Consider the following 113,690-nt stretch of genomic DNA (forward strand, 5'->3'; position numbering starts at 1 on the left):
AACGATTGCGATCTTGCCTTCAAGTTTGCGTGACATGGAAGTTTCCTTGGTTGGTTTTGAGTCGGAGCGAGAACCTGACTTCATCCTCCGGCGCCCGGGTGCACGCGCTCGCCGCCTCCCAGCGGGCAGGTCGGCGAAACGGCTCTCCACCAACTCGTACGCTCGCAACGGGTCGAGCCTCAAGGCTGCTGCCCGACCGCGCTCGCGTCGTGGCTGTGCGAAGAGGCCGACGACCTCTGCTTGATCAGCGCAACCGCGACACCGCCGATCACTGCGGCCATTGCAATGGCGAGGAAGTTCTGCACCAGCGGCAGCTTCATCGAGACCAGCAGCCCGATCACGATTGGCGCCGCGATCGCGCCGATGCGCCCGACTCCGGAGGCAAAGCCGAGTCCCGTCGAACGGATCGACGTCGGGTAGAACTGCCCGGCATACGCGTACAGCAGGATCTGCGTGCCCAGCGTCGACGCGCCGACGACGGCAACGATCAGGAACAGCGGCTGCGCGCCGTAGCCGAGCAGCGTCAGCGAGACCGCGGCGATCGCGAAGAATGCGGTCGTCACCCACTTAATGTTCAGCTTGTCGGCGAGCCATCCGCCACCGACGGCGCCGACGACTGCACCGGCGTTGTAGGCAAGCAGGAAGTTCAGCGCGGAACCGAGACTGTAGCCGGCCATGCCCATCAGCTTGACCAGCCACGAACTGAGCGCATAGAGCATGAACAGGCAGGTCATGAAGGCCACCCAGAACATCACCGAGCTGAAGCCGCGGCCGTCCAGGAACAGCCTGCCTACGGTCGGACCGTCGGCCTTGTCCTCGGCTGGAACGAGGAATTCCTCGTGCGGCTCGAGCCGCATGTCCGGCCGGATCTTCCGCACCACTTCGCGCAAATGGGTGTCGTCGTGCTGCTTGATCAGGAACGGCAGCGACTCAGGCATGTACTTCAGAATGAACGGGATCAGCACCATTGGGGCGCCCGCAGCGATGAACACCGATTGCCAGCCGTAGGTCTCGATGAACTGCTTGCCGAGCAGCGCGGCGAGGATGCTGCCGACCGCGTAGCCGCAGCACATCAGCGTGACCATCATGCTGCGCACCTTCTTCGGTGAGTATTCGGTCATCTGCGCGGCCGCATTCGGGATCGCGCCGCCGATGCCGAGCCCGGCGAGGAAGCGCATCACGCTGAAGGTGATCGGGTCGTTGGTGAACCCGGCGGCCGCGGTGAAGGCGCTGAACAGGAACACGCAGATCGAGATCGCCCAGCGGCGGCCGATCTTGTCGGCCAGCGCGCCGAGCGCGATCGCTCCGAACATCATGCCAAACAGCGCCGAACTGGCCATGAAGCCCGCGGTGGCGGCCTCGACATTCATCGCCTTCATGATCGACGGAAGCGCGGTGCCGGCGACCGCCAGGTCGTAGCCGTCGAGCACCAGGATCACGAAACACCAGATCAGCACGGACCAGTGAAAGCTGTTGAACTTGGCCTCGTCGGCCAGTTTGTGAACATCTATCCGGTGCGCGCTTGAAGGTGCTGGTGCTAGCGCAGGGCGAATTGACTTCATTGACTTGTCTCCTTCTATTTTCGGTTCGAGCTTCGGCATGCGACGCAGTAACCACATTCTGGGCCGAAACCACACGGCCAATGTCCGCCCGTGCATAGACAAGGTCGCTCCCCTTAGTCCGTGCAGGCCGCACCACCCTCACACGCGAGGGGCTTCGGGCAGGCGTTCACCGCCGCGCACGACGTATTTGGCGGGATACAGTGTGACAAGAACCTCGACTTCGTCCTCCGTTGCGCCAGTGCAGGCGCTCCAGATCGAGCTCACCTTTTTGGCCAGCGATAGCACGGCGCCGTCGCTGCGCCCATCACGTATGTGGCAGAAGATCAGCGTTTCGGAAGTGGGCTCTCCCGAACGGTAGGTGTTGTCGGGCGTGGCTTCATGGAATACGACGCTAATCAAGTCGAGCGGCGAGAGGATGATCTCCCTGATCGCGCTCGTGAACTCGCTGGCGATCCTGGCCTTGACGCCAGCTTCGATTCCGACCTTGCATTCGCAAACAATGATGGGCATGTTGTGTCTCCGTGAAGATAGGGCTGCTGAGGCCTCAGTCTCTCGGAACGTCGCCCTGGGTGATTGCTTTGGGGTGCCACCACTTGCTTGGAAGTGCCATGACATGGCGTCGTGCCGCCAGTCCAGGCCAAGATCGCTATCGGTGGCCGGCGCCCGCCAAGGCGACGTATGGAGTGCCCCGGACAGGGCCCATGCGTTTGGCACCTGCCAAGGCCATGGCGGCGTCAACCTCCAGGGTCGAGCAACTCACAGGCCACCCGCCTCGTACGCTGACGCAGTGGCTGAACATCGCGCACTTCAAGGTTAGTAGACAGATGACCCCACAGCTGCGGCCGGCAGCGTTCGGACCTTAAATCGACCACAGGGACGCGCCGATCAGCTCCGTGAAGCCGGCGCCACCTTGAGGCAGGCCAGGTAAGAGACCATATCGGTGGAGACTTCGATGTCGCGCAGGACTTTGCTCCTGTCCACCGTGAGGCGCAACCCTCAACGTGCGATTTCGAGCTGATCGCCAATACGGCGCCGCGGTACTCCTGCTCTTCATGCGAGCCCCCGCTGTCCGTTGGATCGACTCAGTACTTGGCGAAAGCGTTGCTGCAGGTTCGTGCGGCCCACGATTACATCCCTGCGCTCGACGTATCTGCGCCGCCAGACCCTCTACGAACATCAGCGGCCGAAGGAATACCTCGGGCTCAATGACGTCGATCAGGCTGACAGCGACCGCCTGGTTGCCTACCTCGGCGCACAGGCCAGCGAAGTCATATCGGTCGACGAAAAAAAGACTAAGACATGCGCGGCCGATTTGGCCTTTCGTGCAGAAAGTTCTTTCAGCGAGCACTGCCTGACCCAGATCCCAGGGGTCGCGGAAAGCATCGACCGGAAAGCGTAGCGAGACACTCAAGAATGGATGGAGGAAACCCTTGTTGACAGGGGGCTGACGATAACATACGCTTTGTTTACTAAACGGTCGTTTATCAAAAGTACCTCAGGTGATCGGACGCGTTGAGAAAGCGTGCCCGTAGCTGCTACCTCTTTGCCAGCGCCACGGTCGGCCGGTTCTATGCCCCACCGCAAATCATTGCCGCGCCGCAGTGCAAATCGGAGCCAACTTGATGAGTTCGAGGCACTTGATGCGATGGCTCCCCAGACCTCCCGCAAGCGCGGGACATGTATTTCGCGGCTCAATCCCCGGCCAGCGCGTACCCCAGTCAGCGCTTCGCCCACACCCTCACGAATTTGCACGCATGACTCGGGGCCGCCGTAGCTGGCTAAGCGTTCAACGTATCACTCCTTCTTTCACAACAATTTGCCGGTTTTGACCGGCGCACGGAGACAACCCTTGGCACAAGGTCGCAGCACATTTCTCAAGTCCTCTGTCGCGCTGGCAGCCTTGCCGGTCGCCGGTTGCCGCTCTTCATCGGATGACACCGCCGCACTGAAAGCCAACGCCGATCCCGTACTGACCCGTGCCGTCTCATCCGGCGACACGGCCGGCGTAGCTGCCGCGGTGATCACTCGCGATGAGACCCTCTACACCGCGCCGCAGGGAGCGCGCGCGCTCGGCGCCTCCGCAGCGATGGACATGGACACGGTGATGCTCATCGCCTCCATGACCACGCCGATCACCAGCGCCGCAGCCATGCAGCTGGTCGAGCAGGGCAAGTTGAGCCTGGACGGTCCAGCGGCCGCGGTGATCCCCGAGCTGGGCGTTCTCAAGGTTCTGGAGGGCTGGGACACGAATGGCGCGCCCCAGCTGCGAGATGCCGAGGGCCAGCTCACCCTGCGGCATCTGCTCACCCACACGTCCGGCTTTACCTACGAGATCTGGAACGCGGACCTGGAGCGCTACTACCGCACGCAGAACGTCCCCGGCATCCTAACGGGGCAGAAAGCGGCGCTGCAGGTGCCTCTGTGCTTCGACCCCGGCACGCGCTGGGAATATGGCATCGGCATCGATTGGGTGGGCCGGCTGGTCGAAGCCGCCAGCGGCCTGCGCCTGGGCGACTACTTCCAGCGCAACATCACAGGACCGCTGGGCATGGACAGCACGGCGTTCAAGATCAGCACGGCCATGCGCACCCGACTGGCCGGCATGCACTTGCGCGGAGACGACGGAAAGTTATCCGTGATCGATCTCGGAGCAGTGCAGGATCCCGAGTTCGAGTCGGGCGGCGCAGGCCTGTACTCCACCGCCAACGACTACCTGAAGTTCATGCGCATGATCCTCAATGCGGGGCGGGGCAATGGCAACCAGATCCTCAAGCCGGAGACGGTGGCCTTGATGTCGCGCAATGCCATGGGCGCGCTTCGCGTGAGCAAGCTGCCGACGCAGATTCCTTTTCTCTCGCGCGACGTGGAATTCTTCCCCGGCGTGCCCAAGACCTGGGGCCTAGGCTTCATGATCAACGAGAGCGCGGCGCCCACCGGCCGCAGCGCCGGCAGCCTGGCCTGGGCGGGACTGGCCAATACGTACTTCTGGATCGACCCCACCCTGAACATCGCAGGCCTGGCCATGATGCAGTCGCTGCCGTCCGTGGACCCGAGAACCGTGGACGTGTTCTACGGTTTTGAAAAGAGCGTTTACGCCTCGCTGAGCTGATGCCTGAAGGGCGGTCACCGCGCTTCATGATCGAGGGCGCAGGGTCTATGACATGACTCCTTCCTTCACAACACTTTGCCGGTTTGACCGGCGCACGGAGACAAACATGAAAACACTGACTCGCAGACTCTTTGATGCCGCTGTTGTAGTCGCGCTTTGCGGCGCCGCCGCCGCGACGGCGCAGTCCTATCCGAACAAATCCATCCTGATCAAGGTCGCTTACCCGCCCGGGTTCGGGGTGGACGCTTCAGTACGTCCATCCGCACCCGTGCTGGAGCGCGCCCTTGGGCAGACTCTCGTAATCGACAACATGCCCGGTGCGAACGGCTCCATCGCGGCGATGAATGTGTTGAAGGCGTCGCCCGACGGATACACGCTGCTCGCGACGGCCGGTCCTGATTTACTGATGGCGCCGCTCACGGTCGCTTCGGCCAAGTACACGTTCGACAGCTTCAAGCTCATCGGTTCGTTCGGGATCTCGGACATGGTCCTCGTCAGTTATCCCGACCGCCCTTTTAACAGCCTCACCGCGCTCGTCGAACAGATGCAAAAGCGTGGCGCGAAGGAGCTTTCCATTGCGCACTGGGGCCAGGGCACGCTCGCTCATCTCGCGGCCGCTGAATTCCAGGAGCGGGTCGGCGTCAAGTTGCTGGAGGTGCCGTACAAAGGCATCGCTCCCATGGCCACGGCCGTCGGCAGTGGCGAGGTGGACCTCGCATTTGTTCCTCTTGCGGGGCCGATCCTGGGAATGGTTCAGACGGGACGGATCAAGGCCATCGCCTTTGCGAGCGCCAAGCGGCATCCGCTCATGCCGGACGTCGCGACGCTGAGCGAGCACGCTCGATTCAAGAACTTCGAATTCGGCATCTGGACGGGCTTGTTCGCGCCCGCGCGCACAACCGATGCCGTTGTCGCGCGCCTGAGCAAGGCCTTCCAGCAGTGGAACGACAGTCCGGAATTCCTCGCGCTCGCGACTGCCCAGGGCTTTCGCAAGCTGGACTCAATGACGCCGCCGCAGGCGGCGGCCTTCTTGCGTGTAGAGAACGAAAAGTTCGTCAACATCGCAAAGACCCTTAATCTGGTGGCGCAATAACGCTGCCGCGCTGGAAAGGCCCATACGATGACCGTTCGAGACTTTCACTACTACGAGCCCGCCAAGGGCCACGGGCTGAGCCACAACCCGCTCAATGCGCTGGTCGCCCCGCGGCCCATCGGCTGGATCTCGTCACGCGACGCGCAAGGGCGGGTCAACCTCGCGCCCTACAGTTTCTTCAACGCGTTCAACTACGACCCACCAATCATCGGATTTTCTTCGATCGCCTGGAAGGATAGCGTTCAAAACGCATCGGAAACGCGAGAGTTCACCTGGAACCTGGTCACCCGCGAACTGGGTGATCAGATGAACCAGACCTCATCACCGCTTCCGCGCGGCGAGGACGAGTTCCGGTTCGCCGGCCTCACGGCCGTGGCGGGTCGCAAGGTCAACGTCCCGCGGGTGGGCGAAAGCCGCGCGGCTATGGAATGCAAGGTGATCGACATCGTGCAATTCCGAAACACCGAAGGCGAAAAGGTAAGTGGCTGGCTCGTGTTGGGCGAAGTGGTGGCCGTGTACATCGACAAGGCACTCCTGAAAGACGGCGTTTATCAGACAGCCGAGGCATATCCGATCATGCGGTCCGGCGGACTGAATGACTATGTCCAGGTCTCGCCAGACAATGTCTTTCAGATCGCGCGGCTCGCGGGCGCCAGCAGCCCGTCGTCGCACGGCAAGGGATAGCACCGTCCGCAAAACGGCACATGCCAAGGAGATGCAACACCTCCATGCCGGCCTGGTGCTGCCGCAACCGCCGGCCATGGACATGGGATGCCATGGGCTGTATTCCACCGTGGGCGAACTGAACCGCTGGAAGGTCGCAAGCCGATACGCTGGTCTACTTGATGCCGCCTGAGCGCGGTCTGGGCTTTACGAATGCACCTAGAGGTTCTTACATGAGAGAAGTCTTGACACCGGGTGCGCAAGCACTTACGTTTACATAACGGTCGTTTATCAAAGGAAGGCGAATTCATGGAACCCACTACCCCGAAAGTCGCGCTGGTCATCGGCGCAGGTGATTCGACCGGCGGAGCCATCGCACGCCGGTTTGCTCGTGAAGGGTTCGTTGTCTGCGCCACGCGCCGCGATGCCGAGAAGCTTACGCCGCTGCTCGAAGAGATCGGCGACCAGGAAGGCAAGGCCTACGGCTTTGGTTCCGATGCCCGCAAGGAAGAAGAAGTTGTTGCACTCATCGAGAAGATCGAGTCGGAGATCGGTCCCATCGAGGTGCTCGTGTTCAACATCGGCGCCAATGTGCCATGCAGCATCCTGGAAGAGACCGGGCGCAAGTACTTCAAGATCTGGGAGATGGCTTGTTTCTCGGGCTTCTTGAACGGCCGGGAAGTGGCTCGCAGAATGGTGGCACGCGGCCGCGGCACAATCCTGTTCACCGGCGCGACGGCTGGCATTCGCGGCTCGGCCAACTTCGCCGCCTTTGCAGGTGCCAAGCATGCGCTGCGCGCGCTGGCTCAAAGCATGGCTCGCGAACTGGGTCCGAAGAACATCCACGTGGCCCATGTTGTCGTCGACGGAGCTATCGACACCGAATTCATCCGCAACAATTTCCCCGAGCGCTATGCTCTCAAGGACCAGGATGGCATCCTCAATCCCGAGCACATCGCGGACAACTACTGGTACCTGCACACGCAGCCGCGTGATGCCTGGACCCACGAACTCGATCTCAGGCCCTACATGGAACGCTTCTGAGACGGACCCACTCCACAACCAATACGACTCAATCCCATGAAGACACGGATCACCGAGCTGTTTGGCATTCGACACCCCATCGTGCAAGGCGGCATGCACTTCGTTGGCCTGGCCGAGCTGGCGGCCGCAGTCTCGAACGCCGGCGGGCTGGGCGTCATCACCGCGCTGACGCAGCGCACGCCAGAACTGCTGGCGAAGGAGATCGCCAGATGTCGCGAGATGACGGACCAGCCTTTCGGCGTCAACCTCACATTCCTGCCGACTTTTTCCGCCCCGCCCTATCCCGAGTACATCCAGGCGATCGTGGAGGGAGGCGTGCGCATCGTCGAAACAGCAGGGCGCAGTCCTGAGGAGTACATGCCGGCGATGAAGGCGGCCGGAATTAGGGTGATCCACAAGTGTACGTCAGTCCGGCATGCTCTGAAGGCCGAGAGGATCGGGTGTGATGCGGTGAGCGTGGACGGCTTCGAGTGCGGTGGCCATCCCGGCGAGGATGATATCCCGAACATGATCCTGCTGCCCCGAGCGGCCGATGAGCTCAAGATCCCGTTTGTGGCTTCCGGCGGCATGGCGGACGCCCGTAGCCTGGTGGCCGCCCTCGCCCTCGGCGCCGACGGGATCAACATGGGCACGCGATTCGTGGCAACCAAGGAAGCGCCTGTTCACGAGAACGTGAAGCGCGCCATCGTCGCGGCCACCGAGCTTGACACGCGACTCGTGATGCGCCCATTGCGCAACACGGAGCGTGTGCTGAAGAACGCTGGCGTCGAGAAGATCCTGGATATCGAGCGCGACAAGGGTGAGCAGATCCAGATCTCCGACATCCTTGAGCAGGTCGCAGGCGTCTATCCGAAAGTGATGCTCGACGGTGAGATGGATGCAGGGGCCTGGAGTTGCGGGATGGTCGCCGGCCTCATCGACGACATTCCGAGCGTACGCGAGCTCATCGATCGCATCATGGCGGATGCCAGCCATCTGATCGGGCAGCGCCTCGCCCGGATTCTCGGGTCCGAACAAATGCCCGAGGAAAGCGTTGCCGCCTGAGGAAACTCGACGTACACATCGGAAATCCATCAGACTCAGGAGAAAACTCATGTCCAAGACCGCGGAGTTCTATTTCGACGTCGGCAGTCCGGCATCGTACCTCGCATGGACGCAATTGCCGACGATCTGCGAAGAAACCGGTGGCACGCTTGTCTACAAGCCCATATTGCTCGGCGGGGTATTCCAGGCCATTGGCAATGCCTCGCCCGCGACAATTCCGGCCAAGGGCGCATACACCAACATCGATTACGCCCGGCACGCAAGGCTCTACGGCGTTCCCTATCAGTGCAACCCGCACTTTCCCATCATCACGCTCACGCTAATGCGAGCCGCCACCGGCGTACAGATGAGAATGCCCGACCGGTTCCAGGATTTCCTGCGCAGCGTCTTCCAAGCGTTGTGGGTCGATGCGCTGAACCTCAACCAGCCCCAGCTTGTCGCCAAAACGCTGGTCGACGCGGGGTTCGACGTCGAGGCGATCCTGGCACTCACCAACGATGCCGAGGTGAAGTCGCAGCTGCGCTCGACGACGGAAGAGGCCGTCAAGCGTGGTGTGTTCGGCGCCCCGACCACTTTCGTCGGCGAGCATATGTTCTTCGGCCAAGACCGCCTCGAATGGGTCTGTCACGCGCTGCAAGGCAAGCCTCTGTGAATTGATCCGGCCGTCTCCGGCGGTCCGGCTCTGACCCGGCATCCAGGCTTTCCATGGCAAACTCCCATCCCAGCGATTCAAGACCGACTTAATGCGTTTTCGAGCGACAGGCTGACGGGCATCCGGCGTGGCGTCGAGAAAGAGTCGCCGCGTGTGCGTCGCGCCGGCAGCCTTGCCGTGACGCCCCATCCGGTGGCGCTGGGCTCGGCCTTGACACACGCTTGCATCACCACAGACTTCCGCGAGTCGCAAGTCGAGTTCGCTCGACGAGCCGTAGCGCGCGATCGGAATAGCCTCGTCGGACGGCAGGCCGCAGGGCATGCTCGCCCCCCCAGAACATCTCGTCTCCCATCGCGCGGTAGACGAACTGGTGCTGAAAGCGCGAGAGGGTCTCGAGGACGTCCGCATCCAGCCGTCAGCCCGCGCTCTGACGGCCATGTCTGCCGAGTTCAGCGGTTCGCACCTGGATTGCACCCGCTCGCGCAGCGATGCGAATCGACGTGCCCTGCTCGAGCTTGCCTGGTCCGATACCGACTCCGCGCTCTTCCACGGGCTCGCCGAGGCATCGCTTCGCGAGCAGGCGCGGCTCGAAGCGTCCGACGACGTGCCGTTCGAATTCTTTCGCCAGCACTATCTCTCGCCGTTGCAGTTGCACCCACAGTGCCTGAGTTGCCGAAGCGCTGTGTTACACCGTGCGCGCCTCTCGCGGCACGGCCAACGACATGGGCCAACCGGCTGATGTTCCAGATGAGCCCGGCCAACGCGCGCCAACGCGACTACCGCGATGTTCGTGCTCTTGCCGCGCGCCGCCAGATTGCGATAGCGGCGACGTAGCCGCAGCTGCGCGTCCCAGGCGCGATCGATGATGGCCTCTTCGGGATGCCTTCGTGCCGACGCTGGATCTCGAGGCTGACGCGTGCCGGTAGCTCAAGACTGCCTCGACGAGCAGCTTCCTTGCGTAGCTGTTGCCGGTCTTGGTGATATGCGGCTCAAATGCCCACTGACGAAGATTTCATCGAGCGAATAAATGTGTCCCGCAGCAGCTTCTTCTGGAGCTTTCCCGTGGGCAGGCGCGGAAAATCGAGTACAAACGAGAAAGATCGCGGAACCCTTATCGGACCGAGCTTGCTGCGGCAAAGGGCTCTCAACTCCTCAGCTAGCACGTGAGGGGTTCCCGGTTGCCGATCGACCTGAACCACCGCGTGTACCACTTCGCCGTACTCGTCATCGGGCAGGCCGAAGACAGCCACGTCGAGCACGCGATCATCTGTTACAAGAATGTTCTCTATCTCTTGTGGATAGATGTTCACGCCGCCGGATATGATCGTGAAATCGCGGCGGTCCGAGAGGTATAAGTATCCCTCTTCGTCGAGATGGCCTATGTCACCGTAGGTCCACCACCCTTGTTTGCTTCGGCTCGCAGCCGTTTTATCGATATCGTTCCAGTAGGCAAACCCGGCGTCCGACTCAAAGTACACAGTTCCTGTCGAGCCAGACGCCACTTCGGTCTCATCGTCGGCAAGGATATGAACGATTCCCTCGACGGCACGACCCACTGACCCCTTGTGAGCGAGCCATTCAAGCGAACTGATCGCACAGGCGCCGATCCCTTCTGTTCCCGCATAATACTCCTCCAGGATCGGCCCCCACCATTCGATCATTGCCTCTTTGATATGGATGGGGCAAGGTGCGGCGCCGTGCATCGCTACGCGATGACTGGAAAGGTCAAACTGCATGCGCATGCCTGGGTCAAGGCGCAGCAATCGATGGAACATCGTCGGAACCCATAAGCTATGGGTAACACGGAATTTTTCCATGGCATGGAGAGCCTGAACTGCATCAAAGTGCTCCATGACTACAGCGGTACCACCGAACGCCAGGGTCGCCGAGACGTTTCGGTGCGGCGCAGCATGATACAGAGGTGATGTACACAGATGGACCATGGACATATCGACGCCCGGCTTGCTGGCAAACGAAGCATCGCGCGGGTCCATGTCACGGAACGCTATAGGGGGAATCGGCTTGCGCACACCTTTTGGCCGCCCGGTCGTCCCGGACGAGTACATCATCTCCCTGCCACGAGCGGGATCATGGATTGACGTCACTGGGCATGCACGAAGCGCGTCCTCGAATCGCTTAAAACCAGGAATAGCGCCCCCAAGGGCGAAACATGCTGCGGAACCAAAATCGGACGCTAAAAGACCCGCGCTGTTGACGGCGGCCACTGAAACGAACACAGCGCGCGCGCCACAATCGCGCGCGATATAGCGCAGGTCGTCGGCGCTTAACTTGGTTGACGCCGGTGTAAAAATGACGCCAGCGCGCTGACACCCCCATCCCAGATATAGGAACTCGGGGCAATTCTCGACGCAGAAGAGCACAGCGTCTCCGGTCTTGATCCCGGCACTGCGCAGAAGATTGGCAACCCGATTGGCGCCCTCTTCCAGTTGGGAATACGTGATTTCGCGCCCGCCAGGTATGAAGACCGCGGCAATCTTCTCGGGCATGGTCTGCGCGTAGTGCGATGGATGCGCCATGTCGCCTCTCACGAGAACAGGGAGAAGTCAGGCGCACGACGCTCGAAAAAGGCCGCGAAAGCTTTCTTGAGCTCGGCGGACCTGAGACGGATGGCGAACTCTTCCAGTTTGAGGTTGATAGGACCGAGCTTTCCCTCATCTTCACTTCTGCGAATGAAGGAACGCATTGCCCGACCCGCGCCAGGGTCCATCGTGTGCTCTAACGCTGTTCCCGCGGGAATGTTGATCAGGCCGCATTCAGCCTCGTCTTGCGCGGTGCAGGGCTCGCCGAGCCGAAGCAACTCAGTCGCCTTAGGCGTCCCAACGTTGTTCGGCAGCAATTGACTTGATCCGAACTCCGGGCAAAGTCCAAAGTTCGATATTGCCTCGGAGCGTGGATCGGCGAAATCCGCATCGTCATTTCCGCTCGTGAACGCTTCTTCGCTGCCGTGTATCACCTCAGCGCGAACTTCGCCGAGCCTGCCTGCGTCTCTGATTGACTCAGCAAGGGCTCCGTACATATCGAAAGTGATGGCATTCTTCCGCTCTGGTCTGTTAAGCCCGATGAGCATGACGCCACGGTCTGCTACGAATTCTATGTGCTCCATTGCTGTCTCCTAAACACCGCGCCGATTTGCATCGGCTTGAGAAGGTCGCCAGCCCGTTATAGGCGACAATGGGTATTGCACGATGGATACCGAGCCGTCCATGCGGGCTCGGCCTCACTCGCCTTGCCACTATTGACCAAGCGATCGAGGGTGCTGCTCACCCTAGCCAGTCCTTTCTGGGTGGCGGCTGCGCTGATGTCGAGCAGCACCACATCGAACCCTGCCACTGCGCAAGCTTGTGCGATACCATTTCCCATCGTTCGAGCGCCGACAATTCCTACCGTTTGCATTGCCACAGATAACGCTCCTTTTTGCTATGTAGACCTGATGGGCTGCGCCACCATTTCCGCGTCCGCCGCAACGGTCGCCAGAGCTTTGACAGCATGGCGCAATCGAAGGAGGCGACCACCTGGGCGGGCTGAGGCCGGTTCGTCGGCCGTCAGCACATGCGGCTATCCCGCGGCCTTGACCATGTCCTCGACCACCTTCTTGGCGTCGCCGAACACCATCATGGTCTTGTCCATGTAGAACAGCTCGTTATCCAGGCCCGCGTAGCCGGCCGCCATCGAGCGTTTGTTGACGATGATGGTCTTGGCCTTGTACGCCTCCAGGATCGGCATGCCGGCGATCGGAGAGTTCGGGTCGGTCTTGGCCGCCGGGTTGACCACGTCGTTGGCGCCCAGCACCAGCACCACGTCGGCCTGGCCGAACTCGCTGTTGATGTCTTCCATCTCGAAGACCTGGTCGTACGGCACCTCGGCCTCGGCCAGCAGCACGTTCATATGTCCCGGCATGCGGCCCGCCACCGGGTGGATCGCGTACTTTACCGTCACGCCGTGCTCCGTCAGCTTCTCGGTCAGTTCCTTGAGCGCGTGTTGGGCGCGTGCCACGGCCAGGCCGTAGCCGGGCACAATCACCACCGTTTCGGCATTGCCCATCAGGAAGGCGGCATCGTCGGCCGAGCCGGACTTGACGTTGCGCTGCTCGGCGCTGCCGCTGGCCGCGGCCGTCGCCGCACCGCCGAAGCCGCCCAGGATCACGTTGAAGAACGAGCGGTTCATGGCCTTGCACATGATGTACGACAGAATCGCACCGCTCGATCCCACCAGCGATCCGGCGATGATCAGCATCGGGTTGTTCAGCGAGAAGCCGATGCCGGCCGCCGCCCAGCCCGAGTACGAGTTCAGCATCGACACCACCACCGGCATGTCGGCACCGCCGATCGGGATGATAATCAGCACGCCGAGCACGAAGGCGATCGCCAGCATCAACAGGAACGGCTGCCAGTCCTGCGTGAGGAAGAACGCCACGCCAAAGCCGAACATCGCCACGGCCAGCGCCAGGTTCAGCATGTGCTGGCCGGCGAAGACCACCGGCGCGCCTTGGAACAGGCGGAATTTGTAGCGCCCGGCGAGCTTGCCGAACGCGATCACCGAGCCCGAGAACGTGATGGCACCGACGAAGCAGCCGATGAACAACTCGACGCGGTTGCCCATCGGGATCGCATGCGAGCCCGCCGTGCTGATGCCGAAGGCCGCTGGCTCGGCGACTGCCGCCACCGCGATGAACACCGCCGCCAGGCCGATCAGCGAGTGCATCGCCGCGACCAGCTCAGGCATCTTGGTCATCTCGACCTTCTTCGCCACGTAGGCGCCGATGCCGCCGCCTACCACCAGCGCGCCGAGAATCAGCGCCAGGCCCGTGCCGACCGATGACTGGCCAGCGCCGGCGGGAAGGAATTCCTGCTTGAGCTTGACGATCAGCGCCACGGTGGTCACTGCGGCGATCGCCATGCCGGCCATACCGAAAGCATTGCCCTTGCGGGCCGAGGCCGGGTGCGACAAGCCCTTGAGCGCCTGGATGAAGCAGACCGAGGCGGACAGGTAGAGCAGCGTTACCGAGTTCATGGACAGAAAGTTCATCGCGCCGCCTCCGCCACCAGGTCATCGGCCACGGACTTGGTGCTGGCCTGCGGCGCAGCCTTGGGTGCCTTCTTCCGGAACATCTCCAGCATCCGCTGGGTCACCAGGAATCCGCCGAACACATTGACCGCGGCCAGCGCCACGGCCAGCGTGCCCATGATGCGCCCGGTGGGGCCTTCGGTAAGGCCTGCGGCCAGCATCGCGCCGACGATGATGATGGCCGAGATTGCATTGGTCACGGCCATCAGAGGCGTATGCAGGGCGGGCGTGACCGTCCAGACCACGTGGTAGCCCACATAGATCGCGAGCACGAAGATGATCAGGTTGATTACCGTGTGGTTCACCATTTCCATTAATGTCTCCTTAACTGGCCAATGCCATCTTGTCGCGCCGGGTCATCAGGCAGGCCTCGACAATGTCGTCTTCCAGGTTGATGGAGGGCTTGCCTTCCTTGTCGATGATGAGCTTAAGGAAGTCGAGCACGTTGCGGGCGTATAGCGCCGAGGCGTCGGCCGCGACCATGCTGGCTAGGTTGGTATGGCCAACCAGCACCACGCCATGCCGCTCGACCACCTGGTCGGCCACCGTCAGCGGGCAGTTGCCGCCTTGCGCGGCGGCCAGGTCGACTACCACTGAGCCGGGTTTCATCGCCATCACGGTCTCTTCCTTGAGCAATACCGGCGCCGGGCGGCCCGGAATCAGCGCGGTGGTGATCACGATGTCGGCCTGGCTGGCACGCTGGTGCACCAGCTCCGCCTGGCGGCGCATCCAGTCGGCCGGCATCGGGCGGGCATAGCCGCCCGCGCCCTGCGCGATCTCGCGCTCCTCCTCGGTCTCGAAAGGCACGTCGAGAAACTTGGCGCCGAGCGACTCGATCTGTTCCTTGACCGCTGGGCGCACGTCGGAGGCCTCGATCACCGCGCCCAGGCGCTTGGCCGTGGCAATCGCCTGCAGGCCGGCAACGCCGGCGCCGAGAATCAGCACGCGCGCGGCCTTCACTGTGCCGGCCGCGGTCATCAGCATCGGCATGAAGCGCTGGTAGTGGTCGGCGGCTTCGAGCACTGCCTTGTAGCCGGCGATGTTGGCCTGCGACGACAGTACGTCCATGCTCTGCGCGCGCGTGGTGCGGGGCGCGGCCTCGAGCGCGAAGGCGACGATGCCGGCCGCAGCCATACGCGCGTTGTTTTCGCCGTCGAAGGGATTAAGCATGCCGACCAGCGTGGCACCGGGCTTCATCTGGCCGAGTTCGGCCTCGTCCGGCGCGCGCACCTTCAGCACCAGTGCGGCGCCGAGTGCCTGCGCGGCGGTGCCGATGCGGGCGCCCGCGGCCTCATAGGCCGAGTCCGGCTGGCTTGCCCGGACTCCGGCGCCCGCCTGGACAATGACTTCGTGACCTTGCGCGACGTATTTCTTGACCGTCTCGGGCGTGGCGGCAACACGGGTCTCGCCGGCCCGCGTCTCCTGCGGGATACCGATCTGCATCTCGTCTCCTTATGATGTTTTTTCCTGGAGTGGTACCCGGCGGGGGCTAGCCTTCCATTCTAGATTTTGCTGCCCTTCTTGAGGGCCATGGTTGTCGCTCACCGTGCGTGCACGCTGCCCCTGCATCTTGAGGCGCCGTGGGCAACGGTTCGCTTACCTTAGTCGTACTTTCGCGTTCTCAATCTCCTCTTCCAAATCCCGCAACTGATCCTTCCCAAAAAACATCTCGTCGCCGACAAAGAAGGTCGGAGAGCCAAACGCACCGCGTTCGAATGAATTCTGGGTATTCGCCAGCAAGATCTGCTTGACCTCGGGATCCGCAATGCGGGCCTCGAAGCCTTTTCCGTCCAAACCGGCGACATCCAGGGCTGCCGCGATGACGGCGGGATCATCCATCTTCAAACCTTGTTCCCACATATTTGCGAACACGGAATTTACGTAAGGCATAAAGGTGCCGTTCTTCTGGGCAGCTACGGCCCCCCGCATGATCTGCAATGTATTGACGGGCCAAAATGGATTGTCCCGATAGGCGGTCAGTCCGTGCTTGGTGATGAAGCGCTGGATCTCCAAACGCCCAAACTCCGGCTTGTTCTTGATACCTGCAAAAGCCTCCGCGGGAGAACGATTCCCCGTTAGCCTGAACAGTCCCCCAAGAAGCACCGGAATATAGTCGAACTTGACGCCCTGCCGTGCCTCAATACTCGGAATGACTTTGTGGCTAAGGTAGGAATTCGGGCTGCCGAAATCAAAGTGGAACTGAACTCGTACGCCGCTCATGGTGTCTCCTAATATATGACGTGGTGAAATTTGGGTGGAACGTTTAGCAAACGAAATCACGAGCGGAACTCGCCCGGGGGTTTCTCTGTCTGGCGTTGGCCAACCAGGACATTGGTGTACGATTGACGCCAGCGCCGGTCTATCACGTGCCGCACATCAGTGGCAGGCATATTCGCTCGCGGGCACTGGCCGCCTGTTCATTGCTTTTGCCTCCGGCTTGCGCCGACCGGCCCACGCTCTGCTAGCGCGGTCATACGGCCTGCCCAGATACGGGAATCACCGATAACAAGTGCTGGTGAGCAGATCGGGTAGCTTCGAATTTCCCTCGCGCATCGTCTGCCGATTCCGCCGCTACCGTAATGACACCTGCCAGTTCGACTTCAGCGTTTAATACAAAGAGGGAGAATATTTGTGCTGCCTTCTGTGAAAGGTGATCATTTTCAAACGCCGTGTCTTTCATTGCTATTCCCGGTTGGATCCTCTGTATGGTGGCATCGCAATCGCCGCGATACCGGTTATAGATCTGAGGTGACTGAAAACCGTGTTCCAATGGCGATTTACGCTACCTCGAACAGCCCCGCTGCCCCCATTCCACCACCGACACACATCGTGACGACAACGTATTTCTCTCCACGGCGTTTGCCCTCGATCAGGGCGTGACCCACAAGCCTTGCCCCCGTCATGCCATACGGGTGCCCGATGGAAATCCCGCCACCGTTCACATTCAATCGGTCCGGGTCGATACCAAGGCGATCGCGACAGTAAAGAACCTGGCACGCGAACGCTTCATTCAGTTCCCACAGACCGATATCGCTAACCTTCAACCCATGCCGCTCCAGGAGTTTCGGGATCGCAAAAACCGGGCCAATACCCATTTCCTCGGGCGCACAGCCCGCCACCGCGATGCCGCGGTAGATGCCAAGAGGCTGCAATCCGCGCCGCTCGGCCAGGCGGCGGTCCATCAGGACCGAGGCCGAGGCACCATCTGAAAGCTGACTTGCGTTTCCCCCGGTGACGACGCCGCCGTCGATGACTGTCCTGAGCTTTGCCAACCCCTCCACCGTTGTGTCGGGACGGTTCCCTTCGTCGCGGTCCAGTAGCACCTCACGGAAACTGATCTCCCCCGTCTCCCTATCCTGGATCGCCATGGACGTTTGGAACGGTACTATTTCGGCCGCAAAACGGCCCTCCTCCTGGGCAAGTGCCGTACGCCGCTGTGATTCCGCCGCGTAAACATCCTGCGCCTCTCGGGAAATGCCATATCTCCTTGCGACGAGTTCAGCGGTCTGCAGCATTGGCATATACGCATGTGGAACCCGCTCGATCAATTCCGAGTCGGCCGCACTCGTCATCCATTCGACAAAACGGTCCTGAACCAACGAGATGCTCTCTTGCCCCCCTGCCACCACCACATCCATCTCGTCCACAATGATTTGCTTTGCTGCGGTGGCCATCGCCATCAAGCCAGAGGCGCATTGCCGGTCGATGGACTGACCCGCGACGTTGACCGGAAGTCCGCCGGCTAACGCGCTAAGACGGCCAACGTTCATGCCAGCCGTGCCTCCCGGCATCGAGGTACCGATCACTACATCCTCAATCTCTTCCGCGGCGATTCCGGCCCGCTGAACCGCATGCGATATAACGTGCCCCATGAGGGTCGGCGATTTTGTGTTGTTCAGCGAACCCTTATAGGCGCGACCGATCCCGGTCCGTGCCGTCGAGACAATGACTGCTTCCCTCATGCTGCCCTCTTGATGATGTGAATACCGGGGTAGACATCCCGCTATGACCGCGTCTCTCTCTGACGCATCGCGAAGCTGGGCCACCAACAGACAGAATGGAAAATTTCTTCGGGTGGCAAGGCATTGCGATCGTGCGGAAGCGGTCTCTATCCCATTGGTTAGACGTTTTGATTACCAGGTCTCAGTCCAGGGACGCAGGTCGAGTTCAAAGGTCCAGGCGTCGCGTGGTTGCGAATGAAGGTACCAGTAGTTCTGCGCGATATGCTCCGGATTCAGAATGCCATCCTGGTCTTTCAATGCATAACGATCCGGAAAATTGGTGCGGATAAAGTCAGTGTCGATCGCGCCGTCCACCACAATATGGGCTACATGGATGTTCTTCGAGCCGAGTTCGCGGGCCATGCTTTGCGCAAGCGCGCGAAGCGCATGCTTGGCGCCCGCAAACGCGGCATAGTTTTCCTTGCCTCGCAGACCCGCAGTAGCGCCGGTAAAGAGAATCGTGCCACGTTGACGCTGCACCATGCGCTTGGCAACTTCCCTTGCGTTCAGAAATCCTGCAAAGCAGGCCATCTCCCAGATCTTGAAGTACTTTCGCGCTGTCTCCTCAAGGATGGAAGAAGGCACATTGGCGCCAATGTTAAATACGAGAACGTCAATTGGACCGATCTCGGACTCAATTTTGTCGATGAGGGCGACCACTTCCTCTTCCTTGCGCGCGTCCGTGCCAAACGCGTAGGCGATCCCGCCGGCATCGCGAATGGAGTCAACCAGCGGTTGGAGCTTGTCCGCTGAACGACGCGTCACACAAGCGACCATGCCTTCCGCGGCGAAACGCTTCGCGATTGCACCACCAGTCGAGTCCCCCGCTCCGATTACGAGCGCGACACTCTGCTCTTTGACATCCATCACTGTCTCCTTTATTAACAAACGATCGTTTAGTAACAAAAGAGTATTTCATCCCCGTGCAAGAGTCAAGGGCGACTTACGCTAACGCACCTACAACGAGAAAGCTCAGGAGCACGCTCTGCGCGGCACGCGCACTGGCAAGGCTGGTAAGGATGGAAGAAGAAGAAAAGCCGCGACGGCGCTTGCTATATGGCTTCGCGCGCAACGGCCCGAACCGGAAGCATCGACAGCACGTGCGGTGCGGCCGGGTCCGACAATCGAAGCCGTCGCAATGAAAGCGCGGTACCACGGGCATGCACGCACATATCTGCGCGCATCGAGAAGAACCCAGAAGGGCGCAGAACTGCGCCCGGAGGAGGCGGGTGCTACATTGGCACCGCTTAGGTCTTGCTGAGGGGTTCGAGCCGTTCAATAGACCGCCCGAGAAAGCGACGGCTGGAAGCGAGAATTTGCTGCCTGGTCCGGTCGGTTTCAACCACCCGGGCCAGCAAAATGGCACCCACGCACTGCGCAATCAACGCCCAAGCCGCATCCGGGTCGTCCAAACGCTGCTTCCAACTGCTCTGCAGCTTCTTCGCGCTTTCCTCCACTGAGGCGCGGACTGCTGGCCCGGACCTCGCGATTTCAGGTCCCAAGGTCGGCAGGACGCAACCTGATTCCGGATGCAGCGCATGAGAACTGCTGAGATAGCTTCTGATGCGTTTCACGAAATGATCCTCGGCCGTCTCATCCTCGCCTGCGAGCATTTCAGCGCTGTTGGCCAACTCCCGCTGGATCACTTCCGCGAACAGTTCCGCTTTAGAGTCAAAATGACTATAGAAGGCCCCCCCCGTGAGCCCGATGGCCCCCATCAGGGCATCGACTCCCGTTGAATCGAATCCACCCTTCTTGGCAATCGCTTGACTACTGTTAAGGAGTTTTTCCCGCGTCTCCTGCTTGTGCGTGCTTGAGTAGCGCATTTTCGGCTCACTTCGAACTCAGGACATGGCAGGAATTATAGCATGACGATCGTTCAGAAAAGGTCTGCCTCAGTTAGATGCTGCGGCGCACGGGCTGCCGCTGCCCAAGATACATACTGGCCGGCGTTCGAAAGGGTCGGGAGCCGCGAATTCCGTCCTGTGCATGGCCGTCGAAGCCCGTCTAAGCGCTGTCTCTTCGCGGCCCGACTAAGTGCCATCCTCAGGGCACGAAGGCGCCCAGCTCACACTCCTGTGCTGGGGGCGCCCAACGGCATGCGCAGATCAGATCACCAACCGTGAATACTTGTTGACATCACTCAGTGTGTAACCTAGCATCGTTTGGCAAACGATCGTTAACTAACGAATCACGCGGAATCTGTTGGCGCCAGTCCCCGGGACGGGTACTCGGTCGGCAGGCCCATCAGTGAGCTGCGCGTTCGTCACGATGCTTCTCCCCACACGGAGTCGATTTCATTCGGGAAGCCGTGGGGCAGATGGCAACAAAGCGAAATAACCCCGGATATTAACCAGGGTATAACAACTGAGAGACATCAATATGGAAGCCAGACGCTGGCATAGTTCCTATCCCCCCGGGATACCGCTTGAGATTGATGTGGACGCGCCAGCGACACTGGGGTCCATGATTGCACGCGCGGTCGCCTCGTTCGCCATGCGTCCTGCGGTAACCTGCCTGGAGGAATCACTTAGTTACGCAGAGCTCGGCATTCTGTCTGAGGCGCTTGCGACTTTCCTGCAGCAGTCAGGATTGAGAAAGGGGGATCGTGTAGCGTTGATGCTGCCAAGTTGCCCAGCTTTCCTGATAGGGTTGGCAGCGATATTTCAAGCAGGGATGGTGGCGGTTCCAGTCAATCCCCTGTATACACCGCGTGAATTGAAGCATCAGCTGCAGGATTCTGGCGCCACCTGCATTATCGTCGCCGACCAACTGCAGCAGCCGCTGCAGCAAGTGCTGGAGGAAACCAGCATTGTTCAGGTGCTGACGGCACCGGTTGTTGGAATGAAACCTATTGTCGGTCAACTGGCACTCGCAAAAGACGCTGGCGCTGTTCAACAAGCCGGCACGACCGGTGGTCGCACGTGCCAACCTTTAGCCGACGCGATTCTACAGGGAAGCAGGGGCACTCTTTCCCCGGTCGCACAGACTGCTCAGGACATCGCCATTCTGCAATACACCGGTGGCACGACGGGTGTGTCCAAGGGGGCAGTCCTCACGCACAAGTCAGTTTGCGCGAGTTTGGCGCAAATTTTGACTTGGGTTGGACCACCGTTAGCAGGCTCGGAGGCATCGATGGTGACACCGTTGCCTCTGTATCATATCTTCCCGCTTGCAACTGCATTAATGGCGCTATCGCTCGGTTGTGAGAATCGCGTGGTTCCCAATCCGCGTGAGGCTGGTTCTGTGCTTGCTGAATTGAAGCGGCGGCCGTTTCAGATTCTTGTCGGGGTCAACACCTTGTTCAACAGCTTGGTGAACACACCGGAACTCATTTCCGTAGACTTCAGCGCTACCCGTTTGGTGATTGGCGCCGGGGCGTCAATCCAGGATGCTATTGCAAAGCGATGGCTCGCGGCCGGTGCTCCCCCTGTTACCGAAGCTTATGGTCTTACAGAGACCTCACCGAGCGCCACCTTCAATCCTCCTGGGCGAAGCGGATCGATCGGTATTCCTGTGCCTTCGACCGACGTTCGCCTGGTAGATGAAAGTGGGCACGACGTCCCACTCGGTGTTGCGGGCGAACTTCTGATCAAGGGACCACAACTCTTCAGCGGCTATTGGAATCAGGAGGACGAAACACGGAAAGCGTTCCTTGATGGTGGCTGGTTCAGGACGGGCGACATTGTGGTCATGGACGAATTGGGATTCATGACAATGGTCGACCGCAAGAAGGACATGATTCTCGTCTCGGGCTTCAACGTCTATCCGAATGAAATCGAGGCCGTCGTCGCAATGATGCCCGATGTCCTCGAGGCCGCCTGTATCGGCGTGCCTGACGACCGTTCTGGCGAGGCCCCGCACCTCTTCATCGTGCCATGCAATATGGCGCTCACCACGGAACAAGTGGAGGCACACTGTCGCTCCCATCTTGCGGCCTATAAAGTGCCACGACACATTACGTTTGTCGATGCCCTGCCCAAATCAACGGTGGGCAAGATCCTGCGTAGAGACTTGCGTTCGCGCTTGGTTGCCGAGCAAAGCAATGTATAACGCCCCGCTCAGCCCTTCTCGATTTCTCTCTGGCCTGCCATGCGGCTGCCAGCATACCCGGACCTTATGAACTACTATCACGCCCCCCTCCGCGATCTTCAGTTCGTGCTGCATGAGCTGCTCGACGTGTCCACCGGCTCCGCAATTGCCGAAATTGCCGATCCCGACACGATCAACCAGGTAATCGAAGCCGCAGGTCAGTTCGCTACAGAGATTCTGGCGCCCCTGAACGGCATTGGAGACCTCCAAGGCTGCACCATGCCTTCGTCAGGTGTGGTGACGACGCCTGAGGGATTCAAGAACGCGTACAAGCGATTTTCTGAGGCGGGCTGGACCGCGCTGGCATGTCAATCGGAGCATGGTGGTCAGGGACTGCCGAACGCGGTCAATGCGGCTGTCATGGAGATATTCGCTGGCGCTAACATGGCCTGGGCGGCTTATCCTGGTATGTCGCAGGCGGCTTACACATGCCTGGCGGCAAATGGCTCGGACGCGCAGAGGGCACTCTACCTGCCGAAGCTGGCTTCCGGCGAATGGGCGGGAACCATGTGTTTGACCGAGCCGCATTGCGGCACCGACCTCGGACTTTTGCGCACCCGTGCAGTACCGAATGCCGATGGCACCTTCGGCATAGCCGGTACGAAGATCTTCATTTCTGGAGGCGAACACGACTTCACGGACAATATCGTCCATTTGGTACTCGCCCGGTTACCGGACTCGCCCCCCGGCGTCAAGGGTATCTCCCTCTTCCTTGTTCCAAAGTTCCTGGTGTCGCCTGAAGGAGATCTGGCCGAACGCAACGCAGTCACTTGTGGCTCCCTGGAGCACAAGATGGGCATCCATGCGAACGCCACCTGCACGATGAACTTCGATGGTGCAACGGGTTATCTGGTGGGAGAACCAGACAAGGGGCTCGCGGCTATGTTCGTTATGATGAACCACGCGCGGCTCCTTGTCGGGGTCAATGCAATCGGACTGATGGAGGCGGCGTACCAGAAGGCACTGGGCTATGCAAAGGACCGCACACAAGGAAGGTCCCCAACAGCATCGGCCCGTAATAGCCCGGCGGATCCGATTATCGAGCATGCTGATGTGCGCCGTATGCTGCTGACTCAGAAAGCATATATCGAAGGAACACGAGCATTCGCGCAGTGGGCATGCCAGCTGGCCGACACCCAGCACTTCGGCGATGACTCCGGGATTCGGCATCAGGCGGCAGAACTCTCTGCACTGGTTACACCGATCGTTAAAGCATTCAGCAGCGACCTCGCCGTCGAATGTACCAGCTTGGCAATGCAGGTCCTTGGTGGACATGGCTATATCGTGGATAACCAGGTCGAACAGCATCTTCGTGACGCACGTATCATCCCGCTCTACGAAGGTGCCAACGGCATTCAAGCCATGGACCTCCTTGGACGCAAAGTTCTCCCCGACCAGGGCACACGGCTGGAGATGTTCCTTGCAATTGTCACCGAGTTCATCGACGCGAATGCCGATAATCCAGTCCTGCGGGAATTCACCGCCCCGCTTTCGAGTGCGACCGATGTGTTGCGGAATGCGACGCACGAAGTATCGATGCAAGCCAAGGCGGATCCTCATCTCTTGGGAAGCGTTGCTGCATCATACCTTCGGCTTGCCGGCCATGTAGGCCTAGCATGGATGTGGGCACGTATGGCTGCGATCGGGCTCGTCAACACCGCCTCTGCCGACCCGATCTATGCATCGAAAGTCTCGACGGCGCGCTTCTATTTCAAGAAGCTGCTACCCGAAATACAATCTCTGGCAGCGGCTATCGCCGCCGGCTCCGGTCCGATCATGGAGCTTGATTTCGGCTAACGCCTCTACTTTCGCTATGGTCTGTTTGGCGGCAGCCGCAGCAGAATGCGCTGCCGCCAGAACATACAGAGTTTGCTGCATGCCGGGCGCCGAAGAAGTTGGGCTCTGCAACCAAACGCAGTATCGGGTAAATATGACAATGCCGAGTTCCAATTCTGGATATTGAGCCCGTATATGCTCAAGCTCTCGTTTGTGCGATACCGGCCGCCGGCCACGCCAACATCACAACGGCGATCATGCGGTCCAATTCGCCCCTGCTAGCACCCGCCTGCGGCAAATTCAAGATCGTTTGCATCGCCCCGAGAAAATACCAAGCCAGCGCAGCGACATCTGCATCAGCTGGCAGTTCGCCAACTGCAATTGCTTCCCGAAGCAGACCTTCGAGCAGAACGCGCTGCTGGATCATCCCCGAGAGCGCCGCCTTCTGCCCTACTGCCGGCAGATCGACTAGCTCGGCACAACTTCTTGCGAGCAGGCAACCCGGGGGGCGACGGGACCCCATCGGCAGCAGCCCCCGCAGCAGCGCCTCGAGCCGCGCACGCGCACTGCCGCCCTCGTATGACTTCATCCTCCGTAGCACCCGATCCGTATAGGTTTCAAGTGCGATCTGGAACAGGCCATCCTTGTCCTGAAAACGTTGGTAAAGGCTTGAACGCGATAGTCCGGTCGCTTCCGTCAACACGTTGATCGATGTAGCCGCGTATCCGTGACGCCAGAAGGCATCCAGGGCTGCATCAATGACGGCATCTTCGTCATATTGCGGCTTGCCGCTCATTCAAATACCCTTTGACAAATTGGAACGATCGTTCCACGATATGTGGATCGTTCGATGATACCTCTTAAAGGTACTGACCATGCTCAACCCCTCGAAGCCGCGGATCGCCATCGCGGGTGCAACAGGACGCGTTGGCGCTACATTGACGGCGTTGCTCGCCGCTGACCCGATCGACCTGATCGCATTAACGCGCCAACCCGGCACAGCGCGACTGCCCGAAGGGGTGGTCACATTCAAGGTCGACTTCCAACGCGCGGACACGCTTGAGGAGACCCTGCGCGGCATCGACCGGCTCTTCATCGCCCATGGCACCTCCCTCGAGCAGGTCGCCAACGAAATCGCGTTGATCGATGCAGCAGTTGCATCAGGCGTTCGGCACATCGTCAAACTGTCCGCCCTCGGCCCCGCGACCCGACTTCTTCCCATCGCTTGGCACATGCAGATCGAAGCGCATTTGGCGCAGCAGCCGATCGCATCTACCGTCTTGCGCCCTAGCACTTTCAGCCATGTGCTCAAGCGTCTGGGGCCACATATCGCCGCCGGTTCCTGGGCCGGCGCAGCAGGTAATGGGCGTGTGAACTTCATCGATACCCGCGACGTTGCTGAAGTAGCCCGCATTGCATTGCTCGAGGAGATCGAGCCCGCGTCGCAACGTGTGTACCACCTGTCTGGTCCACGTGCGTGGACCATGAACCAGGTGGCAGAGGAATTGGCCCGCCTACTTGGACATCCGGTTACTTACGTCGACCGTTCGCCTGCCGAGCAGAGAGAGGCTCTGCTCGGGGCCGGACTTGCTCCGCTCGTAGCCGATCTTTTGGTTGGACTCGACCAAATGTTCCGCGAGTCTGTGATCGCCGAAACGACGTCGACGGTCGAGGAACTGACCGGAAAGGCCCCACGTTCGTTGACCGAATGGTTGACCGACAACCTAGACGTATTTCGAGCGTGAGCTCTCCATCGGGGGTGTCCCAGGAAGTGGGGTAAGTCTTGTGCCACTCGCTGCGCGGCAAAGCGCGTAGGGCGTAGCCCGAAGCGGCTTGCCGCACAGCGGCCATTTCGTTCTGGGTGGCCATCGTGAAGTCGGGATTAGTTTGATGTGCGATCCACCGAACTTTGTCCTTGAAGGAAATCACGATGACCAACGCCACTACGGCACCCCGGGGCCGCTTAACGCATTAGCGCGTCGCAGCCCTGCGGAAATCGGACGGCGTGACGCCGGTCGCCTTCTTAAATGCGGTGCTGAAGTGCTGAGCGTGGCTGAAGCCGCAATCCAGGGCGACTTCAGTTGCGGTGCGACGAGGATCCAAGAGGAACTCTTTGGCCCGCTCGAGACGCAAACCGTACACAAAGCGCAAGGGCGTCTGCCCGGCACTTTCGCGAAAAGCCCGCATGAAATGTCGGGGACTGACACCGGCAACTTGCGCCAAGCCCTGGATTGTGAACGGCCGCGACAAGTCGGCCTCGATGTAGTCGATAACGCGCCGCAAGGTGCTAGGTGGGAGGCCACCGCACGGCCGAATGGCGGCTCTCTGGCTGCCGTCGACACGCGCCAGGAGGGCGAGTGCTTGCATTGCCCAGCCTTCGGCGAACAACCCGTAAAGGCTGTCTGCATTGCGCGCCTCACGGCATAGGACCGAAAGGCCACGTTGCAGATCTTCGTTGCCAAAGGCAATCAACGGCCGATTGAAGTGGCAGCCGGCTTCGGAGGCAATGGCCGGGTCAAGGAAGACCACCGTGTAGTCGAAGCACGGGGCTACGTCGAACTCGCCTTCGACTGAAATCGAGGCCGGGAACAGCGCAAGGTTTGTTCCTTGTGTTATTCCCGAGTGGATGCGGCGGCCGTCGAGTTGCAGATGCAACTCTTTGAGGCCGTTACGAAACCAGAACAGCGCGAGCCGCGGCTGACGAAAACGCCAAGAGATGGGCCCGGTCGCCCGACGCGCGAGGACTTCAACATGGGTGGTGCGCGAGTCAACAATGGTGCCGGATATGAGTTCGCCCCCAACCTCGCGGTATTCAGCTTGTGAGTCAAGGTGACCATGCATTGTGCTTACCTCCACTTCGACCTTGCGTCCAACCTCATTGTGCGCGCGGCCGATTGACCTCGCAAGCGAATCAGTCGCTGGTGAATACCCCTTATGGGGAGGGTCGCTGACGCATGGACGTCAACTGCGTTCGCTTTGCCCCCGCGCATCGTGCACCTTGGCTCGACTCGTGCTGGTCTGAAGCAATAGCGATGCGATGAGCCAAGACAACGGGCCCGCGAGGGGCCCGGCATCAAGCACATTAGATCGGCGATTTAGGTCTAGCCGACGGCGTCGCCACATCTCGGTGAAAGGCACTGCTGGCCGATTGCAGCGTCGGCCGCACCGGCGCGCCTGATCTCGGCGCTCAGCCCCATGGACCTCGCAACGCGATTTGCTTGGCAAAAAACGTCCCCCCTGTTCCTTCTCTCAGAACTTGACGTTCCCAATGCCCTTCAATTGCAAGATTTCCCGGGCTTCGTTCGGGCTAGCGATTTCGAGTCCAAGCCCCTCGATAATCTGGCGCGCCTGCCGCACCTGTGCGGCATTGCTCTCGGCCAGCGTGCCCCGTCCAAGCCACAGGCTGTCTTCCAATCCGACGCGCACATTGCCGCCCATACTGGCAGACATTCCTGCAAGGCGAAGCTGATCTTTGCCTGCCCCCAGCACCGACCAGTGATAGTCATTGCCGAACAGCCGGTCGGCCGTCCGCTTCATGTGCAACACGTCGTCAGGATGCGTGCCGATACCTCCCAGGATGCCGAACACGGTCTGAACAAAGAACGGCGCCTTGACCAGACCGCGCTCGACGAAGTGCGCCAAGTTGTAGAGGTGGCTCACGTCGTAACACTCGAATTCGAAGCGCGTGTCATTGGCGGCACATTGCGCTAGGGCGTATTCAATATCCTTAAAGGTGTTTCGGAAAATCAGGTCACGACTGGCTTCGAGCGCTTCGCGCTCCCAGGCATGCTTAAATTCCTTGAAACGCGCCAGCATTGGGAACAGCGCGAAGTTCATGGAGCCCATATTGAGTGAAGCCAACTCGGGCGCAAAGCGCATTGACGGCTGAATGCGCTCCTCGATCGTCATGTAGGGCGAGCCGCCACTTGTGATATTTAACACTGCATCGGTGCGTGCCTTGATTTGCGGCAAGAATCGGCCAAATGCATCGGGGCTCTGGTCCGGCTTGCCCGTGACAGGATCGCGTGCATGAAGGTGAATGATCGCGGCGCCCGCTTCGGCCGCGCCGACCGAGGCTTCAGTGATTTCTTCCGGAGTGACCGGTAGATACTGTGACATTGAGGGCGTATGAATCGCACCGGTGACAGCACATGTGATGATGACTTTGCTCATGATATGAATCAGGAAGTCCACATCAGGTGGCCAGCTCGGGAGCCAGCGCGCGTGACGAGCGATGCTCCGATGCTTGCTAGCGTGAATCTGCTGTTGCCAGCTTCAGCGCGGGTTGACTTCATTGACTTGTCTCCTTTTATCTTCGGTACGAGGTTTTGGTGATGCAGCGAGGCCGAAACCTCGCTCCCGTTAGTCCGAGCATGGCGCGCGCTGAACCAAATGGCGCGGCGCAAGCGCTCTTCGATGCGCATGGTTAGCGAACCGTCGGTCGTTAGATTCACGACTCAGTCAAAGCGCGCCCGGACCGCTGCGTGGATCCGCTCGAATCGCTTGGTAGTGCGGTCCGGCTTGCGGTTCTGGGTCGCCCGCATGCAGATGCACGATGGGATAGCTGGACCAAACCCTCACACGCGAGGGGCTTCGGGCAGGCGTTCACCGCCGCGCACGACGTATTTGGCGGGATACAGTGTGACAAGAACCTCGACTTCGTCCTCCGTTGCGCCAGTGCAGGCGCTCCAGATCGAGCTCACCTTTTTGGCCAGCGATAGCACGGCGCCGTCGCTGCGCCCATCACGTATGTGGCAGAAGATCAGCGTTTCGGAAGTGGGCTCTCCCGAACGGTAGGTGTTGTCGGGCGTGGCTTCATGGAATACGACGCTAATCAAGTCGAGCGGCGAGAGGATGATCTCCCTGATCGCGCTCGTGAACTCGCTGGCGATCCTGGCCTTGACGCCAGCTTCGATTCCGACCTTGCATTCGCAAACAATGATGGGCATGTTGTGTCTCCGTGAAGATAGGGGTGCTGAGGCCTCAGTCTCTCGGAACGTCGCCCTGGGTGATTGCTTCGAGGTGCCACCACTTGCTTGGAAGTGCCATGACATGGCGTCGTGCCGCCGGTCCAGGCCAAGCTCGTTATCGGTGGCCGGCGCCCGCCAGGGCGACGTAGTGCCCCAAACAGTGCTCACACGTTTCGCACCCGCTAGACAGCCGGGGCGCTGCAGGAGCGGCTGACGGCAGCGTTGGCACAAGCTGGCGGCCTGTCGACGCAGATGCGCGAGATTGAACTCGCCTTAGCGCAGTCACAGACTAAATAGTCGGCCCTGAACAATTCGTTCTGCAGGCTCGCAGGACACTTTAGCGAAGTGATATGGCGAGCTGATCGAGGTTCAGGAAGCGCAGAAACCAGGCACAAAGAAGCCGCAGCTTCCGCAAGACCAAGCGGATGTTGTGGCCAGCGCCGCAGAGGACTGCATGCAGGGCATCGCCGAGCGCGCCCTTCAGCCAATTGCGATACCGCCGCCAGCACCGGGCGCCCGTGAACGCGTGTGGCATAAAGAATGTACTTGCCGTTGGCCCGCGAAAGTCGGGGCCTCGTCGTTGGTTGTGTCGATCAGCCCCGTCACATCGGCGTTGGACAGAGGGCCGGAATAGTTTGTAGGCCTATCCAACCCGGAAAAACTCCACCGACTGCCCCGCATTGACCGCCCGCCGCAGCCAGTCGGGCATCTCGCCCTGCCCGTCCCAACTCTGCCCCGCGGCGTTGCGGTAGCAGACCACCGGCGGCGGCGCGGGCGGGGGTGGCGGTGGCGGTGGCGGAGGGGGCGGCGGATCGAAGCACCCCGCCGCTTCCAGCTCCTCCATGGTCAGCCCGTAGTCGGCCATCTCCGCCTGGATCCAGCGGATCGCCGCCGCCCGCTCAGTTTTTGCTGTCATTGCTGTCGTCACTGCTGTCGCTGTCGTCATCCGGGTTGGAGGCGGCCGTCGGCGCGCCCTGTCCTTTGCCCTGTTCTTCGCCCGGTGCTTGCTTCTCGGTCGGCGCCGGGGTGCCGGCCTTGCGGCGCCGCCCGCCACCACCCTCCCCCCGCCCGGGTGGCGCCACCCGCAATTCTGCCAGCAGCTGGCGCGCCAGCGCCGCTTCGGCCTCGGCCCGTTCGGCCCGGCGCTGCGCCGCGCCCAACTCCGCCTGCACCGCGTCCAGGTCGCGCGCCGCTTTGCGCTGCGCCTGCTCGGCGCTGGCGAGCCGATCGGCGAGCGTCGCGGCCTGGGCCTCGAGCCGGGCACGGCCCTCGGCCTGCGCCACCGCCGCGTCGCGGGCCTCGCTGCGCGCCGCTGCCAGTTCGCCGCGCAAGTCTTCGGCCGTGCGATCGCTCTTCTGGCGCGCGGTGCGCTCCGCGTCCAGTTCGCGCAAACTGCGCCGCTCACTGGCCTCGGCCCGCTCCTGGGCGATGGTCACCTGCTCGCGGGCGCGCTCGAGCTCGGTCGAGAATTGGGTGCGCAGCTCCGCCAGCTGCCGCCCGGCCGCCTCCAGTTCCGCCCGCCCCGCTTCGAGCCGGGCCTGGGTCGCGGCGTGGACCTGCCGCTCCGCCGCCAGCTCCGCCTGCACGGCGTCGTGCGCCTCGCGCGCCGCGGCCAGCTGCGCAAAGAGGGCGGCCACCTCCTCCCGGGCCGCCGCGGTCTCGGTCCGCGCCGCGTCGCGCTCGGCCTCGGCGACGCTGGCCGCATGGCGGGCCTCGGCGCGCAGCGTGGCCAGTTCGCCGGTGGCGGCCTCGTTGGCCGCCTGCCAGATGGTCTGCACCGCCCCGGCCGCGATGTCCTTCAACGCCTCCGGCAAGTCGGGATGGTCGATGGTGACGCGCGTGCGCCCGCGCAGTTCCTGCCAGAACGCCTGCAGCACCTCGGCGGGCGTGCCCATGCTGCCCTTGCGCACCAGGCTGTAGAGCTTGTTGGCAGTGGGCGTGACGCCGTAGCGGAAGAACAGCAGGCCGCAGACCTCGCGGTACAGCGCACGGGTTTCGGGGAAGCGGCTGCGCAGCTCGGCCAGGTCGGTTTGCAGCGCGGCGTCGGTCAGATCCAGGTCGGCAGTGGCCATGGGGAGAAAAGACGGAAAAGTGATGATAAATATTACACCGTAATACGTAGCAAAGCCAAATTTAGGGGGCGTACTTTAGACATAACTGCGCTTATGTCTATGGAATGCCATTTCGCCCTGCTTTCACCGAAGGCGGCAATCAGAACGGCGGGCCGACCAAAGGTCACCTAGGCCAACCCACTCAGATTCACCTTGACACACCCGGAAAGTCGTCTAAACTCACAAAATGAATGATGATTCATCGGTCATTAGCACAGGCGTAGACAGACGGGACGCTGACACATCCGCCGCCAGAAAGTGCAACGCATGTGGATAGGGTTTCCCCGAAAAATGAACGGTGATTCATCATTCGTTATAAGGTTGACACAACGAAGCGAGGAGAAAGATGAAGCTCAGCGAGTATGAAACGATCAAGTTCGCCCGGCGCGGCCGTGTCCTGGAAGTGACCCTCAATCGGCCCGACCACCTCAATGCCTTCAACTGGCAATTGCATGAGGAAATGGCCCAGGTGTTTGCGGACGCGGATCGCGACGCAGACTCGGACGTCATCGTGCTGACCGGAGCGGGCCGCGCCTTCTCGGCCGGCGGCGATATCGAGGGCATGCGCAAGAAGCTCGACGGGCCGAGCACCTTTCAGAAAACGGCCCGCGAAGGCAAACAGATCATCTTTTCCCTGCTCGATTGCGAAAAGCCGATCATCGCCAAGGTCAACGGACACGCGATGGGACTGGGCGCCACCATCGCCTTGTTCTGCGACGTGATATTCGCCGCGGACACCGCCAAGATCGGCGATCCCCATGTCAGAGTCGGCCTGGTTGCAGGGGATGGCGGCGCCGTGATCTGGCCGCAACTCATTGGCTATGCACGCGCCAAGGAATACCTGATGACCGGCGATGCCCTGACCGCGACCGAGGCGGCGCGCATCGGCCTGATCAACCACGTGGTGCCTGAGGCCGAACTGGAGGAGCGGGCAAATCAGTTTGCCGACCGACTGGCGGCGGGCGCGACCAAAGCAATCCGGTGGAGCAAGGTGTCCGCCAACATCGGGCTCAAGCAACTCGCGCACTCGATCATGGATAGCTCGCTTCCCTATGAATGGCTGTCGAGTATTTCCGCCGATCACCGCGAGGCCGTGAACGCCTTCTGTGACAAGCGCAAGCCGGTTTTTACCGGCGCGTGATGACTGTCGGCGGGCTATGTCGATACGGACCGCCCGCCCCTTCCCGTCGACCCAGGTCGCCAGCACAGCGCGAAGCAGCCCGTTCGGGAGTCGCCGATTGCCATCTTGCGGTTTAATAGAGGGTTTCCCGCAAATGTTGAATCTCACGATGAACGAGAAGCCATCGATGGCAGCTGCGCCCGCAGAATCGCTTAAGGCAGCTGTCCGGCAACGCAAGAGGCTGAGCAAGGAGGCGCGCTCGGAAGAGGTACGCAAGACAATCTTCGCGGCGGCGGTTGAAGTCGTCGGAGAGCTTGGCTATGCCGATGCTTCGATCAGCCGCATTACCGACCTTGCGGGCATTGCCCAAGGTACGTTCTACCTCTATTTCGAGTCTCGGCAAGCGCTGTTCGACGAACTGCTCCCCACCGTGGGGCAGGAGATGCTCCTGTATCTGCGCCAGGCAGTGGTGGGCGCCAAGGATGTTTTCGACGTCGAGGAACTCGCTTTCCGGGCCATGTTTGCATTTCTCGAAAAGCGGCCCGGTTTCAGGCGCATCCTTGGGGAAGCGGAATTCGCCGCGCCGATCGCCCACGAGCGGCACTACAAGGTTCTGTGCGAACGCTATGTGGCTTCGCTAGAGCGCGCCGTCGCGTCGGGCCACATCCGCCACTTCAGTCACGATGAACTGGAGACGGTAGCCAATATGCTGATCGCCGCGCGAGCCCAGTTGCTGCAGGACGCCCGCCGCAAGATCAGGAAGGGGGAGGCAGTGAACCAGGAGAAGATTATCGGGACCTACATGAAGCTGGTCCGCGAGGGCTTGAGGTGAGCCAGGGCAAGGCGAGACAACGGGGGCCAGGCCTGTCGTACCCGGCCGGGCAGCCCCTTGGCGCTATCGAAGAGCTCATCATAGCTGGGAGGAGATGCAGCCCAATTTTTTGCGTTGAATGAACCATGAGTCATCGATCATTAAGAAGTTTGACTGACTCAGCCAAAGACAAGACACCGGCAAAGCAGGTGAAAAGAACCCCCGTTTGAGGAGGAGACAATGTCAAAGCCATCCAATCATCGATTTATCGATCACGGCCCGCGCGAGGCCATCGCGCCCAAAGTATGCAGGCCGCGCAGGCACGCCCTGCGGATCCTTGCCGGACTATGTCTGGGCGGGATCGGCACGTTCACTGGCAGTCATGCCCTGGCTGCCGGTTTCCCCGATCGCCCGGTGCAGTTGATCGTGCCGTGGCCAGGCGGCTCGGATGCCACTCTGCGCGCGCTGGCCGAGAAAGCCAGCCAATTCCTCGGCCAACCCATCGTCGTTGTCAACAAGCCGGGAGTGAGCGGCACCCTTGGGCCGGCCGTCATGGCGAAGACGGCAAAGAACGACGGCTACACCATCTCCCAGATTCCCGTGTCCGTCTTCCGCATGCCGCACCTCCAGGCGACGAACTACGACCCGACGACGGATTTCACCTACATCATCGGCTTGTCCGGCTACAGGTCCGGCGTACTGGTTCGCGCCGACGCGCCATGGAAAACCTGGCAGGAATTCATCGCTTACGCCAAAGCGAATCCGGGCAAGGTTACCTATGCGACCCCGGGCGTCAACACGACGAACGACATCACCATGAAGCTGATCGCCAGGCATGACGGCATCCGCTGGTCCGATGTCCCGTTCAAGGGGACCGGCGACGCGACCGCTGCACTGATGGGAGGCCATGTCACTGCGCTGGTCGGATCGGCGCTGGGGCAATTGGTGGACAGCGGAAAGTTCAGGCTGCTCGTCACCTGGGGCGAAAAGCGAACCGAGCGCTGGCCCGACATCCCCACGCTCAAGGAGCTGGGATATGGCCTTGTGGCGACGTCGCCCTATGGCATCGCCGGCCCCAAGGGCATGGACGACAAGATCGTCAAGGTCCTGCATGACGCGTTCAGGCGGGCGCTGGAAGATCCGGCCATCCGGAAGCTGCTTGCGCAGAACGAGGAAGACGCGTTCTACCTTGGCACCGATGCATACCGGAACTACGCCCACGCCGCCTATCGGGAACAGAAGGAAATCGTGGAAACGCTGCATCTCAAGCAGCCTTGATGCTGCGCGCGGGAGCAAGACGCCGCCAGGGACTTGGCGATCTGAGGAGAACAGTAGCAATGAGAAACGATGTAAGCGGTTGGAACACACGGCTGGATGCACAGGTGGTGCAGCGCTACACGGACAGCGGTAGTTGGAGCGGCGTTACGCTACGGCATTGCGCCGTAGCGCGGGCCTGCGAGTCGCCCGATCGCGTTGCCGTGATCGACGGAAGCGTGGAACTGAGCTTCCGGCAATTGTTCGAGCGCGGGGTCCGGCTCGCGCTCGCGCTTCGCCGCCGCGGCATGCGGCCGGGCGATGTGATTAGCTTCCAGTTGCCGAACTGGCACGAGACGATGATCATCAATCTTGCCGCGACGATCGGCGGCTATGTCTGCAACCCCATCGTGCCGATCTACCGGGATGCAGAGGTCAGCTTCATCCTGAAGCACTCGCGCACTCGCGTGCTCTTCATTCCGCAGGCATTCCGCAGCATCAACTATGTCGAGATGCTCGAGCGGCTGAGGCCTGGCCTTCCGGCGCTTCGCGACGTCGTACTGGTCCGGCCCGAGTGCACGGGGTACGACGCTTTCGACGACTGGCTGGCGCAGGAAGATGCGGAGCCCTTCGCGGCGGTGGTGAGCTTTCCGGAAGTCGATCCCAACGCGGTCAAGCTGCTGCTCTATACGTCCGGGACCACCGGCGAGCCCAAGGGCGTGCTGCACAGCCACAACACCTTGCGTGCGGAAATCGACGCGACCATCCAGCAGCGCTCGTTGACGCCGGACGACGTGGCGTTCATGCCGTCACCGGTGACCCATATCACCGGCTACCTGAATGCACTCGAGCTCCCGTTCGCCGCCGGCCTGAAGGTCGTGCTGATGGATCGCTGGAACGTTGTCGAAGGCGTCAGGCTGATCGCCCAACACAAGGTCTCATTCAGCGGTGGCGCCACACCGTTCCTGCTGGAACTGGTCAGTGAGGTAGAGCGCCGGGAGCTCAACCTGCCGTCGCTGCGCCTGTATGGTTGCGGTGGCGCACCGGTGCCGCCGGAGGTCATCGAGCGGGCACGCAGCGTATTGCCGAATTGCGCCACCTTTCGCGGCTACGGCAGCAGCGAGGCGCCGTCGGTCTCGTCCGGGGTGGCGCCGGGTGACCCGCCGGCGTTGGGCGCAACCACCGATGGTCGCATCCACAACCACGAGGTCAGGATCATCGACGCCACGACTGGTATCCCGCTCGGCCACGGCCAGGAGGGCGAGATCGTGACGCGCGGACCGGAAGTCATGCTTGGCTACACCGATCCCGCTCATACGGAAGAAGCCTTCGACGCGGATGGCTTCTTCCACACAGGCGACCTCGGCTTCGTCGACGCACGCGGCTACCTCACCGTCAGCGGGCGCAAAAAGGACCTGATCATCCGCGGCGGCGAGAACCTCAGCCCCAAGGAAATCGAGGACGTCCTGCACCAACACCCCTTGGTGCAGGAGGCCGCGGTTGTTGCGATGCCGCACCCGAGGATGGGTGAAACGCCGTGCGCGTATGTCGTGGTCCGCAGCGGCGCATCGTTCGACTTTGATGGCATGGTCGCCTTCCTGGAGTGCGCGAACCTTGCCCGGCAGAAGATTCCCGAGCAGCTCTTCATCGTGGACGAATTGCCGCGCAACGCGGCGGGAAAGGTGCTCAAGCATGCCTTGCGCGCGCGCATCGAGCGCGATCTTGCCGGTGCTGCGGCCGCGCGGGCAGCCCAGGGTTAGCCAGTGCAGCCACGTCGAGCTGCCGCTTATTCTGAACAGGAGACGAATAGATGGACTTCCGAAGAAACCCGAATCTGGATGCGTTCCGCCAGGAGGTGCGCGCATTCCTGCGTGATCATCTCCCCGCCGAGCTGGCCGGCCGGAACAGTGGCGTGCGCTCGGAGCGTGCGGAGCTGGTGGCATGGCAGCGCATTCTGAACGCGCACGGCTGGGGCGCACCACACTGGCCCGAAGAGCACGGCGGCACTGGATGGTCGCTGCAGCAGCGCCTGGTCTTCGACGAGGAGTGCGTCGCCGTCGGCGCACCCACGCAGGATGGCTTCGCACAGAAGCTTGTGGGCCCCGTGCTGAATCGCTTTGCGACGCCCGAGCAGAAAGCCGAGCATTTGCCACCGATCTTCACCGGTACGCGGCTGTGGTGCCAGGGCTTCTCCGAGCCTGGCTCCGGGTCCGACCTTGCTTCACTGCGCACCCAGGCCGTGCGCACCGGCGATCACTATGTTGTGAATGGCCAGAAGATATGGACCAGCTACGCTCACCAGGCGGACTGGATCTTTCTGCTGGTGCGGACCGACCCATCGGTAAAGAAGCAGGCGGGCATCAGCTTCCTGCTCGCTGACATGAGAACTCCCGGCATTACGGTGCGACCGATCGTCAGCATAGATGGGCGCCATCACCTGAACGAAACCTTCTTTGACGACGTGCGCGTGCCGGTGCGCAACCTCATCGGCGCCGAGGGTGAAGGCTGGAAGATCACCAAATTCCTGCTGAACAACGAACATGCCTCGTCCGCCGACCTGCCCACGCTCCTGCGCATGCTCAATCGGCTCAAGCAACTGGCAACCCAGCGCGCCGGCCGCGGCGCGCTGGTCGAGCGGCACGTGTTCGCGCTGCGGCTGGCACGATACGAAGCCGAGGTGCGCGCGATCGCCGTGATGGTGCAGCGGGTCGCGGCAATGGAGGCCGACAACAGCCCGGCCACCCATGCCATGGGTTCGATACTGAAGGTCCGCGGCACCGAACTGCAGCAGAAGATGAGCGAGTTCCTGGTCGAGTCGTTGGGCGACTCTGGCGCCGTGGCGAATACAGTCGCGGGCCAGCGGTCGGCGACCTGCCCTGACCAGACGGGAGACGGGCACGGCCTGGCCGCCGAGATGTTCTTTCGGCGCGCGGCGACGATCTACGGCGGCAGCAGCGAGATCCAGCGCGGCATCGTCGCCAAGACAATGTTCCAATTCTGAACCCCGGGGCTTGACCATGAACTTCAATCTGAATCCGGAGCAGCAACTGCTGCAGGACAGCGTTCGTCGCTACATCGACAAGGCCTACAGCTTCGACGAGCGCGCCACCATGCTAAAGGAGGAGACGGAAAACTGCACCCGACACTGGCAGGCCTTCTCCGACAACGGCTGGCTGGCGGCCGCCCTGCCCGAGGAGTATGGCGGCCTGGGCGGTACTTTGCTGGATACTGCCTTGATCGCACAGCAGTTTGGCCGGGGCCTCGTCATTGAGCCCTATCTCGGTTGCGCGGTGCTGGCCGCGCAGACCCTAGTGGCTGCCGCGGGCACCGCGCAGAAGGATCGCCTGGTGCCGGGGCTGGCCGACGGCTCGATCCGCCTGGCGCTGGCCTATAGCGAGCCTGCGTCGCGCGGAGACCCCGCCGTGGTAAGCCTGACCGCGACGCCGAATGCGGGCGGTTACCTGCTGGACGGCCGCAAGACGCTGGTGCTGGGCGCCGATGAAGCGGACGGCTTCATCGTTTCCGCGAGGATCACGGCCGCGGACGGCAAGCCCGGGGCCGAGGGCGACACAGCAATCTCACTGTTCCTCGTGGATGCAGCCAGTCCCTGCCTTTCGCGAGAGATCCTGGCGCTGCACGACGGCAGCGGCGCTGGCGAACTGGTGTTCGACCGGCTACAGGTCAGTGCCGGGGCAATGCTTGGAACACCAGGGTCGGGCTTGCCGGCCTTGCAGCATGGCCTGGCACACGCGATCATTGCACTCTGCGCGGAACTGATCGGCGGCATGGAGAGGGCCATCGAGATTACCGCCGAGTACCTGAAGATCCGCAAGCAGTTCGCCGTTCCCCTCGCCAGCTTCCAGGCACTGCAGCACCGCATGGCTGACATGGCCGCGGAGCTGGAACTTTCCCGCTCCATGCTGTATGCACTGCTCGCTTCGGTGGAGAACGACGACGACGCAGCCAGGCAGCACACGATCTCGCAAGCCAAGTTTCTGATTGGCCGGGCAGCCAGGTTCGTCTGTGGCCAGGCGATCCAGTTGCACGGCGGCATTGGCATGACCGAAGAATACACGGTGGGCCATTTCTTCAAGCGTGCGGTTGTCGCCGATGTGCTGTTCGGCAACAGCGATCAGCATGAGGCAGCGTGCGCAGCGGCGCTGCAGCACACACTGCGTCCTGGTCACAGTGCACGATTGCCCGCGTCGACTGTCAGCGCTTAGCACCCGCACCCGCACCCGCACCCGCACCCGCAGGCAAATTTTGCACGCGCCCGGTGGGCTGGTCGTCGGATGGGCGCAATTGCTGGGGCTCACCTGCATGCGGCACGTCTGTCCTGCATGCCGCGCGCTGCCGCTGGGTGCTGACGGTGCTCTACCTGGGCGGGCTGCGGGCAGCCGAGGTGACGGGCACCCCCTTGGGGGCGTTCTTCTGTCGGCGCGACGGCTCGGGCATCGAGCGCTGGTGGCTGGAGGTAACCGGCAAGGGCAACAAGGTGCGCCTGGTACCGGCCACCGATGAGCTGATCGCCGAGCTGGCGCGCTACCGCCGCGCCAACAGGCTGGCGCCCACGCCGCAACTTGGCGAGACGCGCCCGCTGGTGCTGCCAGTGATCGGCCGTGAGACGGGTCGCGAGCAGGGCCGCGAGAAGGCCCTGTCACGCGGGGCGCTGCATCTGATTCTGAAGGAAGTATTCGGCCTGGCGGCCGCGCGCCTGCGTGCGCGCGGGCCCGAGTGGGAGACGCAGGCCGCAGTGCTGGCCAGCGCCTCCGCGCACTGGCTGCGCCACACCGCCGGCTCACACATGACCGACCAGCAGGTCGACCTGCGCTATCGTAGAACAAAGGAAAGTCGTCACCGATCCCGAAGGAATGTCGTCAATTCGCGTGACAACGGTAGAGAAATCGCACGCAACATCAATAAAATCAATTACTTAAGCAAAGCGAAGGAAAGTTGTCACCGCGGAAGGATCGCGAAGTGTCAATTCAGCGTGTGCGACGCGCCAACAGGGCGGAAAAAGGCTATGTGCCATCGTCCATCTGGCAGCCGCGATTGGGCGCTAGAGCGGGAAACGACAATCCTGGCCAACGTGCCTTTTTATCGCTGAATGCAGATATAGTCGGAGCCCGTGGGGCGTCTAGCCCAGGCTCTTGCATCCCAAGCCATACTCAAAGTATGAGCGCATCAACGCCTTGCGGTACTCCGGCCTCATGGGTCGAACACTGCCGGGTCGCCACACCTGCCCACCATAGCGTGCTCGGCAATGCGCGCAGCGATACGGTGCCTCGAGACGTTGCACGTTCAAGCAGAACGGGGTTTCGTGACCGCACTGAAGACAGGCGGACTCCATGGGGTAACGATGAGCAGGACATCGAGTCGCGCTCGCCATTTGATGCAAGAGGCAGTGGTAGCCGCGTGACATACAAGAACGACAGTAGCGGAGCACTTCGCAATAGCGTCGCTGCTCGGCGTTCTCGATGAGCGCCATCTGCAGCGTCTTTTTGGTCAAGCCCAAAGCCTCATTTAGCCGGACAGTATTCACCGATCCCTGCCGCGGTGGGATAGTCTCGTAAGGATCCAGGTCCGGCCTCAGCAACCGCATCATCGCGGCACCAGACAACCCATTCGCCATTTTGAACTTCCACAAGATCGAGACAAGCGACTCCCATGGCTCGATCCACTTCTTGTCGAATACGTAGCCCAGCGCCGGTGTGAGCTTTGTCTCGTCGAGCGTGAGGATAGGAAAGCGCGGCGCTCCCGCCTCACAAGGCGGCGGCGACGAGCACACGTCCGGTTGCATGGCGTGACTGAACGTAACCGCAATGCCGTACCGCATGAGCCCACAACGCTGGCTCGGGACAGTAGCCCGGGCAATCCCTGATCTCGCTGTCTTTCAGTAGGATCTCGACGGCGCGAGCGAATGACTCCATGGGAATCTCGAGTTGGCCTGGCAAACTGGCCTTGTGGTGCGCCGTCTCGAAGGCCTCCCACAGCACGTCGGCATCGCTAACCAGCCGATAACCAGCATCAAAGGCTTGCGGAACGTAGAATCGGGTAAAGCTCCATTGGCTACGCTCAGGATAAGCCGTCTCGTCATAGCCGCTCAGACATGTCGCCACGTCCTTCGCATTTCGAATCCCGTAGAAAGCTAACTCCTCGACCATCAGCCGCGCGACAATTTGCGTCTTCCCTGCCAACTGCATGGCCGTCTTCTGCGCTAGTAATTCCTGCTGCCCGACGAGGAAGGTGAACAGCTTGATTTGCTGTCGGTCCAGCGCATCGTGAACATCGCGCAGCCATTCGTATTCATTGTCGTTGTAGCGCTGCGCCTCATCACAGAAAAGCAGAACCGTGCCACTGCCTGCCCGAGCAGCGGCCTCACGTATCCGTAGAGCGAGGCGCATACGTTTGGCCGGGTTGGTGCCAGCGTTAGGATCCTGATCACCAACCGCTTCAAGCAGGTTTGCGAAGAACGGTCCTTCGGCATGCCTCGGCTTGTGTTCGCATCGTGCGTGGTAACTCGTCATGCGTGGGTGATTGCGTGCGAGCAGCAATCGCACGTACTCTATCGCCCGTGTCTTACCGATGCGCGACGGGCCGTAGATCAACGCGCCCATGATCCTGTAGTGAAGACATCGAGTGACCAGTTCGTAGAGTTCTTCGATGGCCGGCGTGGCGATGCGATAGTTGCCGGTGACCAGGGGGTGCAGCGATGGATCGATCGGACGCGGTATTTGAAGCGACATGATGACTCCCACGCGAGTGACAGGGTTAAAAGACCTGGCCGGTACCAATATTCAGTTTCTTCGGACGAGTCGGTGTTTTCTGCTCGGAAGCCTTTTCTTCGGTCTTCGCTGACTCGGCGTTCGTTGTGGTCTGCGCGGCAGATGCTCCCCGCCCCATCGCAGTTCGCGCCGTCGGCGCGGACGACAGAATCCGCTTTGCCTCAGCCAGATCGGATGCAGCCTTCCGTGTTTTCTTTGCCTGCCCCATCTTTCCGTCGACGTAGTCGGCAATGGGATCCGCCTCGACTTCCCCACGCGGCCGCTTCTTGTCTTTCCTCTCCTTATCGATTTGCTGGCGTAGTTTCAGGTTGTGCCGCATCACGCCCCAGCTCCCTTGCGCCTCCAAGAGCCCTAACTCAACGCCGTCAGGTTGAAAGGCGCGGACACAGCGAAGATCATCGGCATTCATATAGATGAGCAGGCTCTTGCCGATCAGATCCGTGCTGCACGCAAGGATGTTGCTGGTGTATCGCACGCCATACAAGTTGATGTGCGGTCGGATGCCCCGGTCGAGGTATGCTCGCACTGTGCAACGCCTCGCCGATTGCATCAGGCACAGCGTGCGGCGCCGATGTTCGGGAAGCCATGTCACCAACTGTTCCTTGCCCCGAATGAAATACTCCATCGCCTCAAGTGGCGTGACATTGTTCAGGCTGGCATGCGGCGTACCGTTGTAGCTCGCGATCGCATATTCGACCAACTCCTCCAACTCATCAAACGACACAAACAAGCGTAGTTTTCCCTTGGGATCGGCTAGAGCGCGCCGCAAATCACGGGGATGCGAACCCGTATAGCCAGGCAATCTGGAAGACAGTCTGCTCGCAATGGTCCCGAAGAAGCGTTCAATGTAGGGTCGATCATCGGGGCTGTACTTCGGCCCTGCGTCTGCACAGCAGCCAACGAATTCGCACAAGGCATCCAGTGTCTCCTTTGCGAGGTTCGCCTTCGCATTGTCAAGCTTTATCCACTCCCAGGTTGTGTACGCGAGCTCCGGCAGGCGCTGTGAGGGAAAGCCGTCGTGCGAACCATAGACCAAACCAGGGATCGTGAAGTCGCGCGGTCGATGCGGTTCCAGGGCCCCGCGGTGGGACTGGACTCATAGCCGCAGTGCGGGCAGATTTGCGCAAGCCTTTGCCCACACTCCTCGCAGAAATTGGCTCCCGCGGGATTCTCAAACCCGCAATTTGCGCAGCGCATGTTGCCCTCTGAATGCCGCCTGCCACGAACCCATTAGAGGCGCAATCACCGCCCTTCGCAAGACAGATCGTGGAGTCGGAGTAGGAGCCGAGCTGGCCACTTCGAGTTTCGCAGGGCCACCTTCACGCAGCGTCTGGAAGACGAAGCCGAGTTCACGCCGGGGTAGATGCCACCCTGGCCGATTGCCTGCTCGCGGGATGCCACGCCTTGCTCGTCGATGAGCATACCCAGGTCGCCGGGGTCCTGGAAGTCGAGCATGATGGTCAACAGGGTCAGGCTGGCCACTGAGGTATCTGCGCGCGCTCGCAGCACCGCGAGCGCGGAGGAGAGCATCGTCCCACCCACGCACCAGCCGAGCGCGTTGAGTTTGTCGGCGCCGCTGATGGCCAGCGCCACTTCGATCGCTTTCCTGACGCCCTGGCTCAGGTAATCGCCCCAGGTAACGTGGCCACACGTGGCATCGGGGTTGCGCCACGACATCAGAAAAAGCGTGTGGCCTTGTTCGACGGCGAACCGCACAAACGAGTTCTCTGGCTGCAAGTCCAGGATGTAGATTGTTGATGGACGGCGGCACGATCAGCAGCGGGCGCGTTGCCACCCGTTCGGTTAGCGGCGCGACTGGATCAGCTGAAAAAGCGCGTCCTCGAACACAACCGCGCCTTCGGACATTGCCACGTTCTTGCCGATCTCGAACGCCGGTCTCGTCGATGATCGACAGCCCGCCTTTGCGCATGTCCGCGAGCAGGTTCCTGAGGCCGGCCTGCAGGCTCTCGCCCCGCGTCTCGAACGCGAGTTGCAGCACCTCCGGATTGGTCGCGGCAGAGTTGGCAGGGCTCATCGCATCGATGAACTGGCGCGTGTAGAAGCGCAGCCGTTGCTTGGCGGGCTAGTCAAACGCCGCGGCCTCGACCATGTCTTCGGCTAATCTGGCGTTGAGCAGGTAGCTTTGCTTGAGCAAGCTGTAGAAGGGATTGTCGCGCCATTCGACGGCGCTGAAGGGGCGATCGCCCCGCTCGGGCGCGACCTCCGCTTCGGGCGGTCGATCGGCCATGCTGGCAAGCATCCGCGTCCAAAGCGCGAACTGCTGCTGGAAATAGTGCCATTGCAGACCCGCGAACGGTCCTGCGCCGGGCTGCACAGATGGTGCGTCGGAGGAACCGGGGACCTGTGCGGCTGGGTTAAGCATCATGGCCAGCCACAGGCTCTGTCCCGATTGGATGAAGCCCTGCAAATATTCGTCAGGAAGGTTGTAGGGCGATGCCATCGATTTCTCCATGATCCCGGGTGCCGTGGCGGCCGTCGGCCAGCGCGTCCATGCCCTACTTGGGATGCAGCAACTTCTTAATCTCCTCCATATGCTCCGTGGCCCGCTGCGTGATGGTGGCCAGCGCATCGACCTGCGACTTGCGTGCCATCTCCGCGAGATCCTTCATATCGGTCAGCGCCGTCTGATAGGCCACGCGAATCGTCTCCGCCTGCTTGCCAGGGTCGATCAAGCCAGCGCCACCGGCCTGGGCCTGGGCAAAGTCCTGGATTTCCTGCATGGTCCGGGTCAGGATCTCGGATTGCTTCTGTGCCATGGCTTGCATCGCCTCATAGGTAACCTTGTTGCTCTCGGCTAGCGCCTCCATGTCCTTGCGCTGCGACTCGATGATCGGCGACATATCAAGCCCGGGGACCTTGAAGTCCAGCATCATCTTGGTCACGTTGGCGAAGGGGTTGGTTTGGGTGGTCATCATTGTCTCCTGTTGAAAGGAATCGTTGCGGGTTCGCAGGCAGGCAGCGGCGATAATCGCCAACGCCGTCGCGCCTAGGTGGAGGTGGGAGGTCCGGGAGAATTCCTCGTCGATATGCACCGCGTTGTTGTCGCCCGAGACGGCGGCGAACAGCACGATATCCACCAGCCCCTTCGTAAACTGCTTGGATCTTGCCGCCCTCACAATCCGTGCGTCGAACGTGGCTGGACGCAACGCACATCTTCCGAAAAATCCCGTTCCGACTCTGATCTGTTGCGGCACGTGCGCGCCTACATCTGTTCTATAGCCTGTTCCGGGTAGGAATGCTGTCCGCAAGCGTACCGTCCCGCAGAATTTCACGTCCATGTCCGTACACGCGCGAGTCCCGCCGTTAGGGGCCGCTTCGGCTCAGCGGAGCTGCTCGAGGATCGCTGGATTCTCAAGCGTCGACACATCCTGCGTGATCACCTCGCCATTCGCTAGCGAACGCAGCAGCCGGCGCATGATCTTGCCAGAACGCGTCTTCGGCAAGTTGTCGCCAAATCGAATGTCCTTCGGTTTCGCAATCGGTCCGATCTCCTTGCTCACCCACGCCCGCAACGCGTTTGCGATCTTCACCGCTTCCTCGCCCTCGGGGCGCGCGCCCTTCAGCACCACGAACGCAATGACGGTTTCGCCGGTGATCTCGTCCGGCCGGCCGACCACGGCAGCCTCGGCCACCAGCGCATTCGCAGCCAGCGCCGACTCGATCTCCATGGTGCCAAGCCGGTGGCCGGACACATTGAGCACATCGTCGATACGCCCCATGATCGTGAAATAGCCCGTCACAGGGTCACGGACGGCGCCATCGCCGGCAAGGTACAACTTGCCGCCAAGCTCTTCCGGGAAGTAGCTCGACTGATAGCGCTCGGGGTCGCCCCAGATGGTGCGCAGCATCGCGGGCCACGGGCGCTTGATCACCAAGATCCCGCCCTGTCCGGCAGGCACGTCCTGCCCGGTTTCATCGACGACCGCCGCCATGATGCCCGGCAACGGCAGGGTGCACGAGCCCGGCACAAGCGGCGTCGCGCCGGGCAGCGGCGAGATCATGTGCCCGCCCGTCTCGGTCTGCCACCAGGTATCGAGGATCGGGCAGCGTGCGCCGCCGATGTTGGTGTAGTACCACATCCACCCTTCCGGATTGATCGGCTCGCCGACGGAGCCAAGGATGCGCAGCGACGACAGGTCATAGTTCGACGGACTCACCTTTTCGTCAACAGCGGCTGCCTTAATGAGCGAACGGATGGCGGTTGGCGCGGTATAGAAGACCGTGACCTGGTGCTTCGCGATCATGTCCCAGAAGCGGCCCGCGTGCGGGTAAGTCGGCACGCCTTCGAACAGCACCTGGGTGCCGCCGACCGCGAGCGGGCCATAGGCAATATAGCTGTGGCCGGTGATCCAGCCAATGTCAGCGGTACACCAGAATACATCCGTCGGCTTCCAATCGAAGGTCCATTTCATGGTCTGCGCGGCCCACAGCAAAAAGCCCCCGGTGCTGTGCTGCACGCCTTTCGGCTTGCCGGTCGAACCAGAGGTGTACAGGATAAAGAGCGGATGCTCGGCGCCAACCCACTCCGGTTCACAGGTGCTGGCCTCGGCTTGCGCCAGTTCATGCATCCACAGATCGCGATCCGCGTTCCACTGTATCTTGCCGTCCGTGCGCTGGTACACGATCACGCTCTTCACCGCCTCGCACCCGCCCAGCGCGAGGGCTTCGTCCGCGATACTCTTCAGCGGCAGGGCTTTGCCGCCGCGCATCTGTTCGTCCGCGGTGACCAGCGCAACGGCACCCACACCCACCAGCCGTTCGTGCAGCGATTTCGCGGAGAAGCCGCCGAACACAATCGAATGCGTCGCGCCGATTCGCGCGCATGCCTGCATGGCGACCACGCCCTCCACCGACATTGGCAGGTAGATCACGACACGGTCACCCTTCTTCACGCCACGTCTCCTGAGCGCGTTCGCGAAGCGGCACACGCGTTGCAGGAGATCCTGGTAGGTCACGGTGGCCACGGTGCCATCGTCGGCTTCAAAGAGGATAGCAACCCGGTCGCCATTGCCGGCCTCGACATGGCGATCAAGACAGTTGTACGAGGCGTTTAGCTCTCCATCCTCGAACCACGTGTAGAACGGCGCGTTCGACTCGTCCAGGACTTTGGAGAAAGGCGCCTTCCATGTCAGCGTCTCGCGTGCGAGACGCCCCCAGAAGCCGTTGTAGTCGGCTTCAGCCTCGGCGACGAGGGTCTTGTACGCGTCCATGCCAGAGATGGCCGCATCTGCCGCAAGCTCTGCGGGCGGCGGGAACAGGCGGTGTTCGTGGAGAACCGATTCAATGGATTTCATTGCTTACTCCTGCGTACATATTGAGCATGGGGCCATGCCGCCGCGCCATCCTCTGCCTTCCTCCCTAAAACAAGCGGCTCAAGGCCTTTGCCAAACTGTGCACGCAATCGCCTTTGAAGTCGGTACGCCGCCGTACCCGGTGCGCGGCACCGGCGCGATCAGATGCCCTGGCGAGCGTCCAGGTAATCCAGTGCCAGGTGCTTCTGCAATACACGGGCTTGGCGCAAGGCGTCGAGCAATGCGCGCCGCTCGCCCGCCTCCAGTTCGTCCGGGTCCACATGGTTGTGCATGGGCATGCCGCGTTCGAAGCAGCGCTGCTGTGTCTTCAGGCGCAACCTCTGGATGCAATCGAAAGCGAGGATCCACGCTTGCACATCCTTCGGCGCCAGGCGTCCCATCTCGCTGGCCCGCCTGAGGCGATGCGCCGTATTGCTTGCGCGAGCGCCGCAAGCCAGGCCGTAGATGCGGGCCGCATCGACGAACAGCGTGGCGGCGTCCAGCTTCAGATCGATCGTTCCGGCGAACTCACCGCGCTTCGCGACCACGAAGTCCCGCAGTAAACCAAGCGGTGCTTTGCGCCGCAGTGCATTCGCGGTCATCTGGAACAGGAAGCGCGGATTGTCCGGCGCCATCTTCCCGAGCCAACCCATCAATGCCTGCGCCAGCTCCCGGGCGCCGTAAAGCGGCCGCAAGTCGAAGAAGATGGTGGCGTTAAGCAACCCCGGCGGATCACCTTCGATGATCCAGCTCGCGAAGCGCTCCCGCCATTCATGCAGGTCCAGGCACCATTGCGGATTGCTCGCCATAATCTGGCCGGTGCACAGCGGGAACCCGCAAGCATCGAGCGTTTCGTTGATGCGCAGCGCCAGCGGCAGCATCCGGTCGCGCATTGCCTCTGCGCCGCCGCTGCCCGCTAGGATTATCCCGTTGTCCTGGTCGCTCGACAGTGTCTGTTCCTGGCGGCCTTCGCTGCCGAGGGCGATCCAGCACCAGCGCATGCCCGCCATCTCCTCCCCGGCACAGGCGAGATCGATCACGCGCTGCGTCAATGCATCGTTGAGCGTCGAGATGAGCCGGGTAGTCGGCTCGCTTGCCGCCTGGCCCGCCACGCGCTGCCAGAGCGATCGAATCTCCGCGGCTGCCCGCTGCAGGTCCCTTTCGTCCTGCGCGCCGGCGACGCGCAGCCTGGCTCCCGCGATATCGCGCGAGAACGCACCGCCCCCCACGGCAGTCGGGTCGAAGGCGGCATCGGGATGGATCGTTGGCGGATCGCTCATGGTCGATTCCTCAGTACCGGATCCGCGCATAGTGGGTCTGTTGCGCGGCATCGCGTGCCTCCTTCAGCGTGAAGATGCCTTTTTCCGCGAGCAAGGGGGTCATCTTGAGAAAAACCTCGCCGGTGACGATCGCGTCGCCCAGCGCGGTATGGCGGCCGATGATCGCCACCCCGAAACGGCCGGCGATCGCCTCCAGCGTGTGCTCAGCCTGATGGGGGTGGATCACTTGCGATAGCAGCAGCGTATCGAGGACCGGCTGGGTGAAGGCCGTGCCGGTTCTTGCCTCCAGCATTTGCAGGAACTTCATGTCGAACGCGGCATTGTGCGCGACAAGCACGGTGTCAGCGGCGAAACGGTGGAACTGCGGCAGTACCGTTTCGATCGGTGGCTGGCCATTGAGCATGGCTTGCGTGATGCCGTGAATCGCGATCGACCCGGCGCTCAGCGCGCCACGCGGCTGGATCAGCTGGTCGAAGCTTTCCCGCTGCAGCAGCCGGCCATTGACGATGCGCAAGGCACCGATGGAGATGATCTCATCGCCGGCTGCGGGATCCAGCCCGGTGGTCTCGGTATCGAACACCGTGAAATTGAGTTGCGAGAGCAGGCACTGGTCGGCCTCGGCGCTCTGTCCCGGCCTGTGGAACAAGTCGAAATCGTAGAATTCCGGGCGGCCTTCCTGTGCCGGCGGGATGTCCAGCGCCGGCCCCGGCTCGGACAGCGGCAGCATCAGACGATAGCGAGCGACATCAGGCGACGCCCCGGCGGAACACACGGCTTCGCCGCCTTGACGCGCGATCAGTGCGCTCAGCGAGAGCGCTGCGCCGGCCGCGGTGATCGGCAACGGCGCGTTCTCCCACACCCGCAGCGTGTCGGCGGTCAGCGGCGTGCCGCGCCAGGTGAGATCGAGATAGGCCAGCCGGCCGGCACGATGCAGCCCGAAGCGCAACTCGGTGACGCTGGCTTCGGTGGCGAGCCGCTGCGCAAGATAGGCCAGCGCCTGGGTCAAGGCGTAGCTGTCCACCTTGAGCCACAACGTGGCGTCGACCGTATCGCTGGTGGTAACGCTGAGCGAGGGGCTGCCGATTCGTCGCACCAGCAGCGCGAGCAGATCGGCGCCGCGCATCTCTTCTAGTTCCTGACGGCTGTCCATCCCGGCGCCGCGCTGATCCACGGCACGGTCGATCTGGTACACCAGGCGCTGCGATTCGTCGTCGATGATGCCGGTGAGCTGAGTCCGCTTCTCCGCGCTCATTTCCGGGTACGCCTGGATGGCTTCCACCGCCGTACGGATACTCGCCAGCGTGGCGCGCGCATCTTGTGTGAGCGACTGCAGCAACGCGTCGCGGCGGCTGTCGGCCTCGACGTTGCGGGTGATGTCTTCCAACGTCAGCACGAAGCCATTGAGGGTGTGTGCGCTGTCGAACACCGGCGCCATCTGCGCGCGCACGATCTGGCCGTGCGCGAGCGTGGCGACAAATCCGGATACCGGTCTCGCCGCGCCGTCCTCGCTCTCCCGAAGTTGCTGCTGGATCTGCTCCAGCGCATGCAGGATAAGCCCACGTTCGATCGCGCCGAACACAGAGCGGCCCAGCCCGATTGCCGCCGTGCCGGCCGCAGGCGCGCCGCCCCGCCCGGCGTCAAGCAACTGCCTGGCGCTGTCGTTGTAGAGCAGTATTTGCCCTTCGATATTGCAGACCAGCACGCTCAAGGAAAGCTCCGCCATGAGCGCGGCGAGCCGGTTCTTTTCCTCGGCCAGCGCGCGGTTCGCCAACTCGATTTTCTGCTGCACGCCATCGTGCAGCGTCTGATTGGAAGCTGCCAGCAGGTTGAGCGCTTCTCCGAGGATGCGCACGCCGCGCGCCCCCTGTGGCTCGATGCGGTGCCCAAGGTTGGCCGCAAGCAGCGCGGCGTCTTCGGCCAGGCGCGCCACTGGCGTCAGGTAAGCGTCGAACAACGCCTTCAGGCCAAAGCCCAACGCTAGCAGCAGCAGTGCCGCGAGCGCGATCCATAGCGCACGGCGCTGCAACACCAGCGCGGTCAACCACGCGCGCTGTGCCGCCGGCAGATCGATCGCAAGCGGCAAGAACATCGCGCCGACGACAAACAGCTGCACCAGGAAGAGCAGCGCCAACGTAACGCCAAAGCGGTGTTTCGCGATCCACTTTTGAATCATTCGCGTGCTCTCTGGCCGCTCGCGAGCAAGGCGCTCACCTGCTCGACCAGCGCCCTGGTGGAAAACGGCTTGGTGATATAGGCATCGGCGCCCAGCGCGAGGCCCTTGGCCACCTCCAGGTCTCGTCCCTTCGCCGACAGCATGACCACCTTGACCCGATCCCAAGCCTTGTTTTCCCGGATCTTCTGGCAGACCTCGAAGCCGCTAAGCAACGGGAGCATGATGTCGAGCAGGACCAGATCGGGCTGAAACGCGGTCATCTGCGCCAAGGCTGCCTGCCCATCGCGCGCAATGCCTACTTCGTAGCCGCTCTGCTGCATCAGGAATTCCAGCGGGATCACGATGTTCGGTTCGTCATCGACGATGAGGACTTTGTGGGTCATGACGTTGTCTCCGGTGCCTTCTGCAGCGGCAGCGTGAATACGAACACCGCGCCGTTTTCCGGCGTCGCTTCCAGCCACAGCCTACCGCCGAAATGACGGATGATTTCCCGGCTGATCGGCAATCCCAGCCCGGTGCCCTGGGGCTTGCCCGCCAGCCTGTCGCCGCCCTGGCGGAACTTGTCGAAGATAAGCTCCCGGTCCTGCGGACGCACGCCGCCCCCGTTGTCTCGCACCGCAACACGCAAATCGTTGCCCACCACCTCCAGGCTCACCGCGACGCGGCCGTGCGCCCGGTCGCAGAACTTCACCGCATTCGACAGCAGGTTCAGCATCACCTGCATCAGCCGGTCGGGGTCGGCCAGCAGCAGCGGGACCTGCGGGGGCAACTGCAACGCAAGCTGAATGCGTTGCTCCAGGAACAGGTGCCGAGTAGCGTCCACCGCGTCCTGGATCACCTGCTTCAAGTCTAGCGGTACGGTGTGCCATTCGGTGCTACCGGATTCGATCTTCGCCAGGTCGAGCACGTTGTTGATGAGGCGTGTGAGGCGCTCGCTTTCCTTGATTACAAGGTCGAGGTATTCGCTGCGTTTGTCAGCGGCAAGATCGGGATGGTCGCGCAGGATTTCCGAGAAGGCACGGATTGACGTCAGTGGCGTGCGCAGCTCGTGGGTCACGGTCGAGATAAAGTCGTCCTTCATGTGGTCGAGTTCGGTGAGCCGCACGTTGGCTGCCTTGAGTCCAGCCGACACGGTCTCGAGCTCACGCGATTTCTGTTCCAGTTGCCGGCTGTAGGCGACCGCTTGCGCGGTCTCATCCAGGATCGCCATGGCTTCGTCCAAGCCGAGCGGTGCCTCACTCACCGCAGAAGCGATCACTGCCCGCGCCGATGCGGCGCCAATTGCGCCGGCCAGCTGGATCTCCGCGAAATGCACCAAGTCGGCGTCGGTCGACCGCCCGTCCGCCCTGCCTTGCTCACGAAATCGCGCATAGGCCTCATCGGCACGCGCGGCGCCAAGGAAACGCCGCAGCAACGCGAGTACCGCATCCACCGAAGCGCTGCCACGCCATACATGGGGTTCCCGCGCGCTGCCGCTGTGCGCGTAGGCATCGACGAACAGGATGGCCTGCACCCGCTCCACCGCGCTTTGCGTGGTCGTGAGCGACACGCCGACATAGCCACCGACGTTCGCCAGCATGCTCCAGAACAGCGCATGCGAGACCGGATCCAGGCCGTCCAGGCCAAACAGCTGCCGCGGCCTCAGCCAGCCTATGCCGAACGGCCCGTATTCGACAAAGCTGGCCGGCACCCAGCCGGACTGCGCAAACGATGGCAGCAGGAGCGTGTAGGCCCAGAGCAGGAAGCCGGCACCCAGCCCGACAAGCGCGCCTTGCCGCGTACCGTTCTTCCAGTAGATCGCGCCCAGCATCGCGGGCGCGAACTGGGCCACGGCCGCGAACGAAATCAAGCCGATCGAAACCAACGCGTAGGCTTCGCCGGCCAGGCGGAAGTAGGCGTAGCCGAGCATCATCAACAGCACGATTGCCGCGCGCCTGATGGTCAGCAGCAGCGCATTGATATCGGCGCGATGGCTAAACCGCAGCGGCTTAAGGTGCAGTAGCAACGGCATCACCAGGTCATTGCAGACCATGGTGCTAAGTGCGATGGTCTCGACGATGACCATGCCAGTGGCCGCCGACAGCCCGCCGATAAACACCAGGAGCGTGAGCGCCGGGGACTGCTCCCCGATAGGCAGGGCTAGCACGTACATATCCGGATCGACTTCGCCCCCTGGGAAGTGCAGGATCCCCGCGAAGGCGATGGGCAGGACAAAGACATTGATGGCCAGGAGATACAAAGGCAATAGCCAGGTGGCCGTCTTCAGGTGGTTTTCGTCGATGTTCTCGACGACTGCGATCTGGAACTGGCGCGGCAGGAGCAGCATCGAGAACATCGACAGCACGATCAGCACGGCCCATGCGCCAAAGGTTACGTTACCGGCACCCGCCGAATCGCCATTCAACGTCAGGAGCGCTTTCAGGGCAGGCACCCCTTCGGCACGCCCGAACAGGTCCCCGAATCCGTCGTAGATGCCAAAGGTGACAAAGACCCCCACCGCAAGGAACGCCACCAGCTTGACCAGCGATTCGAAGGCGATCGCGGCAACCATGCCTTCATGGCGCTCTGCCGCATCGACGTGACGGGTGCCAAACAGGATGGTGAACACCGCCAGCATCAGCGCGAGGTAGAGCGTCGTGTCCGACCAGACCGGCCCGGCTTCGTCGCCCCGCATGCCGAGGCCGGGGGAATGCGCCAGTACCGCGACACTTGCCGAGACCGCCTTCAGCTGCAGCGCGATATAGGGCACGATGCCAATCACCGACACCAGCGTGACAAGGCCGCCGAGCAGCGCGCTCTTGCCGTAACGGGAGGCAAGGAAGTCGGCAATCGAGGTGATGCGGTTGTTTTTGCTGATGTGGATGATCTTGCGCAGCAGGGTCCACCAGAGTGCCGCCATCAGCGTGGGGCCGAGGTAGATGGGCAGGAAGCCGATGCCGCTGAGCGCAGCCCGGCCGACGCTGCCATAGTAAGTCCATGAGGTTGCGTAGACGGCCAGCGACAACCCATACAGGTACGGGCTGTTTATCATGCTGGCACCGGCATCCGCGCGCCTATCGCCGTAGAACGCAATCGCAAACAACATGCCGAGATACGCGAACGACGCCAGCGCAACGACCCAGCCATCCAGCATTTCAGTCCTCCGGCACAGGTACCGACGGGTCGGACTGCGAGTGTCTTCCGCGCGGCGCCTTCTGCTCTGCCGTGAACGCCAGTAGGGCAATGAGCAACGCCCATGCGGCAAACAAGTAGCAGTACAAGCGCGGGATGCCGAACCACGTGAGCGTGTCGTTGAATAGCGCCAGCAATGGGTAGTTGAACAACAGCCAGCCCAGGGCAAACAGCGCGATCAGACGGTGCCCGAGAAGGGAACGGCGCAACATGAAACGGTCCTCAGTGACGTCAATGCCTCCAGTGGCTTCAGCGGCCTCAGTGGCCGGAAGCCTCCGATGCGCCGATGCCGGTTTCAGAGCGGACCTTCTGCGCCGGGTATCCCGCCCGGTCGATGCGGGCACGCTCGCTGTGGTCCAGTATCGAGAACAGCCAGATGCCGACAAACGCCACGGTCATGGAGAACAGGGCCGGCGATGTGTATGGAAAGATGGCATCCGTGTAGCCGAACACATCGACCCAGACCGACTTGGAGACAATGGTCAGGCCGACGGCGGTAATCAGGCCGAGAAAGCCGCCGATGGTCGCGCCACGTGTCGTGCAGTCTTTCCACAGCACAGCCATGAACAACACGGGGAAGGTCGCCGATGCCGCCACCGCAAAAGCGAGCGACACCATGAAGGCAATATTCTGCTTCTCGAATGCGATCCCCAGAATCACGGCCACGACGCCCAGCGCGATGGTCGTCACGCGCGATACGCGCAGTTCCTTGTCGCTGGCGGCCTTGCCCTTCTTGAACACGGTCGCGTAGAGGTCATGCGACACCGCCGAAGCGCCGGACAACGTCAGCCCCGCGACTACGGCAAGAATCGTGGCGAAGGCCACCGCGGAAATAAAGCCGAGGAAGACATTGCCGCCGACGGCGTTCGCAAGGTGGATAGCCGCCATGTTGTTGCCGCCCAGCAAGCCGCCAAGCGCGTCCTTGTACACCGGGTTGGTGCTGACCAGGACAATGGCGCCAAAGCCGATGATGAAGGTGAGCAGGTAGAAGTAGCCGATCCAGGTTGTCGCCCAGAACACCGACTTGCGTGCTTCCTTGGCGCTAGGTACGGTGAAGAACCGCATCAGGATGTGAGGCAGGCCCGCAGTGCCGAACATCAGCGCCATGCCGAATGAAATGGCAGAGATGGGATCCTTGATGAAGGTGCCCGGGCCCATGATAGAGTCCTTCTTGGCGTGGATCTCAACCGCTTTGGCGAAGAGCGCTTCGGGATTGAAATGGAACTGCGCCAGCACCATGAATGCCATGAAGCTCGCACCCGCAAGCAGCAGGCCAGCCTTGATGATCTGGACCCAGGTAGTCGCCGTCATGCCCCCGAACAGCACGTACACCATCATCAGGGTGCCGACGATCACCACCGCAAGCCAGTACTCCAGGCCGAACAGCAGCTTGATCAACTGGCCGGCACCGACCATCTGGGCGATCAGGTAGAACGCCACCACCACCAGCGTGCCGGAGGCCGCGAACACGCGGATCGGGGTCTGCGCGAAGCGATAGGCCGCCACGTCGGCAAAGGTAAAGCGACCGAGGTTGCGCAGGCGCTCGGCCATCAGGAAGGTGATAACAGGCCAGCCCACCAGAAAACCGATCGAATAGATCAGGCCGTCATAGCCGTTCAGGTAAACCGCGGCCGATATCCCAAGAAAGGATGCCGCGGACATGTAGTCGCCTGCAATTGCCAGCCCGTTCTGGAATCCGGTGATGCCGCCGCCGGCGGTGTAGAAATCCGCCGCGGACTTTGTCTTGGCGGCAGCCCATTTGGTGATGAACAAGGTGAACACCACAAATACAGCGAACATGGATATCGCTGTCCAGTTGGTTGGCTGCTTTTGCATTTGGCCAAGATCGCCACCGGCTCCCCAGGCTGCGCCACCAAGGGCCAGTAGCACCAATGCGCATAGGATACGGTTCCGGGCCGACATTACAGCACCTCCTTGCGAATCTGAGCCGTCAGGTTGTCGAATTCGCCGTTGGCGCGCCGGACGTAGATGCCGGTGACGACCACCGTAAATACGATCACAAAGAGTCCGATCGGAATCCCCCAGGTCATCACGCCATCGCCGATCCTGGTGGAGAGCAAGGTCTTCCCGAAGGCAACCAGAAGGATGTAGCCGTAGTACACGACCATCATCATTGCGGTCAGCACCCATCCGTAGGTGGAGCGGGCTGAAACCAGCCGCCGGTAGTTGGAATTGGACTCTATCCGTTGAACGAGATCTTCTTCCATGCCTTGTCTCCTGTTCGCCGGATAAGAGGCCCTATCCGTAGCCGGTTTTTTTGTCTCAACTCGTATGTCTTTTGGTCGTATGTCGAACAGCCGCACTCATTCATGGCGATGTGCACGCGGGCCAAAGGCAAGTGCCTTGAGACGTATTTGCCTAGCATCTCGCAGGGCAATCGTGGAAACGGTGCTCGCAATCGAGTGAGAAATCGGTACGGTTCCGTACCGGGCCAACTCACTGGCACGCAGGCACCAAAGCAAGCGTTGCGCCGCCCGCGCGTCCCGGCCATGGGAGCATTCCAGCCCGTCGGCAAGGTGCGGATCAGCAGCCATTCCGCTTCGGGAGCGTTAAAAACCTTGGGGTTGTAACTCCGAGGGAAGCCCGAATTGCTCGAAGAGCTCGGCAGCTTCCCTCGGCAAGGGTTCCTTTGGCGGCTCACGATAATTCGCTCCTCCAGCGTATACGAGAGCGTGCAAAAATTGGGGAGGCCGATTTCGTTAGGCGCCCTGGCTTGCGGCGAGGATGTCACGGTTAATTCTGTTCGTTGGCCGATGCCGGTCTGGCGATGCATGTCCGACGCATTGGCTGTGACGGGAGGCGGCGATCTCGAGTGCGGAGATGCGGTCGGGTGAAAGTTCCCCGTTCAAAACCGCGACCCTGACCTGCACCATGCAGTGCGCCCCTTCGTCCGTCCAGCGCATCTGTCGCTTCTTGGCCATGCGATGGCTGACGACCTGGTTCACCGCGGACTCCGCGATGCTACTGCTGATCGGCAGGCCCTTTCGATGCCGAGCGCCGTAGTTGGCCAACGTATGCGTGTTGTTCCTCAGGTACCAGGAGACTTTATCCAGGTTCCACCACAGCGTGCTGAATTCATACCCCGTCCTCGTCAGCAGTCGAGCGTTCAATGCCTTGATGCGCTCCAAACGCTTTGCGGCCCTTGCCATGCCAGACCAGCCACTTGGCGTGAGTGATTTCGGTCTCTATCGACTCTCGTTCCAGTGAGTCGATCATCTTGCTGCCGAACACGGAACGCTGCGCCGCGTTGAACTTCATGGCGATGTGGAACCAATCGAGAATCCTGCCGCGAGCAAGCTGACTGCCCTGGACGGTCTTCTCAAATTCACCGGCGTCATCGCTGATCACGGTCACGCGTTCATCGGTCGCCACACCGTTTCGACTGAGGAACTGATCGAGTCGCGCTGCAGCCGAGGTGACTTCCCGGTGCACATAGGCATAGAACTTTGGCGGGCTGTCGGTGAACGTCGCTCGCCCGGCGACGAGGTTGACGTGGCGACCAAGGCCTCTCTCGGAGTCGCAATGCCGCAGCCACGCCGAGTCGACGCTCACGGCAGCGACATGGCTGGATTCGCGAACCTGGACGGCTGCAACGGCCTGGGGCAGTTTCGCGATGTCACGCTCGATGTCAGCGTCGAGTTGTTTTCCCAATAGTGCGAATCCGATCCCGGGTGCCGCTGAACGAAATGCCCTTATCCAGCGGCAGCACTTCCTTAAGCATAGCCGTGGCCTGCCGGTACGGCAGATGGCTTGCCCACTTCGCCTGGAGGTATTCCAGCTCCGGCGTGGCGCGGTTAGTCAGGGCTTTGGATAAGGGGTGCACCACACACCGCGGCCCTCCGCGCATTCTGCTGGCAAGCACACGACCACAGCCGCGGACTGTTCACCGTCACCTTGCCGTACACAGTGCGCACCACCATCGAGCGACTGTCCTTGTGGCTCAATGCCGCGCCGCAGCAGCGACAATGGGTCTGGCCCGAGAGCCACCCCTCCACTTGCTTCGAAACCAACTCGGCCTGCACCTTGGCCAACAGCGACCGCCCCTCCGCGAGGGTCAGGCCCATGTCCGCAAGACTACAGTCACGGCGCTCAATCACGGCCAAAACTCCGTCAACGTCATGGCCAGTGTCGCTGCCCTCGTCGGCCAATCTGGCTTCGATGATCAACCGCATGGTTTGCTCCCACCGTTGCGATACCGATCAGCGTAATCCACACCGAGCCGGCGCGGCGCCCAGATGCTCGAGCGGGCCTCCCTTGGGGGCCTCCCCAACTAATGGAATGGTCCACCCCGCCCCGCCGGATAGATTAGGCTGGAGTGTTCATACCGAACTGGAGGCCATCATGGACGACGTAACGCTCGTTGGTATCGATCTGGGCAAACACATACATTCATCTGCCACCTCAGGCGGTCGCTGTCTCTTTTGCACCGAGCAAGTCATGTGCTAAGCCTGTTACAGATGGGTCGCACGACCTCGTACTCGATGTCCAAAACGGTATTGCCGCACGCGCCTGTCTCCTGCCCGGGCTAGTTAGAGACCGCAGCCTACACATTTGATTTTTCGACCGCCTCTTGGTTTGGCTTCCTGCCCGAGCCGAACCGCTGTGCATAGTGCCAAGTAAATTCCGCACCGAGTAAGAAAATCTGCGCGGAATAATATACCCATAGAAGAAGAACTACAAGCGAGCCTGCAGCGCCGTAAGCATTGGCGACACCCGTCTTGCCGATGTACAGGCCGATGAGGAGCTTCCCCAAGGTGAATAACAGAGCGGTGACGATGGCGCCGAGCCAAACATCCGGCCAGCGAACCTTCGCCCGTGGCATGATTTTGTAAATCATTGCGAACACCACAGTAATGAGTCCCCAACTCAAGATGGCGTCCAGAAGATGTCCGATAAATTCGCCTTTTCCAAAGAATGGTGCCCATAGTCGGCCCATTGCAGAAATCCCAGCACTGAGAAGCAGGGAAACAACAAGCAGAAATCCGATGGCCAGTATCATGCCGAACGAGAGCAATCTTGTCCGGAGCAACGCAACGATACCGGAGGCTCTGCGGCGCTCAGGAACACGCCAAATGCGATCGAGCGCATCCTGCAATTCTGCCAAGACCGTGGTTGCTCCTACTAACATGACAAGCACACCAATTACAGCAGTCAGCGTGCTCGCGGCGGGCTTGCTAACCGCCAACAGCATCGCCTCGATAGTCCGAGCGCCCTCCTCTCCGAGCAGTCCTCGCAACTGCTCCACAACCTCCCCCCGCGCGGCTTCGGGTCCAAACACGACGCCCGCCACGGTGATGACGATCAGTAGCAGTGGCGCAATAGAAAAAACCGTGTAGTACGCCAGCGCGGCCCCCATACTTGGGGCGTAGTCTTCCAGCCAGGAGTCGACGCTGTCGCGCATCAGTTGGAAGGCTTCTCGTGGAGTAAGAGGAAGAAAAGATGGCATCGTAAGCTCTTGTGAGACAACGGAAATCCGCGCCCGCCCTGCCCCATCCCGAAACCCCTTCCCACATACAGTGACAGCGCAATCTGGCCGATTCGACTGGATGGGGATCGCTGACGAGAAGTCTTGAGCACAGGGCAGCCGAACCACTTAGATCTGCACTTTGCACGCGATGAAGGCCACGTTCCGCGTCGAATAAAGAATTGGCTTGGCATCCAAGTTGTTCTTCTTAGGAAGCATGCCGGGAATACGCCCGAGTTGCCTCGCATCACTCTTCGGATCGGTCTTGGTGGTCGATCTCGGCTTCGGCCTTATTCCAATACTCCTTGTCCTGCCCGGCTGGCGCCCCTGCTTGCTCCCACAGCTCGTAAGCGCGCTGCTTGATTCTGGCCTCGCGCTCGGAGGTCTATTCGTGTTCATCAACAACACCTTGTTCGTCATGATGGATTGTCGTCACATCGTATCCATCGGCGAACTGGCTCCAGCTGTTGATCTGCTTCACCTGCTCGAACTGGCGCATCGCAGCTGCGATTGCCTCATCCTTGCTACCGTGGACGATCGTAATTCGCATCACCTCGGCGTGTTGAGAATGGCCATAATGATCGCTCATCTTCTTAAAGAAGGTGACCTCATAGTGGCGCGGCTCAGTGTGACTGCCCCCTAAGTCGGAGACGGAAATAACACCGGTCAAGCGTTGAGTCTTCCTGTCCAGTACTGCAAGTCGCAGCACGTGACCTTGATTCATGAGTATAGCGGCTTGCTCGACTGAATCGTCCTCGAAACAAGTAAGCGGGTCCCCCGATATCGCCTCCATAACCGTCATCTGGCTCGCGTTGCGCCCGTCTGCTACTCGCATTGCGATATCGCGGTCAGTGAGCATTCCAATTACCCGCCCGCCCGGGCACACTGGCAGACAGCCAATGTTATCGTGCTGCAGCTTACGCGCCGCAATAGCCAAGCTTTCCTCCGCCCGAACGAAGGCTGGTGGCTGCATAATGTCTTTAACTAGCATGGCTGCCCCCCTAACCAAGAAAATTCCTAATAAGAGCCACCATGTCTTAGGAGTCCTCAGGCATTCCGACATCGTGCTGACCTGGCTCGCGGAGCGGCTTGCCAAGGCCCTCATCATGCACTGGCGCTTCGCGTTCTACTTTCTCTGGTGTGTGTTCAGCGGGCGGTACATCTGGGATATCTTGTCCCTCCCGCGGGTTGAAGATTTGCTGTTCATGATCGACTCCACATTGCGGAGAAGCTCCGCAGCTGTGAACGTTGCAAGCAACATGCCCGAGGATTCCGGGTTGACATCGCAAAAGTGGCATCAATGAACTGACCTTCCGCAGTGCACATTTCGCCGTTCAGCCCCCGTTGTCATTGCTCACGCGCGGGCGGCTGTACGAGGGCACCACGCCCAGGTACTGCATGGCCGCGCGCATGGTCGCTCCTTTCCATTGTCCGAGTGCAGCACCAGCGGCCGGCCTGCGGTCTGCTCGCGCAGGCAGCCCTGCCCAAGCAGGTGGCTGGCATACTCGACCGATTCGCTATCGTGCACCTCGTTGACCACCAGCTTGCGGCTGTAGATGTCCTGCATCATGTACCAATAGAAGAAGCTGCCCTTCACCGTGGTGGGCAGCCACGTGATGTCCCAGCACCAGGCCGTGCTGCTCGTACGCCCGTGAGCGTGCGATCGGCTGCCGGGGCGATTTCGGAGTCTCCCGCTCGCCCTCACCCCGGGTAAGTCAGCGAGTGCTTAGTCGCCTGCGTTTCAATCGCCTTCTTGTAGGCATCAATCCACTCCGTAAATTGCGGATGGATATAAAAGTCGAGAACGTCTCCCACGTTGATAGAGAGCGGATTCCTGCCCAGGATCATCGATAGTGAAATGCGCGGTATCTGAAACGGTGCCAAATCGATCGCGTCCACCAAAAGACCATTGGGAGAGTGGCTAACCGTGAACATATCCGTCTGTTGGTCGTGGGCGTCCACTACCAGTGCTTCCATGCTCCCGAGAAGCGGCTTGTCTTGTATCTCTGGCGAAACCGGATAAATGCTGACCGTGCCAGCACTGATTCGGTGTTCTTTGTGCCATATGGACAACGCCCAGGTTTCCGTCGGATTCTCCCCCCAAATCTCGAGGGTGCCTTCATCAATCTGCGCCTTCATGGTTCTCTCCAAGCTCAATGTGCAGCAGCAAGTCGGGCGGGCTACCTCTTGGTACATCGGCGAGCCCTGTGGACTTCCGTTAGCGACAAAACCGGCTACCTTGGGGAAACAAAGCGAATGTCGTCGCCTGGGTCCCAATTTTCATTATTGGATCCGCTTGGGCTTGATGCACGTCAACATCGAGGTAATTGCCCCGCACGTATGCAGCGTGCTCTGCGGCGCATTGCCGCGCCTCAACCCGCCGTGTCTGCACCGGTGCCGCCTTCAGTGCACAGAACTGCCGCCGCTGAAGCGTGCCTGGTGGGGGCTTGCCTTGGATCAAGCCAAGGTGCCATTTCACCACTAATGTGAATCAGTTAGTCGCTCGCTAGCGCTGTTCAGCACCCTTGGCAGCTTCCCAGACATTACGCGTTACAGCGGAATCTTGGATTTGCTTAGGCGTCGGCATAAGTCCACCAAGAAGGAGCAGCACATGTCCAACGAACATGCGCAGGTTGTCTGGTTCGAAGAACTAAGGCGGGCCGACGTTCCTCGCGGAACCAACTGGCATGAGGAACACCTGGTCCGATTGCTCAAAGAGCGTCTGGCGCGCCTGACGGTCGAGGCGCCCATGTTCACCGTCGCGGTGTCAGCCGTGGAGACTGAGCCGGTGGCCCTGCCCAGCGGGCTCTTGTCGGTTTAGATGGTGTGCAGAAGCAACGCAGCCTTGCCAAGGTTTATCGCCTGGCGCTCGAACATGGTGTCCTGTCCTCCTCCTCATTGCCGCAGGCCCGCGGTGACCGGCGCTGCGCTACTCCGTGCGTGCGACCTGCCCAAGCGGGCGGGCAAAGCCGTCAGGCGGCGGGCGCGTCGACAAGCCGGGCGCGGATGGTGGCCTCGCCGCTGTCGGGTGTCAGGCACGTGCCTTCGGCCAGCTGGCTGACCATGTCGGCGCTGCGGATCCGCCAATGCCAGACGATCGTTTGGCCGTCCTATTGCGCTTCGACGAAGCACGCAAGGTTGCCTGGACCGGAGAAGCATGGAAACGTGGCGACGGGCGGTGAAAGGCAAGGAATCAATGTCGGGCATAAGTCGTTTTTGGTCGTTCGCAGATGCTCACTGCGGCATATTCAAACTCGCATACGTGCATCATAAATCACGTTTGCATCCGCAAGCTTTGATGGCAATGCATTTGCAACCTGGCGGGCCTTTCTCTTCCTTGCAGGGAGAGACTCGATGAACTTCTACTTGAATCCGAATACTCGACAACCTGCTGCGAACGCGATCACTCCTTGGCTACCCATCTGTACATCTGCCAATGGTTGCGAATTTCATTGGTCGACCAAACTATAGCTCCGATGTTTCGTGAGGTCAAGACGCTCGCACACCTTGGCAACGCGGAAAGCGGACCACCATTCCGCGGGCTCCGGGGGAGCTTGCGGCAGCATACGGCCGGCTCATCGCGCCGCTTACTCCGTCCCAGCGAGGCTCGAGTAGGGCAAGACATGCGTCCTTCGGAATACGGTAGCTGATGTGACGTTGGTGTTCTATAACACGGCCCCGTCGCTGAGGCGCTTCGAGGGATTGCGAACCGCAGTTCGGGTCTTTCTTGGGTTGGCAACGCTAACAAAGAAATATGTTGACATCCCGAATTGGTCGACATAGAGTTTGGTCAACCATAAATGGCTTAATGCAAGCCCTCTTTTGCGCTGAGGTCGCGGGATGCGGACGATCCTGGTAAGGCATCTATTTCAAGTGCTGCACGCGCCGGTCGCTTTCGCATATGCGATAGCTTGCACAAGGCCATTGCATCCCGGGTGTGGAGGGCTCCTGGAAGACCTTCATCCAGGAGTCGTAGCATGTCCTGAGACGCCATGGCTGCTATGCAGTGCAAGAAAATCGACTTGTGGTCAAAGCTCATCGAGCTCAAGCATCAAATCCAAACTCGCCACCTGACACTCAAGTTCGAGCACATAACAGTCAGACTCTTACAAGCAATCCAAGGAGACCAGCAGTGCACCCCCTATTGATTCTGATTCGCCAACAACTATCGTGTCTTCTCTTCAGCGCCGTTCGGTTGCGGAGCAGCGGTCTGACCAAGCTGAAGCCGATGCGCTGCCTGCTGCTCTGCTTGACACTGTCCATCGCTTGGCCTGTAGTCGCGCAAGACTATCCGGAGAAAGGCCGACCGATCAAGATCGTCGTGCCGAGCGGCCCGGGAAGCGCGCTTGACTTGCTGGCTCGGGCTTATGCGAAGGCCATCGGCGAGACACAGGGCCTGACCGCCTACGTGGAGAACAAGCCCGGCGCAGACGGCACTGTCGGCATTCAGTCCTTTCTCGCGTCCCCCGCGGACGGATACACCCTCTTGCTTGGAAGCAGTTCGTGGACGGTGTTGAACCCGATTATGATGGCAAAGCTTCCATATGATTCACAGAAGGATTTGCTTCCCCTAGCGACGATTAGCAAGACCGGGATGGTAATGAGTATTGGTGGGGCGGCACCGTTTAAAACGCTTCGCGAGTTCGTCAAGGCGGCCCGCGCTGAGCCCGGCAAGTACACTTGCGCGAGCGCCTCGCCGTCGCTGCGGATGGCATGCGAGTACCTGCAGGCCAGCGCGGGCATCAAGTTGCTTGTCGTGCCTTATAAGACGACCGCTGCTGCGATGCTGGCCGTGGCGTCAGGCGAAGCCGACGCGGTCTTCGCCGATGCGAGCTCTTCGCTCACCTTTTGGCAAACCGGACGACTCAAGGGCGTGGCGTTTGCCACCCCTGAGCGCACTCCTGCGTTCCCGCAGATTCCAATGACGCGCGAAGAGGGTTTGCCGGATTTCCTCATGGGCGTGTGGTATGGCTTTTATTTCAAGGCTGGAACGCCCCCTGCCGTTGCAGCAAGCATGCGTGAATTCCTTCACAAGGCGGCTGCCAGGGCAGTTGTAAAGGACGCGCTGAAGACATTTGCTCATGAGCCCTTGAACCTCACGCCTGCGCAGATGGCCGATCTGACGCGCAAGGAAACAGAGCGGTGGTCGAAGCTCGTACGAGATCACGGGATCAAGTTCAACAATTGATGCCACGCGAGGCCCTCGGAAATTACGTCCAGGAGGTATAGGCTCGCCGGAGGCCCGTTGCGGGATCGATCCGAAACTTCATTGGGGTCCCCGACTTTACTAAAAGCGTACCGCTTCCATTCTGAGTACGTTTGGCCGTCTATGCCGTAGCTTCTTGCCAGCCCCGTTGGAGGGCTGGCATTGGGATATATTTCGGACAAGCCGGTTGTTGCATTACTCCCCAACGCCAGGGGATCGCGGTCATCCCGCTCGCATTGCCCGCCGCAGGTTCTCAGTCGGCTTTTACTGCGCGTCCTCAATGACCCTGGTATCCAACGGCTTACCCTGCGATTGGCCATGCTGTTTCATATCGCGTTGCCATTTTCGGCGGGACTCCACCATTCATTTCGTCGTGCAATAGCCCCGGGGCATTCCGATTCAAACTCCCCCTGGCTCTTGTTCTCTCGCTTGGCGTGACCGAGCGCGGCCGCCGTGCTTCGGCTACCGATGCGCGATGAGAGTAAGCGCCTCACGAAGACCGTTCTTGCCCCTGTCCCATAGATCACGAGATGCTGTCTGCTTTGAGGATGTTCCGTTACCCAGTAACGCACAGCGAGGTCGTTACTGGGTAACGGTCGCAAAGGAGAAGCGAGATGGCACAAACGACGGCACAGCGGCAAGCCGCCTACCGAGCAAGGCGCGTGACGACAGGCAACGATGGTAACGGAGAGCGTCGGTTGAGCATGTGGGTGACCACGGAGGCGGACTTTGCCCTTGCTCGCCTGGCGCGCCGTTACTCGGTAACGAAGCGAGAGATGCTGGAGCGGTTGATCGTGCGGGCTGACGACGCGATTGTCCGCAGACTCGATCCGGACTCGCCTGATTGGGACACGTACTTCTTCGCTCGCCGGGCGCCCAGCCACGTTACCGGGTAACGGAGTGTTTTGTGCAGGCGAGTGGGGGCGCTTCCACGCCGTGAGCCGTGAAGCGGGGTCATTCAGACGGCAGCAGTTGGTCAGGCGCCTGGCGGCGCGGTGGGCAGGTTCCGCAGGTGTGCGTGGGCACGCCAGGGCAGCAATTCTTCAACGCGGTTGATCGGGTGATCGGCAATGCCGGTCAGCACATGGCACAGGTAGGCGCGCGGGTCGATGCCATTGAGCTTGCACGAGGCGACCAGCGAATACATGGCCGCCGCCCGTTCGCCGCCGCTGTCGGAACCGGCAAACAAGAAGTTCTTGCGGCCCAGGGCGACACAGCGCAGCGCGTTCTCGGCGATGTTGTTGTCAATCTCGGCGGTCCCGTCGTCGCAGTACAACGTCAGCGCATCCCACTGGTTGAGCGTGTATTGGATCGCCTTGGCCGTCTCGGATTTTGCCGACAACGTCTGCAGTTTCGCCCTGAGCCAGGCGCCGTAGCGCTCAAGCAGAGGGCGGGCTTTCTCCTGGCGCACCCGCAGCCGCTCAGCCGGCGGTTTGCCGCGGATGCCGGCCTCGATGGCGTAAAGCTCACCGATACAACGCAGTGCCTCGGCAGTCGTTTCGGACGGCGTGCGCACGTGAATGTCGTAGAACTTGCGTCGCGCATGCGCATGGCATGCCGCTTCGCGAACCGAGCCGTCTGCAAACAACTCGTTGAAGCCGGCGTATGCGTCCGCCTGCAGAATGCCGCCAAATCCGCTCAGATGGCGCTGAGGATGCTCCCCCCTGCGGTTGGGCGAATATGCGAACCATACCGCAGGCGGTTCTGCCGAGCCTGCCCGGGTATCGTCGCGCACATAGACCCACAGCCGGCCAGTTCGCGTCTTCTTGTTGCCAGGCGCAAGCACGGGAATCGGCGTGTCGTCGGCGTGCAGCTTGGTACCGGCTATCACGTAGCGGCGCAAGGCCTGCACCAGCGGATCGAGCAATGCCTCGCACATGCCGACCCATCGGCCCATGCTGGCCGGGTCCAGCGTGACGTTCTCGCGTGCGGCGATGGCCGACTGTCGGTACAGCGGTTGATGGTCGGCATATTTGGCCACGAGGATGTCGGCGAGCAAGCTCGGGTGGGCAATGCCGCGCTCGATCGGCAAGCTCGGTGCCGCCGGCTGCGCGATGTGCCGGCAGCAGGCGCAGATCTTCTTGCGCCGGACGGTGCGAATGACCTTGAACGCCGCCGCGATACGGCCAAGCTGTTCGGACACGTCCTCGCCCAGCGGTTGCATCTGGCCGCCGCACTCGGGGCAACTCGCCTCGGGCTCAAGCACCTGTTCCTCGTGCGGCAGGTGGTCCGGCAGGGCTTCGCGCGAAGCGCGCTGATGGCTGGGCGCCTTGCTCTCGCCGCTTGCCGGCGCTTCGCGAACCTCTGCCGCACCGCGGCTGCCAGTCAGGTCCTCCAGCCGGGTCTCCAGGCGTGCAATCTCCCGGTCCAGTTGCTCAGATCTGCGACCGAACTGCATGCGCTTGAGCTTCTCGATCTGCGCCTTGAGTTGTTCGATTTCCAGATCGCGCTCGACCAGATCCTGCCGCATTCGCGACAGCGACGCCTGGGCCTCGAGCAACATGGCTTTGAGGGCATCGATGTCGTCAGGAAGGTCGTTGGCATCCGGCATGCCGCGCAGTTTACGCAGGTGCCGCGCCGTTTACAACAGCGTTTACAACATCGACAGCGGCTCGGCCGTGCGGCGCGGTTGCCGCCAGTCGATCCCCTCGAGCAGCATCGACAGTTGCGCGTGTGTCAGGTGGATCTTGCCGCTGTCGGCCTGAGGCCAGACGAAACGGCCGCGCTCGAGCCGCTTGGCGAGCAGCCAAAGTCCGTCACTGGTGGCCCAGAGAATCTTGACCAGGTCCCCTCGGCGGCCCCGGAAGATAAACACGTGGCCACCCAGCGGGTTTTCCTGCAGCGCGGTCTGCACCTTCGCGGCCAGGCCATGGAAGCCGCAGCGCATGTCGGTCGCTCCCGCTGCCATCCAGATGCGCGTGCCCGCCGGCAAGCCAATCATCGGGACAGCTCGCGAATCAGCAGGCGCAGCATATCCGGCGCCACCTCGCCGCGAATCCGCAAGCGCGCACGGTCGAATTCAATCTCGCAGACATTCTCGGACGGCTGTGCTGCACTGAGCGGCGCCGCCGGCGTATGCGCGGCCGCCTCGGCGACGATGCTCACCGGCAACAGTGCCGGCACCGTTGTCTCCTGTTTCGTCGCTACGCCCTCAGCCGACGTCGGCAACCCGTAAGCTCCGTCCAGATAATGCCGCCGCCACTTGAACAGCAGGTTCGCGTTGATATCGTTGCTGCGCGCGACCAGCGCCACCGACGCGCCTGGCTCAAATGATTGTTCGACCAGCCGCCGTTTGAACTCGGCCGGGAAGTTCGGCCGCTTGTACACGCCGCCAGCACGGCGCCCACTCAACGTCTTGTCCACTTTGGTGTCCGCAATAATTTGGTGGGCACCAAATTACCCAAGACCTCAATCAGTGCGCCAGAACGGTCTTCGTGAGGCGCTTACCGATGAGAGCCCCCCTTCCCCGCTGACCACGGTCATCCACATTTTTGCGCGATTGGCCGTACGTTCTACGGTCGCAGTCGCGCAATGGACCCCAAGCCGCCCTCAAGTGCTGCACGGGGGCCGGCGCTGCCGAAGATCTCAGTTGACACAGCACTTTGGTGGATATACATTTTGGTTGACCATAACTATTGGCCAATAGTTGTCGAGCAAACACCGCCTTCGCTGGCCAAAGCACTTATAAACACGAGTCGACATATGAACAGGAGGAGACTGATGAACAAGCACTACGCCGCCGCCCTACTGGTGGTTGCAGCACCATTTGCCAGCGCGCAGACAGCGGTCACGCTATACGGTGTGGCCGACATCGGGATGGAGTTTCTCAATCACGCCAATGCGAACGGGAACACGCTGACACGCATGAACTCAGGCAACGTATCGGGTTCACGCTGGGGCTTGCGCGGCACGGAAGACCTGGGCAGCGGCCTGAAGGGACTGTTTGTGCTGGAGAGCGGTTTCGATCTCGACACCGGTGTGATGAGCCAGGGGGACGTCTGTTCGGTCGGCAAGCCTTCATCGGCGTGGAACACCAGTGGGGCAGGCTGACACTTGGCCGCCAACAGAATTCCCTGTATGACCTGCTGATCAACTACGAACCGATGGTGATGGCGGCGCGCTATTCGGCACTTGGCCTGGATTCCACGCTGGTGGGCCGCTACGACAACACGGCCAAGTACACGGGCAAGTTTGGGCCGGTCACCGCGACCGCCTTCTACAGCTTCGCGCGCGGCACCACCGTGACGACCGCAACTGGCAGTACTATCGCCGGCGAGACGCCAGGCGACGTCAAGAGCGACCGAGCCTTCGGCGGCGGCGTGGAGTATGCAAGCGGCCCGTTCGGCGCGACGGTCGTCTACGACCAGCAGCAAGGCACGCGCGGCATCACCGGTCAGATCTCGACACAGGCAGACCGCCGCATCGCCGCGGCGGCGAATTTCTCTTTCGGGAATTCGACGATCCTGGCGGGATATCGCTGGTTCAATGGCGATATCGGCGGGGCTCGCCGCAATGACCTGTTTTGGCTGGGCTACCGCTACGCCGCAACATCGGCCCTCACCCTGACCGGCGCGGGCTATTACTTCAACAACAAGCGCAACGGCCAGGATCCCTGGGAACTGGTCGCATCGGCCAACTATGCCTTGTCCAAGCGTACGGACGCCTCCCTCACTGTTGGCTACGTCCGCAATAAGGACAATTCAAATCTCGGCTTGAATGGCTTCGGGAGCGCGATTACACCCGGGGCCAGCCAGACGGGCGTATCCATGAGCATTCGTCACAAGTTCTGAGTCAGCGCGAAGTATCGGATCACCCCGCCGTGTCTCCATCCGGGGCAGGCAACTGTTCCAGGAATCATGCCCCGGGCCGGAACGCTCGGGGCTTCGTTGGTTTCATCACTGATCTGCGTGACCGTTTGGCGAAGCAAAAAAAGGGCTGCAGGCCGTCCTGATACTTGACAGTGATGCGGCCAACAGTTCTTGCCAGATGGTGCGCTCCGGCGCGGGTGCAACCTTGATGGCGCCATCCCAGCACGGGCACGACTTACCTGGGCGCTGATGTGGAGGTATCAACGCACCTGTAGCGGCACGAACAGACGTTAGTTCTTGCCCGCACGGGCATTTCGGGAAGACCGCGAAGACGGCTGAGATGACCCAAGCGACTCCGAAAGAAGGACCTCAGCCGACGGTTCCGCGAGCGAGCGAACGCGCGACGCTGTCATGTGCTTGCGCATAGCGTGTTCTGCAACGTCGGGTTGGCGCGTTTCGATCGCCTCGTTGACTCGTGCGTGAATCTCAATCACCTGCCTCCTGGTGTCGGGGGTGTCGTACTCTTCCGCCATTGAAGCAAGCTGCACGCCGTGTGAAATCGAGTACAGAAGCGTTGCGAGCAATTCGTTGCCGCTGGCCTGTGCAACCGCGTTATGCCATTTGAGGTTCGCCAGCGTGAAGGCCTGAAAGTTGTTCACACTACTCACCAGCTCTTCATGCAGAGTTTTCAGCTCCCGCACTTGCGCGTCGGTGCGCCGTTCCGCGGCAAGTCGCGCCAAGAATGGCTCCAACAGTTCCCGAGTTTCCTGCAGACTCCTTATAGAGATTCTGCGCCCTTGGACGAACCTGAAGATCGCTGACGCCATCGCCTCATGGCTCGGCAGCGTCACAACACTTCCGCCCGCCCGACCAGGCTTGGTTTGAATCAATCCTTCGGCCGATAGCATGCGGAGCGCATCGCGCACCACGGTACGCGTGAGCCCAGTTTGCTCGACCATTTCACGCTCAGGAGGAAGTGATTCGCCCTCGGGAATCTCCCTCTTCAATATGCGGTCTCGCAATTGGCTCGCTAACACTTCATGTGCACGCGGGACCACCACTGGGCTAACCGTGACCGGCTTCTTAAGTTCCCGGGAATCGCTCTGCATAGGGAAAGTGATATTTGTCAACCAAACACCAGTTTAGCAGCAAAAAATTCTACGGTCGATATTTTGACCATTTGATCGGTTCGGCCTCTCGTGCGGCACGATTCCCCGATGTCTTGGGCGAACACGCAGGGCGCACAAAGTTTCGTAATGATCACATTACGCAATATTCCGGTCCGTCAATCACGCGAAGCCTACCTCTTGACTTACATAAATATTCAACCTATATTTTGGTCAACCAATAACGGTTACGACCATAAGTTGAATGCATATAGGAGATCGCATGGGCGAACTTGACTCAAACCACCGCGCTATTGAGGACGGCGTGACCGCGGTATGCAAGCGATTCGGAGATGACTATTGGGCGGAATGCGACCGCACCGAGCGCTTTCCAGTGGAATTCCACCGCGCGATGGCTGCTGACGGATGGCTCGGCGTGACCATGCCAGAGGAATTCGGTGGCGCTGGATTGGGGGTAACCGAGGCCGCGATCGTCATGAACACTGTGGCCAAGCATGGAGCACAGACGGCAGCTTCTTCCATTCACATCAACATGTTTGGTCCACACCCCGTGGTGGTTCATGGTTCGGCCGAACAGAAGGCGCAGTGGCTACCGCGCCTTGTTCGCGGCGAAGACCAGGTTTGCTTTGGCGTTACCGAGCCCGACGCGGGTCTGGACACGACCAGTATCAAGACCTTTGCCAAGAAGGTCGATGGTGGCTACAGCGTTACCGGGCGCAAGATGTGGACCAGCACGGCACAAGTGGCCAACAAGATCCTCTTGCTGACTCGCACGGCGCCGAAATCGGACGGTGCCAAGTCCACGGACGGGATCACCCTTTTTTATACGGACCTGGACCGCTCCAAAGTCGAAGTTCGCCGAATTCCGAAGCACGGTCGCAATGCGGTCGAATCCAACGCCGTCTTCATCGATGATTTGTTCATCCCTGACGAGCATCGCATCGGCGAGGAAGGCAAGGGTTTCAAGTATCTGCTCGATGGACTGAATCCCGAACGCATTCTGGTGGCCTGCGAAGCCATCGGCATCGGTGAAGACGCTCTCCGCCGCGCTACGGACTACGCACGGGACCGGGTAGTTTTCAATCGTCCCATTGGCATGAATCAATCCATTCAGCATCCCCTCGCGGAATGCTGGGTGAATCTGAAAGCTGCACGGTTGATGGCGGATCACGCCGCGGCATTGTACGACTCTGGCAAGCCGTGCGGCGCCGAGGCCAACAGCGCCAAGCTGCTTGGCGCACGCGCTGGATACCAAGCGGCGCTGCAGGCTGTCATGACGCACGGTGGTATGGGTTACGCCAAGGAATATCACGTGGAGCGACTGCTGCGCGAGGTGCTCATCTCTCGCCTGGCGCCAGTCTCGGAGCAGATGATCCTCTGCTTCCTCGCGGAACGCGTTCTGGACCTGCCCAAATCGTACTGATCGAGCCATCGCCGGGCAGATCCGCCGCAATTTTGTCGGCGGGCTCGCCGTAGACGTCATGCCCGGCGGCCCCGTCGCCGCCGAGTTCTTCACCGCACGACAACCAATCATTCGGAGAAGTCAGTGCCCAAGTCACGCAAAGTCATCATCACGTGTGCCGTCACAGGATCGATCCACACGCCCAGCATGTCGCCGCATTTGCCGGTGAGCGCTCAAGAAATCGAAGAGGCAGCTGTCGGCGCCGTGGAGGCCGGGGCTGCTGTCGTGCACTTGCACGCGCGAGATCCGATCGATGGTCGCCCGTCGCAAGACGTTTCGCTGTTCCGAGAGTTCGTCGGCAACATCAAGCGCCGAACCAACGGTGTCATCAACCTGACGACCGGCGGCGCTCAAACCATGACGGTCGAGGAGCGCCTGCAGCCCGCGCAGCAACTCAAGCCGGAACTAGCGTCCCTCAACATGGGGTCGATGAACTTTGCGTTGCACCCGATGCTGACGAAGTACAAGGAGTTCAAGCATACCTGGGAACCGCAGTATCTGGAATCCACACGCGACTCGGTATTTCGAAACACCTTCAAGGACATCGAATACATCCTGCAATCCTGTGCCGACAACGGAACGCGTTTCGAGTTTGAATGCTATGACACGGCGCATCTGTACAACCTGGCGCACTTTGTCGATCGTGGGCTGGTGAAAGGGCCGCTGTTTGTGCAGACGGTATTTGGCATCCTTGGCGGTATTGGCACCCATGCGGACGACGTCGCGCACATGAAGCGCACGGCAGATCGCCTGTTCGGGGACCAGTACGTCTGGTCGGTGCTGGGCGCGGGCCGCTTCCAGATGCCGATTGCTGCGCAATCTGCCGCTGCAGGTGGCAATGTGCGCGTGGGACTTGAGGACTCGCTGTGGGATGGCCCGGGGCAACTGGCCGAGACCAATGCCGCGCAGGTCCGACGGGTGCGTTCCATCCTCGAAGGACTGTCGCTGGACATCGCCACGCCTGACGAAGCGCGAGAGATCCTCGGCCTGAAAGGCCACAACAACGTCGCCTTCTGAAGCGCGCCGTCGTCGTGCGGCGTATCACGGTGGCAAATGTAACCGGAACATGTGAGGACTGACATGGCAGGACCATTGACTGGATTAACCGTTCTTGAGCTGGCCGGTATGGGGCCTGGCCCGTTTTGCGCGATGATGCTGGCCGACATGGGGGCCGACGTCCTGAGGGTCCAACGTCCCCCGGCGAAGCCGCAACAAGGCCGACCCAATCCGGTCGTTGGCCGCGGTATGCGATCCATCGAGTTGGATCTGAAGTCTGAGGCGGGCCGCCTTGCTGTGCTGAGGCTAGTAGAAAAGTCAGATGTATTGATCGAAGGCTTCCGGCCCGGCGTGATGGAGCGACTGGGATTAGGCCCAGACGCCTGCCTGGAGCGCAATCCGCGGCTGGTCTATGGCCGTATGACCGGCTGGGGTCAGGATGGGCCCCTGGCTGATCTTGCGGGTCATGACATCAACTACATCGCGCTGACGGGAGCGCTAGCGGCAATCGGCACGTCAGACAGTGGCCCCATTCCGCCCCTCAATCTTGTGGGTGACTTTGGAGGAGGTGGCATGCTGCTGGCATTCGGCATCGCCTGCGGAATTATCGAAGCCGCCAAGTCTGGCAAGGGGCAAGTCGTCGATGCGGCGATGACCGATGGCGCCGCCCTGCTCATGGCCACCACCTATGGATATTACGCTGTGGGTAGTTGGCAAGCCGAACGCAGTAGCAACCTGCTCGACGGCGCAGCACACTTTTACACGACGTACCGCTGCGCGGACGGCAAGTGGGTTGCGGTCGGCGCGATAGAACCACAGTTCTATGCCAGTCTTCTGCAAAGGATGGGGCTGAACCAGGCAGACTTTGAGCCGCAACACGACCGGCGCCGTTGGGCCGAATGGAAGTCTCGCCTGGCACAGACCTTCGTGAGCCGACCTCGGGACGAATGGTGTGCACTGATGGAGGGGGCGGACGCCTGCTTTACGCCGGTTCTGGACATGCATGAAGCGCCATCACATCCACACAACACGGCGCGCAAGACCTTCATCCACCGCGAAGGCGCCACGCAACCAGCTCCAGCCCCACGTTTCTCCCGTACTTCGCCAGAGGTTCGACCTCGTGCCACGGAATCGATGGAAGCCATTCTGGCCGAATTCGGGTTCAGTCACGCGGACATCGCACAGCTTTCGCCGGCCGCCAGCTAAAACCTGGTCTGTTACCCCATCAACTCAGCCACATTAACGAAGACCATGAATCCTTCCGCCCAATGCGTTGTCGTCGAGGTACGCAACGATGTCTGCTGGATCACCATCAATCGACCGGAACTTCGCAATGCCATCAACGAGGACGTGATCGCGGGCATCTCTTCCGGACTGACCCTTGCTGGAAGCACGCCTGACGTGCGCGCCGTTGTCCTGACCGGTGCAGGTGAGCGCGCGTTCTGCGCCGGCGCAGATCTTCGTCCTAACTCGAACATCTTTGACTTCGATTTCTCCCAACCCCGCACGGACTATGCAGACCTCTTGCGTCAGGCTGTGGCGTTCGACATCCCGTTAATCGCCCGTGTGAATGGCGCGTGCATGGCGGGCGGGATGGGGCTTCTGACTATGTGTGATATGGCGGTAGCGAGCACCAAAGCCCAGTTCGGCCTGCCCGAAGTGAAGGTGGGCATGTTCCCCATGCAGGTCGCGAGCGTCATGCAGCATCTCATTCCACGCCGCAAATTCGCCGAGATGTGTATTACCGGCGAGCCTCTGAGCGCGCAGGAAGCGCTCGACATTGGGCTCGTCAACTATGTCGTCGAACCGACCGAGCTGGACGGCAAGGTCGATTGGCTCCTGGGGCGAATCACGGACAAATCGCCTACTGCTATCCGACGCGGCAAGAACGCGCTGCGGGCCATCGCGGACATGACGTTCGCACAATCCATCGCGTTTATGGAGGCTCAGCTCGGCAGCCTGCGCATGACAGCAGACGCCGCGGAAGGCTTGGCCGCCTTCGCTGAAAAGCGCAGGCCTGCCTGGACCGGAAAGTAAAGCGAGATTCACATGTCGACATATCAACTCCCCTCCCGCGTCATTCTGCAAGAGGAAGGTCCTCGCGAGGGCTTCCAAAGTGAAAGGCTCATCCCAGTTGAGGAGAAGTTGCGCCTGATCCACGGCCTTGCTGAAACCGGCCTCGAAGTGATCAACTGCGTTTCGTTTGTGGACGTACGACGAGTGCCCCAGATGGCCGACGCAGAAGAGGTTGCCGCGCGCATCCGCCGACGCGACGGAGTGAGGTATACCGGGATATGGCTGAACGCCAAAGGCTTCGAGCGCGCGCTGGCCTCCGGTTTGGACTTGCTGCCCAATGTATTCACCAGCGTGTCGGATACTTTTGCGCGCAATAACAACGGACGCAGTGCGACGGACCTGCTGCAAGTCCAGTCCGGCTTGATCGAACGCTACAAGTCGGCTGGGATGCGGGTGGCGGCTGCTCACATCTTTACCGCGTTCGGCTGTCCATACGAAGGCATCGTCAGTCCGGATCGTTGTCTCGACGCCGTCGATTCCCTGATGAGAACCTGCGCAGAGCAGGGCGAAACACCGGATGTTGTCTACCTTTGCGACACCGTCGGCGCTGCCAACCCCTTGAGCGTCAGGCAGACGGTCGATCTCGTGCGCAACCGGTGGCCGACGACTGAATTCGCACTTCACCTTCACGATACACGTGGCATGGGCTTGAGCAACGTTCTTGCGGGTCTTCAAAGCGGGGTCTATCGCTTTGATACCTCCGTTGCTGGACTCGGTGGCTGCCCTTTCGCAGGTAACAAGTCGGCTGCCGGCAACGTCTGCACCGAGGACGTCGCATTGATGTGCGAGGAGATGGGTATCAGCACCGGCCTGGATCTGGATCGACTGGCCGAGGTCGCGCGCATGGCTGAAGAGATCGTGGGTCATTCGCTTCCAGGAAAGTTCATGAAGGCGGGTCGTATTCCCTCGGCCGCAACCAATAGAACCGCGTAGCTATACTGCAGATGTGCAGAATCCAGAAAGCTGCATCCACTCGCATAAAAGTCACTTTGAGACTTTGTATTACCGGAGACCAGATATGACCAAAGAATTCTTTACGTTCGAGCAGCTTGAGTACAAGGTGGTCGACTCAGCCGCTTACATCCGCCTGAATCGTCCTGAAGTACTGAACTCATTCACGACGAAGCTTTACGGTGAAGTGAAAAATGCAGTAAGGCTGGCGAACGCAGATCCGAGCGTTGACATCATTGTCATCACGGGGACGGGCCGCGCATTTGCAACCGGGGGCGATCTCGAGGAAGTGCTGTCGAGAATGGAGGACGAGAATCCACTCGCCTTGTATGCGTATGACGACAACATGCCATTCGATGCGGTGAGATATTCCAGCAAGACAACCATTGCCGCAGTAAATGGCATCTGCGTAGCCGGTGGTCTGGCAATCGCGTCGGCCTGTGATATTCAGATCGCCGTGCGAAGCGCTGTGTTCGGCGCACCCGAAGCGCGAATTGGTCTGGCAAGCTCAATGATGCCCAGCTTGCTGATGAGCAAGATCAGCCTCTCCAAGCTCAAGTACCTTCTGTATACGGCCAAATCGATCTCCGCCACAGAAGCGGAGCGGATTGGCCTGATTACGGAAGTGGTCGAGGATGGTGCTTTGGACGCGCGGGTTCAGGAGATGATCAAAGAAGTACGTCGAACCTCTCCCAACGCAAGGAGCATGTACGCGGAATACATCAACCGACTCTTGCCAACTGCGCCCAACGCGGACTTGCAACGGGGGTTCCGCTCTGAAGAATGCAGGGAAGGTCTGCGCGCATTCAAGGAAAAGCGCAAGCCCGGCTATGAGCGGTAAGGAACCATCATGAAGAACATTCCCTTGCACGAAAGAACGCTGGCAAAGCTGCTGCGTGAGCAAGCCTGTGCTTATGGCGATAAGCCGTTCCTGAAGTACTATGGGCGTACATATTCTTACTCCGAAGCCTATGAACTGAGCCGGCGCATTGCCGGCGGCTTGGCCGCAGCGGGCATTGGCCCCAAACAGCACGTGGCCATCATGATGGAGAATCGCCCCGAGGTCGTTTGGCTGAACTTCGCGCTGGCGTTGCTGGGGGCCGTGGCCGTTCCTATCAACAATGCCTCGCGCGGCGATATGCTTGCCTACTATGCCCGCCAATCCGACGCGGTGGCATTGGTGCTCGATGCGGCGTTTGTCGATCGCTTCGCTGCGGTGCAATCGCAATGCCCATTGCTCAAGCATCTTTTCGTCTTTCCCGACGAGACGTCCGCGGGGAAAATGAAATGTTCGTTCGATGGTGCTGAGATCATTGCTTGGGACGAGATTGTCAACGCCCCCCAGTTGCCGGACGACGCCGCTGGTCCGTCGTATAGCGATATCCTTCAGATCCTCTACAGCTCCGGCACGACCGGAGTCTCGAAAGGCAGCATGATCGCAAATGCGACGGCGATCAGGGCCGCTCAAAAGCATGTAGAGGTGTTTGGATATACGAGCGAGGACGTGATGTACACGTGCTTGCCTATGTTCCACGGCAATGCCCTGAACTGCACGGTATTGCCGGCACTGATGGCTGGCGCTACCGTGGCCTTGTCACGACGCTTCTCCACAAGCTTGTTCTGGCGCGAGATCAATGAGTGCGGAGCAACCAGGACCTCGCTGCTGAGCGCCATGATCAATTTTCTGTGGCTGAAGGAGCGGTCGGAGGAAGAGCGAACCCATCGCCTGAAAACCTGCCTGGTCGTACCGGCGCCAGAGTTTGCGCTGGAGTTTGAAGAGCGCTTTAGGGTGAAAATCACATCGCTCTATGCGCTGGGCGATTTCGGCTACGCCACGATGTACGGACCTGATGATCCGCGCGAGAAGATTCGCTCGGCTGGCCGGCCTTTGCCGGAAGTCGCGCTGGCAATTCTGGACGAGGACGACCAGCCGGTAACCCCTGGACAAGTCGGCCAGATTTGCGTGAGAACCAATGAAGCCTGGTTCGCGCGTCAAGGGTACTACAACCTTCCCGAGATATGGGTCCAAGCCATTCGAAACTACTGGCTGCACACCGGTGACATGGGCCGGCTCGACGAGGATGGGTACCTGTACTTTGCGGGGCGCAGCAAGGAGCTTATCCGCAGGCGCGGCGAGAACATCTCTGCCATTCAGGTCGAAGAGGTTATCAGGCGTCATCCCGCGGTGGCAGACGTGGCCGTATTTGCCGTCCGTGCAGAGTTTCTCGAAGATGAAGTGATGGCCTGCGTTGTCTGCAAGGAAGGGAGCAAGCTCGACATTGCCGAACTGATCCGCTTCTGCGCACCGCAGATGGCGTACTTCATGGTTCCGCGCTTTGTGGAATTGCTCTCAGAGCTTCCTATGACGGCGACCGGCAAGGTCGAGAAGTACAAGTTGCGCGAGTCGGCGGAGAAGCGACTGACACAAGTCTGGGACCGTGAACAGCATGGCATCAAGCTGGAAAAATGACCGGCGGGTCACCGATCTTGTAGGCAATCACAGTTTAGGACGGGTGGCATGAGCAACCAGTATCGAAAAGTCTTCGCCAACGCCAAGGCGGGCGTTAAAGGTTTCCCGTTCGAATCCATCCTGCGTCGCGGTGACAGAATTTGTTTTGGGCAAGCGTGCTCCGAGCCAACAGGACTGCTCGGTGAACTGTTGAGTCAGGGTGAGCGCTTACACGCAAAGCTGGGACGGCTAAAGCTGTTCATCTTCGGCAGCTATTCAGGGTTGATAAAGCCGGAACATGGGGCCTGGTTTGATTTCGAGGGATACGGTGCGATCGGTGATTCGGCCGCACTGGCACGCCAGGGACTGCTTGATGTGTTTCCGGTTCACTACTCGCAATTGCCAACGTTGCTCGAAAGCACGTTGCGACCGGACGTCATGTTGCTTCAGCTCAGTAGCGCAGACGCCTTCGGCCGCCACAGCCTGGGGGCCGCGAGCGACTTCCAGTTGGCCGTTGCACGCAGCGCACGCGTTGTCATTGCCGAGTTGAATTCGCACGCTCCGTTTTCCCCCAGTGCGATTCTGCCAGAAGATGTGCGTATAGATCATGTTGTCCAGACAGATCTCCCGATGGTAGAAGCACCGCAATCGGCGCCCGACTCGACCACTGACTTGATCGCATCCCACGTTGCAGGGTTGATCGATGACGGCGCAACGCTGCAGATGGGCGTTGGAAGTTTGATGGACGCTATTTGCCGTGCACTCGCCAACCATAAGGATCTCGGCGTACATAGCGGCATCCTGACTGACGGGTTGGCTGATCTGATGATGCGGGGCGTTATCACCAATGCTCGCAAGGGGTCGCATCCGGGACAAAGCGTTGTCGGTTCCTTGCTGGGAACACGGCGGCTGTTCGACTTCGCTAATAACAACACTGCAATATGTCTTTCCGAGACCGACATTACGCACGCCTCCGAATCGTTGGCTAAACAGCTTCGACTCTGTTCGATCAACTCTGCAGTGGAAGTGGATCTGACCGGACAAGTGAATGCGGAGGTAAGCGGTGGTCGCTACATAGGCGCCGTTGGCGGTCAGTTAGATTTTGTCCGGGCTGCCGCCCGATCGCCTGGTGGTGTGTCGATCATCGCGTTGCCTTCGACTGCCCGCGGAGGTAGCGTTAGTCGTATCGTCTGCGGCCTCAATGGTCCTGTCACAACCCCTCGCTCTGATGTCCAGTATGTCGTGACGGAATGGGGCGTGGCTTGCCTGCGAGGTCGATCGCTCACTGAAAGGATCCGAGCCATGGTGGCGATCGCCCATCCCGATCACCGAGATGCGTTAATTGAGGCGCAAGGTATGTGGCCGGGCTCCAGAACGTTAGCGTCGTGACCGCGCAGTGCGATCCACGCTGCCTCCATAGTCGGACGACGGCAGCACAGGCTATGTATGGCCGGCGTACGGCTGCGATGCACAAGGACATTAGTGTGAGCAGCGCGTGGTCGGTGAATAGGTGTAAGGAATCAGATGAACTTTGAACTTTCTTCCGAACTGCGGAAATTGCAGGAAACCACCCGGACATTCATTCATGACGTCATCATTCCCATGGAAGACGACCCGCGTCAGGATTCACATGGCCCTCACGAATCGCTTCGTCGTGAGCTGGTCGATCGTGCACGTGAAGCCGGCCTCCTGACACCCCATGCTTCCATCGAAATGGGTGGAATGGGGCTGTCGCACATGGCAAAGGCGGTGATATTCGAAGAGGCGGGCTATTCGCGCCTAGGTCCGACGGCGCTTAACATTCATGCGCCGGACGAAGGAAATATTCACCTCATGGACGAGGTAGCGTCACCTGCTCAAAAGGAGCGCTGGCTCCGGCCGCAAGTCGCGGGGAAGACGCGTTCCTGCTTTGCGATGACGGAGCCTTCGCCCGGAGCGGGCGCCGATCCCAGCATGCTCGCAACCACCGCCACCAGGGACGGCAAAGGCTATCGGATAAACGGCAAAAAGTGGTTCATCACTGGTGCTGATGGCGCTAACTACGTCATCGTGATGGCGCGCATGGATGACGGAACGGCGACCATGTTCCTGGCAGACATGGACCAGCCGGGTATCACGCTGGAGCGAAACATGAACGCCATGGACAGTTGCTTCACGGGTGGACATGGCGTCCTGAGATTCGACAATCTCTATGTACCCGACGAAGACATTCTCGGCGAGCCTGGCAAGGGCTTTCGCTATGCACAGGTTCGCCTGGCGCCAGCCCGGCTAACGCATTGCATGCGTTGGCTTGGTCAGGCGCGCAGGGCTCACGACGTCGCGGTGGACTATGCCAGCCGGCGCAACGCGTTCGGCCGCCCGCTCGCCGAACATGAAGGCGTCGGCTTCATGCTTGCCGACAACGACATGGATTTACAAACCTCTCGCCTCCACATCTGGCACACGGCTTGGTTACTGGACCAGGGAAATCGCTGCAACTTCGAGTCCAGCAGGGCTAAAGTTGTGTGCTCCGAAGCTCAGTGGCGCGTGGTGGACCGCAGCGTGCAAATTCTTGGAGGCCAGGGTGTCACGGGCGAGAAGGCAGTGATGCGTATCTTCATGGACATGCGAGCGTTCCGAATCTATGACGGTCCCAGCGAAGTCCATCGTTGGAGCATGGCCCGAAAGATTGTGCACGCGGCTGACGTCAACCATCAGGAAGGCAAGTCTGTATGAGCGCGTCTGTTTTCGACCGATTTCGTCTTGATGGCCAGATGGTGCTCGTAACGGGCGCATCGAGCGGATTGGGCCAGCATTTTGGCCGCTTTTTTGCACGCGCGGGTGCGCGAGTCGTACTCGCTGGCAGGCGAACTGAAAAGCTGGCTGCCAGCGTGCAGGAGATTCAGGCCGCCGGCGGGCAAGCGCGTGCACTAACGCTGGATGTAACCCAAGCGAAGAGCGTCTGTGCCGGCTTTGACGAGCTAGTGGCTGAATGGGGCGTGCCAGATGTCATCGTCAACAATGCTGGCGTCACTGTTACCCGCGCCCTTCTCGCTCAGACCGAAGAAGATTGGGACCAGGTCATGACAACCAACCTCAAGGGCGCCTGGCTCGTCGCGACCGAAGCTGCGCGCCGCTTGGTGGCAGCCGGAAAGGAGGGAACTATCGTCAACATTGCCTCTATCCTGGGGGAACGAGTCGCTGGCGGCGTAGCGCCTTATGCGATCAGCAAGGCCGGCATCGTGCAAGCGACCAAGTCGATGGCCTTGGAACTGGCACGTCACGGGATTCGGGTGAATGCCCTACTGCCCGGCTACGTGGTGACGGACCTGAACCGAGAGTTTCTCGAAAGTGAAGCCGGCGAGAAGCTTCGTTCGCGAATCCCGAGCAGGCGCTTCATGCAATTGACAGATTTGGATGGCCCAGTATTGCTGTTGGCCAGTAATGCAGGAAATGCGATGACCGGTGCATGCCTGGCTGTCGATGGAGGACATCTGGTGAGTTCGCTATGAGCCAATCTTCTCAAGCTTCAAATGCAAAAGTCAACGTGATACGGTTGGGTGAATACTTGCGGTGCAATGGACTCACCCACACTGCGGACATTAGCATCCAACCACTGTCCGGTGGGCAGTCTAACCCCACGTTTCGCGTTCATGCTGGCACGCAGTGCTATGTGCTCCGAACGAAGCCGGCCGGCGATACGCTTCCTGGCGCGCATGCGATTGACCGCGAGTACCGGGTGATGGCCGCCCTCCAGGCAACCGATGTCCCCGTACCGCGTGTTCATACTTATTGCGATGACCCCGAAGTCATTGGCACACCCTTCTACGTCATGGATTGGCTTGACGGGCGAGTGCTCGTAGACCAATCGCTACCAGGGATGTCATCGACAGAACGTGCAGACATCTACGCTGAAATGAATCGCGTGATGGCGACACTGCATGCAGTTGACCCGGCCAACGTGGGGCTCTCGGATTACGGTCGAGCCGGCAATTACTTTGCTCGTCAGATTTCTCGCTGGTCTCGCCAAAGCAAAGAGTCCACTTTGCCTATGGGCGATGCAATGCGCAGGTTGATGGATTGGTTGCCTGAGAACGTTCCGCCTGGCGATGAAACGACCCTGGTTCACGGAGACTTTCGGCTCGATAATCTGATATTCCATCCAACGAAGCCAGAGGTACTTGGTGTACTGGATTGGGAGTTGTCCACACTGGGTCACCCCCTGGCAGATTTTGCCTATCACTGCATGAGTTGGCATATCCCCGCGACGTTGTGGCGAGGCATCGGCGGCTTAGATCTGGAAAATTTAGGCATTCCGACTGAAACTTCGTATGTCGAGGCGTACGCGCGGGCTACGGGGCGCAGCCCAGAAGAGCATTGGGACTTCTATATGGCCTACAACCTGTTTCGTATGGCAGCGATTTTGCGCGGGATTGGTCAACGGGCTGCCGATGGTACCGCAGCGGCTGCCGATGCAGTTGACATTTCGCTAAAGGCTGATCCACTTGCAGAAATTGGATGGAACTGCGCCTTAAGGTATGAATCCAATAGGTGATAACTTGGGGCAGAGCAGGAAGGGAGACCTAAAATGAATCGATTGGCCATGTGTTTCCGGCTGACATTTAGCTCGCCCCGCAGCCCCTCGACGTCGGCGCGGCGCGAGGGGTAGTTGCACATGCGCAGTCAGAGCCAATCGTTCCGAGCGCTTTCCAAGGCATTTTCCAAGCTGCAGAAAGAGGTTGGAGCGATTACGACGTTGGTGCATGGGCAAGCCCTGAAACAAGCAAGCAATGGCAATGAAAATTACCTCGCGCACGTTTCAGCCCTCATCAACGAGCTCATCGAAAAGGCAGATGCACGTGGACAGGTCGTATGCTTTGCGTCTGCCGCGGAACTCGGGCTCCCACTCTACCACCACGGAGAGCGCTGCAGACAGGCTGCGGTGCACACGAGATCGGACTCCGTCCTCGTTCTCTACTGGGCAGCAATCCGTCGCATGCACAAGCAGAGGAGCGACGCAGCCAGTACTGGCGATAGGCTATCGGAGAGCGGTCCTGTTGCCTCTTCCGCCACCGACAACCCCCCGGGGAATGAACAAGGCGGGAGTAATCCTTTGTTGTCGGCCACTGACTTGTGTCAACTCTGTACGCATCTTAGCGTCGATAAGCGCTGCGCTACTGGCCATGATGCGTTGCATCCGATCTCGGACAAGTATTTTCTCAGGGTTGGTCAGAGCTTGCTTTCTGAAGCACAGGGATACCAATGCAGGGTCTGCAAAGCGATGTGGACACAGTACAAGCATTCTTCGGACCCTTTTGCGATGTGGGCCGTCAAGACGAGCCAGTAGTACATTGACGCTCCCTGCTTGACGAATCGCTTCGCTCGGGAGACGGGTGGGCGCTGATCCGCGCCGATTCCGCGCCCTCACAATGCAGATACAAGGTGAGCGTCGCTAGAGTCTCACAATGATTACCGTAGGACTTTCAATGCCACAAACTGCCGGCCGATACTTCGAGGATTTCGCCGTCGGAGACACTTACCTGCACGACACCAGGAAAGTTATCAGCAAAGCCGATATTGCCTCCGTCCCTGCCATTCCGGAACAGTTGGAATCGCGGTGCGAGGACGGCTTGCGTGGGCAGCCGCAGGCCATCCACGGCTCTTTCGCAGTGCCTTGGGCATGCGAGGTGGGCATCGGTGTACTGACAAGCGAGACGAGTTTGGGTGAACTGAAGATTTGCGACGTAAGGATATTGCGCGCCTTGTGCTACGCGGACACGTTGAGCGCCGAAAGCGAGGTGCTGGAATTACAGGGTGCGGACGGCCGCAACGATGCCGGGGCCATCGAATTCGAAGTCAGAGTTTATAACCAGCAGCGACAACTGGTGGCCAAGTTCCGATGTACTGCACTGGTCAAGAAGACGGCGACGCGAAATTAGCTTTCATGGAGCGGGGAAGCGACTGGATCGGCCGCACATAAAGCAGCGGCCATAGTACCCGCCTGTAGCGAGTCAGGTCGAACGGGATAGGAGTCCGGCGCTCGCTCGCGACCGCAGCGCTTCGGACTTGCCTGCCCTTCTGCTGGGCCTTCACGGAACGTGCATCGACGGAGATCACATTGACTTCCCCGGATGCCATTGCCGGTGCTTTTGCCTTGTATTGCGGGTCGGTGACCTTCTCAAGCCCTCGCCTGGTGCCGCGCCGGTGACCGCGATGTTCCCTCTCGCGGTCACCGGCGCTGCGGAGCTCAAACGTCGCCGAGACGATTTTTCTGTTCCGGCCTGCCCCGCTGCTGCGTCAGCCACACTTTGCGCCCCCTCTCTACGCCAGCGCCCTGGTAGCCGTGCGAAGGCAGACTGGGACGGCAATCGTTGCCAGCGCCAATTTCTGCAACATGGTGCCATGTCCCCATGGCACCATGGATATTGGAGATAAGCTCGCGTGGCACTGGCCGCGCTGGGATCAGTTGGCTACCCTGACTTTCTCGTTCACCGCCTTGGTCCAGGTCTGGATTTCACTGCGGGTCATATCGTTGATCTGTTCCTGCGTCAGGTCCAGTCTTTCCATCGCGTAGTTGGACATGGCCTCGGCGAACTGCTGTGACTTCGCCGACTTGCGCACAATCTCGCGGATCGTTGCCACCACCGCGGGAGGCGTCTGGTTCGGGATGTAGACCGCGTACCAGGCGGCCATGTTGAAATTCGCTACCCCCTCTTCGCGCAGCGTCGGCAGGCCGGGCAGCGCTGAAAGCCGGCGCTCGCTCGTGACGGCTGCACCGCGAACGCGTCCGCTCTGCCATTGGGCCTTGGCGGAACCCGCGTCGACGAAGATCACGTCGACCTCGCCGGAGGCCAGCGCGGTCATTGCTGAAGCCGTAGCCTTGTAGGGAACAGTCAGCAGCTTGATGCCGGCCGTGGTGTTCAACATCTCGCACGCCATCCGCTGGGTGGTCGACCCGGTGGCACAGGTGTACTTGCCAGGGCTCTTGCGCGCCGCCTCGATAAATTCGCGCGCGGACATGGATCCGGTGCTCGCGCCGAGGTTCATCACTAGCGCCGTCTTAGCAAGCGTCGCCACAGGGGTGTAATCCTTCAGGGGGTCGTACTTTAGGTTCGGAATGATGACCGGGTTCAGCGTCTGCGACGAGCTGCTGGTCACCATCAGCGTGTAGCCATCAGGCGGTGATGACATCAAGGCGCGAACCCCAATGGACAACTCGGCTCCAGGCTTGTTTTCGACGATCACGTTCAGCCCTGCTTCATCCGACATGCTCTTGCCCAACGCACGCGCCAGCATGTCGACCGCACTGGCAGCACCGGTGCCGACGATCATCTTGATTGGCCGGCCTTTGTCGGGGTAGCCTTCCGCCGAAGCCGCTCCGGCTGCACTTGCCAACACCAGCACACAGCCGAGCACGATTTGTCTCGCGCCTGGGCTGCGCCGAACGCCGTGCGACGATGCGAGTGCAATGTCTTGCCGCTTCCTCATGACGGCTGTAGCGAACCTTTCTGGATTCATGATCCTGTCTCCTTTGCTTTGAATATAGTTTTGATGACCTGGACTCGCTGCCCACGCGCGAGTTAACAAACGCGTCCTATTGCTTCCCCAGGAGCTGGACAAGCTCGCCGACATCCGTCATTGCTTCAATCGTCCACAAGCGATTGACGAACTGGTCGACATTCCGATCCGAAATGACACCCTCGGCATTGCGTGCGAACTTGGCGGCGAGCTCTTCGTTAGTCATCGTCGTCCCCGGCTCGGGAGATGGGCTGCCTTTCGGATATCGCCGTTCCGCCACAAAGGTCTTGCCACGAGCACGAACCTCGATGCGCGTTGGGCGGCTGGCCGCGTTGCTGGTCAGCAGTTTTTCGTAGTCGGGATGGACCGCACATTCGATCTTGTCCATCAAGGCCAGCACGGAAGGATCGAATACCACTTCGTGAGACTGCCACGCCTTACCGGGCGGAATCCGGTGGGCGCCAACCGCTAGACCATGCGCGATGCTGAATTGCGCCTGCGTCACATGCTCGATCTTGCGGTTCAGCCACAGCGGTTGCATCACAAATCCCTCGACCCATGCCGTGATCCCTTCTATTTCGGCAGGGCGGATATCGTTGCCTTCCAGAATCTCGGCCAGCGCGTCGAGCGGCGCATGCAAAATCCGGCAGTGAGGATATGGCTTGTAAGCCTGCTCGGACGGGAATCGCCACGCCTGGCCCAACTCATCGGTGATGTGCTCAGGTGCCCAGCGCGAGCTTCCAATCATCCGGCGCCAGCCGCACTCCGGGTCGTCGAGCAACTGCACATCACCGGTATGGCCGAGTTCAGCGAGCCATGCGCCGGTCATTGCAGTCTGCACCAGCGCGCCGGCCACGGCGTATTTCACCGATGCGGTCGGCGTGTGTACCGACCACGACCATTGCGCATTGACCGGCGACATGCTCCCAGTGATCCCGATGGCATTGGCCAGCATCTCGCTCGAGTACCCTTTCACTCTGCCGATCGCCGCGGCGGCGCCGAAAACCGTGCTGGAGAAGCCGTTCACTGGCGGCGGACAAATCTTTCCGTCCTTGATATCGCGAAGGTAGTCCAGCGCCTTGCCGATGCGATTTGAGATCTCATGACCAATCGCAACAGCACAGAGCAGATCTTTGCCGGAACGCCGTTGAGCCTCCGCCTCGGCTAGCGCGCCCGGAATCACATAGGGACTGACATGCCCTGGTGGGAGAATGGCATCGAAGTCCAATGCGTTAGTCAGCTCTCCATTGGCAAATCCGGCGGCAACAGCCGACACGCGCTCGCCAGTCCCGATGATCGTAGCCTGCGCGCCCGGCGTCCCAGCCCCCAGCCTGCGGGCAAGGGCAACACCGATGGTCCCCTTGGAATGGCTGTGACCAGCTAGCGCACAGCCGGCGGCATCAAGCAGCAGGCGCTTGCTCTCCTCGATGACAGGGCCCGGCAGGTCTTCGAAGCGAGTCTCCGAGGCAAAGTTCGCCAGCTTTTCGACAACGGTGGTCATGGTTTCTCCTGAGCCGTGGCACGGCTCCAGTTTGTTCAGAACGAATCAGTCAGGGCATGGAGCGCGACAATCCACTTATCGCTGGCAGGAACAACAGGAAACCCCGGCCGCATAGGCTAGAATGCCTGTTTTCTATAGGGAAAGTCCCGATCCACCGCACTTTTGAAGAATTGTGTAGACTGGCGCCCGAGCAGTCCAATCGCAAATTTCCATCGGACGATCATTTTTCCTTATCGTTGATTGGCCGAGGCGGCGATCCACATGGAATTCAGACAACTGCGCCACTTCGTCGCCCTGGCGGAAGACATGCATTTCGGGCGCGCCGCAGATAGGTTGTGCATCAGCCAGCCCGCCTTGAGCGGGAGCATTGCAAGGTTGGAAGAGCATTTCGGCGTGCGGCTCTTCGACCGCGACAGCAAGAAGGTGCGCATCACGCTCGCCGGCGAACTAATGCTGAAGTCCGCCCGCGAAATGCTGAGCCACGCAGCACGCACAGAGAGCTTCGCGCGATCACTGGCCGAGGGTAAGGCAGGGCGCATCGAAGTCGGGTTCTCGGGGCCGGTGCTGCAAGGCGGTTTGGATCAAGTCATCCTGGACTGTCGCCGCGACCATCCCGAAATAGAGATCGTGATGCGCGAGACAACATCGCAAAGCCAGACCGATCTTGTTCGCTCCGGCAGGCTCGACGCCGGCTTATTGAACTTCCCGGTGCCTCCTACAGGGCTGGAGTACATACAGCTGTTCGAGGACCGCTTCGTCCTGTGCCTGCCGGTAGGCCATCAGTTGACCAGCCGCAAGACGATCGACATCGAGTTGTTGCGTGACGAGTGTTTTGTCATTCCCACCCGCGACCGCGCTCCCAATACGCATGACCAGCTGATCGGCGCGTGCGCCATGGCGGGCTTCTATCCGCATATCTCGTTTGAATCAGAAGGCGCAATGAGCACACTTCATCTCGTCTCGCGCGGGCTGGGCATCGGCTTCGTGCTTGAGTCGCTGGCACACATCCCGCTGCCCGGTGTCGTGTTCGTGCCATTGAGCCAGGTCCTGCCGCGCCGCTACGCGTATTTCGTGTGGGATGCCGAGCGCATGGCCCCCGGCTTGGAAGCCTTGCTGGCTGGCATCCGCCGCTTTGCTTCGTCGCGGCCTGCACCCCGCCGCAAGGGAGCCATTGCCTGATTCCACTTTCCAATTTGCGGACGGGGCGCGCTGCAAGTTGCTAAAGGAGTTACTCAATATTGCATCGTGACTGCGGGAATGGGGCCTCAGTACGAAGCCCAGGGAATTTGCTGGCTAGTATCTCTGCCCGCTAGCTGTGCCACCCCCCGGCTCGCACAGGATCGCCGGCTTTTTTGCACTACGACTTCGGCATAGCTCACTGTCAACGACGAGTGGATACCCGCATAGCGATGAGGATGCGCGGTATGAAGCCACCCATGAGCGGTACCGGCTCTGAAGGGCAGTTAGAATCATCGACCTGCTCTATATTTCGCGAGTAGCCCTTATAGATGCAATTTCCACAGCCGGGTGCCACCCATTTGCATGCCATTCTCGCCACAGGGCATTCGGTCTTTCAAAAATTCTTGCGCCTGCTGACTCGGGACTGAACAATAGCGAACGCATTGATGAAACCCCCTCATCATTGCCGCGGTGGTGTGCCGCCACTGCTATCCGAATCTTCGAGTAGACAACCATGCCCCGCCATAACTTCAACGACCTGCTGGCATTGATCACCGTCGCGAAGGAGCACAGCTTTACGCGCGCGGCAGCCAAACTCGGCGTTACTCAATCGGCGCTGAGCCATACCATTCGCAGCCTCGAAGCCAGGCTTGGCGTTCGGCTGCTGACCCGGACCACGCGCAGCGTGTCCACGACCGACGCGGGCGAATGGCTGATTCGCTCCCTGGGCCCGAAGTTCGAAGAGATTGAAGCGGACCTGTCCGCAGTGGCGGAACTCGGCGAACGGCCAGCTGGCACGATCCGCATCACGGCGGTGGACCATCCGATCGACGCCATCATCTGGCCGCGCCTGGCGAAGGTGCTGCCGCAATACCCCGAGCTGAACGTCGAGCTGACCGTCGACTATGGGCTTACCAATATCGTCGGCGAACGCTACGACATTGGTGTGCGCTTCGGCGACCAGATCGAGAAGGACATGATCGCGGTTCGCATCAGCCCCGATGTGAAAATGGCCATCGTTGGCGCGCCTGCCTACTTCAAGGGCCGCGACAAGCCTGCCACGCCGCGTGACCTGCTGGACCAGCGCTGCATTAACCTGCGGCTTGCAACGAGCGGCGGCCTCTATGCCTGGGAACTGGCAAAGGGCGCGAGGAAACTGCAGGCGCGCGTCGAGGGCCAGCTCGTTTGCAACAGCGTCAACCAGATGCTGAACGCAGCGCTGGATGGATTTGGGCTGACGTTCCTGCCCTATCCGCTGGTCCAGCCGTATGTGGAGGCCGGCCGCCTCGTCCGTGTCATGGACGATTGGTGTCCGACCTTCCCCGGCTATCACGCGTTCTACCCAAGCCGCCGCCAGTCTTCGCGCGCCTTGAAGATTGTCATCGACGCGATCCGATCCCGCCCGGAGAGCGCACGCCGCTAGGCCTGCGCAAGCTGGTCGCGGATCGGCAGCGAGCGGATCCGCTTGCCGGTGGCGGCAAAAATGGCATTGCACAACGCAGGCGCCACTGGCGGCACCGGGGGCTCGCCGACGCCGCCTGGCGGCACGTCGAAATCACCGCCGACCATCCACGTGCGGATGGCGCGCGGGGCCATATGCGAGCGCAGCAGCTCGAAGTCGTGGAAATTGCTTTGCTGCACGCGGCCTTGCTGGAACGAGATTTCGCCAAGCATGGCAAGGCTCACGCCCATCACGCAGCCGCCTTCCACTTGCGATCGGATGCGCTCCGGGTTGACCTGCGGACCACAGTCGATTGCCATATCGACACGCGGGATCGAGAGCTGGCCTTTGGCATCGACGGCGACTTCGACGACGGTCGCCACATACGTGACGAAGCTGTATGCCATGGCGATACCCAGGCCATGGCCTTTCGGCAGCTTGCGGCCCCAGCCCGCCCGCCGCGCAGCTTCCTCGATCACCCGCCGCATGCGGCCAGTGTCGAGTGGATACAGGTCCGGCGATTCGCTGTAGTTCCAGCTGTCAGATAGCGTTGCAGGATCGATCTTCCGCGGCGGCCCGATCAGCTCAAGCAGGTAGTCTTTCGGGTCCCTGCCCGCCTGGTGCGCGAGTTCGGCGACAAAGCTCTGCACGGCAAAGGCGTGCGGAATGTTTGACACCGAGCGGAACCAGCCGATGCGCGTGTGCGCCGGCACATCGGCCGACTCCAGCCGGATCGACGGGATCTGGAACGGGATGTTGATGGCCGTCATCGCCGCCTCAAACGCGGCCTTGCCTTGCGCGCCGACCTTGAACGTGGAGGCGATGGTGGGGGCGGCGGACCGGTGAAGCCATGCTGCAGGCTTGCCGCTGGCATCCAGTAGCGACTCCATGCGCTCGACCGATACCGTGTGATAGTAGTCATGCCGAATGTCATCGTCACGCGTCCATTGCAGCTTGACTGGCGTACCACCCATCGCCTTGGAAACAAGCGCCGCTTCGGAGATGAAGTCTGCCATCGACTTGCGGCCGAACCCCCCGCCCAGCAACGTCAGATGCAACGTCACATCCTTCGCCTCGAGCCCGACATGCATGGCCACGCTTTCCAGGGCGCCCTGCGGCGCCTGCGACGGCGCCCAGATCTCGCATTTGCCATCGACGAAACGCGCCGTGGCCACCGGTGTCTCCATCGACGCGTGGGCAAGATGGGGGATGTAGTACTCGGCCGAAACCTTGCGCTGGCCGTTGGCAGACGATAGCGCTGCCACGGCATCGCCATCGTTGCGCAACGCCTTGCCGGGCTGGCGCGCCGCCGTCTCGAGGGTACGGCGGAACGCGTCTGATTCGTAGCCCGCGTTCGCGCCATCGTCCCATTCGAGCTTGAGCGCGGCGCGCCCCTGCATTGCCGCCCAGGTATTCGTCGCCACCACGGCAACGCCCCCAACGGGGTTGAACAGCGGCGGACCGTCGTAGCGCTTCAGTTCGACCACGCGCAACACGCCGGGTACCTTCATGGCGTCGGTGCTGTCGACCTTGCGCAGCCTGCCGCCGTACACGGGCGGCCGCGCTATGACAGCGTAGACCATGCCGGGGAGCCGTACGTCGATGCCGTAGGTGGCCTTGCCCTGCGCAATATCGCGGCTGTCGGTTGGTACGATTTTGCCCTTGCCGATGTAGCGGAACGCGTCGGGCTGCTTGAGCCGGAGCTGGCTGTGCTGCGGCACCGGCTGCCGCATGGCGGCTTCCGCCAATTCACCATAGCCGAGCCGGCGGCCCGTGGGCAGATGAATGACTTCGTGGTTGCGCGCCTGCACCTCGGCCACCGGCACTTTCCATTGCGCGGCGGCGGCGCCTTCGAGCATCTGGCGCGCCGACGCGCCCACGCGGCTCATCGGCGCCAGGAAATGCCGCATGCTGCGCGAGCCGTCCACATTCTGGCTGCCATAGCGGGCCTCATTCGCATCGGCCTGCACGATCTTCACGCGGCTCCAGTCGGCTTCCATCTCGTCGGCCACCACCATCGGCAGGCTGGTCCGCACGCCGGTGCCCATCTCGGCGCGATGCGCGACGATCGTCACGGTGCCGTCGCGCGCGAGCGACACGAAGACCAGCGGGTTGTCCACCACGCCGCCCGGCATCGAGGCGGCGCCGTACTTCTTCTCCCCTTCAGCGGCATCGGCCTTTGCGATCAGGCCGCCGAACTGGACGGACAACGCAAACGCCGCGCCGGCCTGCAAAAGACGGCGGCGAGCCGGTTGCTCCAACAGCTGAATATCGGTGCGCGTCATGCCTTGGCCCCCGTCTTGTTGCCCTGGAGCCGTGACGATGCCAGCCGCACGGCGGCATTGATGCGAGTATAGGTACCGCATCGGCAGAGATTGCCGCTCATCGCGGCGACGATCTGCGCGTCGGTCGGCTTCGGATTGCTTTTCAGCAGCGCGGTGGCCGTCATGATCTGGCCCGCCTGGCAATAGCCGCACTGCGCCACGCCGAGCTCTACCCACGCGTCCTGCACGGCCTTGCCCACCCGATCCGCATCCATCGTTTCGATCGTGCGCACCGCCTTCCCACCCACCGCGGAAATCGGCGTCACACAGGAGCGCACCGCCTGTCCGTCGACGTGGACGGTACAGGCGCCGCACAGCGCCATGCCACATCCGAATTTCGTGCCCGTGAAGCCCAACGCATCACGGAGCGTCCACAGCAATGGGGTGTCGGGGGACAGGTCGACATCATGAACCTGACCATTGATCTTGAGCGATGTCATCGGCAATTAGTGGCTGGAGTTCGCGGGATGGTAGCGGAAAAGCGCGGCCCGATTAATGTGCCGGTCCTGCATACGCTTATGAATCCTCTTCATGAATGTGCATTACCGGCACGTCGATGGAGCCGGAGTCTGCCATAGGGTGTTCATGAGTGCATTTCATAAAGGCTTTGAGTATTCATGATCTAGTCGGGCGCGCCATTCCTTAGCAAGATGTCGCACCATGGAAAAATCAGTTCTTCATCAAACCAGAGCCACCCCGCGCAATACCAGCCTGGACGCAGTTGCTGCCCGCTCAACCGGTCGCCACCTTTCACCCGCTTCCGCACATCGGACCCCTTCTCCTCGGGCGTACTGGAGCGGCGTCTTCGCAATGACGCTCTGCGTCTTTGCATTGATCGCCTCCGAGTTCATGCCGGTCAGCCTGCTGACCCCAATGGCCGCCGACCTGCACGTCACGGAAGGGATGGCAGGCCAAGGCATCGCCATCTCCGGTGCTTTTGCCGTCGTCACGAGCCTTTTCATCTCTTTCCTTGCCGGCAGCATGAACCGGAAGACCCTGCTGCTTGGCCTCACAGGCGTGATGGCCTTGTCCGGCGCCATCATCGCGTTGGCACCGACGTACCTCGCTTACATGACCGGACGCGCGTTGATCGGTGTGGTCGTGGGCGGGTTTTGGTCGATGTCGGCTGCCACAGCCATGCGGCTGGTGCCGCCCCACCAGGTGGCACGTGCGCTGGCCGTGTTCAATGGCGGCAATGCACTGGCCACGGTCGTTGCCGCGCCGCTGGGCAGCTATCTCGGCGCAGTCGTTGGCTGGCGCGGGGCCTTCTATTGCCTCGTACCCGTTGCCCTGCTCGCGCTCGCATGGCAATGGTTCAGCCTGCCTGCCATGCCAGTTCAATCTCGTCACGCCGGCCAGGGCAATCCGTTCGCACACCTGCGGCGGCCGGTGGTGGCGTTAGGCATGCTCGCGGCAGGCGTGTTTTTCATGGGACAGTTCACGCTGTTCACCTACATCAGGCCATTCCTTGAAACGGTGACGCGAGTCGATGCTGCAGCGCTCTCCCTGATCCTGCTTGTAATGGGCGTGGCGGGATTTATCGGCACCTCTCTGATCGGCACGGTGCTAAGGCGCGGGTTCTACGCCACGCTGATTGCGATCCCTTTGCTGATGGCGGTCATTGTGCTGGCGCTGATCGCTTTCGGCCATCAAGCGGGTGCCGCCATCGCGCTGCTGGCGCTCTGGGGGCTGGTCGCGACGGCCGCGCCCGTCGGCTGGTGGAGTTGGATCACCCGTACGTTTCCCCACCACGCCGAGGTCGGTGGCGGGCTCATGGTTGCCGTCGTCCAGCTCTCGATTGCGATTGGCTCCACAGTTGGCGGCGTGCTGTTTGACACGCTTGGTTATCAAAGCACGCTTGAAGCGAGTGCAGCGATGTTACTCATTGCCGCCGGACTAATTCATCTGACTTTCCGCTCCGAAGCGGCGCAAGCCGCCTGAGCGCTCACTTCACCAGTAAATTCCTGCATGACCATCAAAGCGTTGGCGCCTATGCCTAACGGCAGACGGCTACAACCTGCATACTTTCACGAACATGAAATAACGGTCTTCGCCTGCAAAACAGCATTGTCTGTCAGGGTGCTCGGCTGGCGATTAATTGCATTTTTGAGGTCTTGAAAGGAAGCTCACGAGATCAGATCGTACCGACGCTGTGCCCGAACTCACGACGATCCCGATAACTGGACCAGGTGCCGCTCCAGCGCTGCCTGCGCACGACGAGCGCTATCGGCATCCACGTTATCGCCCAGGACCTGGACTAGCTGCCGCAACTGGCCCGCCGTGAGGCCCACGTTCATGCTGATACGCATGTGGGCCTGCAATTGCGATTCAGCCCCCGGCAAAGCGGAAAGCATACCCACCGTCGCCAGTTCGCGGCTTTGCCAGTCGAGGTTGTCGCGCTCGAAGATATCGCCAAACAAGTGGGTCTTCAGATATTCGTCAATGGCAGGAGCGAACTCAAACAGCGCGCCCCTGACCGGGGCGCCAGACAACTTGGTCTGGTTGGCCGTTCCTGCAATCAGTAACGCATCGCCCTTGGGCACGGCACGGCTCGGGTCTGAGCCGGGCACGTCGTGGACGCCCCGCTGCTTGCGCGCGTCAAGCACCTTCATCAACTCAGCCAGGGCATTGAGGCTGCGCGGGAAACCGGCGTAAGCGTAGAGCTGCACCAGGATTTCCTTTGCCTCATTCACCGTCAAACCCGAGTCAAGACCCCGATTTAATGCCGCGTTCAGCTTTGCGATGTCGCCTGCAGCACCGAATGCAGCAATAGGGATAATGGCTTGCTGCCGCGCCGTGAGCTTTTCCGACGCGCTTGGCACGCGACTTTGGGGAGCATTCAAAGCTGGACCCTCCTGCGCATTAGAGACTACGGGTATCAGCGTAGTGACCATGCCGAAGCCCACGGCGACCGCAAGCACGGAGCCCCTGCCGCTTGTTTTCTTCGGTTTAGCGCGCGTGATATTGCTCATCGGTGACTTTCTCCATCCACGTGACATTTTTCCCATCCACGGTGCCGGTAACGGCCAGGTGCGTCATCGCCGTGGCAGCGGCTGCGCCGTGCCAGTGCTTGACGCCTGGCGGACACCAGACCACGTCGCCGGGACGGATTTCCTGAACAGGTTTGCCCCATTCTTGAGTGAGTCCCACCCCAGACACCACCACCAGGCGCTGCCCGGCTGGATGCGTGTGCCACGCCGAGCGTGCAGCCGGCTCGAACGTCACCAGACTGCCCGAAGCATTGATGTTTTTGTCGGCAGGCCAGACCGGATCAATCCTTGCCCGGCCCGTAAAGTAATCGGCCGGGCCTACCACCGACGCCTGGCTCCCGGCTCGGGCAATTTGCTGGCTCACCGCGTTCGCTTGCGTGGTTATCTGCGGATCCGCGGCGCAAGCTACGGCGGCCTGGCCGGCAGTGACCAGCAGTGTGGCTTTCAGAAGGTTGGGCATTCTTATCTCGAAAAATGACGACCGATACAACTGTATGGGCCAATTGATTGGTTGAGAAGGCTGTAAAATCAGAACACGCTTGTGTATGAGATTCACCAATGTCCAAGGAAAACCTCAACGACTTGCAGGCCTTCGTTGCCGTGGCGCGTGAGCGCAGCTTCACGCGAGCCGCCGCGAAATTGGGATTGTCCCGTTCGGCGCTGAGCCATGCCATGCTGGCTTTGGAAGCTCGCCTGCGTGTGCGATTGCTCACACGCACCACCCGTAGCGTCTCGACGACGGAAGCGGGTCTGCGATTGCTAAACGTACTGGCACCGCGGCTGGATGAGATAGAACAAGAACTGGGCTCGCTCAGTGCCATGCGGGACAAGCCAGCAGGTACGGTCCGCATCACCGCTCATGACCACTCCATCGCGACGGCGCTCTGGCCCCGACTGCAGTCACTGTTGCTGCAATATCCAGACATTGAAATCGAGTTCAGCGTCGACTACGGCTTCACGGACATCGCCGCGCACCGCTTCGACGCTGGCGTCCGTACGGGGAACCGCGTGGACAAAGACATGGTTGCCGTGCGTATTGCGCCGGACTTGCGCATGGCCGTAGCCGCCTCCCCCGATTACCTGGCCGGCAAGATTATTCCAGCCACGCCACACGACCTGACCCAGCATCGGTGTATCAATCTACGTCTTCCAACTCATGGCGGCCTGTATGCCTGGGACTTCGAGCGTGATGGACAGTCACTCAACGTGCGAGTAAGTGGTCAGACAGTGTTTAATAACACCTTTCTGATGTTGCAGGCGGCACTAGACGGCATGGGCTTCGCTTATGTGCCCTTGGACCTGATGGCGCCTCATATCCAGGCTGGAAGGCTCATGCCGGTGCTTGAGGAGTGGTGGCCACTGTTTCCGGGCTATCACCTTTACTACGCCAGCCGCCGTCACCTCTCGCCGGCGCTCGCACTCGTCATTGAAGCGCTGCGTTATCGAGAAGACGAACTCAAGGAGACGGTCGTGTTAGCAGCCAAAGAAAAAGAGCCCAAGCTTTCTGGCCCGGGCCCCGAAGTCCTGGAGGACTTTATTCCCCCGGATGGAGACACTGGTCTGGAATCTCGCCCTGCTCAGAATTTGTGACGCATACTCAAGGACACTCCTGTTTGGCTGGCACCGGGCGTTATGGTGCTGCCAAACCCATTCAGACCCAGGTTCGAGTTGTCCTTGTTATGTACATAGCCAACGGTAAGGAAGGCATCCGTCCGCTTGGAAAGTGCGTAATTGGCCGATGCCACCAGTTCCCACGGGTCTTGGCCGTTGCGCTTGTTGTTGAAGTAGTAACCCGCGCCAGTCAGGGTGAGGGCCTCAGTCGCCTTGTACCGGTAGCCCAACCAAAACAGGTCGTTGCGGCGCGCTCCGCCGATGTCGCCATTGAACCAGCGGTATCCCGCCAGAATCGTCGAATTGCCGAAAGAGAAGTTCGCCGCAGCGGCGATGCGGCGGTCGGCCTGTGCGGAATTCTGACCAGTGTTGCCGCGTGTGCCTTGCTGCTGGTCGTATATGACCGTTGCGCCGAACGGGCCGCTTGCATACTCCACCCCACCACCGAACGCCCGGTCGCTCTTGACGTCGCCGGGCGTCTCGCTGGCGATGGTGCTGCCAGTTGCAGTGGTCACAGTCGTGCCGCGCGCAAAGCTGTAAAATGCGGTCGCGGTGACCGGCCCGAATTTTCCCGTGTATTTGGCCGTGTTGTCATAGCGGCCGACCAGCGTGGAATCGAAACCAAGCGCTGAATAGCGCGCCGCCAGCACCATCGGTTCGTAGTTGATCAGCAGGTCATACAGAGTGTTCTGCTGCCGGCCCAGCGTCAGCCTGCCCCACTGGTGCTCCAGCCCGACGAAGGCTTGCCGGCCAAATAAGCGGCCACCCTGGCTCATCACACCAGTGTCGAGATCGAAGCCGCTCTCCAGCACAAAAAGCCCCTTGAGCCCGCCGCCCAGGTCTTCCGTACCGCGCAATCCCCAGCGCGAACCCGATACATTGCCAGAGCTCATGCGTGTCAGCGTATTGCCGTTCACATTGGCATGATTGAGAAACTCGATGCCGATGTCCGCCACACCGTACAGTGTGACCGAACTCTGCGCGCTGGCAATCGGTGCGGCAAAGGGTGCTGCGACCGCCAGCAATGCGGCGGCGTAATGCTTGTTCATGAATCTCCTCCCTGCTCTATCTGTCGTTGTTATTTCGCTGGCATTGCCGGGAATGCGGCTTCCCTTAGTCAAGTTTGATCTTGGCGTCGTGGATCAGCTTGCGGTAGGTTGCCGAGTCTTTTTCGATCCGCTTTGCCAGCATCTCCGGCGTCCCGCCAACCGGTGTGTAACCCATTTCATCCAACCGGGAGCGCACTTCCGGCATCTGGACGATCTTCTGCAGTTCTGCATTCACCCGGGAGATCGCGCCCGGCGGCGTGCGCGCCGGATAGAGGAAGCCGAACCAGATCCCGATATCGAAATTCGGCACGCCAGCCTCATCCAGCGTAGGCACGTCGCGCAGCACGGGAATGCGGTGCGGCACCGAGACGCCAAGCGCCTTCAGCTTTCCGGACTTGAGGTAGGGCAACGCCGTGACCGGGCTGACGAACATCATGTCGGCCTGCCCACCGAGGACGTCGGTCATCGCCGGTGCGGCACCCTTGTACGGAACATGCAGCAGGTCAATCCCGGTCTGGTGCTTAAAGTACTCCGCCGCCAGGTGATGGGACGAACCGTTGCCGGCGGAGGCAATGGTGAATTTTCCGGGATTTGCCTTGGCCAGTGCAATCAATTCCTTGACGTTGCGGGCGCCGACCTTGTTCGGATTGACCACTAGTACCATCGGCACATTGGCGATCAGGCCGACTGGCACGAAGTCCTTGACCGGATCGTATGGGGTCTTCGCCAATTGGGGGTAGATCGTGAGCGCGTAATCCGAACCGAGCACCAGTGTCTGCCCGTCCGGTGCGCTCTTCGCGCCCGCCTCCGCGCCGGCGAGGCCGCCCGCGCCACCGCGGTTTTCCACCACCACCGGTTGGCCCAGCGCGACGGCAAGCCGCTCGCCGAACAAGCGCGCGGTAATGTCGGCACCGGCGCCAGGCGTCGAGGGGACGATCAGCTTGACCGGCCGGGACGGGGCCCATTCCGCAGCCGCTGCGAACGGGGTCCCCAGCATGCCAGCGATCCCAATACCAAATGGGACGAGAAAAGTCCTGATTGCCTTCGTGAATATCATGGTTTTGTCTCCGTTGATTATCGTTATCCAGCCTGGCCTTCGAGGTCACAGGCCTCGGCTGCACGCCGCACGGCAGCGAATGCCTAGATGACCCTTTGCTTTAGCAGCGCGTCAATCTCTTCCCCGGAAAAGCCGAGCAATTGGCCATACACCTCTTCGTTCGACGAGCCCAACTCCATCGCCGGCTGGTCGAACTGCGCGACGCTGGCCGAAAACCGGATCGGCAGGCCCATGCTGGTCGCGGCCACATCGCCGTATCGTGGATGCTTCAGCCTGGTCACCGCGCCGCTTTCATGGAGGGACGGGTCTTGCACGACTTCGTGCGGGGTCCGGATCTTCGCTGCGGGAATGCCCCGTTGTTCCAGCAGCACATCAACCACGTGTTCCGAAGTGACGGTCTGCGTCCAGGCCTGGATGACGGTATTGAGTTCCGCTGCGTGCTGCAGCCGCGGGCCACGCGTGGCGAAGCGCGGGTCGTCCACAAGCTCCGGCCGTCCGACGACTTCCAGCAGCGCCTTCATCCAGTCAGGACGAAACGCCACGATCGCCACGTGGCCGTCCTTTGTGGGATACACGCCGAATGGCGCGAGCCGGTCGAGGGAATTGCCCGTGCGCGTTGGCTGTCCATCCCTGCACAGCACATCGAAGTGCTCTTCAGCGACCCAGGACGCCAGGCAATCCAGCATTGACACCTGGATCTGCTGTCCTTCCCCTGTGCGGCCCCGCTGAATGAGCGCGGCGAGGATGCCCTGCACGGCAAACATCGGCGCCAGCAAGTCGGCAACGGGAATGCCCAGCCGCGTGGGCGGGCCATCAGCAAAGCCCGTCGCCTCCATGACACCGCTGAGCGCCTGGACAATGATGTCCATGCCCTTGAGACTGGGGTATTCGCTGGGCTCGCCGAAGGCCTTGATGGAGGCGTAGACAATGCGCGAGTTCGCCTGCCGCAGGTGCTCGTAGTCGACCTTGAGCCGTGCGGCCGTGCCTTCGCTCATGTTTTCCACGACCACGTCGCATTCCGCCGCCAGGCGCATCAGAATCTCGCGCCCGCGTTCAGTCTTGAGGTCGAGGGTGACGCTCTTCTTGTTGCGGGCACGGCTCAGCGTGGTCAGCGACAGATCGCCTTCCGGATTCGGCCCGAAGTTGATGCCGGCCTTGCCAACCGACGGCGGATTCGAACTCGAGATATCGCTTCCGCCCGGGGCTTCTACCCGGATCACTTCCGCGCCAAGCCCGCCAAGGATCAGGGTCGCGTACGGACCGGAAAGCGCCACGGTTAGGTCGAGCACGCGGATGCCATGCAGGGGTCGCGAGATGTTGGTCAACATAGCTGTATGGATAGAGTGTGACGGACGGAACCGATCCGCCTGCAAACGCCTTGCCGTGGCTACCGGTCACCCAGTGACCGGATCCTTGCGCAAGGTTCTGAGCTTTGACGTGCCATGGTGCCTGTCCGCCGACTTATAGCCCAGCGCGTCCTCAGCAATGATGATCTTCTGCACATTCGCGGAACCCTCGCCCGTGAACATCATGTCTGCGAAGCACTTGTAGCGGGAGATCCGGTATTCCACTGCGAGGCCGTAGCCGCCAAAGATCTGCTGCGCCTTGTCCGCGCACATCTTCGCGGTCTGCGAGGCATGGTACTTTGCCATCGACGCCAGCCGATTGGTGGGCAATCCCGCATCCATGTGCTGGGCCGTCTTGTAGAGCAGTGCGCGGCTAGCCTCGATCGCGACTGCCATCTCGGCGATATCCGCCTGGATCATCTGGTAGCGGCCCAGCGGGCTGCCACGGACCATCCGTTCGTTGGCGTAGCGCACGGCATCCTCGAAGCACGCGCGGGCAATGCCAAGCGCAAGCGCGCCGACCACCGCGCGCCCCGACTCCAGCGCGCGCATGATGATCTTGAAGCCCTCGCCTTCTTCGCCGAGCCGGTTTTCAACCGGTACAACGAAGTCGTCCAGGTAGAGCGCAGCTGTCCGGAAAGATTTGGACAGGCCCATCGTGTCAATCGGATGCGCGGTGAACCCCGGATACTTCTTGGGTTCGACGATGAACGCAGTTACGCCTTTCGCGCCGGCACTGGGATCGGTCTTGGCCAGCAGGATGCCGGCGTCGCATTCGTTGCCGAGCGACGCCCACATCTTGGACCCGTTCAGGATGTACTTGTCACCGACGCGTCGTGCCGTGGTCTTCATGTTGCCCAATGCGTCCGAGCCGCCGCCGGCCTCGGTCAGAGACATCATGCCGATGATCTCGCCGCCCACCAGGCGCGGCACGTAGCGGCGCACCTGCTCTTCCGTACCGGCAAGGTATATGCCGGCGGGACAAGTGCCCGACTGCTGGTTGCTGCAGCAAGCAAAGCGCACATCCATCCGGGCCAGCTCTTCCAGGATCACGACGGCGGCCAGGTAGCCTGTGCCGGTGCCACCCACCTCTTCCGGGAACAGCGACCCGAAGAACCCGGCTTCCCCTGCCTTCCTGACCAGCTCGCGCGGCATCTCCTTGCGCGCCTCGAAGCCGTCCATCACGGGCACGACCTCACGCTCCATAAACCGGATCACGCTGTCACGTATCGCAGCTATGTCCTCTCCGTGCAGGTCAACCATCACCAATCTCCTCATTCGCTATGACGTTACCGCGCCCCGCAAATCGCGGAAGCGTTCGGCCAGTGCTGGCCTCTTATCCTCATCATGACCCGCTTTGCTTGGCGGCAGAACCGTGGTGCGAACTGTTCCGCCATGCAAAACCGCCATCTCAACGTCCCTGCCAGCGGGGCGCCCGCTTCTCCGCGAAAGCGCGCATACCTTCCTGCGCATCCTCGCTTGCGTACACGGTGGCGTAGATGTCGACCGCATCGCGCAGCCCTTGCTCGACACCGACCGAGCCGGCGTGCTGGATGCTTTTCTTTCCGGCACGCACGGAAAGCGGCGCATTGGCTGCAATCTTCGTCGCCATCTGGAGTGCGACGGTACGAACCTCGTCTGGCGTCTCTGCCACATGGTTGACAAATCCAAGCGCGTGCAGGCGCTCGATCGGTAAAAAGTCGCCGGTCAGGGTCATTTCCATCAGCACTGCCTGCGGCAGCATCCAGAGCAGCGGAACACCCCAGGGGGAGCCGCGCCCCACCTTCGCCTCGGCGATGCCCCCTAGCGTCCCACGCAAGCCGACCCGCAAGTCACAGTTCAGGGCAAGCATCATGCCGCCTGCGGTAAAACTCCCCGTCATGGCAGCGATGATCGGCACGTTGACCGTCCTCATGCCTTGCTGGAAGGGATCCTCGATCCGGTCCGTGATGTCGGCCGTGGCATCATCCCGACGGATGGCCGCCGCTTCCTTCAGGTCCATGCCGGCGCAAAAGGTGCCGCAGTCAGCGGACGTGAGGATCACCACCTGGACTGACTTGTCCTTGTTGATGCGCTTCCATACTGAGCTCAGGCCGTTGAAGACGGCCACCGACAGCGCGTTACGGGCCTGTGGGCGGTCGATCCTGACTTCCAGCACGCCGGGCGCCACTTCGGCCAAGACCAATCCTTCCGCAATGGTTTCGGCATTCATGGCTGGACCACAGGCAGGCGCAGGATGGCATTGCCCAGCGATTTGCCGGTCTGGTCCAGCCGCAGCGTCCGGGTGGCGCCGCCGCCCAGCGCCTTGTGCATGAATACGCTGAGCGAGTGCAGATTTGCGGCCTCGAATACCTCGACGTCACCGCGGACCCATTCGCCGAACAATTGCTTCACGGCCTCGGGGGTCACGGAGCGGCGCAGCGCCTCGTAGTCCTGTGGCGTTTTTGCGATCACGCCGATCGTCACCGTGTCGCCTTTATCGCCGGAGCGCACGTAGGCAATGTCTTTGAGCAGGGAAGTCATGCTTTCGATCTCCATTTCAAACGTCGAGGACCGTCACGGTCTGCTGGATCAACTCGCGCGGAATCAGCGTCGGCCACAGCGACACCACGGGACGCGGCTTCATCGGCGCGCCGAACGACGTGCCGCCGGGGCCCATGATCCACATATGGGCGCAGGCTCGCCGAACTTTCTCGGCCTCGTCCTTTGTGCGCGTGCGCACTGCGACGCGCAGGCCGACCTCGTTGTGGTCGCAGTTGCTGCGGGGTGCCGCCGGGCCGTGCAGCATATTGACACCGACGAAATCGAACTGGATCTCGTCGGCCTTCAGGCCCAGACGCTCAAAGCGCTCGAGCAGGGTTTCGCGGGCCTTCTCCGCCCGCGCCAGCGCCGACGGCCAGGGGAAGAACATCATGCCCTCGCCGATCCAGCCGTCTTCATAGCCGATGACGACCTTGAGCTGATCCGGACGACCCGTTCCCGTCATGCCGCTGATGCGAACGCGATCGCCGCCCAGTTCTTCAAGCGAGAGCGAAGTGAAATCGGCGACGCCATCGGGCATCACATAGCGGCGAGGATCATTGATCTCGTAAAGCAAGTGCTCCTTGATCGTGAACTGGTCGACCCGGCCGCCAGTTCCCTGGAGCTTGCTGATCACGGCGGTGCCGTCCTTGGAGAAGTCCGCGAACGGGAAGCCGAGATTCCCCATATGCGGCATCTCGGCGAAACGCGAGTTGATCCCGCCGCTGGCGCAGCCGGCGCATTCCAGCACGTGGCCGACCGTCACCGCCGCGGCAATGCGATCCTCGTAAGATGCTTCGTAGCGCCACCCGAATTCGTGGACCATGGGGCCCACGTACAGCGCGTTGTCGGACACGCGGCCCGCCACCACCACATCCGCGCCGGCCCCCAGGGCTTCCACGATGCCCGAGGCATCGGTATAGACATTGGCCGCGACGACGCGCGTGCGGATTCTGGCGAAATCCGTGTCGCCGGTATCCATGTTTACGAGGGGAATGCCACTCGCGATAATGTCGTCGAGCCGGTGCAGCACGTCATCGCCTTCGATGACCCCAACCTTCGTCCCCGACAAGCCCAATTCCTGCGCTGTCTTGACGATGGCGTTGCCGGCGGCCATGGGATTGACGCCACCGCCATTGGAAATCAGCTTCGTCCCGGACTGGCGCGCAAGTGGCATGGTCGCGCGCATGTAGTCGATGACGTCCGGCACGTAGCCCAACTGCGGATTCTTGGCCCGCAGGCGCTGCAGCAGCGCCATGGTCAGCTCGGCGAGGAAGTCGAACGATAGGTAGTCAAGCTTGCCGTGTTCCAGCAGTTCCAGGGCGGGGTCGAGTGCGTCTCCCCAAAAACCAGAACCAGATCCGATACGTACGATGTCTTTCATGTTGTCACCACACCTCTTGGAGAATTTGCTGTAACTGTTTTGCGTCGCGCACCGGGCGCGGATTGTTCTGCAGGTACCAGTCGTCGAAGGACACCCGGGCCAGCTCGGGCAGCGCGTCCTGCGGGACATCGAGATCACGCAGACGCGTGGGCAGCTTCAGCGCGCCGAAGACCGACGCAAGCGCATCGACCACCCTGGCGCCGGCCACGTCTTGTTCCGTTCCAGGCAATCCAAGCGCGGTAGCGATCTTGGCAAGGCCTTGCGCGGCTTCGGGGGCATTGAAACGAAGCACGGCGGGCAGCACGATGGCGTCGGTGATGCCGTTGTCGATGCCGAACCTGGCACTGATGGCGTGGCCGAGTGTCAGGGCAGCGCCGGCACCCGTGTAGTCGGAACCATGGCCACACAGGATCGAAGCCGCCATCAGTTCCGCACGCTCGCCGTCGTCATAATCGTGCTCGCTCGCACCGAGATGCTTCGTGAGCAGGCGCACCGCGTGCATCAGCATGGCATCGGCCATGGGATCGCCCTTGCGCGACATCAGGCCTTCGACTGCCAGCGACAACGTATTGAGTCCGGCACTGAGGATCAGCTGGCGCGACGCAGTCCTGAGCAGGTCCGGGTGGATGAACACGGACTGCGCCCGGGTCTTGGGGTCATAGAGCGCCAGGCGGCTGCCGTCGGCTGGATCAAGGACGGCGCTGCCGGCCTTCACGATGGCGGTCGTCGGCGTGGTCGGAATGACCAGCTGGGGCAGCTTGGGGGCGAGCAGCTTGGGGCTGGTCAGCTTCCCGGACGGGTCGCGCTGCGTGCACATGACGTGGGCCGGTCGCTGCTCGGCCATCAGGATGCTGGCTGCACGCGCGGTCACGATCGCCGAGCCGCCGCCGACCGCAATGACGGCATCGGCATTGACCCGCGCCAGTTCCGCTGCGGCTTGCTCGACCGCAGGCAGGGGGCTTTGCGAACGCACCCCGGCATAGACACCGGCACAGCGTCCCTGCGCCGCCGAGACGATCAGGTCGACGATACCGGCGTCGCGGCCGAGCGTTGCGCCACAGAAGACCAGCGCGCGCTTGCTGCCGAGCCGCGCCAGCTCTGCCCCAAGCGTGCCGAGGCTGTCCGCACCCTGGAAGATGCGCAGGGCCGGTACGATATGACGGAAGGATTGCATTGAGGTTTTGCGCATTGCCTGTAAGGTGAGGACCATGATGCGGTGGCTGGCGGCCAGCGCGAAGCCGGCACGAGACTGTTCCGCGGGTGAAAACAAGCCGCGGCGGCGAATGCAGCCGCTACCCGGGTTCAGAAGATTTCAAACAAGCCGGCAGCGCCCATCCCACCGGCTATGCACATCGTCACAACCGCATACCTGGCGCGCCGCCGGCGGCCCTCCAGCAACACGTGACCTGCCAGTCTCGCGCCGCTCATGCCGAACGGATGTCCAACAGAGATCGCGCCGCCATTCACGTTCAAGCGCTCGTCCGGGATGCCAAGCTGCCGCTGGCAGTAGACCGCTTGGCTCGCAAAGGCTTCATTGAGTTCCCACAGGCCGATGTCCGCCACGGTCAGGCCGTGCCGCTTCAGTAGCCTGGGAACGGCGTAGACGGGACCGATACCCATTTCGTCGGGCTCGCAGCCGGCCAGCGCATATCCCCGGAAAGCGCCGAGCGGCTCGAGTCCCAGCTTCGAAGCCTGGGACGCCTCCATCAGCACGCATGCCGCGGCGCCGTCGGACAGCTGCGAAGCGTTCCCTGCTGTCACGACATGTCCTTCGCCCAGCACGGGCTGAAGCTTTTCCAGGCTTTCGTAGGCGGTGCCCGGGCGGTTGCAGTTGTCGGCGTCGACGGTCACTTCCTTGTGCGTCACGGCTTTGGTGACTTTGTCGGTGACCGCCATCGTCGTCGTGCACGGAACGATTTCGTCGGCAAAGCGCCCCGCCTTTTGCGCCGCTTCCACCTTTCGCTGGCTGTCGGCGGCAAAGCGGTCCTGTGCTTCGCGGCTGATCTCGTAGCGCCGGGCGACCACTTCCGCGGTCTCGATCATCGACAGGAATAGTTCCGGGCGATGCTCGGCAAGCCAGGGATCAATGGTGGTATCGGTTCCGTCGGTTGCGCGCGCTCGGATTTGGGAGATGCTTTCGACACCACCCGCGACAGCGGCGTCGGCGCCATCCATGACCACCCGTCCGGCTGCAATGGCGATGGCCTCGAGACCTGACGCGCAGTACCGGTTCACCGTGGCACCTGCGACGCCAATCGGCAGGCCCGCCCGGAGTGCTGCCTGACGAGCAACGTTCCTGCCGGTCGTGCCTTCCGGGTAGCCACAGCCCAGAATCAGGTCTTCGATGCGCCCCGGCTCGATGCCGGCGCGTTGAACCGCGGCCTGGATGGCGAAAGCAGCCAGGGTGGGACCCGGCGTGATGTTGAATTCCCCCCGATGGGACTTGGCAAGGGGGGTTCGTGCAGTGGATACGATGACGGCTTCGCGCACCGGAGACTCCTTGGATTAGATTCGCGTATGAGCTGCATCTTGCGGAGCACGGCCTGCGTGCGACAGCAAGTCGCAAGTTGTTCCGGCAGCGAAAACTCACGAGTCGCCGTCCACGCAGTCTTCCACCTCGCAAAACCCCGTATTCGGCAAATAGAATCGCTAAATCGGGCAGGGATTACCCGTTGTTGACAGCTATCGATTGGCGACACTAAGCTGGGTCACCATTCGGGGCGTCCCCGTCTTTCGCATCTCCCCATGCCATCCAAGCCTTACAAAGTCACTTCCCTGGAACGAGGCCTGGCAGTGCTGCAAACCTTAGGCAGCGCTGACAGACCGCTGCGCAACCGGGATGTCGTGGCAAGCACCGGACTGCCTAAGGCGACTGTCTCCCGACTGACCAACACGCTTGCAGCCATGGGTTACCTGCGTCGCACCGACCAGGGCAGTTATGTGCCGGGGCATCTCAGCGCACGCTCGGGCCGGTCGATGCTCGCCGGACTCGACTTGGCGCAGCATGCGCCGCGCTTCCAGGCCTTCTTCGAGGAAACCGGTGGGGTCGCGGTATTGGAAGCGATGATCGGACGCAGCATGGTCCCGGTGTTCCGCTGGTCTGCTGCCACCAGCACGCTGCTGTCACAGAGAACCGGCGAGGTGTCCGACGATGAGCAGGTTCCGTCGCGCCATTGCCGGGAGTTCTTTTATGGCGACAAGACCAGCGTCACTGGCGAATTTGCCAGGCAACTCAGCGAGAAGGGATGCTGTTATCGGTGGGACGAGGCGGCCAGCGAGCTGAGCGCCAGTACCGCAGTGCGGTTCGAGCACGTCGGTGACTTCGTATTGACGCTGCATATGCCGCAGCCCGAAGCGCCATCCGAGGCGCGCCTCGCCCGTGTCGGACTGCATCTTTGCCAGGCCGCGCGAGACATTGCACAGCAATAGCTGTACCGAGAGGTATCAAGCCATGGACACCAAGCCGCTCCAAAACGTCTGGCAGATCGCCGACCCGACCGCGACGAAGCTGGACCTGACGGGAATCGTGCGCCGGGTACATACCACCTCTGGCGAGCGCAAGAAGGCCGTTTCCGCACGCAAGACTTCGCCTGCGCGCCAGGACCCGGGCTCCGATTTCGTCGAAGCTTTGGCCCATGGCCTCGCGCTGTTCGAATCCTGGCAAGACCACGATACGTGGCTCACCAACGCGCAGATTTCCGAGCGGTCTGGCCTGACGCGCACGACTGTCTCGCGGCTCTCCGCCGTCCTGGTCGACCTGGGCTACCTCGCTCGCGAAAGCCAGCGCGGACGCCTGCGACTTACAGCATTGACACTGAGCCTTGGCTTTGGCAATGCCTTCGCGCGGATTCCTGCTTCCGCATCGCAGCAGCAACTGAAACAACTCGCCAGCGAACTCGATGTGTATGCAGCGCTGAGCATCAGGCAGAGCGACCTGGTCCAGGTCGTCGAGAACGTCGTGAGTCCGTACCACCCGGATGCCGTTGTCCTGGATGTCGGTGGGAAGCTACCGATCTGTCGTTCCGCATCTGGGTTCGCCGCTCTCTGTGCGCTCAAGGAAAGCGAGGCGTCACCGCTGCTCGAGCGGCTGCGGTCGCAGTATGGGGAACGGTGGTCGCCTTTGGCGCGCCAGATCGAACGATCGCGGCAGGAATACCTGAGCAAGGGCTACTGTACCTCGGTCTCAAACTTGTCGCGCAACATTGGCGCTGTCGCGGTCCCCGTGATACCCACCGGCAGCGATGATATCTTCGTGCTTGGTTGTGGCATGTCGGCGCAGGAGTTCTATCCCGAACGCGTCGAGCGGGAAATCGCGCCGCAGCTGCTGAAGGTCGCAGAAGACCTGAAGGTATCGCTGTCAGCGTGATAGCGCCATCCGCCGCGCCAGTATCCAATGCCCATGTGAGATTTTCAAATGCCCTTGTCACCCCCCGCTGCCCGCCGTGAAATCCACGAGCGGGTCATTTCGATGAAGGCGTATCAGCGTGAAGACGGGCTCTACGATATCGAAGCGCGGCTGATCGATACCAAGCCATTTGCGTTTCAGCGGATTAGCCTGGCGGATCCGTTGCCGCCGGGCGAGGCGCTTCATGACCTGTCGCTGCGGCTGACGGTGGATCGGGACTATGTCGTGCGTGCGGTGGAAGCTTCGTCTGATGCCACGCCCTATTCGCTTTGCAAGGAAACCGAGTCGACGTTATCCGTGCTTGTCGGAGACCGGATTGCGTCAGGCTGGTCTTCGACAGTCAAGGCAAAGCTGCGCGGCGCGGCGAGTTGCACGCACCTGATGGAGATGCTGATTCCCATGGGCACCACCGCCTTCCAGGGCATTAACGGCGTACAGCGCGAAGGGCAGACAACCGTCGACACCAGCAAAATCCCGGTCCGGGTGGATAGCTGCTATAGCTATGCGAAACATCGCAGTGTCATCCAGCGCTACTGGCCACAGCATTATCAGCCCGATTCGGAATAAGGGAATAAGCGCGGGCCGGCTGCAAAACACACCGCCGGCCGTTAGGCATCCATACGGCCGGCGGTTTCCCGATTGCAGACTATTCAAGCTCCATCTTCGCAGTCTTCACGATGCGGGACCAGCGCTCGATGTCCTTCTTCTGGAAGTCCGCGAGCTCCTGGCGCGACATGGGCATCGGCCGCCAGCCGCTTTCGCCAAACAGTCGAGCAGCTTCGGGCATCTTCACGGCAGCAGTGATGACTTCATTCAGCTTGTCCGCCACTTCTGCGGGTGTGCCTTTTGGCGCGAACGCCGCGACCCAGCCGCTTAGTTCGTAACCCGGGACGCCCTGCTCGGCTATCGTGGGAACCGTCTCAAGGCCAGGCATGCGATTGCGCGTCGAGACACCAAGCGCGCGCAGCTTGCCGTTCCGAACCTGCGGCATGATCGAAAGCGAGTCGCCGAAAGTCATGTCGACACGGCCACCGATGATATCGCTGACCACCGCCGACATCGCCTTGTAGGGCACGTGCAGGATGTCCACCTTTGCCTGTTGCTTGAATAGCTCCCCGCCGGCAAGCGTCCACGAGCTGGCACTGCCGAATGTGAGCGTCCCGGGCTTATGCCGGGCCAGGGCGACCAGCTCGGTCACGTTGTCGGCCTTTATGGTCGGCGAGACGGCCAGCACCATGCCGCCTAACGAGATCCCGGCGATCGGGACAAAGTCTGCGACTGGATCATAAGGCAGCTTCCGGTACAGGCTAGCATTGGACGCGTGTGTGGTGCTGGTCGTGATGATGACCGTATAGCCATCAGCAGGCTGGCTCAGTACGTACTGGATACCGATAATCCCATTAGCGCCGGGCTTGTTTTCCACGACGACAGGCTGTCTGGTCTGCTCGGTGACATGCTGGCCGATAAAGCGCGCCACCTGGTCTGTAGTGCTGCCGGCCGCAAACGGAACGATCACACGGATCGGCCGGGATGGGAACGACGACTGTGCCATCGCCCCTGTGCACGCCAGGATAAGCGGCACGGCGGCAAAAAATGTTTTGGGAAATCCTCTCACGGTTGGCTCCAAGATTTGTCGTCAGACAGTACAAGAGCTCGACGCAACGCAAACGTTTTCTGGCGCGATGCGTAGCCCGGCAGCGAACTGCGGGTGGTGATATGCGCACCGGATTGATCGATTACTCCCGTGCGCGCATGGATTCCCTGGCGGTCAATCGTCGGGCGCGGTGATGCGCTCCATGGCTTCGGCGTACTCCAGTTGCAGTTGGTACATGACATCCTTGACCGAGCGCTCATGTGTCAGGTCCCAGACGCCCTGGCCCGCCGGATATGAAAAGTATTCCTTGCGCTTCGCCCGCACCACACGAGCCTGTGCCGGATTCCAGAGCACAGCTTGAAGCGGCGCCTGTAGCGGTACGGGCGCATCGGGACGCTCCCAGGCTTCGGAAAGCTGACTCTTGATCATGCGGACAGTTTTTCCGCTCCAGCACCGGCGCCGCGCGACGTCTTCGGAGCGCGCTGCAAACAGCACCTCTTTCTGGAACGGCTCGATCAGTTCGCTCTCTCGTGTGCCAAGCCAGATCGTGCCGGTCCAGACTCCCTCCGCGCCCAGTGCCCGTGCTGCGGCAATCTGGCTTCCGCGGGTAATCCCACCGGCGGCTAGCACCGGCACTCGGCCGGCAGCCGCGGCTACCACTTGCGGCACCAGCACCATGGTCGTGATCTCGCCCGTATGACCGGCCGCCTCAGTGCCAACGGCCACCAGCAGGTCCACACCGGCCTTGAGGTTTCGCTCGGCATGTTCGGCCTTGCCACAAAGCGCGCCCACCAGGATGCCGCGGCTGCGCAGTAGCGACACGATGTCGGCGCGCGGCTCGCCTAGCGCGCTGACCACCAGCCTGACTTGGGGATGCTGCAGTGCGACTTCCACCAGGCGCATGCCACCGCTCGCCGTACGGTTGCGCCCGACCTGGAGGATCTCCTCGTAGAGGCGGCCATGTTCTTCCTCGGGCAGCGGCGGCACGTCGGCCTCCTTCAAGACGGTATCCATGTATGCCTTGTGCTCGTCCGGGATTAGTGCATCCAGCGATCCGGTGGTTTCCTCCGCCTCTTTCGAGTACTTGCCAGGCACGACGATGTCGATGCCGTAAGGCTTACCGTCAACGTGCCTGTCGATCCAGGCAAGCTCCACTTCCAGTTGTTCCGGGGTAAACCACGATGCACCCAGTACGCCGAAGCCACCGGCGCGCGTGACCTCGACAACCACATCGCGGCAGTGGGAAAAGGCGAAAATAGGGACGGAATATCCCAGCTTCTGGCGCAAGCTGGTCATGTCGTTCTTCATCTCAAAACTCCAGAAAGAGTGTCACCGTCATTGCTTGATGATGGTCGTCCGCTCCACCGAAACCATTTCCGTGATCTTCACGGCAAGCGCTTCAGCGAACTGATTCGGAAATATCTAAGACCAGCGTGGAGCGGGGGCTTACGCCAATGAAAAGGGTCGGCATAGCGGCATCAGGGCCGAGTGAAGCCCGCCTTTCTGCCCTTATCCCGCATGCTCTGGATGGGTGAGCTGGCCAGCCGTTTTCGCTTTGGTCGAACGATATTAGGAAAACGTAGTCGCGCTTCGAAGCCGCGGGCCATTTGTTCCGTCATGCAAAACAAGCAGCAGGCATTTCCGTTTTGGCCAGATGAGCGCGCGAAGCCAAATGGTGCGCGCAAGGTTACGTAGATGCCAGTCCGCGCCGAGTGAGCGCATTGTGCGCACTCAATGAATGGGGAGCGAGAAGGTCACAATTGGCAACCTCTTCGCTTCAGGGGCTGGCCATCACCCGATGCCCGCCAAACGGTGGCGGCGCGAGGCGCCATGCTGGAGGACGACAATGAATGACAAACACAAACGCCTGCTAGTGACCACGCCCCGAGGGCCGTCGGGAACCCTCGACGAGGCCTCGCGCTTTGTCTTCAACTATACGACGAGCGTGCGGCCGTGCGAAGTGTCGCTGGGCATACCGATCGGCGTGCAAAGCTACGGCGGCAGCGTGTTTCCTCCTCTCTTTGCGATGAACCGCCCTGCGGGGTGTCTGCTCGAACGCATCCACCACAGACTCGGCAACAACTAGACAATGCCGAACCATCCCAGAACCGCCCCCGCGCCTAGCAGCCACAAGACGTGGGGGCGACAACGCCAAAGCAGGATCGCGGTGCATATCGTCACTCCCCACAGTCGCCAATCCTCTGAAGGATTGTTTGCCCTCGCCAGGGTCCACGCTGTTGCGACAATCAGCGCGATGACGATGGGTGCCATACCTTGCTTGAACGCGACCACACTGCGTAGGTTCTTGTTGCGGTACGCCCACCGCGCTGCGAGGTACGTCAAGGTCGTGCTTGGCAGCAGGATGCCGGACATTGTCAACGCTGCGCCGAGCATTGCCGTCGCCAATCCGCCGCCGGCGTTCATCCCGACATTCCAGCCGAGCAGCGCAACGAACAGCACGTTAGGCCCGGGCGCGGCTTGAGCCAGGGTCATCGACGCATTGAATTGACCATCGCTGAGCCAGTGCCTCTGCTCCACCAGATAATGGTGCATTTCCGGGGCCGTCGTGATGGCTCCACCGATGGACATCAAGGAAAGCGACAGATAATGAAAGAAGAGATTCTGCCAGTCCGCAATACCTAGCGCGATCGTGATGCTGTCGTTCATGATTTCAGGTTGCGGTAGCAGAGCAGGTAGGCAAACATGCCAAGACTCAATAGCACATAGAGCAGCGGCCAGTGAAATACCGCCACCGCAGCAAAGCAACAGAGACCAAGCGCGATCGCCAGAGGCATTCCCAATGGGTTGGCATGCAACCCGCCAAGTAGCCTGAGGCCCACTGCGGCGAACAATCCGGCGGCGACTGCTCCCATGCCGCGCAGGGCCCCCGCTACACCAGCGTGATGTGCGAATCGGGCGTGCAACAACTCCAGCGACAGCAGCAGCAATAGCGGCAACAGGAGAATGCCGCCTAACGCAGCCATTGCACCACGCAACCCGAATGCTCGTCCGCCAATCATCAATGCCATATTGATGATGTTCGGCCCGGGCATGACCTGCGCGACGGCCCAATCCTCGACGAACTCCTCCCGCGTTAGCCAGCGCTTGCGTTCCACCAACTCCTGCTGGACCACGGCCAGGACGCCGCCGAAGCCCTGCAGTGCGAGCCAGGTAAAGACGAGGAACAGCTCACCAACCGAATTGGGCTTAGGGCGATCGTGCTCCACTGCTTGCTTTGGATACATAGCTGATCTCTGCCGAGTCGGCTCGCTTGCACACCGGACGTGCCTGCCCTCGATTTCGTGGGGTAATGCACCGGACCGTGCGGCGACTGTCCGGTGCGATGTCTCAGGCGACGCCTTCGATAATGCGCACATCCCGTTCCGCGCCGCTCCCTAGGGCTCGCAGAGTATAGGTGCGGACGCGCAAGGCGCCCTGCGAGGTGCTGCCCAGCAAGCGGTTCGTGGCGCTGGCAATCGCATCAAAGGCAGGAACGACTTCCTCCGCATAGCTTTTCCCCATCCGCGTCAGCGTGACGCCGTGACGCTCGCGGCGGAACAGTTCGATGCCAAGGTAGGTTTCCAGCACGCCGATCTGGCGGCTTACCGCGGATTGCGAGACATGCAGTTCCTGCGCCGCAAGCGTGAGATTCTGGGTGCGCGCAACGACCTCGAATACGCGCAAGGGATTCAGGGGGGGAATGCGTCGCGCCATGCAGCCATTGTCACGTAGAAATGAGTTTTTATTATATCTGAGCGCGTCAGAAGACAAAGACCCCCTTGCCGGTTGCCTGCCTGTCGAAGAGCCGGTACGCCTCTGCGGCATCCTCGAATTGCCAGCGGTTCGAAAAGACGGCGTCCCCGTCTACCATGCGGTCCACCATAAAACGCGCACACTCGGCCTGTACGACCGTGGAAAAGGTCCACGAACCCATCACGGTGACCTGTTTGCGCAGCATGTCGGCGCTGACATCCAGCCGTAGCTCTCCGCCCTCCCCCACCAGGCACGCGCGCCCCCAGGTTTTCAGACACTGGACGGCAGCCAGACGTGCCACTGCGGAGCCGGAGCTGTCCAGCGAGGCGTCAACGCCTTCTCCACGCGTGAGCTGCCTGATGACATCGACC

Annotated in this window: 104 protein-coding genes and 12 pseudogenes (2 of these 116 cut by a window edge); 45 read left to right on the top strand and 71 right to left on the bottom strand. The window is 61.1% G+C overall.

All coding sequences use genetic code 11. The features are described 5' to 3' along the window. The 3 genes from ABNX08_RS39280 to ABNX08_RS39290 form a co-directional block, all read right to left on the bottom strand. A protein-coding gene (locus tag ABNX08_RS39280) for an SDR family oxidoreductase (RefSeq protein WP_349608707.1) crosses the window boundary here: on the bottom strand, nucleotides 1–36 show its beginning. The gene continues 717 nt to the left of window position 1, outside the view; 36 of the gene's 753 nt are visible here — the first part of the coding sequence; the start codon lies at nucleotides 34–36; its stop codon lies beyond the left edge, outside the window. Nucleotides 37–179: 143 nt separating this feature from the next. Continuing rightward, nucleotides 180–1,562, bottom strand: coding sequence for an MFS transporter (locus ABNX08_RS39285; RefSeq protein ID WP_349608705.1), 1,383 nt, complete (start codon nucleotides 1,560–1,562; stop codon nucleotides 180–182). 138 nt (nucleotides 1,563–1,700) lie between these two features. Next, entirely contained in the window at nucleotides 1,701–2,072 is a 372-nt protein-coding gene (locus ABNX08_RS39290; RefSeq protein WP_349609699.1) for a hypothetical protein, read from the bottom strand. 604 nt (nucleotides 2,073–2,676) lie between these two features. Here ABNX08_RS39290 and ABNX08_RS39295 point away from each other — a divergent pair. The 10 genes and pseudogenes from ABNX08_RS39295 (at nucleotide 2,677) to ABNX08_RS39340 (ending at nucleotide 9,906) form a co-directional block, all read left to right on the top strand. Beyond that, nucleotides 2,677–2,961: a hypothetical protein gene (locus ABNX08_RS39295; protein ID WP_349609657.1), complete on the top strand. Its 285-nt coding sequence runs from the start codon at nucleotides 2,677–2,679 to the stop codon at nucleotides 2,959–2,961. A gap of 426 nt (nucleotides 2,962–3,387) precedes the next feature. Then, nucleotides 3,388–4,671: a serine hydrolase domain-containing protein gene (locus ABNX08_RS39300; RefSeq protein WP_374063744.1), complete on the top strand. Its 1,284-nt coding sequence runs from the start codon at nucleotides 3,388–3,390 to the stop codon at nucleotides 4,669–4,671. 106 nt (nucleotides 4,672–4,777) lie between these two features. Then, a complete protein-coding gene (locus ABNX08_RS39305; RefSeq protein ID WP_349609661.1) occupies nucleotides 4,778–5,764 on the top strand; it encodes a tripartite tricarboxylate transporter substrate binding protein in 987 nt (328 codons plus the stop codon). 27 nt (nucleotides 5,765–5,791) lie between these two features. Then, entirely contained in the window at nucleotides 5,792–6,448 is a 657-nt protein-coding gene (locus ABNX08_RS39310; protein WP_349609663.1) for a flavin reductase family protein, read from the top strand. Between the two features lie 31 nt (nucleotides 6,449–6,479). Continuing rightward, nucleotides 6,480–6,620 carry a hypothetical protein gene (locus tag ABNX08_RS39315; protein ID WP_349609665.1) on the top strand — a complete coding sequence of 47 codons (141 nt, stop codon included), beginning with the start codon at nucleotides 6,480–6,482 and terminating at the stop codon, nucleotides 6,618–6,620. A gap of 116 nt (nucleotides 6,621–6,736) precedes the next feature. After that, a complete protein-coding gene (locus ABNX08_RS39320; protein WP_349609667.1) occupies nucleotides 6,737–7,471 on the top strand; it encodes an SDR family oxidoreductase in 735 nt (244 codons plus the stop codon). A 36-nt stretch (nucleotides 7,472–7,507) separates the two neighbouring features. Next, complete coding sequence (locus ABNX08_RS39325; RefSeq protein ID WP_349609669.1) at nucleotides 7,508–8,515, top strand: nitronate monooxygenase family protein; 1,008 nt, start codon at nucleotides 7,508–7,510, stop codon at nucleotides 8,513–8,515. 49 nt (nucleotides 8,516–8,564) lie between these two features. Beyond that, the gene (locus tag ABNX08_RS39330; RefSeq protein WP_115214624.1) at nucleotides 8,565–9,167 is read left to right on the top strand and encodes a 2-hydroxychromene-2-carboxylate isomerase; all 603 of its coding nucleotides are present in this window, start codon (nucleotides 8,565–8,567) and stop codon (nucleotides 9,165–9,167) included. A gap of 66 nt (nucleotides 9,168–9,233) precedes the next feature. Further along, a pseudogene (locus ABNX08_RS39335) lies at nucleotides 9,234–9,425 on the top strand (glutamate--cysteine ligase); the annotation flags it as partial. Nucleotides 9,426–9,486: 61 nt separating this feature from the next. Next, nucleotides 9,487–9,906, top strand: a complete 420-nt coding sequence (locus ABNX08_RS39340; RefSeq protein ID WP_349609671.1) for a hypothetical protein — start codon at nucleotides 9,487–9,489, stop codon at nucleotides 9,904–9,906. On the opposite strand, the pseudogene ABNX08_RS39345 reads toward ABNX08_RS39340, so the two are convergent. From ABNX08_RS39345 to ABNX08_RS39400, 12 genes and pseudogenes are all read right to left on the bottom strand, one after another. Next, nucleotides 9,878–10,149: pseudogene (locus ABNX08_RS39345) on the bottom strand (IS110 family transposase); the annotation flags it as partial. The gene ABNX08_RS39340 and the pseudogene ABNX08_RS39345 overlap by 29 nt on opposite strands. Before the next feature lie 7 nt (nucleotides 10,150–10,156). Beyond that, complete coding sequence (locus tag ABNX08_RS39350) at nucleotides 10,157–11,674, bottom strand: AMP-binding protein (RefSeq protein ID WP_349609673.1); 1,518 nt, start codon at nucleotides 11,672–11,674, stop codon at nucleotides 10,157–10,159. A 38-nt stretch (nucleotides 11,675–11,712) separates the two neighbouring features. After that, on the bottom strand, nucleotides 11,713–12,291 hold the full coding sequence (locus ABNX08_RS39355) for an enoyl-CoA hydratase-related protein (protein WP_349609675.1): 579 nt from the start codon (nucleotides 12,289–12,291) through the stop codon (nucleotides 11,713–11,715). 107 nt (nucleotides 12,292–12,398) lie between these two features. Beyond that, a pseudogene (locus ABNX08_RS39360) lies at nucleotides 12,399–12,587 on the bottom strand (3-hydroxyacyl-CoA dehydrogenase NAD-binding domain-containing protein); the annotation flags it as partial. A gap of 156 nt (nucleotides 12,588–12,743) precedes the next feature. Continuing rightward, on the bottom strand, nucleotides 12,744–14,213 hold the full coding sequence (locus ABNX08_RS39365) for an NAD(P)(+) transhydrogenase (Re/Si-specific) subunit beta (protein ID WP_349609677.1): 1,470 nt from the start codon (nucleotides 14,211–14,213) through the stop codon (nucleotides 12,744–12,746). Further along, nucleotides 14,210–14,566, bottom strand: coding sequence for an NAD(P) transhydrogenase subunit alpha (locus ABNX08_RS39370; protein WP_115214629.1), 357 nt, complete (start codon nucleotides 14,564–14,566; stop codon nucleotides 14,210–14,212). Before ABNX08_RS39370 ends, ABNX08_RS39365 begins: the two co-directional genes overlap by 4 nt. Nucleotides 14,567–14,576: 10 nt before the next feature. Beyond that, the gene (locus ABNX08_RS39375) at nucleotides 14,577–15,695 is read right to left on the bottom strand and encodes a Re/Si-specific NAD(P)(+) transhydrogenase subunit alpha (protein ID WP_115214630.1); all 1,119 of its coding nucleotides are present in this window, start codon (nucleotides 15,693–15,695) and stop codon (nucleotides 14,577–14,579) included. Nucleotides 15,696–15,848: 153 nt separating this feature from the next. Continuing rightward, nucleotides 15,849–16,472: a 2-hydroxychromene-2-carboxylate isomerase gene (locus ABNX08_RS39380; protein ID WP_349609680.1), complete on the bottom strand. Its 624-nt coding sequence runs from the start codon at nucleotides 16,470–16,472 to the stop codon at nucleotides 15,849–15,851. 250 nt (nucleotides 16,473–16,722) lie between these two features. Then, a complete protein-coding gene (locus tag ABNX08_RS39385) occupies nucleotides 16,723–16,932 on the bottom strand; it encodes a hypothetical protein (RefSeq protein ID WP_349609682.1) in 210 nt (69 codons plus the stop codon). 97 nt (nucleotides 16,933–17,029) lie between these two features. After that, complete coding sequence (locus ABNX08_RS39390) at nucleotides 17,030–18,214, bottom strand: acetyl-CoA C-acyltransferase (RefSeq protein WP_349609683.1); 1,185 nt, start codon at nucleotides 18,212–18,214, stop codon at nucleotides 17,030–17,032. Nucleotides 18,215–18,385: 171 nt separating this feature from the next. Then, nucleotides 18,386–19,120 carry an SDR family oxidoreductase gene (locus ABNX08_RS39395; protein ID WP_115214633.1) on the bottom strand — a complete coding sequence of 245 codons (735 nt, stop codon included), beginning with the start codon at nucleotides 19,118–19,120 and terminating at the stop codon, nucleotides 18,386–18,388. A 380-nt stretch (nucleotides 19,121–19,500) separates the two neighbouring features. Beyond that, nucleotides 19,501–20,079 carry a TetR/AcrR family transcriptional regulator gene (locus tag ABNX08_RS39400; RefSeq protein ID WP_349609686.1) on the bottom strand — a complete coding sequence of 193 codons (579 nt, stop codon included), beginning with the start codon at nucleotides 20,077–20,079 and terminating at the stop codon, nucleotides 19,501–19,503. Between the two features lie 640 nt (nucleotides 20,080–20,719). Here ABNX08_RS39400 and ABNX08_RS39405 point away from each other — a divergent pair. After that, complete coding sequence (locus tag ABNX08_RS39405; RefSeq protein ID WP_349609688.1) at nucleotides 20,720–22,306, top strand: AMP-binding protein; 1,587 nt, start codon at nucleotides 20,720–20,722, stop codon at nucleotides 22,304–22,306. Between the two features lie 66 nt (nucleotides 22,307–22,372). Continuing rightward, nucleotides 22,373–24,142, top strand: a complete 1,770-nt coding sequence (locus ABNX08_RS39410) for an acyl-CoA dehydrogenase C-terminal domain-containing protein (RefSeq protein ID WP_349609690.1) — start codon at nucleotides 22,373–22,375, stop codon at nucleotides 24,140–24,142. 178 nt (nucleotides 24,143–24,320) lie between these two features. Here ABNX08_RS39410 and ABNX08_RS39415 read toward each other — a convergent pair whose 3' ends face one another. Next, the gene (locus ABNX08_RS39415; protein WP_349609691.1) at nucleotides 24,321–24,917 is read right to left on the bottom strand and encodes a TetR/AcrR family transcriptional regulator; all 597 of its coding nucleotides are present in this window, start codon (nucleotides 24,915–24,917) and stop codon (nucleotides 24,321–24,323) included. A gap of 79 nt (nucleotides 24,918–24,996) precedes the next feature. On the opposite strand from ABNX08_RS39415, the gene ABNX08_RS39420 reads away from it, so the two are divergent. Then, a complete protein-coding gene (locus ABNX08_RS39420; protein WP_349609693.1) occupies nucleotides 24,997–25,866 on the top strand; it encodes an SDR family oxidoreductase in 870 nt (289 codons plus the stop codon). A 226-nt stretch (nucleotides 25,867–26,092) separates the two neighbouring features. On the opposite strand, the gene ABNX08_RS39425 is transcribed toward ABNX08_RS39420, so the two are convergent. From ABNX08_RS39425 to ABNX08_RS39455, 7 genes and pseudogenes are all read right to left on the bottom strand, one after another. Further along, entirely contained in the window at nucleotides 26,093–26,962 is an 870-nt protein-coding gene (locus ABNX08_RS39425) for an AraC family transcriptional regulator (RefSeq protein WP_349609695.1), read from the bottom strand. A gap of 408 nt (nucleotides 26,963–27,370) precedes the next feature. Next, the gene (locus tag ABNX08_RS39430) at nucleotides 27,371–28,294 is read right to left on the bottom strand and encodes a 3-keto-5-aminohexanoate cleavage protein (protein WP_349609697.1); all 924 of its coding nucleotides are present in this window, start codon (nucleotides 28,292–28,294) and stop codon (nucleotides 27,371–27,373) included. 404 nt (nucleotides 28,295–28,698) lie between these two features. Beyond that, entirely contained in the window at nucleotides 28,699–29,070 is a 372-nt protein-coding gene (locus ABNX08_RS39435; RefSeq protein ID WP_349609699.1) for a hypothetical protein, read from the bottom strand. A gap of 358 nt (nucleotides 29,071–29,428) precedes the next feature. Further along, a pseudogene (locus ABNX08_RS39440) lies at nucleotides 29,429–29,584 on the bottom strand (IS5/IS1182 family transposase); the annotation flags it as partial. Then, nucleotides 29,556–29,712 (bottom strand): annotated as a pseudogene (locus ABNX08_RS39445) (Tol-Pal system protein TolB); the annotation flags it as partial. The pseudogenes ABNX08_RS39445 and ABNX08_RS39440, both read right to left, overlap by 29 nt. Nucleotides 29,713–29,734: 22 nt before the next feature. Beyond that, on the bottom strand, nucleotides 29,735–30,007 hold the full coding sequence (locus tag ABNX08_RS39450; protein ID WP_349609701.1) for an H-NS family nucleoid-associated regulatory protein: 273 nt from the start codon (nucleotides 30,005–30,007) through the stop codon (nucleotides 29,735–29,737). Continuing rightward, nucleotides 29,991–31,163, bottom strand: coding sequence for a DNA-binding protein (locus ABNX08_RS39455; RefSeq protein WP_349609703.1), 1,173 nt, complete (start codon nucleotides 31,161–31,163; stop codon nucleotides 29,991–29,993). The genes ABNX08_RS39450 and ABNX08_RS39455 overlap by 17 nt, the downstream gene beginning before the upstream one ends. 385 nt (nucleotides 31,164–31,548) lie before the next feature. Between ABNX08_RS39455 and ABNX08_RS39460 the strand changes: the two genes are divergently transcribed. From ABNX08_RS39460 to ABNX08_RS39490, 7 genes and pseudogenes are all read left to right on the top strand, one after another. Beyond that, on the top strand, nucleotides 31,549–32,343 hold the full coding sequence (locus tag ABNX08_RS39460) for an enoyl-CoA hydratase-related protein (protein ID WP_349609705.1): 795 nt from the start codon (nucleotides 31,549–31,551) through the stop codon (nucleotides 32,341–32,343). Nucleotides 32,344–32,491: 148 nt separating this feature from the next. Next, nucleotides 32,492–33,154 carry a helix-turn-helix domain-containing protein gene (locus ABNX08_RS39465; RefSeq protein ID WP_349609707.1) on the top strand — a complete coding sequence of 221 codons (663 nt, stop codon included), beginning with the start codon at nucleotides 32,492–32,494 and terminating at the stop codon, nucleotides 33,152–33,154. Nucleotides 33,155–33,373: 219 nt separating this feature from the next. Beyond that, on the top strand, nucleotides 33,374–34,411 hold the full coding sequence (locus tag ABNX08_RS39470) for a tripartite tricarboxylate transporter substrate binding protein (protein WP_349609709.1): 1,038 nt from the start codon (nucleotides 33,374–33,376) through the stop codon (nucleotides 34,409–34,411). 59 nt (nucleotides 34,412–34,470) lie between these two features. Then, entirely contained in the window at nucleotides 34,471–36,147 is a 1,677-nt protein-coding gene (locus tag ABNX08_RS39475) for an AMP-binding protein (RefSeq protein WP_349609749.1), read from the top strand. 50 nt (nucleotides 36,148–36,197) lie between these two features. Then, complete coding sequence (locus ABNX08_RS39480; RefSeq protein WP_349609711.1) at nucleotides 36,198–37,388, top strand: acyl-CoA dehydrogenase; 1,191 nt, start codon at nucleotides 36,198–36,200, stop codon at nucleotides 37,386–37,388. A gap of 16 nt (nucleotides 37,389–37,404) precedes the next feature. After that, complete coding sequence (locus ABNX08_RS39485) at nucleotides 37,405–38,610, top strand: acyl-CoA dehydrogenase (protein WP_349609713.1); 1,206 nt, start codon at nucleotides 37,405–37,407, stop codon at nucleotides 38,608–38,610. Between the two features lie 113 nt (nucleotides 38,611–38,723). Further along, nucleotides 38,724–39,227: pseudogene (locus tag ABNX08_RS39490) on the top strand (integrase); the annotation flags it as partial. A gap of 922 nt (nucleotides 39,228–40,149) precedes the next feature. On the opposite strand, the gene ABNX08_RS39495 reads toward ABNX08_RS39490, so the two are convergent. From ABNX08_RS39495 to ABNX08_RS39595, 21 genes and pseudogenes are all read right to left on the bottom strand, one after another. Then, the gene (locus tag ABNX08_RS39495) at nucleotides 40,150–41,133 is read right to left on the bottom strand and encodes an ATP-binding protein (RefSeq protein ID WP_349609715.1); all 984 of its coding nucleotides are present in this window, start codon (nucleotides 41,131–41,133) and stop codon (nucleotides 40,150–40,152) included. A 25-nt stretch (nucleotides 41,134–41,158) separates the two neighbouring features. Continuing rightward, nucleotides 41,159–42,253, bottom strand: a pseudogene (locus ABNX08_RS39500) (integrase); the annotation flags it as partial. Nucleotides 42,254–42,303: 50 nt separating this feature from the next. Then, nucleotides 42,304–42,369, bottom strand: a pseudogene (locus tag ABNX08_RS39505) (zinc-ribbon domain-containing protein); the annotation flags it as partial. 45 nt (nucleotides 42,370–42,414) lie between these two features. Further along, nucleotides 42,415–42,888 (bottom strand): alpha/beta fold hydrolase, encoded by a 474-nt coding sequence (locus tag ABNX08_RS39510; RefSeq protein WP_349609717.1) that lies wholly within the window; start codon nucleotides 42,886–42,888, stop codon nucleotides 42,415–42,417. An 87-nt stretch (nucleotides 42,889–42,975) separates the two neighbouring features. Next, nucleotides 42,976–43,044 (bottom strand): hypothetical protein, encoded by a 69-nt coding sequence (locus tag ABNX08_RS39515; protein ID WP_349609751.1) that lies wholly within the window; start codon nucleotides 43,042–43,044, stop codon nucleotides 42,976–42,978. 211 nt (nucleotides 43,045–43,255) lie between these two features. Further along, entirely contained in the window at nucleotides 43,256–43,633 is a 378-nt protein-coding gene (locus ABNX08_RS39520; RefSeq protein WP_349609719.1) for a hypothetical protein, read from the bottom strand. 55 nt (nucleotides 43,634–43,688) lie between these two features. Beyond that, nucleotides 43,689–44,270 carry a phasin family protein gene (locus tag ABNX08_RS39525; protein WP_349609721.1) on the bottom strand — a complete coding sequence of 194 codons (582 nt, stop codon included), beginning with the start codon at nucleotides 44,268–44,270 and terminating at the stop codon, nucleotides 43,689–43,691. Between the two features lie 243 nt (nucleotides 44,271–44,513). Next, on the bottom strand, nucleotides 44,514–46,487 hold the full coding sequence (gene acs / locus ABNX08_RS39530) for an acetate--CoA ligase (RefSeq protein ID WP_349609723.1): 1,974 nt from the start codon (nucleotides 46,485–46,487) through the stop codon (nucleotides 44,514–44,516). A gap of 158 nt (nucleotides 46,488–46,645) precedes the next feature. Beyond that, complete coding sequence (locus tag ABNX08_RS39535) at nucleotides 46,646–47,764, bottom strand: DUF294 nucleotidyltransferase-like domain-containing protein (protein ID WP_349609725.1); 1,119 nt, start codon at nucleotides 47,762–47,764, stop codon at nucleotides 46,646–46,648. Between the two features lie 10 nt (nucleotides 47,765–47,774). Further along, entirely contained in the window at nucleotides 47,775–49,937 is a 2,163-nt protein-coding gene (locus ABNX08_RS39540; protein WP_349609727.1) for an exonuclease domain-containing protein, read from the bottom strand. Next, the gene (locus ABNX08_RS39545; RefSeq protein WP_042876714.1) at nucleotides 49,934–50,320 is read right to left on the bottom strand and encodes a response regulator transcription factor; all 387 of its coding nucleotides are present in this window, start codon (nucleotides 50,318–50,320) and stop codon (nucleotides 49,934–49,936) included. Before ABNX08_RS39545 ends, ABNX08_RS39540 begins: the two co-directional genes overlap by 4 nt. Further along, nucleotides 50,317–53,070: an ATP-binding protein gene (locus ABNX08_RS39550; protein ID WP_374063745.1), complete on the bottom strand. Its 2,754-nt coding sequence runs from the start codon at nucleotides 53,068–53,070 to the stop codon at nucleotides 50,317–50,319. The genes ABNX08_RS39545 and ABNX08_RS39550 overlap by 4 nt, the downstream gene beginning before the upstream one ends. 1 nt (nucleotide 53,071) lies before the next feature. Then, a complete protein-coding gene (locus tag ABNX08_RS39555) occupies nucleotides 53,072–53,320 on the bottom strand; it encodes a hypothetical protein (RefSeq protein ID WP_374063746.1) in 249 nt (82 codons plus the stop codon). 46 nt (nucleotides 53,321–53,366) lie between these two features. Beyond that, nucleotides 53,367–55,031 carry a cation acetate symporter gene (locus tag ABNX08_RS39560; RefSeq protein WP_349609731.1) on the bottom strand — a complete coding sequence of 555 codons (1,665 nt, stop codon included), beginning with the start codon at nucleotides 55,029–55,031 and terminating at the stop codon, nucleotides 53,367–53,369. Then, on the bottom strand, nucleotides 55,031–55,336 hold the full coding sequence (locus ABNX08_RS39565; RefSeq protein ID WP_013958920.1) for a DUF485 domain-containing protein: 306 nt from the start codon (nucleotides 55,334–55,336) through the stop codon (nucleotides 55,031–55,033). The genes ABNX08_RS39560 and ABNX08_RS39565 overlap by 1 nt, the downstream gene beginning before the upstream one ends. Nucleotides 55,337–55,828: 492 nt before the next feature. After that, nucleotides 55,829–56,257, bottom strand: a complete 429-nt coding sequence (locus tag ABNX08_RS39570) for a hypothetical protein (protein ID WP_374063747.1) — start codon at nucleotides 56,255–56,257, stop codon at nucleotides 55,829–55,831. Then, on the bottom strand, nucleotides 56,205–56,780 hold the full coding sequence (locus ABNX08_RS39575; RefSeq protein ID WP_349609733.1) for a hypothetical protein: 576 nt from the start codon (nucleotides 56,778–56,780) through the stop codon (nucleotides 56,205–56,207). The genes ABNX08_RS39570 and ABNX08_RS39575 overlap by 53 nt, the downstream gene beginning before the upstream one ends. A gap of 143 nt (nucleotides 56,781–56,923) precedes the next feature. Next, nucleotides 56,924–57,301: a hypothetical protein gene (locus tag ABNX08_RS39580; RefSeq protein ID WP_349609735.1), complete on the bottom strand. Its 378-nt coding sequence runs from the start codon at nucleotides 57,299–57,301 to the stop codon at nucleotides 56,924–56,926. A gap of 371 nt (nucleotides 57,302–57,672) precedes the next feature. After that, nucleotides 57,673–58,575 (bottom strand): YihY/virulence factor BrkB family protein, encoded by a 903-nt coding sequence (locus ABNX08_RS39585; protein ID WP_349609737.1) that lies wholly within the window; start codon nucleotides 58,573–58,575, stop codon nucleotides 57,673–57,675. 265 nt (nucleotides 58,576–58,840) lie between these two features. Next, a pseudogene (locus ABNX08_RS39590) lies at nucleotides 58,841–58,960 on the bottom strand (DUF2934 domain-containing protein); the annotation flags it as partial. Between the two features lie 18 nt (nucleotides 58,961–58,978). Continuing rightward, the gene (locus tag ABNX08_RS39595) at nucleotides 58,979–59,584 is read right to left on the bottom strand and encodes a CBS domain-containing protein (protein ID WP_349609739.1); all 606 of its coding nucleotides are present in this window, start codon (nucleotides 59,582–59,584) and stop codon (nucleotides 58,979–58,981) included. A gap of 73 nt (nucleotides 59,585–59,657) precedes the next feature. Here ABNX08_RS39595 and ABNX08_RS39600 point away from each other — a divergent pair, with 73 nt between their 5' ends. Continuing rightward, on the top strand, nucleotides 59,658–59,897 hold the full coding sequence (locus ABNX08_RS39600; RefSeq protein WP_349609741.1) for a hypothetical protein: 240 nt from the start codon (nucleotides 59,658–59,660) through the stop codon (nucleotides 59,895–59,897). Nucleotides 59,898–59,947: 50 nt separating this feature from the next. On the opposite strand, the gene ABNX08_RS39605 is transcribed toward ABNX08_RS39600, so the two are convergent. Then, the gene (locus ABNX08_RS39605) at nucleotides 59,948–60,298 is read right to left on the bottom strand and encodes a DDE-type integrase/transposase/recombinase (protein ID WP_374063748.1); all 351 of its coding nucleotides are present in this window, start codon (nucleotides 60,296–60,298) and stop codon (nucleotides 59,948–59,950) included. Beyond that, a complete protein-coding gene (locus tag ABNX08_RS39610) occupies nucleotides 60,295–60,732 on the bottom strand; it encodes a hypothetical protein (protein WP_349609743.1) in 438 nt (145 codons plus the stop codon). Before ABNX08_RS39610 ends, ABNX08_RS39605 begins: the two co-directional genes overlap by 4 nt. Nucleotides 60,733–61,204: 472 nt before the next feature. Between ABNX08_RS39610 and ABNX08_RS39615 the strand changes: the two genes are divergently transcribed. The 3 genes from ABNX08_RS39615 (at nucleotide 61,205) to ABNX08_RS39625 (ending at nucleotide 64,695) form a co-directional block, all read left to right on the top strand. Next, the gene (locus ABNX08_RS39615) at nucleotides 61,205–61,414 is read left to right on the top strand and encodes a hypothetical protein (protein WP_349609745.1); all 210 of its coding nucleotides are present in this window, start codon (nucleotides 61,205–61,207) and stop codon (nucleotides 61,412–61,414) included. Nucleotides 61,415–62,725: 1,311 nt separating this feature from the next. After that, nucleotides 62,726–63,781: a tripartite tricarboxylate transporter substrate binding protein gene (locus tag ABNX08_RS39620; RefSeq protein ID WP_349609747.1), complete on the top strand. Its 1,056-nt coding sequence runs from the start codon at nucleotides 62,726–62,728 to the stop codon at nucleotides 63,779–63,781. Between the two features lie 632 nt (nucleotides 63,782–64,413). Next, nucleotides 64,414–64,695, top strand: a complete 282-nt coding sequence (locus ABNX08_RS39625; protein ID WP_022536745.1) for a hypothetical protein — start codon at nucleotides 64,414–64,416, stop codon at nucleotides 64,693–64,695. Between the two features lie 80 nt (nucleotides 64,696–64,775). Here ABNX08_RS39625 and ABNX08_RS39630 read toward each other — a convergent pair whose 3' ends face one another. The 3 genes and pseudogenes from ABNX08_RS39630 to ABNX08_RS39640 all read right to left on the bottom strand — a co-directional run. Further along, nucleotides 64,776–66,350, bottom strand: coding sequence for an IS66 family transposase (locus tag ABNX08_RS39630; RefSeq protein WP_022536744.1), 1,575 nt, complete (start codon nucleotides 66,348–66,350; stop codon nucleotides 64,776–64,778). Nucleotides 66,351–66,392: 42 nt separating this feature from the next. Then, on the bottom strand, nucleotides 66,393–66,740 hold the full coding sequence (tnpB, locus tag ABNX08_RS39635; RefSeq protein ID WP_022536743.1) for an IS66 family insertion sequence element accessory protein TnpB: 348 nt from the start codon (nucleotides 66,738–66,740) through the stop codon (nucleotides 66,393–66,395). Between the two features lie 250 nt (nucleotides 66,741–66,990). Next, a pseudogene (locus ABNX08_RS39640) lies at nucleotides 66,991–67,084 on the bottom strand (transposase); the annotation flags it as partial. Between the two features lie 435 nt (nucleotides 67,085–67,519). On the opposite strand from ABNX08_RS39640, the pseudogene ABNX08_RS39645 reads away from it, so the two are divergent. After that, nucleotides 67,520–68,589: pseudogene (locus tag ABNX08_RS39645) on the top strand (porin). Nucleotides 68,590–68,897: 308 nt separating this feature from the next. Here the strand turns inward: ABNX08_RS39645 and ABNX08_RS39650 are convergent. Further along, nucleotides 68,898–69,716 carry a FadR/GntR family transcriptional regulator gene (locus ABNX08_RS39650; protein ID WP_349607811.1) on the bottom strand — a complete coding sequence of 273 codons (819 nt, stop codon included), beginning with the start codon at nucleotides 69,714–69,716 and terminating at the stop codon, nucleotides 68,898–68,900. Nucleotides 69,717–69,996: 280 nt separating this feature from the next. On the opposite strand from ABNX08_RS39650, the gene ABNX08_RS39655 reads away from it, so the two are divergent. The 12 genes from ABNX08_RS39655 to ABNX08_RS39710 all read left to right on the top strand — a co-directional run bounded on the left by ABNX08_RS39655 (nucleotide 69,997) and on the right by ABNX08_RS39710 (nucleotide 83,586). Beyond that, nucleotides 69,997–71,157, top strand: coding sequence for an acyl-CoA dehydrogenase family protein (locus ABNX08_RS39655; protein WP_349607809.1), 1,161 nt, complete (start codon nucleotides 69,997–69,999; stop codon nucleotides 71,155–71,157). Between the two features lie 123 nt (nucleotides 71,158–71,280). After that, on the top strand, nucleotides 71,281–72,213 hold the full coding sequence (locus ABNX08_RS39660; RefSeq protein ID WP_349607807.1) for a 3-keto-5-aminohexanoate cleavage protein: 933 nt from the start codon (nucleotides 71,281–71,283) through the stop codon (nucleotides 72,211–72,213). Between the two features lie 63 nt (nucleotides 72,214–72,276). Continuing rightward, nucleotides 72,277–73,398, top strand: coding sequence for a CaiB/BaiF CoA-transferase family protein (locus ABNX08_RS39665; RefSeq protein WP_349607805.1), 1,122 nt, complete (start codon nucleotides 72,277–72,279; stop codon nucleotides 73,396–73,398). A gap of 45 nt (nucleotides 73,399–73,443) precedes the next feature. Next, the gene (locus tag ABNX08_RS39670; protein WP_349607803.1) at nucleotides 73,444–74,229 is read left to right on the top strand and encodes an enoyl-CoA hydratase/isomerase family protein; all 786 of its coding nucleotides are present in this window, start codon (nucleotides 73,444–73,446) and stop codon (nucleotides 74,227–74,229) included. Between the two features lie 12 nt (nucleotides 74,230–74,241). Continuing rightward, nucleotides 74,242–75,201, top strand: a complete 960-nt coding sequence (locus ABNX08_RS39675; protein WP_349607801.1) for a hydroxymethylglutaryl-CoA lyase — start codon at nucleotides 74,242–74,244, stop codon at nucleotides 75,199–75,201. A gap of 85 nt (nucleotides 75,202–75,286) precedes the next feature. Further along, nucleotides 75,287–76,060: an enoyl-CoA hydratase/isomerase family protein gene (locus tag ABNX08_RS39680; RefSeq protein ID WP_349607799.1), complete on the top strand. Its 774-nt coding sequence runs from the start codon at nucleotides 75,287–75,289 to the stop codon at nucleotides 76,058–76,060. 9 nt (nucleotides 76,061–76,069) lie between these two features. After that, entirely contained in the window at nucleotides 76,070–77,689 is a 1,620-nt protein-coding gene (locus tag ABNX08_RS39685) for an AMP-binding protein (protein WP_349607797.1), read from the top strand. Nucleotides 77,690–77,737: 48 nt separating this feature from the next. Beyond that, nucleotides 77,738–79,057: an acetyl-CoA hydrolase/transferase C-terminal domain-containing protein gene (locus tag ABNX08_RS39690; RefSeq protein WP_349607795.1), complete on the top strand. Its 1,320-nt coding sequence runs from the start codon at nucleotides 77,738–77,740 to the stop codon at nucleotides 79,055–79,057. Between the two features lie 135 nt (nucleotides 79,058–79,192). After that, nucleotides 79,193–80,383: an acyl-CoA dehydrogenase family protein gene (locus ABNX08_RS39695; protein WP_349607793.1), complete on the top strand. Its 1,191-nt coding sequence runs from the start codon at nucleotides 79,193–79,195 to the stop codon at nucleotides 80,381–80,383. Continuing rightward, nucleotides 80,380–81,159: an SDR family oxidoreductase gene (locus ABNX08_RS39700; RefSeq protein ID WP_349607791.1), complete on the top strand. Its 780-nt coding sequence runs from the start codon at nucleotides 80,380–80,382 to the stop codon at nucleotides 81,157–81,159. Before ABNX08_RS39695 ends, ABNX08_RS39700 begins: the two co-directional genes overlap by 4 nt. Then, nucleotides 81,156–82,202 (top strand): phosphotransferase family protein, encoded by a 1,047-nt coding sequence (locus ABNX08_RS39705; protein WP_349607789.1) that lies wholly within the window; start codon nucleotides 81,156–81,158, stop codon nucleotides 82,200–82,202. The genes ABNX08_RS39700 and ABNX08_RS39705 overlap by 4 nt, the downstream gene beginning before the upstream one ends. Nucleotides 82,203–83,133: 931 nt before the next feature. Beyond that, nucleotides 83,134–83,586, top strand: a complete 453-nt coding sequence (locus tag ABNX08_RS39710) for a hypothetical protein (protein WP_349607787.1) — start codon at nucleotides 83,134–83,136, stop codon at nucleotides 83,584–83,586. Between the two features lie 523 nt (nucleotides 83,587–84,109). Here ABNX08_RS39710 and ABNX08_RS39715 read toward each other — a convergent pair. Beyond that, nucleotides 84,110–85,165, bottom strand: a complete 1,056-nt coding sequence (locus tag ABNX08_RS39715; protein ID WP_349607785.1) for a tripartite tricarboxylate transporter substrate binding protein — start codon at nucleotides 85,163–85,165, stop codon at nucleotides 84,110–84,112. Nucleotides 85,166–85,241: 76 nt separating this feature from the next. Beyond that, the gene (locus ABNX08_RS39720; protein ID WP_349607783.1) at nucleotides 85,242–86,666 is read right to left on the bottom strand and encodes an MmgE/PrpD family protein; all 1,425 of its coding nucleotides are present in this window, start codon (nucleotides 86,664–86,666) and stop codon (nucleotides 85,242–85,244) included. A gap of 261 nt (nucleotides 86,667–86,927) precedes the next feature. On the opposite strand from ABNX08_RS39720, the gene ABNX08_RS39725 reads away from it, so the two are divergent. Then, nucleotides 86,928–87,845: a LysR substrate-binding domain-containing protein gene (locus tag ABNX08_RS39725; RefSeq protein WP_349607781.1), complete on the top strand. Its 918-nt coding sequence runs from the start codon at nucleotides 86,928–86,930 to the stop codon at nucleotides 87,843–87,845. A 514-nt stretch (nucleotides 87,846–88,359) separates the two neighbouring features. Beyond that, nucleotides 88,360–89,268, top strand: coding sequence for a LysR family transcriptional regulator (locus ABNX08_RS39730; protein ID WP_349607779.1), 909 nt, complete (start codon nucleotides 88,360–88,362; stop codon nucleotides 89,266–89,268). On the opposite strand, the gene ABNX08_RS39735 is transcribed toward ABNX08_RS39730, so the two are convergent. Further along, nucleotides 89,265–91,571, bottom strand: a complete 2,307-nt coding sequence (locus ABNX08_RS39735; protein ID WP_349607777.1) for a molybdopterin cofactor-binding domain-containing protein — start codon at nucleotides 91,569–91,571, stop codon at nucleotides 89,265–89,267. The two genes, ABNX08_RS39730 and ABNX08_RS39735, sit on opposite strands and share 4 nt — an antisense overlap. Further along, on the bottom strand, nucleotides 91,568–92,050 hold the full coding sequence (locus tag ABNX08_RS39740) for a (2Fe-2S)-binding protein (RefSeq protein ID WP_349607775.1): 483 nt from the start codon (nucleotides 92,048–92,050) through the stop codon (nucleotides 91,568–91,570). The genes ABNX08_RS39735 and ABNX08_RS39740 overlap by 4 nt, the downstream gene beginning before the upstream one ends. A gap of 370 nt (nucleotides 92,051–92,420) precedes the next feature. Here ABNX08_RS39740 and ABNX08_RS39745 point away from each other — a divergent pair, with 370 nt between their 5' ends. Next, on the top strand, nucleotides 92,421–93,551 hold the full coding sequence (locus tag ABNX08_RS39745) for an MFS transporter (RefSeq protein WP_349607773.1): 1,131 nt from the start codon (nucleotides 92,421–92,423) through the stop codon (nucleotides 93,549–93,551). 221 nt (nucleotides 93,552–93,772) lie between these two features. Here the strand turns inward: ABNX08_RS39745 and ABNX08_RS39750 are convergent, their stop codons facing one another. Then, nucleotides 93,773–94,582 carry a carboxymuconolactone decarboxylase family protein gene (locus ABNX08_RS39750; protein ID WP_349607771.1) on the bottom strand — a complete coding sequence of 270 codons (810 nt, stop codon included), beginning with the start codon at nucleotides 94,580–94,582 and terminating at the stop codon, nucleotides 93,773–93,775. After that, a complete protein-coding gene (locus ABNX08_RS39755) occupies nucleotides 94,560–95,060 on the bottom strand; it encodes a cupin domain-containing protein (RefSeq protein WP_349607769.1) in 501 nt (166 codons plus the stop codon). Before ABNX08_RS39755 ends, ABNX08_RS39750 begins: the two co-directional genes overlap by 23 nt. A gap of 98 nt (nucleotides 95,061–95,158) precedes the next feature. Between ABNX08_RS39755 and ABNX08_RS39760 the strand changes: the two genes are divergently transcribed. Beyond that, complete coding sequence (locus ABNX08_RS39760; protein WP_349607767.1) at nucleotides 95,159–96,190, top strand: LysR family transcriptional regulator; 1,032 nt, start codon at nucleotides 95,159–95,161, stop codon at nucleotides 96,188–96,190. Here the strand turns inward: ABNX08_RS39760 and ABNX08_RS39765 are convergent. The 9 genes from ABNX08_RS39765 to ABNX08_RS39805 form a co-directional block, all read right to left on the bottom strand. Further along, nucleotides 96,178–97,260, bottom strand: a complete 1,083-nt coding sequence (locus ABNX08_RS39765) for a porin (RefSeq protein WP_349607765.1) — start codon at nucleotides 97,258–97,260, stop codon at nucleotides 96,178–96,180. The genes ABNX08_RS39760 and ABNX08_RS39765 overlap by 13 nt on opposite strands. 64 nt (nucleotides 97,261–97,324) lie before the next feature. Further along, nucleotides 97,325–98,152 carry a tripartite tricarboxylate transporter substrate-binding protein gene (locus ABNX08_RS39770; protein ID WP_349607763.1) on the bottom strand — a complete coding sequence of 276 codons (828 nt, stop codon included), beginning with the start codon at nucleotides 98,150–98,152 and terminating at the stop codon, nucleotides 97,325–97,327. A 248-nt stretch (nucleotides 98,153–98,400) separates the two neighbouring features. After that, entirely contained in the window at nucleotides 98,401–99,645 is a 1,245-nt protein-coding gene (locus ABNX08_RS39775) for a CoA transferase (protein ID WP_349607761.1), read from the bottom strand. Between the two features lie 66 nt (nucleotides 99,646–99,711). Further along, nucleotides 99,712–100,926: an acyl-CoA dehydrogenase family protein gene (locus ABNX08_RS39780; RefSeq protein ID WP_349607759.1), complete on the bottom strand. Its 1,215-nt coding sequence runs from the start codon at nucleotides 100,924–100,926 to the stop codon at nucleotides 99,712–99,714. Nucleotides 100,927–101,074: 148 nt separating this feature from the next. Then, nucleotides 101,075–101,875 (bottom strand): enoyl-CoA hydratase-related protein, encoded by an 801-nt coding sequence (locus ABNX08_RS39785; RefSeq protein WP_349607757.1) that lies wholly within the window; start codon nucleotides 101,873–101,875, stop codon nucleotides 101,075–101,077. After that, nucleotides 101,872–102,201 (bottom strand): hypothetical protein, encoded by a 330-nt coding sequence (locus tag ABNX08_RS39790; RefSeq protein ID WP_349607755.1) that lies wholly within the window; start codon nucleotides 102,199–102,201, stop codon nucleotides 101,872–101,874. Before ABNX08_RS39790 ends, ABNX08_RS39785 begins: the two co-directional genes overlap by 4 nt. A gap of 1 nt (nucleotide 102,202) precedes the next feature. Then, a complete protein-coding gene (locus ABNX08_RS39795; protein WP_349607753.1) occupies nucleotides 102,203–103,567 on the bottom strand; it encodes an acyclic terpene utilization AtuA family protein in 1,365 nt (454 codons plus the stop codon). 4 nt (nucleotides 103,568–103,571) lie between these two features. Then, nucleotides 103,572–104,741, bottom strand: coding sequence for an iron-containing alcohol dehydrogenase family protein (locus tag ABNX08_RS39800; RefSeq protein WP_349607751.1), 1,170 nt, complete (start codon nucleotides 104,739–104,741; stop codon nucleotides 103,572–103,574). Nucleotides 104,742–104,869: 128 nt separating this feature from the next. Then, a complete protein-coding gene (locus ABNX08_RS39805; protein ID WP_349607749.1) occupies nucleotides 104,870–106,057 on the bottom strand; it encodes an acetyl-CoA C-acyltransferase in 1,188 nt (395 codons plus the stop codon). A 255-nt stretch (nucleotides 106,058–106,312) separates the two neighbouring features. Between ABNX08_RS39805 and ABNX08_RS39810 the strand changes: the two genes are divergently transcribed. Genes ABNX08_RS39810 through ABNX08_RS39820 form a run of 3 tightly spaced genes read left to right on the top strand, consistent with a single transcriptional unit; the run spans nucleotide 106,313 to nucleotide 108,539 of the window. Beyond that, entirely contained in the window at nucleotides 106,313–106,996 is a 684-nt protein-coding gene (locus ABNX08_RS39810) for a helix-turn-helix domain-containing protein (protein ID WP_349607747.1), read from the top strand. Between the two features lie 22 nt (nucleotides 106,997–107,018). Continuing rightward, nucleotides 107,019–107,933 (top strand): helix-turn-helix domain-containing protein, encoded by a 915-nt coding sequence (locus ABNX08_RS39815; protein ID WP_349607745.1) that lies wholly within the window; start codon nucleotides 107,019–107,021, stop codon nucleotides 107,931–107,933. Nucleotides 107,934–107,981: 48 nt separating this feature from the next. Further along, nucleotides 107,982–108,539 carry a DUF2889 domain-containing protein gene (locus ABNX08_RS39820; protein WP_349607743.1) on the top strand — a complete coding sequence of 186 codons (558 nt, stop codon included), beginning with the start codon at nucleotides 107,982–107,984 and terminating at the stop codon, nucleotides 108,537–108,539. A 79-nt stretch (nucleotides 108,540–108,618) separates the two neighbouring features. Here the strand turns inward: ABNX08_RS39820 and ABNX08_RS39825 are convergent, their stop codons facing one another. Together ABNX08_RS39825 and ABNX08_RS39830 are read right to left on the bottom strand one after the other, a co-directional pair. Next, complete coding sequence (locus tag ABNX08_RS39825) at nucleotides 108,619–109,587, bottom strand: tripartite tricarboxylate transporter substrate binding protein (protein ID WP_349607741.1); 969 nt, start codon at nucleotides 109,585–109,587, stop codon at nucleotides 108,619–108,621. Between the two features lie 153 nt (nucleotides 109,588–109,740). After that, on the bottom strand, nucleotides 109,741–110,874 hold the full coding sequence (locus ABNX08_RS39830) for a nitronate monooxygenase (RefSeq protein ID WP_349607739.1): 1,134 nt from the start codon (nucleotides 110,872–110,874) through the stop codon (nucleotides 109,741–109,743). A gap of 538 nt (nucleotides 110,875–111,412) precedes the next feature. On the opposite strand from ABNX08_RS39830, the gene ABNX08_RS39835 reads away from it, so the two are divergent. Then, nucleotides 111,413–111,652, top strand: a complete 240-nt coding sequence (locus ABNX08_RS39835) for a HipA N-terminal domain-containing protein (RefSeq protein WP_349607737.1) — start codon at nucleotides 111,413–111,415, stop codon at nucleotides 111,650–111,652. On the opposite strand, the gene ABNX08_RS39840 is transcribed toward ABNX08_RS39835, so the two are convergent. The 4 genes and pseudogenes from ABNX08_RS39840 to ABNX08_RS39855 form a co-directional block, all read right to left on the bottom strand. Beyond that, on the bottom strand, nucleotides 111,649–112,233 hold the full coding sequence (locus tag ABNX08_RS39840; RefSeq protein ID WP_349607735.1) for a chromate transporter: 585 nt from the start codon (nucleotides 112,231–112,233) through the stop codon (nucleotides 111,649–111,651). The genes ABNX08_RS39835 and ABNX08_RS39840 overlap by 4 nt on opposite strands. Further along, entirely contained in the window at nucleotides 112,230–112,811 is a 582-nt protein-coding gene (locus ABNX08_RS39845; protein WP_349607733.1) for a chromate transporter, read from the bottom strand. Before ABNX08_RS39845 ends, ABNX08_RS39840 begins: the two co-directional genes overlap by 4 nt. 163 nt (nucleotides 112,812–112,974) lie before the next feature. Continuing rightward, a pseudogene (locus tag ABNX08_RS39850) lies at nucleotides 112,975–113,280 on the bottom strand (LysR family transcriptional regulator); the annotation flags it as partial. Between the two features lie 46 nt (nucleotides 113,281–113,326). Continuing rightward, nucleotides 113,327–113,690 carry the 3' end of a zinc-binding dehydrogenase gene (locus tag ABNX08_RS39855; RefSeq protein WP_349607731.1) on the bottom strand. 686 nt of this gene lie beyond the right edge of the window, so the window shows 364 of its 1,050 coding nt (coding positions 687–1,050); its start codon lies beyond the right edge, outside the window — the gene reads right to left on this strand; the stop codon is at nucleotides 113,327–113,329.

This window comes from Cupriavidus sp. DF5525, from assembly GCF_040149425.2.
Taxonomy (GTDB): Bacteria; Pseudomonadota; Gammaproteobacteria; order Burkholderiales; family Burkholderiaceae; genus Cupriavidus; species Cupriavidus pickettii_A.

Coding starts and splice junctions, on each gene's coding strand:
- ABNX08_RS39285 (WP_349608705.1), bottom strand. CDS start 1,562: ATGAAGTCAATTCGCCCTGCGCTAGCACCAGCACCTTCAAGCGCGCAC.
- ABNX08_RS39290 (WP_349609699.1), bottom strand. CDS start 2,072: ATGCCCATCATTGTTTGCGAATGCAAGGTCGGAATCGAAGCTGGCGTC.
- ABNX08_RS39305 (WP_349609661.1), top strand. CDS start 4,778: ATGAAAACACTGACTCGCAGACTCTTTGATGCCGCTGTTGTAGTCGCG.
- ABNX08_RS39310 (WP_349609663.1), top strand. CDS start 5,792: ATGACCGTTCGAGACTTTCACTACTACGAGCCCGCCAAGGGCCACGGG.
- ABNX08_RS39315 (WP_349609665.1), top strand. CDS start 6,480: ATGCAACACCTCCATGCCGGCCTGGTGCTGCCGCAACCGCCGGCCATG.
- ABNX08_RS39320 (WP_349609667.1), top strand. CDS start 6,737: ATGGAACCCACTACCCCGAAAGTCGCGCTGGTCATCGGCGCAGGTGAT.
- ABNX08_RS39325 (WP_349609669.1), top strand. CDS start 7,508: ATGAAGACACGGATCACCGAGCTGTTTGGCATTCGACACCCCATCGTG.
- ABNX08_RS39330 (WP_115214624.1), top strand. CDS start 8,565: ATGTCCAAGACCGCGGAGTTCTATTTCGACGTCGGCAGTCCGGCATCG.
- ABNX08_RS39340 (WP_349609671.1), top strand. CDS start 9,487: ATGCTCGCCCCCCCAGAACATCTCGTCTCCCATCGCGCGGTAGACGAA.
- ABNX08_RS39350 (WP_349609673.1), bottom strand. CDS start 11,674: ATGCCCGAGAAGATTGCCGCGGTCTTCATACCTGGCGGGCGCGAAATC.
- ABNX08_RS39355 (WP_349609675.1), bottom strand. CDS start 12,291: ATGGAGCACATAGAATTCGTAGCAGACCGTGGCGTCATGCTCATCGGG.
- ABNX08_RS39365 (WP_349609677.1), bottom strand. CDS start 14,213: ATGAACTTTCTGTCCATGAACTCGGTAACGCTGCTCTACCTGTCCGCC.
- ABNX08_RS39370 (WP_115214629.1), bottom strand. CDS start 14,566: ATGGAAATGGTGAACCACACGGTAATCAACCTGATCATCTTCGTGCTC.
- ABNX08_RS39375 (WP_115214630.1), bottom strand. CDS start 15,695: ATGCAGATCGGTATCCCGCAGGAGACGCGGGCCGGCGAGACCCGTGTT.
- ABNX08_RS39380 (WP_349609680.1), bottom strand. CDS start 16,472: ATGAGCGGCGTACGAGTTCAGTTCCACTTTGATTTCGGCAGCCCGAAT.
- ABNX08_RS39385 (WP_349609682.1), bottom strand. CDS start 16,932: ATGAAAGACACGGCGTTTGAAAATGATCACCTTTCACAGAAGGCAGCA.
- ABNX08_RS39390 (WP_349609683.1), bottom strand. CDS start 18,214: ATGAGGGAAGCAGTCATTGTCTCGACGGCACGGACCGGGATCGGTCGC.
- ABNX08_RS39395 (WP_115214633.1), bottom strand. CDS start 19,120: ATGGATGTCAAAGAGCAGAGTGTCGCGCTCGTAATCGGAGCGGGGGAC.
- ABNX08_RS39400 (WP_349609686.1), bottom strand. CDS start 20,079: ATGCGCTACTCAAGCACGCACAAGCAGGAGACGCGGGAAAAACTCCTT.
- ABNX08_RS39405 (WP_349609688.1), top strand. CDS start 20,720: ATGATTGCACGCGCGGTCGCCTCGTTCGCCATGCGTCCTGCGGTAACC.
- ABNX08_RS39410 (WP_349609690.1), top strand. CDS start 22,373: ATGAACTACTATCACGCCCCCCTCCGCGATCTTCAGTTCGTGCTGCAT.
- ABNX08_RS39415 (WP_349609691.1), bottom strand. CDS start 24,917: ATGAGCGGCAAGCCGCAATATGACGAAGATGCCGTCATTGATGCAGCC.
- ABNX08_RS39420 (WP_349609693.1), top strand. CDS start 24,997: ATGCTCAACCCCTCGAAGCCGCGGATCGCCATCGCGGGTGCAACAGGA.
- ABNX08_RS39425 (WP_349609695.1), bottom strand. CDS start 26,962: ATGCATGGTCACCTTGACTCACAAGCTGAATACCGCGAGGTTGGGGGC.
- ABNX08_RS39430 (WP_349609697.1), bottom strand. CDS start 28,294: ATGAGCAAAGTCATCATCACATGTGCTGTCACCGGTGCGATTCATACG.
- ABNX08_RS39435 (WP_349609699.1), bottom strand. CDS start 29,070: ATGCCCATCATTGTTTGCGAATGCAAGGTCGGAATCGAAGCTGGCGTC.
- ABNX08_RS39450 (WP_349609701.1), bottom strand. CDS start 30,007: ATGACAGCAAAAACTGAGCGGGCGGCGGCGATCCGCTGGATCCAGGCG.
- ABNX08_RS39455 (WP_349609703.1), bottom strand. CDS start 31,163: ATGGCCACTGCCGACCTGGATCTGACCGACGCCGCGCTGCAAACCGAC.
- ABNX08_RS39460 (WP_349609705.1), top strand. CDS start 31,549: ATGAAGCTCAGCGAGTATGAAACGATCAAGTTCGCCCGGCGCGGCCGT.
- ABNX08_RS39465 (WP_349609707.1), top strand. CDS start 32,492: ATGAACGAGAAGCCATCGATGGCAGCTGCGCCCGCAGAATCGCTTAAG.
- ABNX08_RS39470 (WP_349609709.1), top strand. CDS start 33,374: ATGTCAAAGCCATCCAATCATCGATTTATCGATCACGGCCCGCGCGAG.
- ABNX08_RS39475 (WP_349609749.1), top strand. CDS start 34,471: ATGAGAAACGATGTAAGCGGTTGGAACACACGGCTGGATGCACAGGTG.
- ABNX08_RS39480 (WP_349609711.1), top strand. CDS start 36,198: ATGGACTTCCGAAGAAACCCGAATCTGGATGCGTTCCGCCAGGAGGTG.
- ABNX08_RS39485 (WP_349609713.1), top strand. CDS start 37,405: ATGAACTTCAATCTGAATCCGGAGCAGCAACTGCTGCAGGACAGCGTT.
- ABNX08_RS39495 (WP_349609715.1), bottom strand. CDS start 41,133: ATGTCGCTTCAAATACCGCGTCCGATCGATCCATCGCTGCACCCCCTG.
- ABNX08_RS39520 (WP_349609719.1), bottom strand. CDS start 43,633: ATGGCATCGCCCTACAACCTTCCTGACGAATATTTGCAGGGCTTCATC.
- acs (WP_349609723.1), bottom strand. CDS start 46,487: ATGAAATCCATTGAATCGGTTCTCCACGAACACCGCCTGTTCCCGCCG.
- ABNX08_RS39535 (WP_349609725.1), bottom strand. CDS start 47,764: ATGAGCGATCCGCCAACGATCCATCCCGATGCCGCCTTCGACCCGACT.
- ABNX08_RS39540 (WP_349609727.1), bottom strand. CDS start 49,937: ATGATTCAAAAGTGGATCGCGAAACACCGCTTTGGCGTTACGTTGGCG.
- ABNX08_RS39545 (WP_042876714.1), bottom strand. CDS start 50,320: ATGACCCACAAAGTCCTCATCGTCGATGACGAACCGAACATCGTGATC.
- ABNX08_RS39550 (WP_374063745.1), bottom strand. CDS start 53,070: ATGCTGGATGGCTGGGTCGTTGCGCTGGCGTCGTTCGCGTATCTCGGC.
- ABNX08_RS39555 (WP_374063746.1), bottom strand. CDS start 53,320: ATGTTGCGCCGTTCCCTTCTCGGGCACCGTCTGATCGCGCTGTTTGCC.
- ABNX08_RS39560 (WP_349609731.1), bottom strand. CDS start 55,031: ATGTCGGCCCGGAACCGTATCCTATGCGCATTGGTGCTACTGGCCCTT.
- ABNX08_RS39565 (WP_013958920.1), bottom strand. CDS start 55,336: ATGGAAGAAGATCTCGTTCAACGGATAGAGTCCAATTCCAACTACCGG.
- ABNX08_RS39580 (WP_349609735.1), bottom strand. CDS start 57,301: ATGCGGTTGATCATCGAAGCCAGATTGGCCGACGAGGGCAGCGACACT.
- ABNX08_RS39585 (WP_349609737.1), bottom strand. CDS start 58,575: ATGCCATCTTTTCTTCCTCTTACTCCACGAGAAGCCTTCCAACTGATG.
- ABNX08_RS39595 (WP_349609739.1), bottom strand. CDS start 59,584: ATGCTAGTTAAAGACATTATGCAGCCACCAGCCTTCGTTCGGGCGGAG.
- ABNX08_RS39610 (WP_349609743.1), bottom strand. CDS start 60,732: ATGAAGGCGCAGATTGATGAAGGCACCCTCGAGATTTGGGGGGAGAAT.
- ABNX08_RS39615 (WP_349609745.1), top strand. CDS start 61,205: ATGTCCAACGAACATGCGCAGGTTGTCTGGTTCGAAGAACTAAGGCGG.
- ABNX08_RS39625 (WP_022536745.1), top strand. CDS start 64,414: ATGGCACAAACGACGGCACAGCGGCAAGCCGCCTACCGAGCAAGGCGC.
- ABNX08_RS39630 (WP_022536744.1), bottom strand. CDS start 66,350: ATGCCGGATGCCAACGACCTTCCTGACGACATCGATGCCCTCAAAGCC.
- tnpB (WP_022536743.1), bottom strand. CDS start 66,740: ATGATTGGCTTGCCGGCGGGCACGCGCATCTGGATGGCAGCGGGAGCG.
- ABNX08_RS39650 (WP_349607811.1), bottom strand. CDS start 69,716: ATGCAGAGCGATTCCCGGGAACTTAAGAAGCCGGTCACGGTTAGCCCA.
- ABNX08_RS39655 (WP_349607809.1), top strand. CDS start 69,997: ATGGGCGAACTTGACTCAAACCACCGCGCTATTGAGGACGGCGTGACC.
- ABNX08_RS39665 (WP_349607805.1), top strand. CDS start 72,277: ATGGCAGGACCATTGACTGGATTAACCGTTCTTGAGCTGGCCGGTATG.
- ABNX08_RS39670 (WP_349607803.1), top strand. CDS start 73,444: ATGAATCCTTCCGCCCAATGCGTTGTCGTCGAGGTACGCAACGATGTC.
- ABNX08_RS39675 (WP_349607801.1), top strand. CDS start 74,242: ATGTCGACATATCAACTCCCCTCCCGCGTCATTCTGCAAGAGGAAGGT.
- ABNX08_RS39680 (WP_349607799.1), top strand. CDS start 75,287: ATGACCAAAGAATTCTTTACGTTCGAGCAGCTTGAGTACAAGGTGGTC.
- ABNX08_RS39685 (WP_349607797.1), top strand. CDS start 76,070: ATGAAGAACATTCCCTTGCACGAAAGAACGCTGGCAAAGCTGCTGCGT.
- ABNX08_RS39690 (WP_349607795.1), top strand. CDS start 77,738: ATGAGCAACCAGTATCGAAAAGTCTTCGCCAACGCCAAGGCGGGCGTT.
- ABNX08_RS39695 (WP_349607793.1), top strand. CDS start 79,193: ATGAACTTTGAACTTTCTTCCGAACTGCGGAAATTGCAGGAAACCACC.
- ABNX08_RS39700 (WP_349607791.1), top strand. CDS start 80,380: ATGAGCGCGTCTGTTTTCGACCGATTTCGTCTTGATGGCCAGATGGTG.
- ABNX08_RS39705 (WP_349607789.1), top strand. CDS start 81,156: ATGAGCCAATCTTCTCAAGCTTCAAATGCAAAAGTCAACGTGATACGG.
- ABNX08_RS39710 (WP_349607787.1), top strand. CDS start 83,134: ATGCCACAAACTGCCGGCCGATACTTCGAGGATTTCGCCGTCGGAGAC.
- ABNX08_RS39715 (WP_349607785.1), bottom strand. CDS start 85,165: ATGAATCCAGAAAGGTTCGCTACAGCCGTCATGAGGAAGCGGCAAGAC.
- ABNX08_RS39720 (WP_349607783.1), bottom strand. CDS start 86,666: ATGACCACCGTTGTCGAAAAGCTGGCGAACTTTGCCTCGGAGACTCGC.
- ABNX08_RS39725 (WP_349607781.1), top strand. CDS start 86,928: ATGGAATTCAGACAACTGCGCCACTTCGTCGCCCTGGCGGAAGACATG.
- ABNX08_RS39730 (WP_349607779.1), top strand. CDS start 88,360: ATGCCCCGCCATAACTTCAACGACCTGCTGGCATTGATCACCGTCGCG.
- ABNX08_RS39735 (WP_349607777.1), bottom strand. CDS start 91,571: ATGACGCGCACCGATATTCAGCTGTTGGAGCAACCGGCTCGCCGCCGT.
- ABNX08_RS39740 (WP_349607775.1), bottom strand. CDS start 92,050: ATGACATCGCTCAAGATCAATGGTCAGGTTCATGATGTCGACCTGTCC.
- ABNX08_RS39745 (WP_349607773.1), top strand. CDS start 92,421: ATGACGCTCTGCGTCTTTGCATTGATCGCCTCCGAGTTCATGCCGGTC.
- ABNX08_RS39750 (WP_349607771.1), bottom strand. CDS start 94,582: ATGAGCAATATCACGCGCGCTAAACCGAAGAAAACAAGCGGCAGGGGC.
- ABNX08_RS39755 (WP_349607769.1), bottom strand. CDS start 95,060: ATGCCCAACCTTCTGAAAGCCACACTGCTGGTCACTGCCGGCCAGGCC.
- ABNX08_RS39760 (WP_349607767.1), top strand. CDS start 95,159: ATGTCCAAGGAAAACCTCAACGACTTGCAGGCCTTCGTTGCCGTGGCG.
- ABNX08_RS39765 (WP_349607765.1), bottom strand. CDS start 97,260: ATGAACAAGCATTACGCCGCCGCATTGCTGGCGGTCGCAGCACCCTTT.
- ABNX08_RS39775 (WP_349607761.1), bottom strand. CDS start 99,645: ATGTTGACCAACATCTCGCGACCCCTGCATGGCATCCGCGTGCTCGAC.
- ABNX08_RS39780 (WP_349607759.1), bottom strand. CDS start 100,926: ATGGTTGACCTGCACGGAGAGGACATAGCTGCGATACGTGACAGCGTG.
- ABNX08_RS39785 (WP_349607757.1), bottom strand. CDS start 101,875: ATGAATGCCGAAACCATTGCGGAAGGATTGGTCTTGGCCGAAGTGGCG.
- ABNX08_RS39790 (WP_349607755.1), bottom strand. CDS start 102,201: ATGGAGATCGAAAGCATGACTTCCCTGCTCAAAGACATTGCCTACGTG.
- ABNX08_RS39795 (WP_349607753.1), bottom strand. CDS start 103,567: ATGAAAGACATCGTACGTATCGGATCTGGTTCTGGTTTTTGGGGAGAC.
- ABNX08_RS39800 (WP_349607751.1), bottom strand. CDS start 104,741: ATGCAATCCTTCCGTCATATCGTACCGGCCCTGCGCATCTTCCAGGGT.
- ABNX08_RS39810 (WP_349607747.1), top strand. CDS start 106,313: ATGCCATCCAAGCCTTACAAAGTCACTTCCCTGGAACGAGGCCTGGCA.
- ABNX08_RS39815 (WP_349607745.1), top strand. CDS start 107,019: ATGGACACCAAGCCGCTCCAAAACGTCTGGCAGATCGCCGACCCGACC.
- ABNX08_RS39820 (WP_349607743.1), top strand. CDS start 107,982: ATGCCCTTGTCACCCCCCGCTGCCCGCCGTGAAATCCACGAGCGGGTC.
- ABNX08_RS39830 (WP_349607739.1), bottom strand. CDS start 110,874: ATGAAGAACGACATGACCAGCTTGCGCCAGAAGCTGGGATATTCCGTC.
- ABNX08_RS39835 (WP_349607737.1), top strand. CDS start 111,413: ATGAATGACAAACACAAACGCCTGCTAGTGACCACGCCCCGAGGGCCG.
- ABNX08_RS39840 (WP_349607735.1), bottom strand. CDS start 112,233: ATGAACGACAGCATCACGATCGCGCTAGGTATTGCGGACTGGCAGAAT.
- ABNX08_RS39845 (WP_349607733.1), bottom strand. CDS start 112,811: ATGTATCCAAAGCAAGCAGTGGAGCACGATCGCCCTAAGCCCAATTCG.